General features: G+C 69.3%; 107 protein-coding genes (2 of these 107 cut by a window edge). 62 read left to right on the top strand and 45 right to left on the bottom strand.

The annotated features are described in order from the left end of the window. A protein-coding gene (gene ccmI / locus AC6CR5_RS01900; RefSeq protein WP_464089824.1) for a c-type cytochrome biogenesis protein CcmI crosses the window boundary here: on the top strand, window positions 1-116 show its final stretch. 826 nt of this gene lie to the left of the window's left edge; 116 of the gene's 942 nt are visible here — the last part of the coding sequence; its start codon lies beyond the left edge, outside the window; it ends in the stop codon at window positions 114-116. Between the two features lie 120 nt (window positions 117-236). Here the strand turns inward: ccmI and AC6CR5_RS01895 are convergent, their stop codons facing one another. Beyond that, a complete protein-coding gene (locus AC6CR5_RS01895) occupies window positions 237-779 on the bottom strand; it encodes a DNA-deoxyinosine glycosylase (protein ID WP_346507504.1) in 543 nt (180 codons plus the stop codon). 249 nt (window positions 780-1,028) lie between these two features. Between AC6CR5_RS01895 and AC6CR5_RS01890 the strand changes: the two genes are divergently transcribed. From AC6CR5_RS01890 to AC6CR5_RS01875, 4 genes are all read left to right on the top strand, one after another. Next, a complete protein-coding gene (locus tag AC6CR5_RS01890) occupies window positions 1,029-1,892 on the top strand; it encodes a pirin family protein (protein WP_006384111.1) in 864 nt (287 codons plus the stop codon). Between the two features lie 312 nt (window positions 1,893-2,204). Continuing rightward, entirely contained in the window at window positions 2,205-2,753 is a 549-nt protein-coding gene (locus tag AC6CR5_RS01885) for a sigma-70 family RNA polymerase sigma factor (protein ID WP_054446794.1), read from the top strand. A gap of 13 nt (window positions 2,754-2,766) precedes the next feature. Continuing rightward, window positions 2,767-3,774 (top strand): FecR family protein, encoded by a 1,008-nt coding sequence (locus tag AC6CR5_RS01880; RefSeq protein WP_498085237.1) that lies wholly within the window; start codon window positions 2,767-2,769, stop codon window positions 3,772-3,774. A 101-nt stretch (window positions 3,775-3,875) separates the two neighbouring features. Further along, the gene (locus AC6CR5_RS01875; RefSeq protein ID WP_498085236.1) at window positions 3,876-6,371 is read left to right on the top strand and encodes a TonB-dependent siderophore receptor; all 2,496 of its coding nucleotides are present in this window, start codon (window positions 3,876-3,878) and stop codon (window positions 6,369-6,371) included. A 45-nt stretch (window positions 6,372-6,416) separates the two neighbouring features. On the opposite strand, the gene AC6CR5_RS01870 is transcribed toward AC6CR5_RS01875, so the two are convergent. Both AC6CR5_RS01870 and AC6CR5_RS01865 read right to left on the bottom strand, forming a co-directional pair. After that, window positions 6,417-6,593 carry a hypothetical protein gene (locus AC6CR5_RS01870; RefSeq protein WP_173001015.1) on the bottom strand — a complete coding sequence of 59 codons (177 nt, stop codon included), beginning with the start codon at window positions 6,591-6,593 and terminating at the stop codon, window positions 6,417-6,419. Window positions 6,594-6,799: 206 nt separating this feature from the next. Next, window positions 6,800-7,957 carry an alpha-hydroxy acid oxidase gene (locus tag AC6CR5_RS01865; RefSeq protein WP_054483692.1) on the bottom strand — a complete coding sequence of 386 codons (1,158 nt, stop codon included), beginning with the start codon at window positions 7,955-7,957 and terminating at the stop codon, window positions 6,800-6,802. Between the two features lie 166 nt (window positions 7,958-8,123). On the opposite strand from AC6CR5_RS01865, the gene AC6CR5_RS01860 reads away from it, so the two are divergent. The 4 genes from AC6CR5_RS01860 (at window position 8,124) to AC6CR5_RS01845 (ending at window position 11,929) form a co-directional block, all read left to right on the top strand. Beyond that, window positions 8,124-9,023 (top strand): LysR family transcriptional regulator, encoded by a 900-nt coding sequence (locus AC6CR5_RS01860; protein ID WP_006384100.1) that lies wholly within the window; start codon window positions 8,124-8,126, stop codon window positions 9,021-9,023. Window positions 9,024-9,153: 130 nt separating this feature from the next. Next, a complete protein-coding gene (locus AC6CR5_RS01855; RefSeq protein ID WP_020927153.1) occupies window positions 9,154-9,822 on the top strand; it encodes an RraA family protein in 669 nt (222 codons plus the stop codon). Further along, window positions 9,819-10,862 (top strand): hydroxyacid dehydrogenase, encoded by a 1,044-nt coding sequence (locus tag AC6CR5_RS01850; RefSeq protein WP_498085235.1) that lies wholly within the window; start codon window positions 9,819-9,821, stop codon window positions 10,860-10,862. The genes AC6CR5_RS01855 and AC6CR5_RS01850 overlap by 4 nt, the downstream gene beginning before the upstream one ends. A gap of 77 nt (window positions 10,863-10,939) precedes the next feature. Further along, window positions 10,940-11,929, top strand: coding sequence for a tripartite tricarboxylate transporter substrate binding protein (locus tag AC6CR5_RS01845; RefSeq protein WP_498085234.1), 990 nt, complete (start codon window positions 10,940-10,942; stop codon window positions 11,927-11,929). A gap of 4 nt (window positions 11,930-11,933) precedes the next feature. Here the strand turns inward: AC6CR5_RS01845 and AC6CR5_RS01840 are convergent, their stop codons facing one another. Further along, window positions 11,934-12,929, bottom strand: coding sequence for an SDR family oxidoreductase (locus AC6CR5_RS01840; RefSeq protein WP_498085233.1), 996 nt, complete (start codon window positions 12,927-12,929; stop codon window positions 11,934-11,936). A gap of 285 nt (window positions 12,930-13,214) precedes the next feature. Between AC6CR5_RS01840 and AC6CR5_RS01835 the strand changes: the two genes are divergently transcribed. The 3 genes from AC6CR5_RS01835 to AC6CR5_RS01825 all read left to right on the top strand — a co-directional run bounded on the left by AC6CR5_RS01835 (window position 13,215) and on the right by AC6CR5_RS01825 (window position 15,182). Further along, complete coding sequence (locus tag AC6CR5_RS01835) at window positions 13,215-13,598, top strand: type II toxin-antitoxin system RelE/ParE family toxin (RefSeq protein WP_045953107.1); 384 nt, start codon at window positions 13,215-13,217, stop codon at window positions 13,596-13,598. Then, window positions 13,582-13,884 (top strand): helix-turn-helix domain-containing protein, encoded by a 303-nt coding sequence (locus tag AC6CR5_RS01830; RefSeq protein ID WP_020927150.1) that lies wholly within the window; start codon window positions 13,582-13,584, stop codon window positions 13,882-13,884. Before AC6CR5_RS01835 ends, AC6CR5_RS01830 begins: the two co-directional genes overlap by 17 nt. Before the next feature lie 230 nt (window positions 13,885-14,114). Then, the gene (locus AC6CR5_RS01825; protein ID WP_150100221.1) at window positions 14,115-15,182 is read left to right on the top strand and encodes an AraC family transcriptional regulator; all 1,068 of its coding nucleotides are present in this window, start codon (window positions 14,115-14,117) and stop codon (window positions 15,180-15,182) included. Between the two features lie 94 nt (window positions 15,183-15,276). Here the strand turns inward: AC6CR5_RS01825 and AC6CR5_RS01820 are convergent, their stop codons facing one another. From AC6CR5_RS01820 to AC6CR5_RS01775, 10 genes are all read right to left on the bottom strand, one after another. After that, window positions 15,277-15,699 carry a hypothetical protein gene (locus AC6CR5_RS01820; RefSeq protein WP_026384670.1) on the bottom strand — a complete coding sequence of 141 codons (423 nt, stop codon included), beginning with the start codon at window positions 15,697-15,699 and terminating at the stop codon, window positions 15,277-15,279. Between the two features lie 13 nt (window positions 15,700-15,712). Beyond that, window positions 15,713-16,087: a glutaredoxin family protein gene (locus AC6CR5_RS01815; RefSeq protein ID WP_026384669.1), complete on the bottom strand. Its 375-nt coding sequence runs from the start codon at window positions 16,085-16,087 to the stop codon at window positions 15,713-15,715. Window positions 16,088-16,228: 141 nt separating this feature from the next. Next, the gene (locus AC6CR5_RS01810; protein ID WP_020927147.1) at window positions 16,229-17,122 is read right to left on the bottom strand and encodes a SphA family protein; all 894 of its coding nucleotides are present in this window, start codon (window positions 17,120-17,122) and stop codon (window positions 16,229-16,231) included. After that, on the bottom strand, window positions 17,119-18,747 hold the full coding sequence (locus tag AC6CR5_RS01805; RefSeq protein ID WP_200221108.1) for a phytoene desaturase family protein: 1,629 nt from the start codon (window positions 18,745-18,747) through the stop codon (window positions 17,119-17,121). Before AC6CR5_RS01805 ends, AC6CR5_RS01810 begins: the two co-directional genes overlap by 4 nt. Before the next feature lie 93 nt (window positions 18,748-18,840). Then, window positions 18,841-19,350, bottom strand: coding sequence for a flavin reductase family protein (locus tag AC6CR5_RS01800; protein WP_020927145.1), 510 nt, complete (start codon window positions 19,348-19,350; stop codon window positions 18,841-18,843). Further along, the gene (locus AC6CR5_RS01795) at window positions 19,350-20,591 is read right to left on the bottom strand and encodes a styrene monooxygenase/indole monooxygenase family protein (RefSeq protein WP_498085232.1); all 1,242 of its coding nucleotides are present in this window, start codon (window positions 20,589-20,591) and stop codon (window positions 19,350-19,352) included. The genes AC6CR5_RS01800 and AC6CR5_RS01795 overlap by 1 nt, the downstream gene beginning before the upstream one ends. A 68-nt stretch (window positions 20,592-20,659) precedes the next feature. Then, window positions 20,660-21,448 (bottom strand): SDR family oxidoreductase, encoded by a 789-nt coding sequence (locus AC6CR5_RS01790; RefSeq protein WP_498085231.1) that lies wholly within the window; start codon window positions 21,446-21,448, stop codon window positions 20,660-20,662. 631 nt (window positions 21,449-22,079) lie between these two features. Next, window positions 22,080-22,709: a class I SAM-dependent DNA methyltransferase gene (locus AC6CR5_RS01785; RefSeq protein ID WP_395500432.1), complete on the bottom strand. Its 630-nt coding sequence runs from the start codon at window positions 22,707-22,709 to the stop codon at window positions 22,080-22,082. Window positions 22,710-22,808: 99 nt separating this feature from the next. Beyond that, entirely contained in the window at window positions 22,809-24,665 is a 1,857-nt protein-coding gene (locus tag AC6CR5_RS01780; RefSeq protein WP_006384907.1) for a phosphoenolpyruvate carboxykinase (GTP), read from the bottom strand. Between the two features lie 173 nt (window positions 24,666-24,838). Next, window positions 24,839-26,461 carry an acyl-CoA synthetase gene (locus AC6CR5_RS01775; RefSeq protein WP_173001009.1) on the bottom strand — a complete coding sequence of 541 codons (1,623 nt, stop codon included), beginning with the start codon at window positions 26,459-26,461 and terminating at the stop codon, window positions 24,839-24,841. A 117-nt stretch (window positions 26,462-26,578) separates the two neighbouring features. Here AC6CR5_RS01775 and AC6CR5_RS01770 point away from each other — a divergent pair, with 117 nt between their 5' ends. Further along, window positions 26,579-27,304 carry a TetR/AcrR family transcriptional regulator gene (locus AC6CR5_RS01770; protein WP_026384662.1) on the top strand — a complete coding sequence of 242 codons (726 nt, stop codon included), beginning with the start codon at window positions 26,579-26,581 and terminating at the stop codon, window positions 27,302-27,304. Here AC6CR5_RS01770 and AC6CR5_RS01765 read toward each other — a convergent pair. Further along, on the bottom strand, window positions 27,268-28,179 hold the full coding sequence (locus tag AC6CR5_RS01765; protein WP_020927138.1) for an SDR family oxidoreductase: 912 nt from the start codon (window positions 28,177-28,179) through the stop codon (window positions 27,268-27,270). The two genes, AC6CR5_RS01770 and AC6CR5_RS01765, sit on opposite strands and share 37 nt — an antisense overlap. 139 nt (window positions 28,180-28,318) lie before the next feature. Between AC6CR5_RS01765 and AC6CR5_RS01760 the strand changes: the two genes are divergently transcribed. The 5 genes from AC6CR5_RS01760 to AC6CR5_RS01740 all read left to right on the top strand — a co-directional run bounded on the left by AC6CR5_RS01760 (window position 28,319) and on the right by AC6CR5_RS01740 (window position 33,231). After that, complete coding sequence (locus AC6CR5_RS01760) at window positions 28,319-29,110, top strand: enoyl-CoA hydratase/isomerase family protein (protein ID WP_054486224.1); 792 nt, start codon at window positions 28,319-28,321, stop codon at window positions 29,108-29,110. A gap of 121 nt (window positions 29,111-29,231) precedes the next feature. Then, window positions 29,232-30,626 (top strand): MATE family efflux transporter, encoded by a 1,395-nt coding sequence (locus tag AC6CR5_RS01755; protein ID WP_173001007.1) that lies wholly within the window; start codon window positions 29,232-29,234, stop codon window positions 30,624-30,626. 26 nt (window positions 30,627-30,652) lie between these two features. Further along, window positions 30,653-31,924 (top strand): N-carbamyl-l-glutamate amidohydrolase ErtE, encoded by a 1,272-nt coding sequence (ertE, locus tag AC6CR5_RS01750; protein ID WP_173001006.1) that lies wholly within the window; start codon window positions 30,653-30,655, stop codon window positions 31,922-31,924. 18 nt (window positions 31,925-31,942) lie between these two features. After that, window positions 31,943-32,278, top strand: a complete 336-nt coding sequence (locus AC6CR5_RS01745) for a thioredoxin family protein (protein WP_020927134.1) — start codon at window positions 31,943-31,945, stop codon at window positions 32,276-32,278. After that, window positions 32,275-33,231 (top strand): DMT family transporter, encoded by a 957-nt coding sequence (locus AC6CR5_RS01740; protein ID WP_006384500.1) that lies wholly within the window; start codon window positions 32,275-32,277, stop codon window positions 33,229-33,231. The genes AC6CR5_RS01745 and AC6CR5_RS01740 overlap by 4 nt, the downstream gene beginning before the upstream one ends. A 96-nt stretch (window positions 33,232-33,327) precedes the next feature. Here the strand turns inward: AC6CR5_RS01740 and AC6CR5_RS01735 are convergent, their stop codons facing one another. Together AC6CR5_RS01735 and AC6CR5_RS01730 are read right to left on the bottom strand one after the other, a co-directional pair. Next, on the bottom strand, window positions 33,328-34,215 hold the full coding sequence (locus AC6CR5_RS01735; RefSeq protein ID WP_006384501.1) for a DMT family transporter: 888 nt from the start codon (window positions 34,213-34,215) through the stop codon (window positions 33,328-33,330). Continuing rightward, complete coding sequence (locus AC6CR5_RS01730) at window positions 34,206-34,940, bottom strand: GNAT family N-acetyltransferase (protein WP_200221107.1); 735 nt, start codon at window positions 34,938-34,940, stop codon at window positions 34,206-34,208. Before AC6CR5_RS01730 ends, AC6CR5_RS01735 begins: the two co-directional genes overlap by 10 nt. 112 nt (window positions 34,941-35,052) lie before the next feature. On the opposite strand from AC6CR5_RS01730, the gene pdxR reads away from it, so the two are divergent. After that, the gene (pdxR, locus tag AC6CR5_RS01725; protein ID WP_498085230.1) at window positions 35,053-36,618 is read left to right on the top strand and encodes a MocR-like pyridoxine biosynthesis transcription factor PdxR; all 1,566 of its coding nucleotides are present in this window, start codon (window positions 35,053-35,055) and stop codon (window positions 36,616-36,618) included. A gap of 11 nt (window positions 36,619-36,629) precedes the next feature. Here pdxR and AC6CR5_RS01720 read toward each other — a convergent pair whose 3' ends face one another. After that, window positions 36,630-37,262, bottom strand: coding sequence for a LysE family translocator (locus AC6CR5_RS01720; protein ID WP_020927131.1), 633 nt, complete (start codon window positions 37,260-37,262; stop codon window positions 36,630-36,632). Between the two features lie 471 nt (window positions 37,263-37,733). On the opposite strand from AC6CR5_RS01720, the gene AC6CR5_RS01715 reads away from it, so the two are divergent. Beyond that, window positions 37,734-38,570 (top strand): DUF72 domain-containing protein, encoded by an 837-nt coding sequence (locus AC6CR5_RS01715; protein ID WP_047992899.1) that lies wholly within the window; start codon window positions 37,734-37,736, stop codon window positions 38,568-38,570. A 79-nt stretch (window positions 38,571-38,649) separates the two neighbouring features. Here AC6CR5_RS01715 and gorA read toward each other — a convergent pair whose 3' ends face one another. From gorA to nirK, 4 genes are all read right to left on the bottom strand, one after another. Further along, on the bottom strand, window positions 38,650-40,008 hold the full coding sequence (gene gorA, locus AC6CR5_RS01710) for a glutathione-disulfide reductase (protein ID WP_024068473.1): 1,359 nt from the start codon (window positions 40,006-40,008) through the stop codon (window positions 38,650-38,652). 213 nt (window positions 40,009-40,221) lie between these two features. Continuing rightward, window positions 40,222-42,882: a pyruvate dehydrogenase (acetyl-transferring), homodimeric type gene (gene aceE, locus AC6CR5_RS01705; protein ID WP_150100211.1), complete on the bottom strand. Its 2,661-nt coding sequence runs from the start codon at window positions 42,880-42,882 to the stop codon at window positions 40,222-40,224. Between the two features lie 284 nt (window positions 42,883-43,166). After that, complete coding sequence (locus AC6CR5_RS01700; protein WP_150100210.1) at window positions 43,167-43,493, bottom strand: c-type cytochrome; 327 nt, start codon at window positions 43,491-43,493, stop codon at window positions 43,167-43,169. Window positions 43,494-43,506: 13 nt separating this feature from the next. Beyond that, the gene (nirK, locus tag AC6CR5_RS01695; protein WP_006384283.1) at window positions 43,507-44,589 is read right to left on the bottom strand and encodes a copper-containing nitrite reductase; all 1,083 of its coding nucleotides are present in this window, start codon (window positions 44,587-44,589) and stop codon (window positions 43,507-43,509) included. A 182-nt stretch (window positions 44,590-44,771) separates the two neighbouring features. Between nirK and AC6CR5_RS01690 the strand changes: the two genes are divergently transcribed. The 3 genes from AC6CR5_RS01690 to AC6CR5_RS01680 all read left to right on the top strand — a co-directional run bounded on the left by AC6CR5_RS01690 (window position 44,772) and on the right by AC6CR5_RS01680 (window position 46,846). After that, entirely contained in the window at window positions 44,772-45,539 is a 768-nt protein-coding gene (locus AC6CR5_RS01690; protein ID WP_020927126.1) for a Crp/Fnr family transcriptional regulator, read from the top strand. 177 nt (window positions 45,540-45,716) lie between these two features. Next, window positions 45,717-46,439, top strand: coding sequence for a DUF433 domain-containing protein (locus AC6CR5_RS01685; protein ID WP_127481424.1), 723 nt, complete (start codon window positions 45,717-45,719; stop codon window positions 46,437-46,439). Further along, window positions 46,436-46,846, top strand: coding sequence for a PIN-like domain-containing protein (locus AC6CR5_RS01680; protein WP_127481422.1), 411 nt, complete (start codon window positions 46,436-46,438; stop codon window positions 46,844-46,846). Before AC6CR5_RS01685 ends, AC6CR5_RS01680 begins: the two co-directional genes overlap by 4 nt. A gap of 81 nt (window positions 46,847-46,927) precedes the next feature. Here AC6CR5_RS01680 and AC6CR5_RS01675 read toward each other — a convergent pair whose 3' ends face one another. Both AC6CR5_RS01675 and AC6CR5_RS01670 read right to left on the bottom strand, forming a co-directional pair. Beyond that, window positions 46,928-47,755: a formylglycine-generating enzyme family protein gene (locus tag AC6CR5_RS01675; RefSeq protein WP_173001000.1), complete on the bottom strand. Its 828-nt coding sequence runs from the start codon at window positions 47,753-47,755 to the stop codon at window positions 46,928-46,930. Window positions 47,756-47,930: 175 nt separating this feature from the next. Next, window positions 47,931-50,216, bottom strand: a complete 2,286-nt coding sequence (locus tag AC6CR5_RS01670) for a nitric-oxide reductase large subunit (RefSeq protein WP_498085229.1) — start codon at window positions 50,214-50,216, stop codon at window positions 47,931-47,933. 225 nt (window positions 50,217-50,441) lie between these two features. On the opposite strand from AC6CR5_RS01670, the gene AC6CR5_RS01665 reads away from it, so the two are divergent. Both AC6CR5_RS01665 and AC6CR5_RS01660 read left to right on the top strand, forming a co-directional pair. Further along, window positions 50,442-50,897 (top strand): MarR family winged helix-turn-helix transcriptional regulator, encoded by a 456-nt coding sequence (locus AC6CR5_RS01665; RefSeq protein ID WP_047992905.1) that lies wholly within the window; start codon window positions 50,442-50,444, stop codon window positions 50,895-50,897. Window positions 50,898-50,918: 21 nt separating this feature from the next. Then, on the top strand, window positions 50,919-51,647 hold the full coding sequence (locus tag AC6CR5_RS01660) for an aspartate/glutamate racemase family protein (protein ID WP_047992906.1): 729 nt from the start codon (window positions 50,919-50,921) through the stop codon (window positions 51,645-51,647). Between the two features lie 13 nt (window positions 51,648-51,660). On the opposite strand, the gene AC6CR5_RS01655 is transcribed toward AC6CR5_RS01660, so the two are convergent. Beyond that, window positions 51,661-52,371: a Crp/Fnr family transcriptional regulator gene (locus tag AC6CR5_RS01655; RefSeq protein ID WP_024068468.1), complete on the bottom strand. Its 711-nt coding sequence runs from the start codon at window positions 52,369-52,371 to the stop codon at window positions 51,661-51,663. Between the two features lie 195 nt (window positions 52,372-52,566). Between AC6CR5_RS01655 and AC6CR5_RS01650 the strand changes: the two genes are divergently transcribed. The 5 genes from AC6CR5_RS01650 to AC6CR5_RS01630 all read left to right on the top strand — a co-directional run bounded on the left by AC6CR5_RS01650 (window position 52,567) and on the right by AC6CR5_RS01630 (window position 58,783). Then, window positions 52,567-54,204, top strand: a complete 1,638-nt coding sequence (locus tag AC6CR5_RS01650) for an acyl-CoA synthetase (RefSeq protein WP_498085228.1) — start codon at window positions 52,567-52,569, stop codon at window positions 54,202-54,204. Between the two features lie 34 nt (window positions 54,205-54,238). Continuing rightward, a complete protein-coding gene (locus AC6CR5_RS01645; RefSeq protein ID WP_498085227.1) occupies window positions 54,239-56,008 on the top strand; it encodes an acyl-CoA dehydrogenase in 1,770 nt (589 codons plus the stop codon). A 218-nt stretch (window positions 56,009-56,226) separates the two neighbouring features. Further along, window positions 56,227-57,240 carry an ABC transporter substrate-binding protein gene (locus tag AC6CR5_RS01640; protein ID WP_148316645.1) on the top strand — a complete coding sequence of 338 codons (1,014 nt, stop codon included), beginning with the start codon at window positions 56,227-56,229 and terminating at the stop codon, window positions 57,238-57,240. Further along, window positions 57,237-58,055, top strand: a complete 819-nt coding sequence (locus tag AC6CR5_RS01635) for an ABC transporter permease (protein WP_241059973.1) — start codon at window positions 57,237-57,239, stop codon at window positions 58,053-58,055. The genes AC6CR5_RS01640 and AC6CR5_RS01635 overlap by 4 nt, the downstream gene beginning before the upstream one ends. Further along, window positions 58,043-58,783 (top strand): ABC transporter ATP-binding protein, encoded by a 741-nt coding sequence (locus AC6CR5_RS01630; RefSeq protein WP_054515850.1) that lies wholly within the window; start codon window positions 58,043-58,045, stop codon window positions 58,781-58,783. Before AC6CR5_RS01635 ends, AC6CR5_RS01630 begins: the two co-directional genes overlap by 13 nt. Before the next feature lie 19 nt (window positions 58,784-58,802). On the opposite strand, the gene AC6CR5_RS01625 is transcribed toward AC6CR5_RS01630, so the two are convergent. Then, on the bottom strand, window positions 58,803-60,062 hold the full coding sequence (locus AC6CR5_RS01625) for an MFS transporter (RefSeq protein ID WP_070780810.1): 1,260 nt from the start codon (window positions 60,060-60,062) through the stop codon (window positions 58,803-58,805). Between the two features lie 115 nt (window positions 60,063-60,177). On the opposite strand from AC6CR5_RS01625, the gene AC6CR5_RS01620 reads away from it, so the two are divergent. Further along, window positions 60,178-60,636: a winged helix-turn-helix transcriptional regulator gene (locus AC6CR5_RS01620; RefSeq protein WP_026383833.1), complete on the top strand. Its 459-nt coding sequence runs from the start codon at window positions 60,178-60,180 to the stop codon at window positions 60,634-60,636. 72 nt (window positions 60,637-60,708) lie between these two features. Here the strand turns inward: AC6CR5_RS01620 and AC6CR5_RS01615 are convergent, their stop codons facing one another. The 4 genes from AC6CR5_RS01615 to AC6CR5_RS01600 all read right to left on the bottom strand — a co-directional run bounded on the left by AC6CR5_RS01615 (window position 60,709) and on the right by AC6CR5_RS01600 (window position 64,353). Then, on the bottom strand, window positions 60,709-61,653 hold the full coding sequence (locus tag AC6CR5_RS01615) for a pyridoxamine 5'-phosphate oxidase family protein (protein ID WP_047992981.1): 945 nt from the start codon (window positions 61,651-61,653) through the stop codon (window positions 60,709-60,711). 129 nt (window positions 61,654-61,782) lie between these two features. Continuing rightward, window positions 61,783-62,412 carry a glutathione S-transferase family protein gene (locus AC6CR5_RS01610; protein ID WP_020927112.1) on the bottom strand — a complete coding sequence of 210 codons (630 nt, stop codon included), beginning with the start codon at window positions 62,410-62,412 and terminating at the stop codon, window positions 61,783-61,785. A gap of 101 nt (window positions 62,413-62,513) precedes the next feature. Further along, window positions 62,514-63,401 (bottom strand): LysR family transcriptional regulator, encoded by an 888-nt coding sequence (locus AC6CR5_RS01605; protein WP_080969398.1) that lies wholly within the window; start codon window positions 63,399-63,401, stop codon window positions 62,514-62,516. A 1-nt stretch (window position 63,402) separates the two neighbouring features. Beyond that, window positions 63,403-64,353, bottom strand: a complete 951-nt coding sequence (locus AC6CR5_RS01600; protein WP_026383835.1) for a LysR substrate-binding domain-containing protein — start codon at window positions 64,351-64,353, stop codon at window positions 63,403-63,405. Between the two features lie 97 nt (window positions 64,354-64,450). On the opposite strand from AC6CR5_RS01600, the gene AC6CR5_RS01595 reads away from it, so the two are divergent. Continuing rightward, the gene (locus AC6CR5_RS01595) at window positions 64,451-65,785 is read left to right on the top strand and encodes an MFS transporter (RefSeq protein WP_047992909.1); all 1,335 of its coding nucleotides are present in this window, start codon (window positions 64,451-64,453) and stop codon (window positions 65,783-65,785) included. Between the two features lie 37 nt (window positions 65,786-65,822). Here AC6CR5_RS01595 and AC6CR5_RS01590 read toward each other — a convergent pair whose 3' ends face one another. Further along, window positions 65,823-66,707: a LysR substrate-binding domain-containing protein gene (locus AC6CR5_RS01590; protein WP_498085226.1), complete on the bottom strand. Its 885-nt coding sequence runs from the start codon at window positions 66,705-66,707 to the stop codon at window positions 65,823-65,825. A gap of 123 nt (window positions 66,708-66,830) precedes the next feature. On the opposite strand from AC6CR5_RS01590, the gene AC6CR5_RS01585 reads away from it, so the two are divergent. Further along, a complete protein-coding gene (locus tag AC6CR5_RS01585) occupies window positions 66,831-67,493 on the top strand; it encodes a flavodoxin family protein (RefSeq protein ID WP_200221101.1) in 663 nt (220 codons plus the stop codon). Here AC6CR5_RS01585 and AC6CR5_RS01580 read toward each other — a convergent pair. The 8 genes from AC6CR5_RS01580 to AC6CR5_RS01545 all read right to left on the bottom strand — a co-directional run bounded on the left by AC6CR5_RS01580 (window position 67,402) and on the right by AC6CR5_RS01545 (window position 75,343). Then, window positions 67,402-68,340, bottom strand: coding sequence for an alpha/beta hydrolase family protein (locus AC6CR5_RS01580; RefSeq protein ID WP_049052531.1), 939 nt, complete (start codon window positions 68,338-68,340; stop codon window positions 67,402-67,404). The genes AC6CR5_RS01585 and AC6CR5_RS01580 overlap by 92 nt on opposite strands. A 120-nt stretch (window positions 68,341-68,460) precedes the next feature. Further along, window positions 68,461-69,339, bottom strand: a complete 879-nt coding sequence (locus AC6CR5_RS01575; RefSeq protein WP_026383839.1) for an AraC family transcriptional regulator — start codon at window positions 69,337-69,339, stop codon at window positions 68,461-68,463. A gap of 63 nt (window positions 69,340-69,402) precedes the next feature. Beyond that, a complete protein-coding gene (locus AC6CR5_RS01570) occupies window positions 69,403-70,362 on the bottom strand; it encodes a proline dehydrogenase family protein (RefSeq protein WP_024068455.1) in 960 nt (319 codons plus the stop codon). 80 nt (window positions 70,363-70,442) lie between these two features. Then, window positions 70,443-71,357, bottom strand: a complete 915-nt coding sequence (locus AC6CR5_RS01565) for a DMT family transporter (protein WP_020927103.1) — start codon at window positions 71,355-71,357, stop codon at window positions 70,443-70,445. 141 nt (window positions 71,358-71,498) lie between these two features. Further along, complete coding sequence (locus AC6CR5_RS01560; RefSeq protein WP_498085225.1) at window positions 71,499-72,746, bottom strand: D-amino acid dehydrogenase; 1,248 nt, start codon at window positions 72,744-72,746, stop codon at window positions 71,499-71,501. 181 nt (window positions 72,747-72,927) lie between these two features. Continuing rightward, a complete protein-coding gene (locus AC6CR5_RS01555) occupies window positions 72,928-73,365 on the bottom strand; it encodes an Rrf2 family transcriptional regulator (protein WP_006384382.1) in 438 nt (145 codons plus the stop codon). 19 nt (window positions 73,366-73,384) lie between these two features. Then, complete coding sequence (hmpA, locus tag AC6CR5_RS01550; protein ID WP_035181312.1) at window positions 73,385-74,602, bottom strand: NO-inducible flavohemoprotein; 1,218 nt, start codon at window positions 74,600-74,602, stop codon at window positions 73,385-73,387. A gap of 99 nt (window positions 74,603-74,701) precedes the next feature. After that, complete coding sequence (locus AC6CR5_RS01545; protein WP_498085224.1) at window positions 74,702-75,343, bottom strand: 4'-phosphopantetheinyl transferase family protein; 642 nt, start codon at window positions 75,341-75,343, stop codon at window positions 74,702-74,704. Window positions 75,344-75,476: 133 nt separating this feature from the next. Between AC6CR5_RS01545 and AC6CR5_RS01540 the strand changes: the two genes are divergently transcribed. The 19 genes from AC6CR5_RS01540 to AC6CR5_RS01450 all read left to right on the top strand — a co-directional run bounded on the left by AC6CR5_RS01540 (window position 75,477) and on the right by AC6CR5_RS01450 (window position 91,360). Next, on the top strand, window positions 75,477-76,193 hold the full coding sequence (locus AC6CR5_RS01540; RefSeq protein WP_498085223.1) for a beta-ketoacyl synthase chain length factor: 717 nt from the start codon (window positions 75,477-75,479) through the stop codon (window positions 76,191-76,193). Continuing rightward, window positions 76,190-77,089 (top strand): lysophospholipid acyltransferase family protein, encoded by a 900-nt coding sequence (locus AC6CR5_RS01535; RefSeq protein WP_054497843.1) that lies wholly within the window; start codon window positions 76,190-76,192, stop codon window positions 77,087-77,089. The genes AC6CR5_RS01540 and AC6CR5_RS01535 overlap by 4 nt, the downstream gene beginning before the upstream one ends. Next, the gene (locus AC6CR5_RS01530) at window positions 77,070-77,330 is read left to right on the top strand and encodes a phosphopantetheine-binding protein (protein WP_498085222.1); all 261 of its coding nucleotides are present in this window, start codon (window positions 77,070-77,072) and stop codon (window positions 77,328-77,330) included. Before AC6CR5_RS01535 ends, AC6CR5_RS01530 begins: the two co-directional genes overlap by 20 nt. 16 nt (window positions 77,331-77,346) lie before the next feature. Continuing rightward, on the top strand, window positions 77,347-77,604 hold the full coding sequence (locus AC6CR5_RS01525; RefSeq protein ID WP_047992983.1) for an acyl carrier protein: 258 nt from the start codon (window positions 77,347-77,349) through the stop codon (window positions 77,602-77,604). Then, window positions 77,601-78,149 carry a COG4648 family protein gene (locus tag AC6CR5_RS01520; RefSeq protein ID WP_047992918.1) on the top strand — a complete coding sequence of 183 codons (549 nt, stop codon included), beginning with the start codon at window positions 77,601-77,603 and terminating at the stop codon, window positions 78,147-78,149. Before AC6CR5_RS01525 ends, AC6CR5_RS01520 begins: the two co-directional genes overlap by 4 nt. A gap of 3 nt (window positions 78,150-78,152) precedes the next feature. After that, window positions 78,153-79,853 (top strand): ApeI family dehydratase, encoded by a 1,701-nt coding sequence (locus tag AC6CR5_RS01515; RefSeq protein WP_498085221.1) that lies wholly within the window; start codon window positions 78,153-78,155, stop codon window positions 79,851-79,853. Then, window positions 79,840-80,592, top strand: coding sequence for a glycosyltransferase family 2 protein (locus AC6CR5_RS01510; protein ID WP_498085220.1), 753 nt, complete (start codon window positions 79,840-79,842; stop codon window positions 80,590-80,592). The genes AC6CR5_RS01515 and AC6CR5_RS01510 overlap by 14 nt, the downstream gene beginning before the upstream one ends. Continuing rightward, complete coding sequence (locus AC6CR5_RS01505) at window positions 80,589-81,512, top strand: lysophospholipid acyltransferase family protein (protein WP_047992921.1); 924 nt, start codon at window positions 80,589-80,591, stop codon at window positions 81,510-81,512. The genes AC6CR5_RS01510 and AC6CR5_RS01505 overlap by 4 nt, the downstream gene beginning before the upstream one ends. After that, complete coding sequence (locus tag AC6CR5_RS01500; RefSeq protein WP_047992922.1) at window positions 81,505-81,948, top strand: acyl-CoA thioesterase; 444 nt, start codon at window positions 81,505-81,507, stop codon at window positions 81,946-81,948. Before AC6CR5_RS01505 ends, AC6CR5_RS01500 begins: the two co-directional genes overlap by 8 nt. Beyond that, the gene (locus AC6CR5_RS01495; RefSeq protein ID WP_054497753.1) at window positions 81,945-82,541 is read left to right on the top strand and encodes an outer membrane lipoprotein carrier protein LolA; all 597 of its coding nucleotides are present in this window, start codon (window positions 81,945-81,947) and stop codon (window positions 82,539-82,541) included. Before AC6CR5_RS01500 ends, AC6CR5_RS01495 begins: the two co-directional genes overlap by 4 nt. Next, window positions 82,525-84,852 (top strand): MMPL family transporter, encoded by a 2,328-nt coding sequence (locus tag AC6CR5_RS01490; protein ID WP_435816128.1) that lies wholly within the window; start codon window positions 82,525-82,527, stop codon window positions 84,850-84,852. Before AC6CR5_RS01495 ends, AC6CR5_RS01490 begins: the two co-directional genes overlap by 17 nt. A 44-nt stretch (window positions 84,853-84,896) precedes the next feature. Next, entirely contained in the window at window positions 84,897-86,150 is a 1,254-nt protein-coding gene (locus AC6CR5_RS01485) for an NAD(P)/FAD-dependent oxidoreductase (RefSeq protein WP_054497751.1), read from the top strand. Between the two features lie 7 nt (window positions 86,151-86,157). Beyond that, complete coding sequence (locus tag AC6CR5_RS01480) at window positions 86,158-86,715, top strand: hypothetical protein (RefSeq protein WP_054497750.1); 558 nt, start codon at window positions 86,158-86,160, stop codon at window positions 86,713-86,715. Continuing rightward, window positions 86,712-87,914, top strand: a complete 1,203-nt coding sequence (locus AC6CR5_RS01475) for a beta-ketoacyl-ACP synthase (RefSeq protein ID WP_150100197.1) — start codon at window positions 86,712-86,714, stop codon at window positions 87,912-87,914. The genes AC6CR5_RS01480 and AC6CR5_RS01475 overlap by 4 nt, the downstream gene beginning before the upstream one ends. Next, a complete protein-coding gene (locus tag AC6CR5_RS01470; RefSeq protein ID WP_054497749.1) occupies window positions 87,911-88,366 on the top strand; it encodes a hotdog family protein in 456 nt (151 codons plus the stop codon). Before AC6CR5_RS01475 ends, AC6CR5_RS01470 begins: the two co-directional genes overlap by 4 nt. Then, window positions 88,363-89,094, top strand: a complete 732-nt coding sequence (gene fabG / locus AC6CR5_RS01465; RefSeq protein WP_054497748.1) for a 3-oxoacyl-ACP reductase FabG — start codon at window positions 88,363-88,365, stop codon at window positions 89,092-89,094. Before AC6CR5_RS01470 ends, fabG begins: the two co-directional genes overlap by 4 nt. Continuing rightward, window positions 89,094-90,317 carry a beta-ketoacyl-ACP synthase gene (locus AC6CR5_RS01460; RefSeq protein WP_047992930.1) on the top strand — a complete coding sequence of 408 codons (1,224 nt, stop codon included), beginning with the start codon at window positions 89,094-89,096 and terminating at the stop codon, window positions 90,315-90,317. Before fabG ends, AC6CR5_RS01460 begins: the two co-directional genes overlap by 1 nt. Window positions 90,318-90,350: 33 nt before the next feature. After that, window positions 90,351-90,791, top strand: a complete 441-nt coding sequence (locus AC6CR5_RS01455; protein WP_498085219.1) for an excinuclease — start codon at window positions 90,351-90,353, stop codon at window positions 90,789-90,791. A gap of 107 nt (window positions 90,792-90,898) precedes the next feature. Then, the gene (locus AC6CR5_RS01450) at window positions 90,899-91,360 is read left to right on the top strand and encodes a GatB/YqeY domain-containing protein (protein ID WP_006386619.1); all 462 of its coding nucleotides are present in this window, start codon (window positions 90,899-90,901) and stop codon (window positions 91,358-91,360) included. A gap of 2 nt (window positions 91,361-91,362) precedes the next feature. On the opposite strand, the gene dinB is transcribed toward AC6CR5_RS01450, so the two are convergent. Further along, entirely contained in the window at window positions 91,363-92,445 is a 1,083-nt protein-coding gene (dinB, locus tag AC6CR5_RS01445; RefSeq protein WP_006386618.1) for a DNA polymerase IV, read from the bottom strand. A gap of 170 nt (window positions 92,446-92,615) precedes the next feature. Between dinB and AC6CR5_RS01440 the strand changes: the two genes are divergently transcribed. Then, the gene (locus AC6CR5_RS01440; protein WP_006386617.1) at window positions 92,616-93,041 is read left to right on the top strand and encodes a PaaI family thioesterase; all 426 of its coding nucleotides are present in this window, start codon (window positions 92,616-92,618) and stop codon (window positions 93,039-93,041) included. 58 nt (window positions 93,042-93,099) lie between these two features. Here AC6CR5_RS01440 and AC6CR5_RS01435 read toward each other — a convergent pair whose 3' ends face one another. Continuing rightward, entirely contained in the window at window positions 93,100-93,555 is a 456-nt protein-coding gene (locus AC6CR5_RS01435) for a BPTD_2524 family lipoprotein (RefSeq protein ID WP_020927086.1), read from the bottom strand. Window positions 93,556-93,718: 163 nt separating this feature from the next. On the opposite strand from AC6CR5_RS01435, the gene AC6CR5_RS01430 reads away from it, so the two are divergent. Next, on the top strand, window positions 93,719-95,626 hold the full coding sequence (locus AC6CR5_RS01430; protein WP_370445616.1) for a S9 family peptidase: 1,908 nt from the start codon (window positions 93,719-93,721) through the stop codon (window positions 95,624-95,626). Here AC6CR5_RS01430 and AC6CR5_RS01425 read toward each other — a convergent pair. Then, window positions 95,616-96,845, bottom strand: coding sequence for a sensor domain-containing diguanylate cyclase (locus AC6CR5_RS01425; RefSeq protein ID WP_202730769.1), 1,230 nt, complete (start codon window positions 96,843-96,845; stop codon window positions 95,616-95,618). The two genes, AC6CR5_RS01430 and AC6CR5_RS01425, sit on opposite strands and share 11 nt — an antisense overlap. Before the next feature lie 605 nt (window positions 96,846-97,450). Between AC6CR5_RS01425 and pgaA the strand changes: the two genes are divergently transcribed. From pgaA to pgaD, 4 genes are read left to right on the top strand one after another with little or no spacing between them, the layout of a single operon-like run. Beyond that, a complete protein-coding gene (gene pgaA, locus AC6CR5_RS01420; protein ID WP_498085218.1) occupies window positions 97,451-99,913 on the top strand; it encodes a poly-beta-1,6 N-acetyl-D-glucosamine export porin PgaA in 2,463 nt (820 codons plus the stop codon). A gap of 7 nt (window positions 99,914-99,920) precedes the next feature. Next, the gene (gene pgaB, locus AC6CR5_RS01415; protein WP_148316631.1) at window positions 99,921-101,954 is read left to right on the top strand and encodes a poly-beta-1,6-N-acetyl-D-glucosamine N-deacetylase PgaB; all 2,034 of its coding nucleotides are present in this window, start codon (window positions 99,921-99,923) and stop codon (window positions 101,952-101,954) included. Beyond that, window positions 101,951-103,288, top strand: coding sequence for a poly-beta-1,6-N-acetyl-D-glucosamine synthase (pgaC, locus tag AC6CR5_RS01410; protein ID WP_020927081.1), 1,338 nt, complete (start codon window positions 101,951-101,953; stop codon window positions 103,286-103,288). The genes pgaB and pgaC overlap by 4 nt, the downstream gene beginning before the upstream one ends. After that, window positions 103,285-103,746 carry a poly-beta-1,6-N-acetyl-D-glucosamine biosynthesis protein PgaD gene (gene pgaD, locus AC6CR5_RS01405; protein ID WP_047992934.1) on the top strand — a complete coding sequence of 154 codons (462 nt, stop codon included), beginning with the start codon at window positions 103,285-103,287 and terminating at the stop codon, window positions 103,744-103,746. The genes pgaC and pgaD overlap by 4 nt, the downstream gene beginning before the upstream one ends. Window positions 103,747-103,795: 49 nt before the next feature. Here the strand turns inward: pgaD and AC6CR5_RS01400 are convergent, their stop codons facing one another. Further along, window positions 103,796-105,046, bottom strand: a complete 1,251-nt coding sequence (locus tag AC6CR5_RS01400) for an MFS transporter (RefSeq protein ID WP_054447066.1) — start codon at window positions 105,044-105,046, stop codon at window positions 103,796-103,798. A gap of 165 nt (window positions 105,047-105,211) precedes the next feature. Here AC6CR5_RS01400 and AC6CR5_RS01395 point away from each other — a divergent pair, with 165 nt between their 5' ends. Further along, window positions 105,212-106,018 (top strand): AraC family transcriptional regulator, encoded by an 807-nt coding sequence (locus tag AC6CR5_RS01395; protein ID WP_026383859.1) that lies wholly within the window; start codon window positions 105,212-105,214, stop codon window positions 106,016-106,018. A gap of 215 nt (window positions 106,019-106,233) precedes the next feature. Beyond that, window positions 106,234-108,918, top strand: a complete 2,685-nt coding sequence (locus AC6CR5_RS01390) for a penicillin-binding protein 1A (protein WP_498085217.1) — start codon at window positions 106,234-106,236, stop codon at window positions 108,916-108,918. 127 nt (window positions 108,919-109,045) lie between these two features. On the opposite strand, the gene AC6CR5_RS01385 is transcribed toward AC6CR5_RS01390, so the two are convergent. Further along, window positions 109,046-109,765: a metallophosphoesterase gene (locus AC6CR5_RS01385; RefSeq protein WP_076468771.1), complete on the bottom strand. Its 720-nt coding sequence runs from the start codon at window positions 109,763-109,765 to the stop codon at window positions 109,046-109,048. A gap of 185 nt (window positions 109,766-109,950) precedes the next feature. Here AC6CR5_RS01385 and AC6CR5_RS01380 point away from each other — a divergent pair, with 185 nt between their 5' ends. Together AC6CR5_RS01380 and AC6CR5_RS01375 are read left to right on the top strand one after the other, a co-directional pair. Next, complete coding sequence (locus AC6CR5_RS01380; RefSeq protein ID WP_047992938.1) at window positions 109,951-111,126, top strand: PepSY-associated TM helix domain-containing protein; 1,176 nt, start codon at window positions 109,951-109,953, stop codon at window positions 111,124-111,126. Then, entirely contained in the window at window positions 111,123-111,323 is a 201-nt protein-coding gene (locus tag AC6CR5_RS01375; RefSeq protein WP_006386604.1) for a hypothetical protein, read from the top strand. Before AC6CR5_RS01380 ends, AC6CR5_RS01375 begins: the two co-directional genes overlap by 4 nt. Window positions 111,324-111,396: 73 nt before the next feature. Here the strand turns inward: AC6CR5_RS01375 and AC6CR5_RS01370 are convergent, their stop codons facing one another. Continuing rightward, window positions 111,397-111,517, bottom strand: partial view of an aldo/keto reductase gene (locus AC6CR5_RS01370; RefSeq protein WP_047992939.1) — the final stretch only. The gene runs 707 nt beyond the window's last position; the window shows 121 of its 828 coding nt (coding positions 708-828); the start codon falls outside the window, past its right edge; it ends in the stop codon at window positions 111,397-111,399.

The raw sequence follows: 111,517 nt of genomic DNA, 5'->3' as shown, positions 1-111,517 counted from the left end.
GCCTGGCGCAGGCCCGCCGGGCGGCCGGTCTTGCGGCGGCGTCCGGCGCCGCAGGCGCCGCCTTCCTGCCAGCCCCCCCGATCGTAGGCGCTGAAGGTCGCGGCCGGCAGGACTGACCGGCCGCCTCGCGCACGGCCAAGCCCCGCTCGTATTCCGCTTTTCACATTCCGCTTTCCGCGCTTCGTCTCCGGCCGCATGTCGCGGCACCCGCGCCGCCAACGCCCCAACGCGCAGGCTCAGGCCGGCATCGTCAACGCCTCGCGCCAGGCGGCCAGTTTCTTCTCGAACGATGCGGCCGCGTGGGCCGGGCTGGTGGATGGCAGGTCGATATATTGCAACGGCCGCTGCGGCAGGCGCGGCAGCACATGGCGGCGGTAGAGGCTGGCCGCCTTGGCGCCGTTGAAGCAGACCCGCACCAGGCGTGGATGGGCCCCAAGGAACGCCGCGAAGTCGTTGGGCACCAGGGTGTCGACACGGATGTCCGCATCCAGGCTGCCCGGCCGTTCGCAGGCCTGCAGCACGTCCCAGAGCGCGACGCCGGCGGATCGCAGCGCTTGCAGGCGCCGCGCGTAATCGGCGGCGGGATCGAAGCCGAGCACCTGGGCCGCGATGGGCCAGAAGGCGTTGCGCGGGTGGGCGTAGTAGCGTGCCTGCCGCAGCGACGCCACGCCGGGCATGGAGCCCAGCACCAGGATGCGGGCGTCGGCGGCGGCCACCGGGGCGAAGCCCTGGACTTGGGGAGATCGGTCAGCCACGGCTGTGTCGGCTTGTCGTTGCATGGCGCAAGAATACCCGGGTTTACAGGCCCTTCGTCGCGGGTCGCGCCGGCCGCGGGCACCGCGCCAAGCCCGGAATTCCTCCCCCCGCCCTCGCTGCACTGGCAACGCTGGCCCGCCTTGGGGCCGTCAGCGTCCTATTGCTGGAACGGTGCTTATCAATGGAGGGGACTACCGCAACCGCCGTCCCGCCCTTATCTTGATAGGTATGACGAACGGCCCCGCAGGGGCCGCGCAACAGGAATGACGATCATGAAGAAGATTCTGGGTGTGCATGCCAGTCCCCGTCCCCACTGGGTGGGCGACGGCTTTCCGGTGCGCTCGATGTTCTCGTACAACGACAAGGGCAAGAACGTCAGCCCGTTCCTGCTCCTGGACTACGCCGGCCCGGCGCAATTCACGCCGGCCACGCAACCGCGCGGCGTCGGCCAGCATCCGCACCGCGGCTTCGAAACCGTGACCATCGTCTACAGCGGCGAGGTCGAGCACCGTGACTCCACCGGCAACGGCGGCGTCATCGGGCCCGGCGACGTCCAGTGGATGACGGCCGCCTCGGGCATCCTGCATGAAGAGTTCCACTCCCCCGCGTTCACCCGCAAGGGCGGCGAGCTGGAGATGGTGCAGCTGTGGGTCAACCTGCCGGCCAAGGACAAGAAGGCCCCGGCCGGCTACCAGAGCCTGCTGAACGCGGATATCCCGGTCGTGTCGTTGCCCGACGATGCCGGCTCGCTGCGCGTCATCGCCGGCAGCTATGGCGGCCAGACCGGCCCGGCGCGCACCTTCACGCCGATCGACGTGTGGGACGTGCGCCTGTCCGCGGGCAAGGCCACGACCTTCGCGATCCCGGCGGGCCGCAACAGCATGCTGGTGATGCTGCGCGGCACGGTGCTGGTCAACGGCGAAGCCGTGGCGCGCGACGCGCAGCTGACGCTGTTCTCGCAGGACGGCGACGAGATCACGGTCGAAGCCAACAACGACGCCGTGTTCCTGGTGCTGAGCGGCGAGCCGATCGACGAGCCGGTGGTGGGGTACGGGCCGTTCGTGATGAACTCCCAAGCGGAGATCGTCGAGGCGATCCAGGACTTCAACGCCGGCAAGTACGGGCAGATGCATTGAAGGGTGGGGACCGGCGTCGACGCGCCGGTCCTGAATGGAGCCGCGTTTCCTGTTGGGGAAACGCGGCTTTTTCTCTTTGATCGGCTGGGAGTGCGAGGGGCTCATTGCGACCCGCGGCGGAAGTTCTCGGATTTCGATAGAGACCGAAAATAGTTGCCTGCCGCAGGCCGGATTCTGGTGGCAGCCACATTGACAACGCTGTGAAATTTCTGTTATTAATAATAGTTCTTATTTGCTTTTCTACTGGCCGGCGCGCATCGCCTGTGCGCCCGCCCCCGGCGTAGGGCCTAGGCGCCGGACAAGCGCTGGACCATGACATCCCAGGCATATCCCTCCCCTCCATCGATCGAACGGCTCTACCTGGACCACCACCCGTGGCTCAGAGGTTGGCTTTATCGCAGGCTGGGCAATACAGCCGAGGCGGCCGATCTCGCGCATGACGCCTTCCTGCGTCTCATCCGTAAACCTCTTGTCAGCCGCTTCGGCAGCCCGGGCGAGGCGCGCGCCTACCTGCGCACGACCGCTCAGAATCTTTGCATCAACCTTTGGCATCGGCAGGAAATTGAGCGTGCCTGGCTGCAAACCCTGGCCACATATCCTCAGGCCAGCTATCCCTCGGCCGAGCGGCAGGCCATGGTGTTGGAGGCGCTGCACGAGGTCGGCTCCATGCTGCGCGCCTTGCCCCCGAAAGCCGCCCAAGCGTTTGTGCTCGCCGAGGCTTGCCAGATGACCGATGACGAGGTGGCTGCCAGGCTCGGCGTGTCCAGCCGCATGGTGCGCAAATACGTGGCCCAGGCGATGCTGGGCTGCTTGCGGTTGCGCGCGCGAGAGACCGCGCGCGCACTGACTGAAGAACCCTGAGCCAGCACCAAGCGTGGAACCCTCTGAAGCAACGTTGGAGCAGGCAGCGCAATGGTATGCCTTGTTGCGATCCGGTCACGCGAGCGACCCGCAACGCTCGCAGTGGCGGGAATGGCTACAAGCCTGCGATGAGCACCGCGTGGCCTGGCGCTACGTAGAAGACATCAGCCATCGCTTTACGGCGTTGCAACAGACGCCCCATCCGCTGCAAACGTCGGAAAGTCTCATGCGGGCGGACCAGCGAGTGCGCCAGCGTCGACGCATGCTGGTCGGTTTGGCAGCGGTGGCGGGCACCGGGCTGCTGGGAAGCGCGGCCTGGCACAACGCGTGGATCCCGGCCAGATTGCTGGCGTGGTCCGCCGACTATGGGGCTGGCGTCGGAATGCCACGTGAAATAGAACTCCCGGACGGTTCGCGCATCTGGCTGAACTCCGACAGCGCGTGCGATGTCGACTACAGCCCCACGCTGCGTCGTCTGGTCCTGCTGACTGGGGAATTGTTCATTGCCACCGCGGCGGACCCGGACCGTCCGTTCGTGGTGGACACCGCGCAGGGAAGGCTGCGCGCGCTTGGCACGCGTTTCAACCTGCGCCTGTCGGAGGGGCACACCCAGCTGGCCGTGTATGAAGGTGCGGTGGAAGTCACGCCGCGCGCAGGCAGAGTGACCCTCATTCGGGCGGGCGAGCAGGTCCGCTTCACGAGGGAGCGCGTTCTGTCTCCGGCACCTGCGGATCCGGCGCGGCAAGCCTGGACGCACGGCGTCTTGCTGGCGCAGGACATCAGCCTGCGCGAGGTGGTGCAGGAATTGCGCCGCCATCGCCATGGCCACCTTGCAGTGGCCGAAGAAATTGCCGACCTCAAGGTTTATGGCAGTTTCCCCGTGTGGGATACGGATCGCGCACTGGCCATGCTGACCACGGTGCTGCCGATACGCGTGCGCAAACCGCTGCCTTGGTGGACCCGCATCGAATCCCTGCCTGCGACGCAGAGCGGCCCGACGCAGTTACAAGAAAGTCGGTAAAGAGGGTTCCGGATTTGGGCCTGCCAGCGGTTTTGACAGGTTGAGAAGGGCGCGCTGGGCGCCCAGCGTTCATCAACCTGTTCACAAGGAATCCTGCCTCCATGTTCCGCTATCGCTTGCCCGCGGCCGCCGCTGCGCCTGGCCGCGCCTTGTCCATTACGCCCGCGACCGGCCCCGCAGCCCGCATTGCTTCGTTGCTCGTGGCGTGCGCCACCACACTCGGCGCTGCGTGGACGCCTGATGCCGCGGCGCAATCCGGCCGGGCCGGCGATCTGCGTCAAATCCAACATTACGATATCGACGCGGGTCCGCTGAGCGTCGTGCTCACGCGGTTTTCCGCGGAATCCGGCATATTTTTCGTCGGCGCGACTGCCGAGGCCGGCGCGCGCAGCAGTCCCGGGGTGCGCGGCAGCCATACGGCGCAGGAGGCGTTGCGTGTGCTATTGGAAGGCACCGGCCTGCACGCGCAGCGGCAGCCGGACGGCAGCTATTCGCTGCGTCCACAGCCCGACGCCTCGGCTGGCGTGGCGCAGCTCGCACCGGTACGGGTGGTCGGCGCGATCGACCCGACATCGGAAGGCACGGGTTCCTACGCCTCGTCCGGGGCCAGCATGTTCAAGGGGGCGCAATCGCTCAAGGACATCCCCCAGTCGGTCACGGTGATCACGCGCCAACAGATCGACGACCAGCGACTGGATTCGCTGGACGACGTGCTGGCCAGAACCCCCGGGGTGACCTTGGTAAAACGGCCGAGCGGAGGCAGCGACATCTATACGCGGGGATTCATGACCAACACTATCCAGTACGACGGTGTGCCCTTATGGCGGGCCACTTACTGGGGAAATTCTTTCTCCGCCAGCTCGGTTCACCTTGACCGCGTCGAGGTCTTGCGCGGCGCCCAGGGTCTGTTGGAAGGCACCGGCAACCCCGCGGGCGCGGTCAACCTGGTGCGCAAGCGCGGCCTTGCCGAGAACGCTTTCGCGGTGGAAATGCGTGCCGGCTCCTGGGACAACTACGGCACGCGCATTGACACCGGCGGCGCTTTGGGCGCTGAAAGCCGCGTGCGCACCCGCCTGGTCATGGACTTTGAAGACAAGGGCTCTTTCATCGATACGGTATCGGATCGCAACCTGAACCTGTATGGCGCCGTCGACGTTGACTTGACGCCCGACACCACGTTGGGTCTGGGGGTGGTCTACACCCGGTTCAAAGGCGGAAGTTCGCTGTACGGCGGCGTGCCTTTCTATGCGAATGGGCGTGCCCTGGACATCAGACGATCGACCTACCTGGGCGCGGACTGGAACACCGCCGAGCGTCGGGAAACCCAGGTTTTCGCCGATCTGGAGCATCGCTTCAATGCGGACTGGAAATTCAAGATTGGCACCGTGTACACACGCGAAAGCTGGGATGCCACGTCCATCTACGCAAGCGGCTCCCCCGTGCCCATTGGCGGCGACATGGTCGGCGGCAACGGCTACGTGTACGACTACAACGCCCGGAACATCGGCCTGGACGCCAACGTGGTCGGCAAGATCGACACGATGGGTATGACTCACGACGTGGTGTTCGGCGCCAACTACTCGAGGCAAAAGCGCGACGACAGCTACGATTTGTACAGCAGGCATGCCGCGTTCAATGTGTTCGATCCTGACCACCACGTCCCGGAGTTGAATACCACGACTCCAACCAGCTCGGCGTTCGCGAATCGCACTGCCGTGCAGAAGGGCGTCTACGGGATGCTGCGCAGCCATCTCACCAAGCGCTTCACACTCATAACCGGCGCACGGATGAGCTGGTACCGCAATGACTCCGACACGATCTACGGCGTTTCCCGATTGGAAGCGAACGGACGGGTCACGCCCTATGCAGGCATGGTTTATGCGCTTACGCCGCAATGGTCGGCCTATGCCAGCTATGCCGACATCTTCCAGCCGCAGAGCGCAACGGATGCGCAACTGAGCACGCTCAAGCCCGTCCTCGGTTCCAACTACGAAATCGGCCTCAAGGGCGGATTGCTGGACGGCAAGCTGGAGACTTCGATCGCGCTGTTTCGCATCGACCAGAAGAACCGCGCAGTCACCGACTTCGATTCCCCGCGGGTCTGCGACGGCGATTATTGCTCGCGCGCGGCCGGCAAAGTGCGCAGCGAAGGGTTGGACATGGAGATTCACGGCGAGGTGGCGCCGGGCGTGCAGATCACGGGCGGCTACACGTACAACCGGAACAAGTATCTGTCTGACGAAAAAGGTCAGGCCGGACAGCGTTTCGACTACAAAACGCCCAAGCACATCCTGCATCTCTGGGCGAACTGGCGGCTGCCGGGCGAGCTCGCACGCTGGCAACTCGGCGCTGGCGCGAGCTACTACAGTGCTCTGCACACCAGCAACTCGGCGGCGGCGCGCAACACCCTGCAAGGCGGCTACACCATATGGGACGGCCGCATCGCCTACCAGATCGACCAGAATTGGCAGGCAGCGCTGAACGTGAAAAACCTCTTCGACAAGCGTTACTACAGCTACATCGACGAGCAGCACCTCCATGCCAACCACTTCGGCACGCCACGCAGTTTTCTGCTGACTTTACGCGGGCAGTTCTGACTATCGAACCCGGCAAGGGCGGAGGTTGCAACAGTCTACGGAAGCTCATCCCGCTTCCGTAGGTCGCTGCGAGGCGACTGAGGTTTCCTTCTCTTTCTCCTTCGCCAGCTTCTCCTTGTCCTTTTTTGCCCCGTCGTAATGGGACTTGATGGCCAGAAACATGCCCGTGCCCAACACGAGGATCTTGAACGTACCGAAGATTACAGGGACCCAAAAATTCATCATTTCCTCAAAACGCTACGTCAGCAGCTGCAAGCGGGGGTGGGACGAGTGAGCGCCACAGGTCCTATGGACAGGTCGAATCTTACCGTCATACCCCATACACAGGGCTGAATTGTACGGCTTTTATAGCAGGCATTATTCGCATAAAAACCATACATAAGAGGAAGACATGCGTCGGACATTGCCTTAAAAAACCATACACGCGACTACCGGCTGCGTTGCAACAGGCTCTGGTTCACCTCTCGCAGGTCGACGATACCGAGCAGGCCCATGTTGCGCCGGATCTCTTCGACGATCAGCGCGATGGCATGGGCCACGCCGCGCTGGCCGGCCACCGTCGCCGCGTAGTTGAACGGACGGCCCACGAATACGCAGCGCGCGCCAAGCGCCATCGCTTTCAGCGCGTCCGTGCCTCGCCGCACGCCGCTGTCGAGCATGACGTCCATGCCGCCCGCGGCGTCCACGATGGCGGGCAAGGCATGCAAGGGAGAAACGCTGCCATCGAGCTGCCGGCCGCCATGGTTGGACACGATGACCGCGTCCATGCCGTGCGCGCGCGCGGCCCGCGCGTCGTCCGGGTGCAGGATGCCCTTCAGGACCATCCTGCCCTTCCAGGTCTTGCGTATGGCGGCCACGTGTTGCCAGTTCAGATGGCCGCGATCGGAGAAATCCCGCAGCACATTTCCGGACAGGATGGGCGCGCCGCGCGTCGCATAGTTGTTTTCGAAGTGCGGCATGCCGTGGCGGGCCAGTGTGCGCAGAAAGGTGCCGATCAACCAGCGGGGGTGCGTGACGCCCTGCCAGGCCAGGCCGACGCTGGGCCGCAGCGGCGTGGAAAAGCCCGCCCGCACGTTGTTCTCGCGGTTGGCGGCGACCGGCGTATCGACGGTCAGCACCAGCGTGTCCACCCCGGCTGCGGCGACGCGATCGATCAATGCGGCGATCTGCGCGCCGTCGCCGGGAAGGTAGGCCTGGAACCAGGTCCCGGGCGCCGCCTCCATTACGGTTTCCAGGCGGATCAGCGAAGATCCGCTCATGATGCAGGGCACGCCCGCCTCGGCCGCGGCGCGGGCCAGCATGACGTCCCCGCGATAGCTGGTCAGCGCGGCAATGCCCATGGGCGCCACGCCAACGGGCGCCGCGTACTCGCGGCCCAGCACCGTGCAGCGCGTGCTGCGGCGGGACACGTCCACCAGCACCTTGGGCCGGAACCCGTAATCGTCGTAGGCCTGCCGATTGCCGCGTTCGGACTGTCCGTCTTCCACCGCGCCCGACACATAGGCATACAGGGGCTTGGGCAGTATCCGCCGGGCGGCGGCTTCGAAGTCGTGCAGGCTGAGCATGCGGCGCAGCGGATCTGACATGATGGGATTCCTGGCGACGCCCGGCGGCCGATCCGCCGTGCAAGGGTCTTGACGGCGAAAGACTATAGGCCGGGCCGAGAGTTGAATAAAGTGACTTTATTGAAGACCCTTATTACACTTTTCGTCGCCCTCAATCGGCTCGCCGCCGGCCCGATCCTCCGCCCCCATGACGCTCAAGCAACTCGAGGCCTTTTACTGGGCCGCCACCTGCAAGAACTTTGCCATCGCCGCGAATCGGCTGAATATCTCGGTGTCGTCGTTGTCCAAGCGGATCGGCGAGCTGGAATCCTCGATCGGCGCCGCGCTGTTCAGCCGCAGCGCCCGTAGCGCGACCCTGACCGCGCTTGGCGAGCAACTGGTGCCCCATGCCAAGGACCTGCTGCGCAATGCGGACCAGTTCATGCAGCAAGCCAGCAACAACCTCAGCTACTCCGGCCGTTGCCGCTTCGGCGCCGGCGAGCTGACCGCCATGACCTGGATGGCCGGGCTGATCGACGTCATCCAGCAGGCGCACCCCAACCTCCTGGTCGAGCCCTTCGTGGGCGTGGGCGAACTGGTCGAGCGCGGGCTGGAGGAAGGCGAGCTCGACTTCGCGGTGATCGCGGGGCCCTCGTCCCGGTCTTCGCTGGCCTCGCGCGTGATTGGCAGCGCCCATTTCGAATGGGTGGTGTCGGCCAGGGCCGTGCCCGATGCGGCCTCGCTCGAAGTGGCCGACCTGCCTGGCCTGACGCTCATCACCCTGCCGCAAAGCTCCGGGGCAATCCGTATTCTCGACGACTGGCTGACCGAGCAGCGCGTATCGCCGGGCCGCAATCAATGCTGCAACAGCTGGCCCGGCATTGCCGCCATGCTGCGGCAGGGACTGGGACTGGGTTTCCTGCCCGCCGCCTGGGCCCAGGTTCTCATCCAGCGCGGCGACCTGCGGCGGCTGCCGCGCTTTCCGCCGTTGCCGCCCCTGGCCTATACCTTCCAATGGCGCCGCGACGACACGCGGCCCATGCTGGAGAGCCTGCGCTCGCACGCGCAGGCGTGCCTGGATTTCCACGCGCCCGCCGGGATGATCTAGCCCTTCCGGGCGCACAGCCCTTGCAACGCTTTCCAAAAAGCGTTGTTTTCGACATCAAATTATTCGCTTTAAACCGCCGTGAGCCCGGCGTAGAGTCGCCTCGGACAATCATCCAAGGAGACAAGACGCCATGTCGGAGTTCGGATTCACGCTGCAGGAATGTCCTGCCGGCCCCAGCCGCGAGACACTCGCGGCATATGAAGCATTGGCGGTCGCCAACATCAGCGATGCGATGAGCCGCGCGACCGGAACCTCGGCCTTGCGCCCGATGCATCGCACCCGCCGCATCCTGGGCCGCGCCTACACCGTGCGCACGCGGCCCGGCGACAACCTGATGGTTCACAAGGCGATAGATTCCGCCGAGCCGGGGGATGTGATCGTGGTCGATGCGGGCGGCGACATGAGCAACGCCATCATCGGCGAGATCATGGCGGGATGGGCCGCCAGGCGCGGGCTGGCGGGCTTCGTGATCGACGGCGCCATCCGCGACAGCGAGACGATCGGCGCCGGCGACTTTCCCGTCTACGCGCGCGGCGTCGCCCATCGCGGCCCCTACAAGGACGGCCCGGGCGCCATCAACGTGCCGGTAGCGATCGACGGCATGGTGGTGCTGCCGGGCGACCTGCTGGTGGGCGATGCCGACGGACTGCTGGCAATCCGCGCCGACGAAGCGCCCGCCATCGCGGCGCGCGTGCGCGCGATCGCCGCAGCGGAAGCCCGCGTGCTGGAGGACATCGCGCGCGGAACGCTGGATCGCGCCTGGGTCGACGCCACGCTTACGGCGCGAGGCGTGCTGTGAGCGTGGCGGCACATTCCAAACCCGCCCGGCTCTGCCGCCTGGATCTCTGGCTCGATCCGGTGTTCGACGAGATCATCGGCGGCGCGCCCGGCATCTCGCTGTCGGTGCTGCCGGCAAGGGGCGACGATGCCCGCACGCTGGCCGGCCTGAAGTCGGCCCATGCGTATCACGTTTCCGCGGCCAAGGACGAACTGCCGCGGCAATGGTTCGTCAATGCCGAACTGATCGCGCAATGCCCGGACCTGGTATGTGTTTCGTCCGGCGGCGCGGGCTACGACACCATCGACGTGGCGGCCTGCACCGCGGCGGGCATCGCCGTGGTCAACCAGGCGGGAGGCAACGCGGAGTCGGTGGCCGAGCACACGTACGCGTTGCTGCTGGCCGTGCAGCGGCGGGTGGTGGAATCCCACCATCGCCTGCGCCACGACGCCGGCTTCACGCGCGAAGATCTGATGGGCCACGAAATCCATGGCCGCGTCCTCGGCCTGGTCGGCATCGGCAAGATCGGCACCTGTGTCGCCCGCATCGCGCGCGGCTTCGGCCTGCGCGTGATCGCGCACGATCCGCTGCTGTCCGCCGACGTCATCCGCAGCCGCGGCGCGGAACCGGTGTCGCTGGACGAATTGCTGGCGCGGTCCGACGTGGTGTCGCTGCATTGCCCGCTGGACGCCTCCACGCGCGGCCTGTTCGGCGCAAAGGCCTTCGCGGCCATGAAAGGCGGAGCGGTGTTCATCACGACGGCGCGCGGCGGCATCCATGACGAAGCGGCGCTGCACGACGCGCTGCGCGCGGGGCATCTGCGCGGCGCGGGGCTGGACGTCTGGGACCAGGAGCCGCCCGAACGCGACGCGCCGCTGCTGGGCCTGTCCAACGTCGTCGCCACCTTCCATACCGCCGGCGTCACGCACGAAGCCCGGCGCAACGTCGCCCGTTCATCGGCCACGCAGCTCGCCGCGATGCTGCGTGGCGAACGCCCACCACAACTCATCAATCCGCAGGCCTGGCCGCTGGCGGCCAAACGCATCGCAAACCTGACATAACAATGCGGCGGGGCCGCCGCCCGCGCCGCAAGGCGTGGCGCAGGCCGGACCCCGCCAAAATACCAAGGAGACAACTCATGCAAAGACAAGACAAACGCTGGACGCGGCGCGCCCTTGCGGCCCTGCTGGCGGGCGCCGCCCTGTTGACCGGCGGCGCGCAAGCGGCCGGCTATCCCGAACACCCGATCAACCTGATCGTGTCGTACGGGCCGGGCGGAGGCACCGACCTGGTGGCCCGCATGATGGCGCCCTATCTGCAGAAATACCTGGGCGGCGATGCCCGCATCGTCGTGCTGAACCGCCCAGGCGCGGGCGGCGCGATTGGATTCTCGGAGCTGGCCCGGGCCCAGCCCGACGGCTACACCATCGGCTTCATCAACACGCCGAACCTGTTGACGATCCCCATCGAGCGCAAGACCAGTTTCACCTGGCGCAGCTTCGATCTGCTGGGCAACCTGATCGATGATCCCGGCGCATTCTCGGTGCTGAACGACAACCCGATCAAGACCCTGGCCGACCTGTCCGCCTACGCCAAGAAGAACCCGGGCAAGGTGACGGTAGGCACCACGGGCACGGGCTCCGATGACCACCTGGCCATGCTGCGCTTTGAGCGGGTGTCCGGCAGCAAACTCAGCCACATCCCCTACAAGGGAGCCGGGGAGGTACGCGGCGCGCTGGCGAGCGGCGAGATCACCATCGGCGCCATCAACGTGGGCGAAGCGCTGCAATACCAGAAAGGCGGAACGCCGCTGCGCATGCTGGGCCAGATGGGCAAGACGCGGTCGGCGGCGCTGCCGGACGTGCCCACCTTCAAGGAACAGGGCTTCGATTTCGAGCTAGCATCGCTGCGCGGCTTGGCCGCGCCCAAGGGCCTGCCCGACGATGTGCGCGCCAAGCTCGTCTCGGCCGTGAAGCGCACGGTGGACGATCCGGAGTTCCAGGCCAAGACCAGGGACATGTTCGCTCCGCTGCGCTATCTGCCGCCCCCGGAGTACGCCAAGGAACTGGCGGCCGGCGAAGCGGAGTTCCAGGCGCTCTGGAAGGAAGCGCCGTGGCTGGATAAGTAGCGGATCAGCGGCGGCCGCGCAGCACGCATGCCAGTGCGCCGCCCGCCAGCGCCAGCACGGCCAGCGTCGTCGCCTGCGGATGCATCGCGGTGCAGGAATAAGCGCTGAACCTGCGTCCGGGGCGCCGCACCGCCGCATGTGCTCCGCCGGCGTCGTACAGCGAATCCTGCCCCATTTCCTCGTAGGTCCGCGGACCTCGCTGGTGGCGAAACAGCCAACCCGCCAGGCGGTCCGCCAGCCCCGGCATGTTCTGGCCAAAGGCCGAAATCGCCCTGGCGGCGCCGCCCACGAAAAGGTCACGCACCGGCGTCTGCGCGGCATGCAGGATGGCCTCGGCCACCAGCTCGGGCGCATAGATGGGCGGAGGCAGGTCCGGCTGGGCGTCCATGTAGTTGCGCGCGTGTTCGGTGAACTTGGTGGCGATCGAGGCCGGTTTGATCAGGGTGACCGAAATTGGCGCGCCCAGTTGCCGCAGCTCCATGCGCAAGGCGTCGGTGTAGCCCTTGACCGCATGCTTTGCCGCCGAATAGGCGCCCTGCAGCGGAACCGCGCGATCGGACACTTCGCTGCCCAGATTGATGATCGCGCCACCGGTGGCCTTCATGTGTCGCACGGCTGCCAGCGAGCCATACACCACGCCCCAGTAGTCGGTGTCGAACAATTTGCGCTGGTCTTCGATCGGCACCTGCTCCAGCGTGCCGTAGATCGACACGCCGGCGTTGTTCACCCAGGTGTCCACGCGTCCGAACCGCTCGACGGCAAGCGCGAGGATGCGCTCGTGGTCTTCCTGCACGCCAACGTCGGCCACCACGGTGGCGGCGCTGCCGCCCTCCTGGGCGATGTCGCGCGCCACCTGTTCCAACGCCGCCTCCTGGCGGCCCGCCAGCACCACCTTGGCCCCCTTGGCGGCCGCCATGCGCGCGGTCACGGCGCCGATGCCGCTGCCGGCGCCCGTGATCACGATGACCTGGTCACGCAACGGTTTCAGATTCACTTTCATGCAATTCTCCCGAGCGAGGCGCCCCATGCGCCTGGCCCGCGGGAGCAGCAAGCGCAATGCCTGGGCGCTCGACCAAGGTGGACACGCTGATCCCTGTTCGCCGAACAAAACCTGTCCGTCCGCGATAAGTTCACAAGACAAATAAGCGCTCTGTGCAAACCGCCTCGCAGGGAGACCTGGAGGACATCCCTTGGTCCCGTCCTGCAACTCAGACGAAAGCCGCCAGAAAACGGAGGCATTGACAATATAAAACATACCCGTATCGGGTATAGTAGGGAGGTAGAAATGAAGCGCGTCCTGAAGCGAAAACACTTCGCCCGATGGCAAGCAAGCGAACGGTTACCCGATACTGCCCTTTGCATGGCGGTGAGGGAAATGGAAAGCGGCTTGGTCGACGCCAACCTTGGCGGCCTGCTCTACAAACAGCGAGTCGCACGTCCTGGCGGCGGAAAAAGCCATGGCTACCGTACTTTGATTTCCGCCCGAGTAGGCCACTGCTACGTATTCCTGCATGGATTTTCTAAAAACAGCCAGGAAAACATCACACAGGATGAGCAGAAGGCGCTGCGATTCGCCGGGAAGATGTTTCTCGAGCTATCGCCGGAGGCATTGTCGAAGGCGCTGGGGGCCGGCATATTGTTGGAGATTCATTGTGAGCAAGATCATTGAGTCGGTGCGTGGCGACCTGGCGGCGCTGCAGGAAGCGGGTGCCATCACCAAGGTCACCATGCGCGAGTTCGACAGCCTCTGCCCGCCCCCCGTACGGACCTTTGGCGCCGCCGACATCCGCCGGCTGCGTGAAACCTTGAATTTCAGTCAACCCGTATTCGCGCTGCACCTGCACACCACGGCCTCGACCGTGCGCAAATGGGAACAGGGCGAAACCCGCCCCACCGGCCCTGCGCTCAAGCTGCTCAACCTGATCGCCGACAAGGGACTGCAGGCCATTCTCTGAGCGCAGGCCTCGCCCGTCCGCCCCGATGACGATTTTTCGCAGTCCCCGGACAGGCGCGGCGAAAAACGGATAGTTCCACCTCCAGCGGGACGGGTTTTCCAGCAGTCCCGCCACAGGCCCGGCGCTTTACTATGAGGACCTTCATAAAGGCGCGCCGCAACCGTGCGGCCGCCAGGGGAACCGGTGGCCGCTGCCCGCCGGACATCAGGACAGAGCAAGGAATCCCGGCCATGCTGAACATGACGCAGTCCGATGCCGAGGCATCATGGCACCCCGCCGAGCCCCGCTCGGCGGGAGCGGGAATGGCCGGCGCCGCCGGCTGGCGCGCCGACACCATCCTGGCGACGCCCGCGCATCAGTTGTTCGCCTCGGGCGACCTGGACGAGGCGCGCGCCATGGTGGGCCGGGTGATGCGGCCCCACCACCTGGGGGTGGTGGGTTCGACGCAGCGCCTGAACGCGCGCATGCACCACCAGCCGCTGGGCGAGGTGTCGCTGAACCGGCTGCGCTACGGGGCGCACGTCGAGATCCGGCCGGGACCGCTGGAGGACTTCTTTCTGGTGCAGATGCCGCTGGCGGGCACCGCCCTGATCGAAAGCGGGCCGCAGCGGGTGGATTCGACGCCGGACGTGGCGTCAGTGGTGAGCCCGGACGACGACCTGGCGATGCACTGGGCCGACGACAACGACCAGTTCATGCTGCGCGTGGGCCGCTCGCTGCTGGAGCGCACGCTGGTGGGCCACCTGGGCTGTACCCTGGAGCGGCCGTTGCGCTTCCAGCTGGGGTTCCGCTGGCGCGAGTGTCCGGCCTGGCGCTGCCTGATGGCGTATTTGCTGGACTGTTCCTCGCAGCACGCCGACCTGGCCGAGCACAAGCTGATCGTGCACCAGATGGAACAGCTGGTGGCGGCGACGCTGTTGTCCACCCTGCCCCACAACTACAGCGCCACCCCGGCGGGCCGCCGCGGCGCGGTGCTGCCGCGCCACGTGCGCTGCGTGCAGGATTACCTGCAGGCGCATGCGCACGAGCCGGTCAGCGCCGAGCAGCTGGCGCGCATCGCGGGAGTCAGCGTGCGCAGCCTGTATGCCGGCTTCAAGGTATTCCTGGGAATCAGCCCCATGCACTATCTGCGCGACCTGCGCATGGAGCGGGCGCGCGCCGAGCTGGTGTCCGGCGAATGCCAGAACGTCGCCGGCGTGGCGCTGCGCTGGGGTTTTGCCCACCTGGGGCGCTTCAGCGCCAGCTACAAGGCGCGCTACGGCGAAAGCCCCAGCCAGAGCGTGCGCCGGCACGGTTGAAGCGGCAACGTCGACAAGACGGGCGGGGCCTGCCGTTCAGGCTGCCGTGGCGATGGTCCATCGCACACGGCCCCCCTGCCTTGCGCCGCGCGCATCAGCGCGGCTTCCAGGTCAGCCCGTCGGTCGAGCGGTATTCCGGGATGCCGGTGCAGCAGCCGCCAGCGCCGAACGCCTGGCGGCCAATGAACGCCTTCACGAAGCCCTTGCCCGCGGTCAGTTCCTGGCGCACGCAGCGCGTGGGCAACAGGGAAAAATCGCCCTCCAGCACCAGCGTCCAGGCGACATTGCCGCCCTCTGCCGAGTCCACCTTGTAAACCTTGCATTCATGCATGAGCAGGTGGATGGGCTTGCCCGCCAGCTCGCCCCTGAACTGGAGTTCGGGTGGCGTTTCCTGGGTGGCCAGGGTTTCGGCCGTGAACCTGGACCCGGCGGGCGGCGGCGGCGGCGACGAATCGCAGCCCGCCAGCGCGACGGCCGCGCAGACGGTCAGCAAGGCAAGGCGGGCGGCGCGTGCCAATGGCGCGGCTCCGTCAGGCCACGTTCGCGTAGCGTTGTTCAAGGTAGGCGATGATGTCGCTGGATTCGTACATCCAGCGTGTGCCTCCCGCTTCCTCGATGCGCAGGCAAGGCACCTTGACCTTGCCGCCGCCGGCCTGCAATTCGGCGCGGGCCTGGGGATCCCCCTTGGCATCGCGCAGCGCAACCGGCACGTTCAAACGATGGATGGCGCGCCGCGTCTTGACGCAGAACGGGCAGGCATGGAATTGGTAGAGCGACAGCGCGGCCGCCTCCCTATCGACGGCGGCCTGGCCTTGCGCCGAACGTTGCTGCGGGCGGGGCCGCGTAAGCGCATCGCCCAGCACAATCAGCTGGCCCAAACCGACACGCAAGGCTTTGACAATCATGGATGGCAACTTGAAACGAAAAGGAGCCTTGAGTCTAGCCCATTCGCGGCGACTGGCGGTTTGCGCCCCGCCTTGCCCGCCCCCTTCCTCCTGCCGTGCCGGCGAGGCCACCGCCTTTGGACCAGGCGCTGCATGCCCCCGCTAGAACGGAATCGCCAGCTTGACGTAAAGCTGCGCGCCTTCCGGCCGGTTCTTGACCTGGAATTCCTGCTGCCACTTGGCGGTGAACAGCCAGCCGCGGTCGTTCATGTAGCGCACCGAGGGACCGATGCCGATGGCGCGGGCGCGGCCGGCGGCGCTGTTGGGGCCGCTGTCGTCGGTGACCTGCTGGAAGGCGTGGCCGCCCACGCCCAGCACCCAGCCCTTGCCCACGCCCCAGCCGAAGGCGTAGTCGGCGTGGATGGCCTGGCCGGAACGGGTGTCGGTGGCCGAGTTGCGGAAGTTGAAGTCGTACATCAGCTTCAGATCGGCATTGAAGCCGTCCGGGCTGATGCGGCTGAGCGCGAAGACCGGCTGGGCGGTCCAGTAGTTCTTGCCCAGGCTGGATGGGTCCTTGCGATCGTATTCGCCGGTGGGCGCGTACATGTCCAGGCCGACCACGTAGTGCAGCGATTCGGACAGGTGATAGCCCAGCGCCACGCCCAGCGTCATGTCGCCCAGGCCGGTGCTGCGGTAGCGCTGGCCGCCGGCCTTGAAGGTCACGTCCAGCAGCGGCGCGATGGCATGGAAGGCCAGCTGGCCGCCCAGCACCTGCTGCGGCGTGACCCAGATCAGGCGCGGGGCCAGCACGTTGACGTCGACCTTGAAGTCCGGCACCGGCAGGCGTTCGCCGTCGTTGCCGCGCAGCTTGTCGTAGCGGGCGCCGCCGGCGTAGACCAGCATGTGCACGCCAGGCGGCGGCAGCGCGCCCGACATGAAGTTCTCCAGGCCGTCCGGATAGATGCCCAGGCCGCCGCCTTCGGTGGCTTGCGCCACGCCGCCGGCCAGCGCCAATGCCGCGGCGCAAGCCAGCCGGCGTGTCAGGTGTCTCTTCATGTTCCGCTCCTGCCCCCGCGGGGCGCGAGATGTTGCGCGACGAGATAGCCGGAGCCGCCGCCCAGTCCGGGACCCGGGTGGGTGGCGGCGCCGATGTGGAAAAGGTTGCGCAGCGGCGTGCGGTGGCCGCGCGCGCCCTGGCTGCCGGCGAAGGGGCGCAGCCAGAAGAACTGGTCGGGCGAACAGACGCCCGCGTAGGGATCGCCGCCCACCAGGTTGCAGTTCAACGCCTCCAGGTCGGCCGGCGAGTAGCTGCGGCGGCCGACGATGCGTTGCGCCAGGCCGGGCATGACCGGCTCCAGGCGCGCCTGCACGCGGTCGGCCACGGCTTCGCGCAAGGCCTCGGTCCAGCGGCCGTCGGCGGGCGTGTCGATCAGGCCGGCGGCGTCGCCCTTGACGCGCGCCGGCAGTTCCTGCATCTGTACCCACAGGATCCAGCCGCCGGCCGGCGCGCGCGACGGATCGACGGCGACCGGCTGGCCGATGGCCAGCGTCGGCCGCGCCGGCAACAGGCCGTTGTTGGCCTCGGTGACCGAGGCGCAGACCTGCTCCATGCTTTCGGTCAGGTGCACCAGCGGCACGTGGCGCAGTTCCGGCGTGCGCCAGTCGGGCGGCGCGGCGAGCGCGAAATGGATCTGCATGCCGCCGCGGCCGTGGCGGTAGCCGGCGGCGCGGCGCCGCACCGGCTCGGGCGCGTCGGGCAGCAGCGTGCCGTACAGCTGGCCGGGCGTGACATTGCAGACCACGGCTTCGGTGGCGTGGTATTCGCGGCCGGCGGCCACGACGCCGACGGCGCGGCGGCGGCGGCCCGCGCCGCGCGTCAGGATGCGTTCGACGGCGCTGCCGGCCAGCAGCCGGCCGCCATGGTGTTCGATCACCTTGGCCAGGGCATCCACCACGCCCTGGCTGCCGCCCTTGACCACCGGCATGCCGCCGGCCACCACCGCGGCGAAGGTCAGCTTGCCGATCAGCGCCGAACAGGCGTCGTCGGGTCCCAGGCCGGTGTGCAGCACCCACGGCGCGATCAACGCGCGCACGGCGTCGGATCGCAGTTCGCGGTCCGACCAGCGGCGAAAGCTCTCCAGCGAATCGGCGGCAAACGCCATCAGGCCGTCCAGGCCGCGACGACGCCATTCGCCGAACAGCAGCTTGAGCATGCCGGCGCCATAGGGGTTCTGCCCCAGCAGGCCGAAGGTCAGCGCGGCGTCTTCGCCGAACAGGCGTTGCGCCATGGCGCCGAAGGCCTGGCCGTCGCCGGGCGCCCAGGCGTCCAGGCGCCGCGCGCTGTCCGCGATGTCCTGCTTGAGCGCGATGCCGCTGCCGTCGGGCAGCACCAGGCCGGTGCTGTAGTCGCACTGGGCGAATTCCAGGCCGGCGGTCTGCAACGCCGGCTTGAGGGCCGCGTAGGCGGGACCGCCGACGAACAGCGGGTACCAGCTGGACAGCACGTCGTGACGGTAGCCGGGAAACAGTTCCTCGGTGCGGATGCAGCCGCCCAGGCGGTCGTTGCGCTCCAGCACCAGCACCGATTTGCCGCGCTGCGCCAGCAGCGCCGCGCACACCAGCGAATTCATGCCGCTGCCCACCACGATGATCTGGGCGTCGGACGTCGATGAAACAGGCATCACAGGCTCCGGCCGGCCACGCGGACCGGGAAGGTTGATGAAGCGATGGCGCATGCGCCCCCATGCCGGCACGGGCCGACGTGGCGGCGCGCGCTACGTCAGCGCGGTGAAGCGCCCCGCGTGGAACACCAGCGGCGTGGCCGCCGTCGCCGGCGCGGTGGCCACGCGCAGCACCCGGCCGAACAGCAGCAGGTGGTCGCCGGCCGGGCTCTGCTGGTCATTGGCGCAGACCAGCGTGGCCACGGCGCCGGCGATGGCGGGCACGCCCTCGGGCACCTCGTGCAGTTCGGCGCCCTCGAACTTGTCCGGCACGGCCGGGTCGGCGAAGCGGCGCGCCAGCGCTTCCTGGCCGCAGGCCAGCACGCTGATGGTGAAGTGATCGCAATCGCGGAACGCCGCCAGGTTGGGCGAGCGGTTCACTAGGCTCCACAGCACCAGCGGCGGATCGAGCGACAGCGAGGCAAACGAGTTGATGGTCAGCCCGACCTTGCGGCCGTCCGGACAGCGCGTGGCGACGATGGCCACGCCCGTCGGATAGCTGCCCAGCACGCCGCGCAGGACCTTGGGGTGCAGGTCGGTGCTGCCCCAGTCCAGGGCCGCCATCACGCCGCCGCCCGGGTGGATTTTTCGGCGATGAAGGCCTCGCAGGCCGTGGCGTCGGTCCACCACGGGAAAAAGCTGGGAGGATGGTTGAAGCCATTGGCGACCGCGCTGGCCAGGGCGGGCGCGTCGCCGGCGGCCTGCAGCAGCCGCAGCAGGTGCGGCGGCGGGAGCAGCAGCATCGAGTTGGTCCAGTCGACCACGGCGCTGGCGTAGTCCCAGAAGCGCTCGAAGGTCTGCCGCATCCAGTCGGCCGTGAAGGGCTGGTCGCCGCGCGCCAGGATCGCCTCCAGGTAGACGGCGCAGGCCTTGGTGGCGTTGTTCGAGCCCTGGCCAGTGATGGGGTCGTTGGTGACCACGGCGTCGCCCAGGCCCAGCACCAGGCGGCCGGACGGCAGCGTCATGACCGGCTTGCGCACGGTGGGCGCGAAGCTGCCGGCCAGGATGCCGTTGGCATCGGTCAGTTCCACGGCAGCGCAGCGCTCGGCCTCCCAGGGCAGGAAAGTGCGCAGGATGTCCAGGCTCCTGGCCAGGTGGTCCTGCGGCGTCCTGATGTCGCGCCAGCAGTCCATCGGGCCGCCCGGCACGCCTTCGAACACCATGATTTCGCAGGGGCCGCTGTGAGTCAGCGCGGGGAACACGAAGTATTCGCCGACGCCGGGAATCAGGTTGAAGGCGACCCGCGAAAAAACCGGCGCCGGGCGCATGCCGTGCACGTAGGTCAACGCCAGCGCGCGCTGCGGCTTGTCGAAGCGCGAGCGCGCCGCGTCGCGTTCGAACAGCTTGACCACGTCGCCCTTGCCGGCGGCCAGCAACACCAGGTCATGCGAGGCCGCCAGCAGTTCCAGCTCGGCCACGCCGCCGTCCTGGATCAGCAACCGGCCGCCGCGGGCGGCGAACAATTCCATCCAGGCCGGCATCTTGATGCGCTGGTCCACCGCTTGCGCCGGACGGTCCAGCCGCGCGGCCCAGTCGATCAGCTTGTGGCCGGGGCGCTCGGGATGCGGCACGGCCAGGCCGATGCCTTCGACCGGCGGACAGTCGGCCTCCCACTGGTTCAGGCCCAGGTCGCGCTCGATCTGCAACGAGGCGTCGAACATGCACTGGCTGGACATGACCTTGCCGCGGCGGATGTCATCGGGCGCGCGGTTGGTGACCACGGTCACCTCGTAGCCCTTGTCCAGCAGGCCCAGGGCCAACGGCAGGCCGGCCTGCCCTCCTCCGACGATTGCGATTCGACGCATGATGGTTCTCCTGTTTGGTGTGCGCGGCCGCCGGATGCGCGGCGGGCCGGGATGCGGCAAGACCGGGCTTATTCGGCCAGGCGCGGGATGGCGGGACGGGCCTGCTCGGGCCCCATGGCGGAATAGCCGCCGTCCACGGCGTAGTCGGCGCCGGTGACGAAGCTGGCGTGGTCCGACAGCAGGAAGGCGACCACCTCGGCCACTTCGGCCGGATCCCCGGCGCGGCCCAGCAGGTGGAAGTCGGCCGCGACGCGGTCGGTCTTGGCGCGGTCGCCGTGGGTCAGTTCGTCCATGACGCGCGACCAGGTCCAGCCGGGCGACACGGAATTGACGCGGATGCGGTCGCCGGCATAGTCCATCGCCAGGCTGCGGGTGACCTGCAGCAGCGCGGCCTTGGAGACCGGGTAGAGCCAGCGGCCGGTCTGCGCCACGCGCGACGAGATGCTGGTGAAGTTGACGATGGCGCCGCCGCCCGCGGCCACCAGGTGCGGATGCACGGCGCGGGCCGCCATGACGGCGCTGACGACGTTGATGTCCAGGGCGCGCAACCAGTCGGCGCGGCCGGAGGCGGCGCCGTCGTCGAGGTAGGTGGCGGCAAGGTTGACCAGGTAGTCGATGCGGCCGAAGTGGGCGGCGACCTCGGCGACGGCGCGGGCCAGCCGGGCGTCGTCGGTGATGTCGAGCGGCCAGGCGCGGATGCCGTCGGGGTCGCTGGCGGCGACGCGGGCGGCGCCTTCGGCGTCGATATCGAAGATGGCGACGCGCACGCCCCCGGCGCGCAGCGCGGCGACGACGCCGGCGCCGATCAGCGTGGCGCCGCCGGTGACGATGGCGGTTTTATCGGCCAGTCCCTTCATTTTGTTTGCCTCTTAGGTTGCTGAGATCGTGAGGCGGATGTTGCGGGCGGGCGCTGGCGGGGCGGTAGCCGGATTTGGCGGCGGGTATCCGGGGAGTGCGGGTATTGTGGGGTGGCTTGATGCCCGTCAGGGGGGGATGGCCGGTGGCTGCGGTGGGTATCCGGTTTGTGCTTCGTATGTATGCGGGCGGGGGAGTTGTGGCTTTGGGAGGAGGTGCTTCGTAGGTCGCCCCTCGGGCAGGCGGCCTCCCGGGCGGGCGCCCACGATTGCGGTCCGGAGCCTTCGCTCCGGACTGCCCCATCCTCAACCTTGTTGCCGCCTGCGGCGGCTGCCTTCGGTTTCCGTCGGGCGCATCGAGGTTGCCCGCCCGGGAGGCCGCCTGCCCGAGGGACTACGAGTCTCTCGGTCTGTCGCGCTGCTGGACCCGTGTGCAGGGAATGGAACTTTCAGGGCTGCCAACTTGGCCGCGCGGGCGGCCAAGTTTGGCGTCCAGGCGTTTGAGGGGGACGAATGCGCTGCGCGCCGGTGATCGATGCATATCCATCTTCCGCAACGGGGTGGGAGGTATGGAGATGTTGACCATTTCACAGATGCGGGGCACGGAAGGTGACGCGTGTATCGCGTCGTGCGGTCAGTCCACCCTTCTCCACACACTGGCGAGCCAGGGTTGTTGTTCGCGGGGCAGGCCGTCGGGGCGGTAGTAGTGTTCGAGTTCTTCGAAGCCTGCCGCTTGCAGCAGAGCGCGCCAGCCGTCCAGGTCGTGGTAGGCGCCGTAGCGGCCGCGGTTCCAGCCTTCCTGGTTGCCGCCGCGGGGGTTGGAGCTGAACAGGACGCCGCGGGGTTTGAGGGCGGCGCGCAGGTCACGCAGGACGCGGGGCAGTTCCTGCGTGGGGACGTGGAACAGGACGGCGTTGGCGAAGATGCCGTCGAAGCGGGCAGCGGGCAGTTGCAGGCGCAGGAAGTCCTGGTGCCAGACCTCGCAGCCGCTGGCGGCGCGGGCCATGGCGACGAAGCTGGGGGTGCCGTCCAGGCCGACGGCGCGGTGGCCGAGGGCGGTGAAGGTCTTGAGATCGCGGCCGGGGCCGCAGCCCAGGTCGAGGATGTCGCAGGGCGGCTCGCCCTCGATGTGGCGCAGCAACGCGGCGATGTTCTGCCTGACGTCGTGATCGCGCGTGCCTTCCTCGAAGGACCGGGCGCTTTCTTCGTAGTGGGCCAGCGTCAGCGTGGTGATCTTGGCGAGGTCTTCGGCGTCGAGTTTCATGGGACGATTGTGCCGTAAAAAAACCCGCGCACGTCACCGTGCACGGGTTTGGGATCGGGCGCGGCCGGCTTAGGCGCGGCCGGCTTGGTCTGCCCGGCCTCAGGCGGCCAGGCGCCCTTCGATCCTGGCCTTGGTGGCGGGCAGGTCTTCCGGCAGGCCCTGGGCCAGCTGGCCGAACAGTTCGTCGTGCAACGCCAGTTCGTCGCGCCAGGCGCCGTCGTCGACCGACATGACCTGTTCGAACTTGTCGGGGCTGAATTCCAGGCCGGTCCAGTCGATGTCCTGGTAGCTGGGCGAGATGCCGAACACCTGGTCCACGCCGCCGGCCTGGCCGTCGATGCGGCCCAGCATCCAGCGCAACACGCGCATGTTCTCGCCGAAGCCGGGCCAGACGAACTTGCCGTCGGGACCCTTGCGGAACCAGTTGACGCAGTAGATGCGCGGCAGCGTGGCGCCGGCGGCTTCGAGCTGCTTGCCGAGCTTGAGCCAGTGCGTGAAGTAGTCGCTCATGTTGTAGCCGCAGAACGGCAGCATGGCGAACGGATCGCGCCGCACCACGCCCTGCTGGCCGACGGCGGCGGCCGTGGTTTCCGAGCCCATGGTGGCGGCCATGTAGACGCCTTCGACCCAGTTGCGCGCCTCGGTCACCAGCGGCACGGTGGTGGAGCGGCGGCCGCCGAAGATGAAGGCGTCGATCACCACGCCCTGCGGGTTTTCCCATTCGGGGTCGATCGACGGACACTGCGCCGCCGGAGCGGTGAAGCGCGCGTTGGGGTGGGCGGCCTTGCGGCCAGTCTCGCGGGCGATGGCGGGCGTCCAGTCCTGGCCCTGCCAGTCGATCAGGTGCGCGGGCGGCGTGTCGGTCATGCCTTCCCACCAGACGTCGCCGTCGTCGGTCAGGGCGACGTTGGTGAAGATGACATTGGCCTTGAGCGTGGCCATGGCGTTGAAGTTGGTCTGCTCGCTGGTGCCCGGGGCCACGCCGAAATAGCCGGCCTCGGGGTTGATGGCGTGCAGGCGGCCGTCGGCGCCCGGCTTGATCCAGGCGATGTCGTCGCCGATGGTGGTGACCTTCCAGCCGTCCATGCCCTGCGGCGGGATCAGCATGGCGAAGTTGGTCTTGCCGCAGGCCGACGGGAAGGCGGCGGCGACGTGGTACTTGCGGCCCTTGGGCGAGGTCACGCCCAGGATCAGCATGTGTTCGGCCAGCCAGCCCTGGTCACGACCCATGGTGGAGGCGATGCGCAGCGCGAAGCACTTCTTGCCCAGCAGCGCGTTGCCGCCGTAGCCCGAGCCGAAACTCCAGATCTCGCGGCTCTTGGGAAAATGCACGATGTACTTGGTGGCGTTGCAGGGCCAGGCCACGTCGGCCTCGCCGGCGGCCAGGGGCTTGCCGACCGAATGCACGCAGGGAACGAAGTCGCCGTCGGCGCCGAGCACGTCGTAGACCTGCTTGCCCATGCGCGTCATGATGCGCATGTTGACCACGACGTAGGGGCTGTCGGACAGTTCGACGCCGATGTGGGCGATGTCCGAACCCAGCGGGCCCATCGAGAACGGCACCACGTACAGCGTGCGGCCGCGCATGGCGCCGTCGAACAGGCCGTTCAAGGTCGCGCGCATCTCGGCCGGGTCGGCCCAGTTGTTGGTCGGGCCGGCGTCCTCGGCGCGGTCGGAGCAGATGAAGGTGCGGTCCTCGACGCGCGCCACATCGGACGGGTCCGAACAGGCCAGGAATGAATTGGGCCGCTTGGCCGGGTTGAGGCGGCGCATGGTGCCGGCCTGGACCATCTGTTCGCACAGGCGGTCGTATTCTTCCTGCGAACCGTCGCACCACTCGACGCGATCCGGCTTGGCCAGCGCCACCACGCTGGCGACCCAGTCGATCAGGCCGCGGTGCTTGACGTACGCGGGTACGTTCAAGGCCGCCAGGCCCCCGTCCAAGGGCTTATTCATTAGGGTTATCTCCATACTAAGGCTAATGGCGATACGGCCCCGTTTGACTGGGGCCGTATACATGTTTGCGCCATCATACTTGCAGCGCCGGGCAGGCCGTCAACCCGACCAAACGGACGAGTTTGTCACCGGGTTTGTCACTGTTTCATTGGCGCTTGTCGCGTCCGCCGCCCTCATGCGTGGCTACCGTCGCGCAGCGAGCGGCGGATGATCTTGCCGGTGGCCGTGGTCGGCAAACTGGTTACAAAGCGGATGCGGCGCGGGTACTCGTGGGCCGCGAGCCGGGTGCGCACGTGCGCTTGCAACGCCTTGACCAGCGCCTCGTCGCCGGCCACGCCGTCGTGCAGCACCACGTAGGCCATCACCACCTCGGTACGCTCGGCGTCGGGCACGCCCACCACGGCCGCCATGCGCACCGCGGGGTGGCCGAGCAGGCAGTCTTCGATGGGGCCGGGGCCGATGCGGTAGCCGGCGCTGGTGATGACGTCGTCGTTGCGGCCGACGAAGCGGATGAAGCCGTCGGCGTCGCGCACGCCCATGTCGCCGGTCAGAAGGTAATCGCCGGCGAATTTCTCGGCGGTGGCCTGCGGGTTGTTCCAGTAGCCCAGGAACATCACCGGATCGGGCCGCAATACGCCGATATTGCCTTCCTGGCCATCGGCCATTTCGGCGCCCTGCTCGTCCACGATGGCGACCCGGTGTCCGGGCGCGGCGCGGCCGATGCTGCCGATGCGCGGCTCGAACAGGGATGAGCACGACGACACCAGCATGTTGCATTCAGTCTGGCCGTAGAACTCGTTGATGGTCACGCCCAGCACGCGGCGGCCCCAGTCGATCAGTTCGGCGCCGAGCGATTCGCCGCCGCTGGCCACCGAGCGCAGCGCCAGCGCATTCGGCGCCGGCGGATTGGCCACGCCGCGCATCATCTTGAGCGCGGTGGGCGGCAGGAAGGTGTGCGTGACGCCATGGCGCGCCATCAGGTCGAAGGCCGCGGCGCCGTCGAATTTCTCGAAGCGCCGCGCCAGCACCGGCACGCCGTGGTGCCAGGCCGGCAGCAGCACGTCCAGCAGGCCGCCGATCCAGGCCCAGTCGGCCGGCGTCCACATCAGCGTGGCGCGCTCGGGGAAGAATTCGTGCGACATCTCCACGCCCGGCAGGTGGCCCAGCAGCACGCGATGGGCGTGCAGCGCGCCCTTGGGCTTGCCGGTGGTGCCCGACGTATAGATGATGACGGCCGGGTCGTCGGCCGCGGTGGGTTCGGCTTCGAACTGCGCGGATTCGGCGTCGAGCGAGGCGTGCAGCGGCAGCGCCCCGCCCTCGCCCGGGCCGTCGATGCAATAGACCGTCTTCAGGGACGGCAGCGTGGCGCGGATCTCCCGCAGGCGGCGGCAGCCCTCGCCGTCGGTGATGAGGGCGGCGGCGCCGCTGTCGGCCAGCCGGTACTGGATGGCGTCGACGCCGAACAAGGTGAACAGCGGCACCGCCACCGCGCCCATCTTGTAGACGGCGATGTGGGTCACGGCGGTCTCGGGCGCCTGCGGCAGGTACACCGCCACCCGGTCGCCGCGCCGCACGCCCTGGCGCCGCAGCGCGTTGGCCAGCTGGTTGGCGCGCGCCTTGATCTGGTCGAAGCTGTAGCGCGTCTGGCTGCCGTCGCTTTTCTCGTGGATCAGCGCCAGGCGGCCGCTGCCGTCGGCCCACTTATCGCAGGCGTCCACGCCGATGTTATAGGCCGCCGGCACCCGCCATTGGAAGGAGGACGCCAACTGCGCGTAGGTTTCGGTTCTGGACAGCATGATGAATCGGTCTCCGTGTCGTTGTTCTTCTGGTCGCGGTCCTGGCCGCTATTTTGGTCGCTATTTTGGTCGGTATGATAGTAAGCCCTGGCCACTTCCCACCGCCCCGCCGTACCCATGGAAAAAACCGCCGCCGTCCCGATGCGCCGCCCGCCGGCCAGCGCCAAGTCCGAGCAACGGATACGGGACATCCTGCGGGTGGCGCGGCAGGTGTTCTCCGAGGCCGGCTTCCAGGCCGCCACCACCACCGAGATCGCGCAGCGGCTGGGCGTGTCCGAAGGCACGGTGTTCACCTACTTCGGCGGCAAGCGCGAGTTGTGCGTGCGCGTCATCAGCGACTGGTACGACGAGATCATCGCCAAGGTCGAGGACTACCTGCCGCACGTGCAGGGAGCGCGGGCCCAGCTGCATTACCTGGTGCATGCGCACCTGCGCCACCTGCTGGCCGAGGGCACCGGGCTGTGCGCCTTCATCCTGTCCGAGGGTCGCGCCCGCAATGACGATTTCGGCGAAATCTACGCCGGCCTGCAGCGGCGCTACACCGCGCCGTTGATGCGCATCCTGGCGCAGGGCCAGGCAGACGGCCACGTGCGCCAGGACATGCCGCTGCGCTTGTTGCGATCGGCAATCTATGGCCCGATGGAACACGTGCTGTGGGACGCCATCCTGCGCGGCACGCGGGTCGACGTGGCGGCCACCGCCGACCAGTTGGTCGACTTCCTGTGGCAGGCGCTGCAGCCGCCGCGCCGCGACGCGCTGGCGCTGGCGCAATTCCGGGGCGAGGTGCAAGACGCCCTGCATCGGCTTCAGTCCGCCGAGAACAAGGACGGCGGCGCGTACTGAGGAAAGCCGTCGTAGGTCTCGCCGCGCGCGGCTGGCGGCAGGGTCCAGGAGTGACGCGCGTTGGGCACGCCGCCATCCACGCGGATGACACTGCCGTTGATGAAGGCCGCCGCCGGCGACAGCAGGAACACCACCGCCGCCGCCAGTTCGGCTTCGGTGCCGAAGCGCTGCAACGGCACCTTGGCGGCCAGCCCGCGCAATACCGCCCGGTAGTCCTCGTCGTAGCTGTCCATGCCGCTTGAGGCGATCCAGCCGGGCGCCACCGCGTTCACGCGCACGCCCGCATGGGCCCATTCGCAGGCCGCCGTTTCGGTCAGGTTCCAGACGCCGGCGCGGGCCGCGCCGGAGTGTCCCATGCCGGGCATGCCGCCCCAGATGTCGGCCAGCATGTTGACGATGGCGCCGCCGTGCTGGCGCATGTGCTGGGTGTAGACCTCGCGCGCCATCAGGAAGGTGCCGTGCAGGTTGTTCTGCACCACCGCGTTCCAGCCGTTGAAGCTGATCTGCTCCAGCGGCGCGGGGAACTGGCCGCCGGCGCAATTGAACAGGCCGTCGATGGCGCCATGCGCGGCCAGCGCGTCGGCCACCGCGCCGCGCACGCCGGTCTCGCCGCGGATGTCGCAGGCGTGCAGCGTGATGCGGTCGGCGGCCTCGGGATAGATGCGCGCCAGTTCATCGCGCGCGGCCTCCAGCTTTTCCGGCTTGCGGCCCACCAGCGCCAGGCGCGCGCCCAGCGAGGCCAGCTCGTGCGCGGTGCAGCGCCCCAGGCCGCTGCCGCCGCCGGTGACCATGACGGTCTTGCCGTCGAACAGGCCCGGCCGGAAGACCGACGCGTAGCGCGCCGTCGCGGCGGCGCCGTCGGGGGGATGGTGCATGTCTCGCTCCGTTGTCATTTTTTTTGAGGATAACTCAATATCCGACCCGAAAACACGCGTGACTCGCGTATTACCCTATGGAAACAATACGCAGTATCAGGTTATTAATTGAGCACCAATCAATAACCTGGAGACCCGCATGAGCACCCCGCCCCCGCTGCTGGTGGACCGCGACGGCCCCATCGCCCGACTGACGCTGAACCGCCCGGACATGCGCAACGCCTTCGACGAGACGCTGATCGCGGCGCTGACCACGGCCGTGCGCGAGGCGGCGGACGATCCGGCCGTGCGGGTGCTGCTGCTGACCGGCGCGGGCAAGGCGTTCTGCGCGGGCGGCGACCTGAACTGGATGCGCAAGATGGCCACGCTGAGCGACGCCGACAATCGCGCCGACGCCGGCCGCCTGGCGCGGATGCTGCGCGCCATCTGGTCCTGCGCCAAGCCCGTGGTGGCGGCGGTCAACGGCGACGCCTACGCGGGCGGCATGGGCCTGGTGGCGGCCTGCGACGTCGCCATCGCCGCCGATCACGCGCAGTTCTGCCTGTCGGAAACCCGCCTGGGCCTGCTGCCGGCCACCATCAGCCCGTACGTGATCCGCGCCATGGGCGAACGCGCGGCCAACCGCTATTTTCTGACGGCCGAACGCTTCGACGCAGCCGCCGCATACCGCATGGGCCTGCTGCACGGCGTCGTGCCGCTGGCGCGGTTGCAGGACGAGGCCGACGCCGTCTGCCGCGCGCTGTGCGATAACGGCCCGCAAGCGGTGCAGGCCAGCAAACGGCTGGTGCGGGATTTCGCCGGCCAGCCGCTGGATGATGCGCTGGTGGCCGATTCGGTCGAGCGCATCGCCGCGGTGCGCGCCTCCGAGGAAGCGCGCGAAGGCGTGAGCGCCTTCCTGGAAAAGCGCCCGCCGGCCTGGCGCGCGCCCTGAAGCGCGGCATGAGCCCCGCGCGTGAACGTGTCAACGCGATGTCCCGCGCGGACCAGGGGAAATATCCGGGTTAACCCCGAACGACGTTTAAGATGCGGGCTTCGTCCACAAGAGAAGCCGCATGCCCGCCCTTCGCCGCGCCGCCTGGAAACGTGAAATCACCGCCACCCTGCTGCTCAGCCTGCCGCTGGTGCTGACCAACCTGGCGCAGATCGCGATGACAGTGACGGACGTGATGTTCATCGGCCACCTGGGCTCGCAGCCGCTGGCGGCCAGCGCGCTGGGCGCCAACCTGTATTCGGCGATCGCGTTCTTCGCGCTGGGCCTGGTCAGCGCCACCGCGCCCATGGCCGCGCATGCCGAGGGCGCGCGCCGCAATTCGGTGCGCGAGGTGCGCCGCACGGTGCGCCAGGGCTTCTGGAGCGCGGTGCTGATCTCGGTGCCGGGCTGCCTGGCGCTGTGGTTCGGCGAGCACATCCTGCTGCTGTTGCGCCAGCCGCCCGAGCTGGCCGCGCCGGCGGGCCAGTACCTGCGGGCGCTGCTGTGGGCGATGCCGCCGTTCCTGGGCTTCCTGGTGCTGCGCTCATTCGTGGCCGCGCTGCAGCAGCCGCGCTGGGCCTTCATCGTGGCAGTGGGCGCGATCCTCTTTAACGTCTTCGGCAACTGGGTGCTGGTGTTCGGCAACCTGGGCGCGCCGGCCATGGGCCTGATCGGCGCCGGCGTGGCCAGCGCGCTGGCCAGCCTGTCGCTGTTCGTGGGCATGGTGATCGTGGTGCTGCGCGACCGGCGCTTTCGCCGTTACCGGCTGTTCAGCGGCCTGCTCCAACCCGACTGGCAGCGCTTGCGGGCGTTCTGGAAGCTGGGCCTGCCGATCGCCGTGGCGACCGCGTTCGAAGTCACCATCTTCAACGCCGCCGCCTTCCTCATCGGCTGGCTGGGCGAGGCCGAGCTGGCGGCGCACGCCATCGCCATCCAGATCGCCAGCGTGACCTTCATGATCCCCTACGGCGTGGCGCAGGCGGCCACGGTGCGGGTCGGCTATGCCCAGGGCGCGGGCGACGGCGTCGGCGTGACGCGCGCCGGCTGGAGCGCATTCGGCCTGGGCATCGGCTCGATGGTGATCGCCGCGGCCCTGATGGTGACCGTGCCGTACGCGCTGGTGTCGGTGTTCATGGACGTGCACGATCCAGCCAACGCCAAGGTGCTGGCCTTCGCGGTCAGCTACCTGGCGGTGGCGGCGGTGTTCCAGATCGTCGATGGCGCGCAGGTGCTGGGCGCCGGCATGCTGCGCGGCCTGCACGACACCCGCGTGCCGATGATCTACGCGGCGATCGGCTATTGGGGCGTGGGCCTGCCGTGCGGTGCCTGGCTGGCCTTCCAGGCCGGCTGGCGCGGGGTCGGCATCTGGAGCGGACTGGCCATCGGGCTGGCGGTGGTGGCGGTGCTGATGATGCAGCGCTGGGTCCGGCGCGCCTCGCTGGGATTGGTGGGGCGGCGCGTGTCCCACATGCCATAATCGCCGATGCAATTCCTGGAACCTCCATGCCCACCGCCTCACCCGTTTTTCCCCCTCTGAACGCCGCGCGCCTCTGGCAGCGTGTCGAGACCCTGTCACGCTACACCCTGCCCGACCAGCCCTGGACCCGCCGCGCCTTTTCGCCGCTGTTCCTCGAGGCGCGCGACTGGCTGCGCGGTGAATTCGAGGCCGCGGGTTTGACCACCCGCCTGGACGCCGGCGGCAACCTCATCGGCGCCCGCGCCGGCCGCAACGCGCACCGCAAGCCCATCGCCACCGGCTCGCACTGCGACACCGTCATGAGCGGCGGCCGCTTCGACGGCATCATCGGCGTGCTGGCCGGCATCGAGGTCGCCCACACCATGCGGGAACACGGCATCGAGCTGGAGCACCCGTTCGAGGTCATCGACTTCCTGTCGGAAGAACCCAGCGACTACGGCATCTCGTGCGTCGGCAGCCGCGCCCTGAGCGGCCAACTCAGCGCCGACATGCTGGCCGCGCGCAACGCCGACGGCGAGACGCTGGCGCAGGGCATCGCCCGCATCGGCGGCGATCCGACCGCGCTGGCCCAGCCCCTGCGCGGCCCTGACGGCACCGCCGCCTTCGTCGAACTGCACATCGAGCAAGGCCCGGTGCTGGAAAGCCGCCAGTTGCCGATCGGCGTGGTCACCAACATCGTCGGCATCCGCCGCGTGCTGATCACGGTCGAAGGCCAGCCCGATCACGCCGGCACCACGCCCATGGACATCCGCCGCGACGCCCTGGTGGGCGCGGCCCGCATCATCGACGCCGCCAGCCGCCAGGCCAGCGCCGCCAGCGGCAAGCCGCATTACGTGGTCGCCACCGTCGGCAAGCTCGCCATGACGCCCAACGCGGCCAACGCCGTGCCCGGCCGCGTCGAGCTGACGCTGGAAATGCGCAGCGACAGCAACGCCGTGCTGGACGCCTTCCCCGAAACGCTGATGGCCGGCGTGGCCGCCGACCTGAAGGCGCTGCGCCTGACCGCCGGCTTCGTGCAACTGAGCCGGGCCCAGCCCACCGACTGCACGCCGCTGGTGATGGACGCGGTGCAGGCCGCCGCCGACCAGCTCGGCTACGCCAGCATGCGCCTGCCCAGCGGCGCCGGCCACGACGCCGTCTACATGGCGCCCACCGGCCCCATCGGCATGATCTTCATCCCCTGCCTGAACGGGCGCAGCCATTGCCCCGAGGAGTGGATCGAGCCAGCGCAGCTGCTGGACGGCACCCGCGTGCTGTACCAGACCGTGCTGGAACTGGATCGCCGGCTGTCCCGATAACCCCACCCTGATGCCGCCATGGAACAGATAGAACTGAACGACAGCACCGCCGACCGCTACCTGCTGGACACGCCCGGCCTCACGCTGCTCGTGTTCCACAGCCGCACCTGCGGCACCTGCCGCATCGCGCGCGAACAACTGCCCAAGCTGGACCTGCCGGTGCAGCGGGTGTGCTGGGTCGACGCCGGCGAGAACGGCGGCCTGGTGGAACGCTACGAGGTCTTCCACCTGCCGGCCATGTTCGTGACCCGTGACGGCGCCTTCTTCGGCCCGGTGCAGGCCAGCCTGGCCGAATGGGATCTGCGCCAGCAGATCGGGCTGGCGCTGGACAGCTACCCGGCCGAACTGCCATGAGCGCCGTCGCCGCCGCCATGGCCCCTTCCCGCCGGGCGTTGGACACGCTGGCCACCAGCGTGATGCTGCTGTTGTGCGTGTGCTGGGGTTTCCAGCAGATCGCCATCAAGCTGGTGGCGGCCGACATCTCGCCCATCATGCAGGTCGGCCTGCGCTCGGCCTTCGCCGCGCTGGTGCTGGGCGCGGTGGTGTGGCGCGCCGAAGGTTCGCGCGCGCTGCGCGACGGCACGCTGGGCGCCGGCGTGCTGGTGGGCCTGCTGTTCGGCTTCGAGTTCCTGGCGATCGCGCAGGGGCTGGTCTACACCACCGCCTCGCACATGTCGGTGTTCCTGTACACCGCGCCGATCTTCACGGCGCTGGGCCTGCATTGGCGCGTGCCCGAGGAACGCATGGCGCCGCTGCAATGGCTGGGCGTGGCGGTGGCCTTTGGCGGCATCGCCGTGGCCTTCCTGGGCAACGGCCAGCCGCAAGCGGCCAACGCCGCCAGCAACATGCTGCTGGGCGACGCGCTCGGGCTGCTGGGCGGGCTGCTGTGGGGCGCCACCACGGTCGCGATCCGCCGCACCGCGCTGTCGGAAGCGGCGCCTTCCAAGACCCTGTTCTACCAGATGGCGATCGCCGCGCTGGTGCTGCTGGTCTATGCGGCGGCCACCGGCAACGCCGGCATCCGCTACACGCCTGCGGCCATGCTGAGCGTGGCGTTCCAGTCGGTGGTGGTGGCGCTGTCGAGCTACCTGGCGTGGTTCTGGCTGCTGCGGCGCTACCTGGCCTCGCGCCTGTCGATCCTGTCGTTCATGACGCCGCTGTTCGGGGTGTCGTTCGGCGTGCTGATCCTGGACGAACCGCTGGACGGCGCCTTCGTCGTCGGCGCGCTGATGGTGCTGGCCGGCATCTCGCTGGTGAGCGGCGCCGGTCTGCTGCGCGAGAAGCTGCGGCGCGGCAAGCGCGCCTGAATTGCGCGGATCGGCACGCGGGCTGGCACGCCGGCCGGTGCGCCGGCTGTGGTCCGGGGCATGCCCGGGCCGAAGCGCGGATCGATGCGCCGGCCCTCAGGCCCGGCGCCCGCCGCCCAGGTTCAACACGATCAACGCCGCGCCCGCCAGCACCAGCGCGAAGCCCCACCAGTCGGCGGCATCGGGGCGGTCCCCCACCAGCGCCATCGCGCCCAGCACCCCGACCACCGGCACCATCAACGTGGTCAAGGCCGCCACCGTCGCGCTGACCCGTTCGCTCAGCACGAACCACAGCCAGTACGCCACGGCCGTGCCCAGCACGATGTGGAACGCCAGCGCGCCCGCCACGCGCGGGCTCCAGCCCTGCGTCGGAAAGGCTTCGCCCGCCAGCAGCACGCCGCCCAGCGCGCAGGCCGCGCCCACCGCCAGCTGCCAGGCCGTCACCACGATGCGATGCCCCATCACCGGCCAGCGCTTCAGGTAGACCGTGCCGGCGGCCCACCCGAAGGCGGCGGTGAGCGGGAACACCAGGCCGCGCGCGGCGGCCAGGTCATGATCGGCAAAGATGGCGCGCAGCACCGGCCAGGCCAGCACCGCCACGCCGGCGGCGCCCAGCAGCAAGGCCAGGCCGCGGCGGCGGTCCAGCCGTTCGCCCAGCACCGCCCAGGCCAGCAATGCCGACATCATCGGCATGGTGAACGTGAGCACGGCGGCGCGCGACGTGCTGGTGCTGAGCTGGGCCCAGGCCACCGCCAGGTTGAACACCGCGACGGCCAGGATGCCGCCGACCACGATGCCCGGCCACGAGGCGCGCGGCGGCAGCAGCGCCAGCCTTTTCATGCGCGCCAGCGCCAGCAGCAGCAAGGCGCCGCTGCCCAGCCCCAGCAGGCGCAGGGTGAACGGCGGGCAGATCGACAACACGATCTTGACCGCCGGCCAGTTCAGGCCCCAGAACAGCGCCAACGCAACCGGGATCAGGCGCACGCGGCCTTTTCCCGAGCGATCAGCTCCGCCAGGCCCTGGCGCTGGTTGCCCTCGGCGTCGAAATTGTCGGGGCTCAGCCAGCTCTCGTAGGCCGCGCGCAGGGCCGGCCATTCGCTGTCGATGATCGAGAACCAGGCGGTGTCGCGGCTGCGGCCCTTGTAGACGGTGGCCTGGCGGAAGATGCCTTCGAACTGGAAGCCCAGGCGGGCCGCGGCGGCGCGCGACGGCGCGTTCAGGCTGTCGCACTTCCATTCATAGCGACGGTAGCCCAGCTCGTCGAAGGCGCGGCGCATCAGCAGGAACTGCGCCTCGGTGGCGATGCGGGTGCGCTTGAGCAGCGGCGAGAACGCCACGAAACCGACCTCGATGACGCCGTTGGCGGGGTCGATGCGCATCAGCGACAACGAGCCGATCGCGCGGCCGCTGGCCAGGTCCATGACCGCATGGTGCATGGGATCGCTGGCGGCATGGGCCTGCGCCTGCTCGGCGAACTGGCGGTAGGCGGCCGCGTCGGCGAAGGGGCCGACGCTCATGTAGGTCCAGTCGCGGCCATCGGGCGCCTGGCTGAAGGCGGCGTACAGGTCCGCCGCGTGGCGTTCGGCCGACAGAGGCTCCAGGCGGCAGTAGCGGCCCTGCGCCGGCGCCACCGGCGGACGCGGGCGCGGCGTCCAGCCGGACAGGTCGGGGCCGATGGGTTGTTGATATGCATTGACGCGCGGTTGCATGCTGCGAGGCCTCTCCAGGTTGGGGGAACGCCGCCGCCAATGGCGGACGCCCGCCAGGGTAATTTCCGTCACGGCGGACCCTGGCACGCTCTCACGATAGCCAAACCGTGGCATGATAAAAAGCACCACGGTCCGTAAATTTAATAGAGCCATGACAGAACCTGCCGCCCTGCTCTCCAGCCCGCTGGCGCGCGGCCCGGGCGCCCTGCCGCGCCAGCGCCAGCTGATCCAGCGGCTCAAGCAGGCCATCCTGGCGGGCCAGTTGCCGGCGGGCGGCAAGCTGCCGGCCTCGCGCGTGCTGGCCGACGAACTGCGCATCTCGCGCAACACCGTGCTGATCGCCTACGAACAGTTGACCGCCGAAGGCTACGTCATCGCCGACCGCCAGGGCACGCGCGTGGCGCCGCTGTCGGCCGCCGCCGCCAGCGCGGCGAAGCAGGCCACCCGGCGCGCCGCCGAGCAGGCGGCCAGACCGGCCCCCGGGCCGGCCGCGGGACAGGCGCCCCGGCCCGAGGCGCCCGTCTTTCGCACCGCCGCCCGCCTGTCGCGCATCATCGCGACGTGCGCCCCCAACGATGGCTCGCTGCCGCTCACGCCCGGCACCCCCGCGCTGACCCAGTTTCCCATCAGCGCGTGGCGCCGGGCCCAGGACCGGGCGCTGCAGGCGGCGCCCGCCGCCACGCTGGGCTACGGCCCGCCGGTGGGCGAACCCGCGCTGCGCGAAGCCATCGCCCAGTACCTGCGGGTGTCGCGCGGGGTCAATTGCGATGCCTCGCGCATCGTCATCACGGAAGGCGCCCAGGGCGCGCTGGCACTGTGCGTGCAACTGCTGACCAATCCCGGCGACACCGCCTGGCTGGAGGAACCCGGCTACCGCGGCGCGAAGTCGGCCTTCCACGCGGGCGACCTGAACGTGGTGGCGATGCGGGTCGACGCCGACGGCCTGGCCATCAGCGAGGACGACTGGCGCACCCGGCCGCCGCGCCTGATCCAGGCCACGCCCACGCACCAGTACCCGACCGGCGCCGTGCTGTCGCTGGCGCGCCGGCTCGACCTGCTGGAACGGGCGCGCCGCGCCGGCGCCTGGATCATCGAGGACGACTACGACAGCGAATTCCGCCACCAGGGCGAGCCGATCGCCGCGATGCAGGGCCTGCTGCCCGACGCGCCGGTGCTGTACGTGGGCACGTTCAGCAAGACCATGTTCCCGGCGCTGCGGCTGGGTTTCCTGGTGCTGCCGCAGGCGATCGCCGGGCCGGCCATGCCTTCGATCGTGGAAATGCTGCGCGGCGGGCACCGGCTGGAACAGCTGACGATGGCCGCCTTCATCGAAAACGGCCAGTTCTCGCGTCACCTGGGCCGCATGCGGCGGCTGTACCGCGAGCGCCAGGCGGCGCTGCGCGAGGCGCTGGCGCAACACCTGGGCATCGACCATGAAGTGCTGGGCGGCCACAGCGGCCTGCACCTGACGGTGCGGCTGCCGCCCGATGTGCCCGACCGCGCCGTCGTCGAGCAGGCGCGCCGGCTGGGCATGAATCCGAACGCGCTGTCGACTTTCGCCATCACGCCGCAGCCGCAGGACAACGGTCTGGTGATCGGCTACGGCAACACCAGCGCCGACCGCTACCCGGCGCTGGTCAGGCAATTGGGCAAGCTGGCGGCGGCGCTGCGCCACTGAAACGCTGAATCTCAGCGGCGCGAATCGAGCGCCATGCGCAGCGCCAGGCCGGCCAGCACCGTGCCCATCAGCCATCGCTGGACCGCGATCCACAGCGGCCGGCCGGCCAGGAAGCCGGCGATCGACCCCGCCATGATCGCGATGACGGCGTTGACCGACAGGCTGATGGCAACCTGCGTCAATCCCAGCGCGATCGACTGGGTGAACACGCTGCCATGGTCGGGCTGGATGAACTGCGGCAGCAGCGACACGTACAGCACGGCGATCTTGGGATTGAGCAGGTTGGTCAAAAGCCCCATCGTGAACAGCGTGCGCGGGCTGCTGGCCGGCAGCTCGCGCACCTGGAACGGCGAACGCCCGCCCGGGCGCACCGCCTGCCAGGCCAGGTACAGCAGATAGAGCGCGCCGCCGAAGCGCAGCGCGTCGTAGGCGTACGGCACCGACATCAGCAGCACCGTCAGGCCGAATGCCGCGCACAGCACGTAGAAGATGAAGCCCACCGCCACGCCGGACAACGAGATCAGCCCCGCCTTGGGCCCCTGCGAAATCGAGCGGGACACCAGGTAGATCATGTTGGGCCCGGGCGTGAGCACCATGCCCAGGGCGACCAGGGCGAACGTCAGGAGATTGGCGATGTCAGGCATGATGCGCCGGCGCGGGCCGGTCGGTAATGGGAAGATGAACAGCCACGTTATCTGAAATCTGTATCGGAACAGCGGATTTTTTCGTGCGGCGTGGCGGCCTGGAAACAACACACCGGCGGCGATTAAATGTCGCCGGATGGGCCGCGGCGGCCGCGAGGTATACAGTGATCGGCTAGGGCCTGCTCACACTAAAAGGAGCCTCGCATGAGTACCCAAATGAGTGACTATCAAGGCGCGAAGCGCAGTCGTGGCAGGTCCCCGGCGAGCATTCGCAACGCTGAGAGGCGCTCATTTGGGTACTCACCCTTCGGGCAGGCCGGTAATCGGGCGCCAGGCGTCGTTGCGCTCACCTTGCGTGGCACAGCCACGCGGCGGCGACCGCGCCTAGCCTGGCGCCCGATTACCGGCCTGTGCGAGGCTCCTTTTAGTGTGAACAGGCCCTAAGGCCGCAAGCCCCGGGAGGATCCACGCATGCCACCACGATCATCACCCGCCACGCCCGCCGCCGGCCGTGCCGGCGCCATCCGCGTCGGCGTGGGCGGCTGGACCTACGCGCCCTGGCGCGGCGCCTTCTACCCCGACGACCTGCCGCACGCGCGCGAACTCGAATACGCCAGCCGCCAGCTCACCGCCATCGAGGTCAACGGCACCTACTACAGCAGCCAGAAGCCGGCCACCTTCGCCAAGTGGCGCGACGAGACGCCAGATGATTTCGTGTTCTCGCTCAAGGCCTCGCGCTATGCCACCAACCGACGCGAACTGGCCGGCGCCGGGGAATCGGTGCATCGCTTCGTGCACGGCGGCATCGCCGAGCTGGGCCCCAAGCTGGGGCCGATCGTGTGGCAGTTCGCGCCCACCAAGGTGTTCAACGCCGACGACTTCGGCGCCTTCCTGGCGCTGTTGCCGGACGCGGTGGACGGGCTGCCGCTGCGCCACGTGATGGACGTGCGCCACGCCAGCTTCGCCTGCGAAGAATACCTGGCCCTGGCGCGCCGCCACGCCGTGGCCACGGTCTACACCGACAGCGAAGACTACCCCTCGCTGGCCGATGCCACCGGCGATTTCATCTATGCGCGGCTGATGCGCGCCAGCACCGCCTTCAAGGCCGGCTATGCGCCCAAGGTGCTGGACGCCTGGGCCGACCGCCTGCGCACCTGGGCGCGCGGCGCCGATCCGGACGACCTGCCACGGGTGGGCACGCGCAAGCCGTCGGGCGCGACGCGCCCGCGCGACGTCTTCGCCTTCTTCATCAATGGCGCCAAGGAGCGCGCGCCGGCGGCGGCGCGCGCGATGATCGAGCGGCTGTAGCCGGCGCGGCCGCGCCGGGCCGCCTGGCGCGGCTGTGCCGGCCGTCAAAGGATGCCGGCCCCGGGGACCGGCGACGGCGTCAATTCGCGACCGGCGTGCGCAGGGTCACGAATTCCTCGGCGGCGGTGGGATGGATGCCGATGGTGTCGTCGAACACGCGCTTGGTGGCGCCTGCCTTGAGCGCGATGGCGATGCCCTGCACGATCTCGCCGGCGTCGGGGCCGACCATGTGCACGCCCAGCACCTTGTCGGTGTCGGCGTCGACGATCAGCTTCATCAGGGTCTTTTCCTGCGATTCGGTCAGCGTCAGCTTCATGGGACGGAAGCGGCTTTCGAACAGCTTGACCGGATGGCCGGCGGCGCGCGCCTCTTCGGTGGTCATGCCGACGGTGCCGATGTTGGGCAGGCTGAACACGGCGGTGGGAATCAGCTTGTAGTCGACCTTGCGGTATTCCTCCGGGCGGAACAGGCGGCGCGCCACCGCCATGCCCTCGGCCAGCGCCACCGGCGTCAACGGCACGCGGCCAATGACGTCGCCGATCGCCAGGATCGAGGGTTCGCTGGTGCGGTATTCGTCGTCCACCGCGATGAAGCCCTTGTCGTCGAGCTTGACGCCGGTGTTCTCCAGGCCCAGGTTGTCCAGCATCGGCCGGCGGCCGGTGGCGTAGAACACGCAATCGGCCTCGATCACGCCGCCGTCCTTGAGCGTGGCGGCCAGGGTGCCGTCGGCGCGCTTGTCGATGCGCGCCACCTCGGCGTTGAACTTCAGGTCGATGCCCTTCTTGGCGAGTTCGTCGCGCAGGTGCTCGCGCACCGCCTGGTCGAAGCCGCGCAGGAACAGCGGACCGCGGTAGACCTGGGTGGTCTGCGCGCCCATGCCGTTGAAGATCGAGGCGAACTCGACCGCGATGTAGCCGCCGCCCACCACCAGCACCCGGCGCGGCAGCGTCTTCAGGAAGAAGGCCTCGTTCGAGGTGATGGCGTGTTCCTTGCCGGGAATGTCCGGCACCTGGGGCCAGCCGCCGGTGGCCACCAGGATGTTGGCGGCGGTATAGGACTTGCCGTCGACCTCGACGGTGTGCGGGTCCTTGATGCGGGCGTGGGCTTCCAGCAGCGTCACGCCGCTATTGACCAGCAAGTTGCGGTAAATGCCGTTAAGACGCTCGATCTCGCGGTTCTTGTTGGCGATCAGCGTGGGCCAGTCGAAGCTGGGCTGGCCGGCGTTCCAGCCAAAGCCGTGGGCCTGTTCGAAGTCTTCGCTGTAGTGGGCGCCGTAGACCAGCAGCTTCTTGGGCACGCAGCCCACGTTGACGCAGGTGCCGCCCAGGTAGCGGCTTTCGGCCACCGCCACGCGGGCGCCGAAACCGGCCGCGAAGCGGGCCGCGCGCACGCCGCCGGAGCCCGCGCCGATCACAAACAGGTCGAAATCGAATGCCATGGTGTTTCCTTCGCCGTCCCGCTGCCGGGACGCATTTCACTGTCGGGAGAAGCGCTATTTTGCACCAGTGCGGCCCCGTCGGCCGCCATGCCCCCAGCCCCGGCCCGGTCACACCGTCGGAGATCCGGCGCGGATCCGGACCAGCGGCCCGTCACCGCGCCGGCGCGCCCCGGTGACAGGATGCCGGCGTCGCGGCCCGGCCGCCCGCGCGCCCTACGGCAAGGCCGCCGACACCGCCTCCGGATCCAGCCCGTAGCGCCGGATCGCCTCGGCCGCCCGCTCCGCCGGCAGCACGCCGTCGTCGGCCAGCGCCTTGAGCGTGGCCAGCGCGATGTGGTGCCGGTCCACTTCAAAGAACGCCCGCAGCGCCTGGCGCGTATCCGAACGGCCGAAGCCGTCGGTGCCCAGCGTCACGTAGCGGCGCCCCACGAAAGGACGGATCTGCTCGGCCACCGTCTTCATGTAGTCGGTGGCCGCGATCACGGGCCCCGAGGTGTCGGCCAGGCGCGTTTCGACGAACCCCTGGCGCGCCGCGTCCAGCGGATGCAGGCGGTTCCAGCGCTCGGTCTCCTGGCCGTCGCGGCGCAGCTCGGAATAGCTGGTGACGCTCCAGACGTCGGCCGCCACGCCGAAGTCCTGTTGCAGCAAGTCGGCGGCGGCCAGGGTCTCGCCCAGGATGGCGCCGCTGCCCAGCAGTTGCGCGCGGACCTCGCCCGGCGCGCCCTCGCGCAGGCGGTACATGCCCTTCAGGATGCCGGCCTCGGCGCCTTCCGGCATCGGCGGATGGGCGGTCTTCTCGTTGATCAGCGTCAGGTAGTAGAAGACGTCTTCCTGCTCCTGGTACATGCGGCGCATGCCGTCCTGCACGATCACGGCGATCTCGTAGGCGTAGGCCGGGTCGTAGGCGATGCACGACGGGATCACCGAGGCCAGCACGTGGCTGTGGCCGTCGTCATGCTGCAGGCCCTCGCCTTCCAGCGTGGTGCGGCCCGAAGTCGCGCCCAGCAGGAAGCCGCGCGCGCGGATGTCGCCCGCCGCCCAGGCCAGGTCGCCCACGCGCTGGAAACCGAACATCGAATAGAAGATGTAGAACGGGATCGTGGCCACGCCATGGGTGCTGTAGGCGGTGGCGGCGGCAATCCATGAAGCCATGGCGCCCGATTCGTTGATGCCTTCCTGCAGGATCTGGCCGCGCCGGTCCTCGCGGTAGACGCTGAGCTGGTCGGCGTCCTGCGGCGTGTACAGCTGGCCCACGTGCGAGTAGATGCCGACCTGGCGGAACATGCCGTCCATGCCGAAGGTGCGCGATTCATCGGGCACGATGGGCACCACGCGCCCGCCGATCTGCGGATCCTTGAGCAACTGCGCCAGGATGCGCACGAACGCCATGGTGGTGGAGAATTCGCGGCCGTCGCTGCCCTTCAGGTGCGCGGCGAAGGCTTCCAGCGCGGGCGTGGCCTGCGGGCCCGGGCCGGCCGGACGCAGCGGCAGGTGGCCGCCGGCGCGCCGGGTGGCGGCTTCCAGGTAGGCCTGTTCCGGGCTGCCGGGTTCCGGCTTGAGGTACGGAATGTCCGCCAGGCGCTCGTCCGGCACCGGCAGGTCGAAGCGATCGCGGTACGCGCGCACCGCCGGGTCGGCCATCTTCTTCTGCTGGTGGTTGGTGTTGGCGGCTTCGCCGGCCGCGCCCATGCCGTAGCCCTTGACGGTCTTGGCCAGGATCACCGTGGGCTGGCCGCGATGCGCCAGCGCCGCGGCGTAGGCCGCGTGCATCTTGACCGGGTCGTGGCCGCCGCGGTTGAGCGCGCCGATCTCGTCGTCGCTCAGGTGCGCCACGCGCTCGAGCAGCACCGGGTCGGCGCCGAAGAAATGTTCGCGCACGTAGGCGCCGCCGCGCGCCTTGAACACCTGGTATTCGCCGTCCACGCATTCCATCATGCGGCGCCGCAGGCGGCCGTCGTGGTCCTGCGCCAGCAGCGCGTCCCAGCCGCCGCCCCAGATCACCTTGATGACGTTCCAGCCGGCGCCGCGATAGACGCTTTCCAGTTCCTGGATGATCTTGGCGTTGCCGCGCACCGGGCCGTCCAGGCGCTGCAGGTTGCAGTTGACCACGAAGATCAGGTTGTCGAGCTTTTCGCGGCCGGCCATGGCGACTGCCGCCAGCGTCTCGGGCTGGTCCTGCTCGCCGTCGCCCAGGAAGCCCCACACGCGCCGGTCCTGCACCGCGATCAGGCCGCGGTCTTCCAGGTAGCGCATGTAGCGCGCCTGGTAGGCCGCCATCAGCGGCCCCAGGCCCATCGACACGGTCGGGAACTGCCAGAAGCCGGGCATGGTGCGCGGATGCGGATACGACGCCAGCCCGCCGCCGCCGATCTCGCGGCGGAAGCGGTCCAGCTCCGCTTCGGACAGGCGCCCTTCCAGGTAGGCGCGGGCGTAGATGCCGGGCGCCGAATGGCCCTGGATGTAGAGCATGTCGCCCAGGTAGTCCGGCGTGGCGGCGCGGAAGAAATGGCGGTAGCCGGTTTCGTACAGGGTGGTGGCCGAGGCATAGGTGGCGATGTGCCCGCCCACGCCGGAATGCTTGCCGGCGCGCAGCACCATGGCCATGGCGTTCCAGCGCAGATAGGCGTCCAGCCGCGCCTCGATGCGGGTGTCGCCGGGGAACGGCGCCTGGGCCGGCAGGCCGATCGTGTTGACGTAGGGCGTGACGCCGGCCGCGGCATAGCCGCCGCTGCGGGCGCGGTCCTGGTCGATCAGGCGGTCCAGCAGGTAATGCGTGCGCGGCAGGCCTTCGTGCGCCAGCACAGCCTGCATCGCGTCCAGCCACTCGCTGGTTTCTTCGGGGTCGATGTCGACGCAGTCGATCTCGGGTTCCATGGGCATCCTCCTTGTGGTGCGCAAGCGGCGCCCGGACACGAAAGGTCGGCGCCATCGTTTCACATCGTGAATTGCATTTGCATAATGTGCAATTGCAATCGTATGGAGGTTTTTGAACAATTGCAAGTGCAACTATTTGAGCGAATGGACGGCACCCACGGGACCAGGCCCGACGGCGGGAACTTGGAGGCGGCCGCGCCAACCTGCGGGCGGGACAACGGCGAGGAAGGAAGGAAGGAAGGAAGGAAGCGGCCCGGCCATCGCGGCCGGGCTCCTGTCCGCGCCTAGCGCGCGGCGTCCATCATGTACGCCACGGCGGCGCGCAGCGTGGCCTCGTCGGCGGCGGTGCCGCCGCGCGGCGGCATGGCGCCCTTGCCATTGAGCACCGTGGCCAGCAGCGCGTCGGCGCCCTGCGCCAGGAACGGCGCCCAGGCCTGCTTGTCGCCCAGCTTGGGCGCGTTGGCCACGCCGCTGGCGTGGCATACCACACAGGCCGAGCGGTACAGCTTTTCACCGGCCGGGTCGAGCTGCGCCGGCGCGTCGGCCGCGGCATGGGCGAGCCCGCCCACGGCCAGGCCGGCCGCCAGTGCCAATCTGATTGCGAGGGACATGGCGGGCTCCTGGTCAGCGCGGAATCGGCGCGGGCGCCTTGATCTGCTTCATCAGGTCGTCGTTCCACTTGCCCTCGACCTTGATGTGGCCGGCCGCGCCCAGTTCGAAGGCCTCGATCAGGTTGTGGTTCAGGTAGGCATACACGCCAGGCTGCTTGAAGGTGTAGAGCGCGGCGCCGGCCGACCCGCCGCGGATGAACCAGGTTTCCAGGTCGCGCTGCGGCGGGTTGGCGAACTTGCCGGTCTCCCAGACCCAGTCGCCATGGCCGCCGATCAGGTGCGGGCGGGTGTCGCGATTGGCCTGCGAGTGGATCAGCAGCACGGTCTCGCCGACCTTGGCGGTGAGCGCGTTGGCGCCGGTCAGCGCGCCGACCTTGCCATTGAAGACGATGTGCGACGGCGTCAGCGTGCGCATCACCTGCACCGTGTCGCCATAGCTTTCGGCCAGCGTGGCGTAGTCCTTGTACTTGCCGTCCGGGCCCTTGGGGATGTACAGGTCGAACTCGCCGATGGTGTAGGCGCGGTCGTAATGCAGCGGCTTGCCCTGCGGATCCTTCAGGCCGTCTCGCGGCAGCACCATCAGCGTGCCGCTCATGCCCGACACCACGTGCCAGGGCACCATGCCTTCGGGCGCGCAGTGGTAGACGAAGGTGCCGCTGCGGTCGGCCTTGAAGCGCAGCGTGGCCTGCTCGCCAGGGTTGACGTTGGTGAGCTTGGCGCCGCCCAGCGCGCCGGTGGCGCCGTGGAAGTCGACGTTGTGCGGCATGGCGTTGGTGGCCGGGTTGACCAGCGTCAGCTGGACGTAGTCGCCCTCGTGCACCACCAGCGTGGGGCCGGGCATGGAGCCGTTGAACGTCATGGCCTGCAGCGTCGTGCCCTTGTCGTCGATCACCATCTTCTTTTCCTCGATGGTCATGGTGAATTCGACGACTTTGGGGCCCGACTTGGTCGCCTGCTCGTGCGGGTGCACCTGGGGCGGAGCGACCAGCGTGACCTTGGTATGGGGCAGCTTGTCGGCGTCCTGCGCCCAGGCGGTCCCGGCGGCCATCGTAAAAGCCAGCGCCGCCGCCAGCAAAGTGGGCCGTAATGCGTTCATGTCCAGCTCCTTATCGGGTTTTCAACTGCCGTGTAGGTCGGCAACCCTATTGAATGGCGCATGCCCTTCCCGTTCTTTGCTGTAGCGCAAACTCGGCGCCAGCCTGGCGCCGCGCGCGCATTGCCACGGCCGGGTGGCGGTGCCACCATGAAAGCGCAATCCCCCCATGCCAGGAGCCCGTGATGCCGTCGCCCCTTTGTCATGCCCTGCTGCGCAATCTGGATCTCTTCAAGCCCTTGTCAGATGCGCAGCTGGAATCCGCGCTGCGCGGCGCGCAGCCCTGCCGGCTCGAAGTTGGCGCCGTGGTCTACCACCAGGGCGCCAGCGCCGCGCATTTCTTCGTGCTGCTCAGCGGCTGCCTGAAAGTGGCGCAGGTCACGCCCGAAGGCGGCCAGGTGGTGGTGCGCTACGTCAATCCCGGCGATCTTTTCGGCCTGGCGTGCGCCATGCGCCAGCCACGCTATCCCGCCACCGTGCTGGCGGTGCAGGAAAGCGTCTGCCTGGCCTGGCCCGATGCGCTCTGGGAGCATTTCACCAATCACCACCCGCAGCTGGCAGCACAGGCCCTGCAGACCATGGGCCGGCGGCTGCAGGACGCGCACCTGCGCATCCAGGAACTGTCCAACGACGAGGTCGAGCAGCGCGTGGCCCGCGCCATCCTGCGGCTGGTGGACAGCGCCGGCGAACCCACGGCCGACGGCATCGGCATCGCCTTTCCCATCACGCGCCAGGACATCGCCGAGATGACCGGCACCACCCTGCACACCGTCAGCCGCCTGCTCAGCGGCTGGAAACAGCGCGGCATCGTCGACAGCGGCCGCAAGCGCATCGTGCTGCGCTCGCCCGCCGCGCTGGCGCGGGTGGGCGCGCACGCGGCGGCGCCGACCTGTGCGGGCTGCACATCCTGTATCGACGGGCCGCCCGGGCCAGGCGACGCATTTCATCGCTGACAGGCAGTAGCCGTGGCTGCAGATCGCCCCTGTTTTTCCCCGCCCCAATCCGTATTTCGCGACGCCCGATCGAGGCAACTGGCGATGGTGAGAAAACCAGCCTAGCGTCGCAAATAGCGTCGTCGCGGCCCGTTCATCGGGTGCTAAACTGAATTCCAGATCTACCGCACTATCACCATGTACAACGGCACTGGAATCTATTCTCTGCGGGAAGCCGGCAAACTGGTGCAAGCCAAGCCGCGCGACTTGAACCGTTGGCTATTTGGGTATCATTTCCCCAAGAAAGGCCCCAATGGGGAAGACCTGCGGGCGTTTTCTCCACCGCTTTGGCAAACGCAGGTGGATGTATCCGAACACGAGGAACCGATCATCGGCTTTCAGGACCTTCTGGAAGTCAGATTCGTCCGAGCCTTTATCCAGCACGGAATTCCGCTGATCGTCATACGGAAATGCCTGGAAAGCGCTCGATCCATCTACGGCGTGGCATACCCATTCACAAACCTGCAGTTCAAGACAGACGGCAAGACGATTTTTGGCGAAGCGTTGAAGCAGGCGGAAAGCGAAGGAACCTCTCTTGTCGATTTGAAGAACCGTCAGAACGTCTTTCGCGACATCATCACACCGTCGCTGTATGCGGGCATCGAGTACAACGGCGCCCAGGCGACAAAGTGGTATCCAACGTTGAAACGCGAACGCATTGTCCTTGATCCATCGAGACAATTCGGCAGTCCCATCATCGAAGACACGGGCACGCCCACTGACATTCTCTACGCCTCATATCTTGCGGAAGGCGAAAACGAAAACGCCATCGCGTCCACCTCGGCGATCTACGATGTTCCGCATAGATTTGTACGCGCTGCTGTCCGGTTCGAATCCAGCCTGAAGCAGAGAACCCATTGAATTTCCTGTTTGACAACAATCTGCCGCCCGCCTGGGCCGCCACGATGGGCGCCGCGAGCAGACGTCGATTTACAAGCACGGCGTTGGAGAAAGTTGTCCAACTGCGCGAACGATTCCCCGCCAACACGCAAGACCTTGCATGGCTTGAACCGCTGGGTCGAGAAAAGAACTGGTGCGTCATTTCCTGCGATGCATTTCGCAAGCAGAATGGCGCGGAGCGTCGGGCGATTCGCCAGTTTGGACTGTCCGTCTTTGTGCTTCAGCCATCGTGGGCGTCCAAGCCATATTGGGAAAAAACGGCCCAGTTCATTTTGTGGTGGCCAAGAATCGTCGACCAAGCCAATGCGGTGGAAGCTTCCGCGCTGGAAGTACCGTGGCGCGCTTCGGGTAGATTTCGCCAGTTGTAGGTCTATCTCAGGGCCCCGTCGGCGCCTGGTCTCGACACGCCCGGCGGCAGTATTCTCCTTCATGTTTCATGCCCTGCCGCCTCAGGCCGGGTTGTCCTCCCGCACCAGCCTCAGCCCCAGGTTGGCCGGCGGCACGCCGACCGAGCAGGCGCCGCCCTTGGGGTCGCGGATGAAGTCGGGCAGATAGGCGATGTGCCGCCCCGCCGCGACGCGGATGCCGCAGTTGCGGTCGGCGCCGTCGTCAGGGCCGGCTGTCCCCGCCTCGCCCCCCTGCGTGAGCGCCAGGATGCGCCGCGTGTAGCAGTCATCGGTCCATTCCCACACGCTGCCCGCCATGTCCATCAGCCCGGTGGCATTGGTGCCATAGGCGCCGAACGGGCGCACCTCGGTGGCTTCCTGGCCGCGCCGGGTCTGCGCGTCGTACTCGGCCAGCCAGCGCTGCGCCGGATCGGCGTCCGAGGCGGGCAGCGGCGTTTCCTCGCGGTAGGCCTCGCCGGCCGCATAGACCCATTCGGCATACGTCGGCAGGCGCCAGCGTTGCCCGCTGCGGGCCGACAGCCAGGCGGCGTAGGCCGAGGCGTCGCTCCAGCTCAGGCCGATCGCGGGCAGGTCCGGCGCGTCCAGGGTCCGGAAGCCGGGATCCAGCGGCTTGCAGGCGCCGGCGCGGACACAGGCCGCATACTCGGCCTGGCTGACCTGGCGCGTCATGATGACGACGCCGCGCGCCAGCTCCGCGCGCAGCGGCGCCGGCGACACCGGATAGCCGTTGCGCAGCGTCTCGCCCGGCGGCAGGTAGGCTACCTGCCCCGGCGGCAGCCGCGACACGTCGGGGGAAAGGGAACGGGCCCGCTCGGCGGGCCCGCAGGCGGTCAACAGGACCAGGAAGACAGCGGCCAGCGGGCGGCGCATGGATGGCGCTCCGGTTGCGCCCGGGGTCACGATACCCCAGGATCCGCTGTCATTGGAACGCCGCCCGGCCTGGTCCTCTTTGCGCTGGCGCAATGAGCGCAATGGACCGGGCGCAAACAGCAGGCCGCCGCCCCGTGGATGCGCCTGCCGCGCGCATCCACGCCGGATCCGCAAGCTAGCGGCGCGCGGGCTCGGCCCGCAGGGCCGGCTCGGCCGCGGCGGGCTTGCCGCTGAGCAGGCCCAGGATGACCTGCACCACCATCGCCAGCGCGCCCAGCAGGAACACCACGTCGCCGAAGGTGCGGCCCCAGCGCAGGGTCTTGAGGATGTCCTGCTGCATGAAGGCCTCGCTGCGCGCGTACCACATGCCTTCGCTGACGCTGGCATGGAACTGGATCAGGCCGATCGGCAGCAGGCTGGTGAAGATCATCAGCGCCAGGCCCAGGTTCAGGCCCCAGAAGGCCAGCTTCATCAGGCCGGGGCTGAGCGCGTACTGCGGCCGGATGTAGCGCAGCACCAGCAGCGTGAAGCCCAGCGCCAGGAAGCCGTAGACCCCGAACAGCGCGGCGTGCGCGTGCACCGGCGTGGTGTTCAGGCCCTGGATGTAGTACAGCGACACCGGCGGGTTGATCATGAAGCCGAACACGCCCGCGCCCAGCATGTTCCAGAAGGCCACCGCCACGAAGCACATCAGCGGCCACTTCAGGTTTTCCATCCACGGCGCGCGCGTCTTCAAGCGCCAGTTCTCCCAGGCTTCGTGGCCCAGCACGATCAGCGGCACCACTTCCAGCGCCGAGAAGCTGGCGCCCACCGCCATCACCGGCGTGGTGGTGCCGGCGAAGTACAGGTGGTGGAAGGTGCCGGGAATGCCGCCCAGCATGAACAGCGAGGCCGAGGCCAGGCTGGCGGTGGTGGCCAGGCGGCGCGACACCAGGCCCAGCGTCGAGAAGATGAAGGCCAGCGCGGTGGTGGCGAACACTTCGAAGAAGCCTTCGACCCACAGGTGCACGATCCACCAGCGCCAGTACTCCATCACGGTCAGGTGGGTGCGCTCGCCGTAGAAGAAGCCGGCGCCGTAGAACAGGCCGATGGCGCCGACCGACGCGGTCAGCAGCGCCAGCAGGTTCTTGTCGCCGCCCGGCGTGCGCAGCGCCGGCACGATGCCGCGCAGCATCAGCACCAGCCAGAAGCAGATGCCGGCGAACTTGCCGATCTGCCACAGGCGGCCCAGGTCGACGTATTCATAACCCTGGTGGCCCAGCCAGAAATTCAGGTCCGGCGGCATGATCTGCGCGATCGCCAGGTAGTTGCCGGCGAACGAACCGACCACCACCAGCACCAGCGCCCAGAACAGGATGTCGACCCCGGCCTTCTGGTACTTCGGATCGCGCCCGCCATTGATCAGCGGCGCCAGGAACAGGCCAGCGGCCAGGAAGCCGGTGGCGATCCAGAACAACGCGCTCTGGATGTGCCAGGTGCGCACCAGCGAATAAGGGAACCACTGCGACAGGTCGATGCCATAGAACTTCTGCCCCTCGACCGTGTAGTGCGCGGTGAAGCCGCCCAGCAGCACCTGAAAGCCGAACAGCGCCACCACCAGGAACAGGTATTTGCCCAGCGCCCGCTGCGAAGGCGTGAGCGCGAAGGTGGTGAGCGGGTCGCGCGCGGGGGCCGGCGGCTCGTCCTCTTCCTTGCCGCGCAGGAAGGCCCAGGCCCAGATCAGCAGGCCGATGCCGGCCAGCAGCACCACCACGCTGATGATCGACCACATCACGTTTTCACTGCTGGGGTGGTTGCCGATCAGCGGTTCGTGCGGCCAGTTGTTGGTGTAGGTGACCGAGGTGCCCTCGCGCTCGGTGGCGGCGGCCCAGGCGGTCCAGAAGAAGAAGTGCGTCATCTGCCGGCGACGGTTGGCGTCCGGCAGGGTGTTCTCCTTCATGGCGTAGTTTTCGCGGCTGCGATGCAGCGCCGGCGCGTCCGAGAACAACTGGTCGTAGTAGGCCTCGGTCTGCGCCACGGCCTGCGCCCGGCGCGGGCTGAGCGTGAGCTTGCCGCCGGCCGCGTCCGCGCGGTTGGCGCGGTACTCGGCCTTGAGCTGCTCGCGCAGCGCGGCCTGGGCCGGCGCGTCGAGCTGGCCGTAGTCGCGGCCGTGCGCATCGCGCGCCGCCAGATCGAGCCAGGCCATCAGCTCGCGGTGCAGCCAATCGGCGGTCCAGTCGGGCGCCTGGTAGGCGCCATGGCCCCAGATCGAGCCCAGCTGCATGCCGCCGATGGACTGCCAGGCGGTCTGGCCATCGAGAATGTCGTCGCGGCCGAACAGGCGCGTGCCGTCGGCGCTGGCGACCTCCTCTGGAATGGGCGGCGCCTGTCGGTAGACTTCACCGCCATAGAAGCCGAGCAATGCGAACGTGACCGCCAACACGGCGATCAACGTGAACCATAACCTTCGATACGGGCCCATGATGGGAACACCCTCCTGTGTTGCGTTGTGGGGTATGCCCTCCCATGCGAAATTCGTGCCAGGGAAAAAACCAGGAAAATCAGCAACTTGAAACAGGGCCGGTGCTTTCTACCCGAACCTGGCAGGGTATAAAGAACCGGCATGCGGTGATTTCCACCCTGCCAGCGGCGGTCCGGGCCTCTACAATCCGGGCTGCGAAATCTCTAGACAAAAGGAAGCGACCGCATGGCCACGGGCAAGCCCGACGCGTGGAGCCTCTTCCTGACCGCGCATGCGCTGGTGGTGGAAGAGATCGAGAAACGACTGTCCGCCGCCGGCCTGCCGCCGCTGGCGTGGTATGACGCGCTGTGGGCGCTGGAGCGCGCGCCGCAAGGCACCGCGCGCATGTTCGAGATGGCCGAGCGCATGGTCATCGCGCGCTACAACCTGACGCGCCTGATGGACCGCATCGAGGCCGCCGGACTGGTCGAGCGCTTCCGTTCCGACGAGGACCGCCGCGCCACCTATGCCCGCATCACGCCGGACGGCCTGGCGCTGCGGCGCAAGATGTGGAAGGTCTACGGCCCGGCCATCGACGAATTGTTCCTGTCGCAACTGCCGCAAGCGCAGCAGGACGCCATGGCCGAGCAGTTCCGCCAGATCGCCCGCCATGCGCGGGCCTTGTCCAAACCCGCCGCCTGACCCGGCCGCCACGGAGTCCGCATGTCCGCCCGTCCGCCCCTGCACATCGGCATCGTCGCCTGCTCGGCGGAAGGCGCCGCGCTCTGCTACCGCACGATCTGCGCCGAGGGCGCCCAACGCCTGGGGCCGCACGCGCACCCCGAGGTGTCGTTGCACAGTCTGTCGCTGGCGGACTACGTGGCGTGCCTGGAACGCAATGACCTGGCCGGCGTGGGCGCGCTGATGCTGACCTCCGCGAACCGGTTGGCGCTCGCCGGCGCGGATTTCCTGGTCTGCCCCGACAACACCATCCACCAGGCGCTGGACCACGTGCTGCCGCGCTCGCCCCTGCCCTGGCTGCACATCGCCGAGGAAGTCGCCGCCGTGGCGGCCGCGCGCGGCCTGCGCCGCATCGGCATCCTCGGGACGCGCTGGCTGGTCGACAGCGCGGTCTACCCCGACAAGCTGCGGGCGCGCGGGCTGGACTACGTGCGCCCGGCGCCAGACGACCGCGACCTGCTGGCGCGCGTCATCATGGACGAACTGGTCTACGGCGTCTTCAAGCCCGAATCGGTGGCCTTGCTGCAAGGCGTGGTGGCGCGGCTGCGCGACGCCGGTTGCGACGCGGTGGTGCTGGGCTGCACCGAATTGCCGCTGGTGCTGGACGACGCCAACTGCGCGCTGCCGACGCTGGACTCCACCCGCATCCTGGCGCGCGCGGCCCTGGATCGCGCCCTGAACGCGCCTACGCCGCCGCGCGCGGCGGCCTGAGGCGCGCGCGCGTTCAGAGCTGGTCCAGCCCGTACTGGCGCAGACGATCCAGCGCCAGCACCTTGATCTGGTTGTACGACAGCGCCAGCACGCCCTGGTCCGCCAGCGTCTGCAAGGCCTGGTTGACGCGCTGGCGCGACAGGCCCGTCAGGTAGCCCAATTCTTCCTGTGAAATCGCCAGCGTCAGGTCGGTGGACGGATACAGCTGCGGGTTGAACAGCTGCGCCAGCGACTGCGCCACGCGCGCATCGGCGTCCAGCAGGCGATGGTTCTGGATCGAGGCGATGAACTCGCCCATGCGGTCGTTCAACTGGCCGATGACGAAATGCGAGAACGGCAGGCTGGCGGCCAGCAGCGCATGAAAGGTGGCGGCCGGCACCAGCAGCACCAGCGACGGCTGGATCGCCACCACGTCGTACTTGCGCAGTTCTCGCTTGATGACGCTGCCCTCGCCGAACCAGCCGCCCGGCGGCACTCCCGAGAACGTGCAGCTGCGCCCCGACTCGTTGTAGATCGCCAGTTTCAGCAGGCCGCTATGCACCCCCAGCCAGTAATCCGACGGCGCATTGCGGCGCGCGATCCAGGCGCCGCTGACCACGTGTTCGGCGCGCGCCGTGGCCAGCACCAGGTCCTGGTGCGGCGCGTCCAGCGCGGCGAACCAGGCGCAGCCGCGCAGCAGTTCGGCCAGCTCGGTCTGGGAAACAATGTTTGAAACATCGGACATGGAAAGAACCGTGTAAAACTGCGGGTTGGACGCCCGAAAAAAGGTCTGTCATGCAGGCGACAGACACCATTTTCCGGCGGCCGATAAGCTCTAGCAAGCAGCGGGATTCGCATCCACGATCAAACCCGGCGATCCAGATCAAGTTTCCCGCATAAAAGCATATCCGGGCGTCCCCGCGCCCCACAGGAGACAAGCATGAGCAGCATGTTCGACCACGGCCTGGCACGCCGTGACGCCAACTACGAGCCCCTGACCCCGGTCGACTTCATCGCCCGCGCCGCGCAGGTCTATGGCAACCGCCTGGCCGTGGTGCACGGCGCCGTGCGCCGCACCTGGGCCCAGACCTACGAACGCGCGCAACGCCTGGCCGGCGCGCTGGCCGCCGCCGGCATCCAGCGCGGCGACACGGTGGCGGTGATGCTGCCGAACATCCCCGCCATGGTCGAGGCGCATTTCGGCGTGCCGATGCTGGGCGCCGTGCTCAACACCCTCAACACCCGCCTGGACACGCCCAGCGTGCTGTTCATGCTGGGCCACGGCGAGGCCCGCGCGCTGATCGTCGACACCGAATACGCCGAGGTCGCGCAACGCGCCCGCGCCGAATTCCCGCACCTGAAAGTGATCTCGGTGCACGACCTGGACGGCGCCCCGGCCACCCTGCCCGGCGCCACCGACTACGAGGCCTTCCTGGCCACCGCCCCCGCCACCTTCGACTGGCGCCCGCCGGCCGACGAATGGGACGCGATCGCGCTGAACTACACCTCGGGCACCACCGGCGATCCCAAGGGCGTGGTCTACCACTACCGCGGCGCGTACCTGAACGCCGTCAGCAACATCCTCGAATGGGACATGCCCAAGCACCCGGTCTACCTGTGGACGCTGCCGCTGTTCCACTGCAACGGCTGGTGCTTCGCCTGGACCGTGGCGGCGCGCGCCGGCGTCAACGTCTGCCTGCGCAAGTTCGACCCCAAGACCGTGTTCGACCTGATCCGCGCCGAGGGCGTCACCCACTACTGCGGTGCGCCCATCGTGCAGAGCGCGCTGGCCAACGCCCCGGCCGAGCTGCGCGCCGGCATCACCCATACCGTGCGCACCATGGTGGCCGGCGCCGCGCCCGCGCCGGCGGTGATCGCCAAGATGAAGGAAATCGGCTTCGAGCTGACCCACGTCTATGGCCTGACCGAGGTCTACGGCCCGGCCGCCGTGTGCGCCCCGCAGGACGCCTGGAACGACCTGGAAGACGAACAGCGCGCCCTGCTGACCGCGCGCCAGGGCGTGCGCTACCACCTGCAGGCCGGCGTCTCGGTGCGCAACCCCGACACCATGGAAGAAGTGCCGGCCGACGAGCAGACCGTGGGCGAGATCATGTTCCGCGGCAACATCTGCATGAAGGGCTACCTGAAGAACGAGCGCGCCACCGAGGAAGCCTTCGGCGGCGGCTGGTTCCACACCGGCGACCTGGGCGTGATGACGCCCGACGGCTACATCCGCATCAAGGACCGCAGCAAGGACATCATCATCTCGGGCGGCGAGAACATCTCCAGCATCGAGGTCGAGGATGCCCTCTACCGCCATCCGGCCGTGGCCGCCGTGGCGGTGGTGGCCATGCCTGACCCGAAATGGGGCGAGACGCCCTGCGCCTTCGTCGAACTCAAGCCCGGCCACAGCGCCACCGCCGAAGAGATCATCGCCCACTGCAAGCTGCTGCTGCCCGGCTTCAAGGTGCCGCGCGCGGTGCGCTTCGGCGAACTGCCCAAGACCTCGACCGGCAAGATCCAGAAATTCGAACTGCGCGCCGCGGTGGGTTCCACCCGCGCCATCGACGCCACCTGATTCCCTCTCATCCAGACCTCGGAGCTCCGACGCCATGACGTACCAAGCCCCCGTGAAAGACATGCTGTTCGTGCTGAACCACCTGGCCGGCCTGCCGCAGGTGGCCGCGTTGCCGCAGTTTGCCGAAGCCACGCCCGACACCGCCCAGGCTGTGCTGGAGGAAGCCGCCACCTTCGCCGCCGACGTGCTGGCGCCGTTGAACCATCCCGCCGACCGCGAGCCCAGCGCCTGGCGCGATGGCGCCGTCACCACCTCGCCCGGCTTCAAGCAGGCCTTCCGCCAGTACGCCGAGGCCGGCTGGCAGGGCATGACGCATCCGGCCGAATACGGCGGCCAGGGCCTGCCCGGCCTCCTGGGCGCGCCCTGCTCCGAAATGCTCAACGCCGCCAACCTGTCGTTCGCCCTGTGTCCGCTGCTGACCAACGGCGCCGTCGAGGCGCTGCTGACGGCCGGTTCGCCCGAACTGCGCGAACGCTTCGTCGGCCCGATGCTGTCGGGCCAGTGGACCGGCACCATGAACCTGACCGAGCCGCAGGCCGGCTCCGACCTGGCGCTGCTGCGCAGCCGCGCGCAGCCGGTCGGCGACGGCACCTACCGCATCTCGGGCACCAAGATCTTCATCACCTACGGCGAGCACGACCTGGCCGAGAACATCATCCACCTGGTGCTGGCGCGCCTGCCCGATGCGCCCGAGGGCGTCAAGGGCATCTCGCTGTTCCTGGTGCCCAAGTTCCTGGTCAATGACGATGGCTCGCTGGGCGCGCGCAACGACGTCACCTGCGTGTCGATCGAGCACAAGCTGGGCATCAAGGCCAGCCCCACCGCCACGCTGCAGTTCGGCGACGCGGGCGGCGCCATCGGCTACCTGGTGGGCCAGGAAAACCGCGGCCTGGACGCCATGTTCATCATGATGAACGCGGCCCGCTTCGCCGTCGGCGTGCAGGGCATCGCGGTGGCCGACCGCGCCTACCAGCACGCGCTGGCCTACGCCGCCGAACGCGTGCAGAGCCGCCCGGTGGACGGCTCCTCGCGCGAGGCCGTGCCGATCATTCAGCACCCGGACGTGCGCCGCATGCTGGGCACCATGCGCGCCCTGACCGAGGCCGGCCGCGCGCTGGCCTACTACACCGCCGGCCACGCCGACCTGGCGCACGCCAGCGCCGATCCGGCGGCGCGCGCCCGCCACCTGGCGGTGCAGGAATTCCTGGTGCCGATCGTCAAGGGCTGGTGCACCGAAGCCTCCATCGACGTCGCCAGCCTGGGCGTGCAGGTGCATGGCGGCATGGGCTTCATCGAGGAAACCGGCGCCGCCCAGTACTACCGCGACGCCCGCATCCTCACCATCTACGAAGGCACCACCGCGATCCAGGCCAACGACCTGGTCGGCCGCAAGACGCTGCGCGATGGCGGCGCGGTGGCGCAGGCGCTGATCGAGGAAATCCGCAAGACCGAGGAAGCGCTGCAGGCGCGCAGCGAGCCGGCCGCGCGCCTGGTGCTGACGCCGCTGCGCCAGGGCCGCCTGGCGCTGGCCAACACGGTCGACTTCGTGGTGGCCAACGCCGCCGCGCATCCCAACGCGGTGTTCGGCTCGGGCGTGCCCTACCTGCTGCTGGCCGGCACGGTGCTGGCCGGCTGGCAGATGGCGCGCGCGCTGCTCGCGTCGCTGGACCACCTGGACGAAGACCCGGCCTTCCACCAGGCCAAGATCGCCACGGCCCAGACCTACGCGCTGCACAAGCTGACCCAGGCGCCGGGGCTGGCGGCGGTGGTGGCCGGCTCGATCGAGTATGCCATGCAGCCCTGAAGCCGCGCCGGTCGCCGCGACGGCGACCCTGGCTTCCTTTCTGAAAGACCGCCACGGCGGTCTTTTTTCATGGAACACGGCCCCCGTTAAGCATATAACCATAAAGAATAATGAAAAGACATAAACATATCTAAAATTATTAAGCGGATCCGGGAAACCCGGCCCCGCGGGCAAGCCGCCAGCCGCACCAAGGCGCCGTCGTTCAGGACATTTCCCTCATGCTCCGCAAGCTGTTCACCGCCGCGCTCGTCGCCGCCGCCACATCCTTCGCCCCCGTCCACGCCGCGCCGCCCGCGCTCGAAATCGGCTACCTGCCGATCCTGCCGGACGCGCAATTGTTCGTGGCGCTGGAAGAAGGCACCTTGCAGGCCAAGGGCGCGCCGGCCCCCAAGCTGGTGTCGTTCCAGAGCGGTCCGGCGCTGACCCAGGCGCTGCTGGCCGGGCAACTGGACATCGCCTACGTCGGCATCGGCCCGGCGCTGGTGGCCAGCGCCAAGGGCGCCGGCATCAAGGTGGTGGCTTCCAACATCGTCGAGCAGGTCAACGTGGTCGCGCTGGGCGCGCTGGCGCCGTATTTCGCCTCGGGCGATCCGGCCACGGCGTTCGCCCGCTTTGCCAAGGACAAGGGCAGGAAACCCGTCATCGCCAGCTACCCCAAGGGCGCCGTGCCCGAAGCCGCGCTGCAATACTGGCTGCGCAACCGCCTGAAGGCGGACCCCGCCAGCCTGGACCTGATCTACCAGGGCGAGGCGCAGATCCAGCAATCGCTGCTGACCGGCGCCATCGACGGCGCCGCCATCCTCGAACCCACCGTCACCACCGTGCTGACCCGCGCCCCCGAATCGCGCGTGGTGGCGCGCGGCTCGCAACTGTTCCCGAACCAGCCCGGCGCCGTGCTGTTGGTGCGCGACAAGCTGATCGCCGAGCACCCCGAGGCCGTGCAGCAACTGGTCGACGCCCAACTGGCCGCCACCGCCCTGCTGCGCGATGACCCGGCGCGCGCCGCGGCGCACGTGCAGAAATACGTCGGCGGCGGCCGTCTGGACCGCGCGCTGGTGGAAAAGGCCATTCGCAATTCGCATGACCAGTTCGTGGCCGACCCGCACGCCATCGTCGACGCCACCGCCGAACTGCAGACCTTCCAGGCCAGCCTGGGCACGGTCGAGGCCGCCAAGGTCGACGTCAGGCAGCTGTTCGACACCCGTTTCTACGACAAGGCCAAGAAACCATGAGCCAGACCGCCCCGGCCCTGGCCGCCCCCGCGCCGCGCGCGCGCAAGGGCACGCCGCCCTGGTTCGCCGCCGCGCGCCGGGCGGCGTACGGCATCGGTGGGCTGGCCATCTTCATCGCCATCTGGAAGGCCGCGTTGATCTGGCAATGGGCGCCCCCGGGCACCCTGCCCGACCCATTTGCGCTGCCCGCCACGCTGGTCCAGGAATGGCAATCGGGCCGCCTGCTGCCGGCCATCGGCTCGAGCCTCGTGCATTACTTCTGGGGCCTGGCCGCCGGCACCGCGCTGGGTTTTGCCGTCGGCCTGGCGGCCGCCACGCTGCCGCGCTTCGACCTGGCGCAAGCCTATCTGGCGCGCATCCTGCGGCCGATCCCGCCGCTGGCCTGGGTGGTGTTCGCCATCGCCTGGTTCAAGGTCAGCCATGCCGGCGCCGCCTTCGTCATCGCCATCGGCGTGTTCTGGGTCAACTACTTCGCCACCTACAGCGCGGTGCGCAACGTCGATCCGCGCTACTACGAACTGGCGCGCGCCTTCGGCCACGGCGGCTACGTGGCGCGCGCGCTGGGCGTGACGCTGCCGGCCATCGCGCCCGGCGCGCTGTCGGGCGTGCGCACCGGCATCGGCCAGGCCTGGATGACGCTGATCGCGGCCGAACTGCTGGGCGTGCCGGGCATGGGCCAGGAAATGAACGCCGCCGCCGGCGTCGGCGCGTACGACGCGGTGGTGGTCTACATGCTGATCATCTCGCTGGTCTACACGCTGTGCGACCTGGCGTTCTCGGTGGTCGAAAGCAAGGTGCTGCAATGGCGTCCGTGATCGAATTCTCGAAACTCTCGTACCGGCATCCGGGCGCCGACGCGCCCGTGATCCAGGGCCTGTCGCTGGCGATCGAGGCGGGCAGTTTCGTGGCCGTGGTGGGCGGCTCGGGCGTGGGCAAATCCACGCTGCTGCGCGCGGCGGCCGGCCTGGCCGACCCCGCCAGCGGCGAAGTGCGCTTCCAGGCGCCCGCGCGCCCCGGGCGACGCAGCCGCGCCGTGGTGTTCCAGGACAGCCGCCTGATGCCGTGGCGCACGGTCGGCGGCAACGTCGGCTATGGCCTGGAAGGATTGGGGCTGGACCGCCAGGAACGCCAACAGCGCATCGATGCCGCGCTGCAACTGACCGGCCTGGGCGACTACGGCCGCCGCTGGCCGCACCAGTTGTCCGGCGGCCAGGCGCAGCGCGTCGGCATCGCCCGCGCCCTGGCCGTCAAGCCCGACCTGCTGCTGATGGACGAGCCCTTCAGCGCGGTCGACGCCATCACCCGCCGCAACCTGCAGCAGGAGCTGATCCGCGTGTGGCAGGCCTCCGGCGCGGCGGTGCTGTTCGTCACCCACGACATCGAGGAAGCGGTGTTCCTGGCCGACAAGGTGGTGGTGCTGGGCGGCCGCCCGGCCAATATCGCCGGCAACTACGACATCGACCTGCCGCGCCCGCGCGACCGGGCGGACCCGGCCTTCGCGCGGCAAGTGGCGGCAATCGCCCACACGCTGGAACATCACTGAACCCGGGGGACGCGCCGGCTCAGGCCCGGCGCGGCGCCACGCCGCCCGGCGCCGTCCTGCGCGGCAGCGTCAAGGCCCAGAACGCCGCCGCCACCAGGCTCAGGCCGGCGCCCAGCGCGCACACGCCCAACCAGCCGGCCCGCGCATACACGAACGTCGAGGCAATCGACCCGAGGCCGCTGCCGGCCGCGTAGAACATCATGTAGCCGCCCACCAGCCGGCTGTGCGCCTGCGCGCCGATGGCGAAAATCATGGTCTGGTTGGTGACGTGCAGCGCCTGCGCGGCGATGTCCAGCAGCAGCACGCCCAACGCCAGCGCCCACAGGCTCTGGTCCAGGAAGGCGATCGGCACCCAGGCCAGGCACAGCAGCGCCAGCCCCGCCCCCGTGGTGCGCTGGCCATGGCCGCGGTCGGCCAGGCTCCCGGCGCGCGCGGCCACCAGCACCCCCGCCACCCCCACCAGGCCGAAGGCCCCCACCGCCGTATGCGTCAGCGAATGCGGCGGCGCGCTCAGCGGCAGCACCAGCGCGGTCCAGAAGGCGCTGAAGACGGCGAACATCAACAGCGCGATCATGCCGCGCACCTGCAATACCCGTTCGGTCGCCAGCAGCGTGAACAGCGAACGCAGCAGCGCGCCATAGCGCAGGTTGGCCGTCGGCAACGCGCGGCGCGGCAGCCACAGGTTCAGCGCCAGTGCCAGCGCCGCCGCCAGGCCGGCGGACACCAGGTAGACCGCGCGCCAGCCCCACAGGTCGGCCACGGCGCCGGCCAGCGTGCGCGCCAGCAGCAGGCCGATCACCACCCCGCCCTGCGCCGCGCCCACCACGCGCCCGCGTTCGGCCGGGGCTGCCAGCGCCGCCGACAGGGCCAGCAGGCCCTGCGTCATGGCGGTGCCGAGCAGGCCCAGCCCCAGCATGCCGGCCAACAGCCAGGGCGCGGCGGACGCCGCCGCCACCACCACCAGCGCCATGACCAGCAGCCCCAACTGCCCCAGCATCAGGCGGCGGCGGTCCAGCAGGTCGCCCAGCGGCACCACCAGCAACAGCGCCAGCGCGCTGCCGAGCTGGGTGGCGGTGACGATGATGCCCACCGCGGCCTCGTCCAGGCCGAACTCGCGCCCCATGGCGTCGAGCAGGGGCTGCGCGTAGTACACGTTGGCCACGCTCACCGCGCAGGCCACGGCCAGCAGCAGCACCACGGCGGTGGGCAGGGGCGCGGCGGATTCGGTTGGAGCAATGGCGGCGGCAGGCGCCGCGGATGAATCGGATCGGTCAGGCATGACGGCCTCAAATGGTTTTATAACGAAACCAGAATGCTAGGCGCACAGGTTTTATAATGCAACTACAAATTCGCAATTTCCCCCCGCCGCGAACGTCGGCAAAGGTCAGGACGATATGGTCAAACGCACCAGTCTCGAAGGCGCCGCCTGCCCGGTGGCGCGCGCGCTGGACGCCATCGGCGACTGGTGGTCGCTATTGATCGTGCGCGACGCCTTCGACGGTGTGCGCCGCTTCGGCGAATTCCAGAAAAGCCTCGGCGTGGCCAAGAACATCCTCAGCGACCGCCTGCGCACCCTGGTCGCGCACGACATCCTGGCGGCCGTGCCGGCGTCCGACGGCAGCGCCTACCAGGAATACGTACTGACGGAAAAGGGCCAGGCGCTGTTTCCCGTCATCGTCGGCCTGCGCCAATGGGGCCAAGACCATTACTACGGCCCCGCCGAGCCGCACTCCACGCTCATCGACCGCAAGCGCGGCCAGCCGGTACAGCGCCTGGAGATCCGCGCCCAGGACGGCCGCGTGCTGGCGCCGGACGACACCGTGGTGCGCAAGGTCGGCGCCGACCGCGCCTGACCCTGCCGCACGCCCCCTGCCATTGGCCGCTCAGGCCGTCGCCGCGCGCGGCGGCCGGCGAGCGGCCCCGCGTCAGGCCGTGGCGGCCTGCGGCCACTGCCCCGTGGCCAGCGCGGTCGGCGAATAGCCGCCAAAGCGCCACCGCAGCGCCAGCGCGCCCGGCCTGGCCCGCACCCGCCGCACGTGGACGCGCCACAACCGCTCGGCCCCCGCGAAGGTGGCGATCTCCGGACTGTCCAGGATCACCTCGGCGCGCCCCGACACCTGCAGCACGTCGCCGCGCTCGAAATCGATGAACAGCAGCCCGGCGCGCGGATTGAGCACCATGTTGCCCAGCGTATTGAAAAAGCGGTTGCCGGAGAAATCCGGGATCGTCAGCGTGTCGCCGTCGACGCGCACGAACCCCGGCATGCCGCCACGGTGCGAGACGTCGATCCGGCGGCCGGCCTCGTCGGTATCGGCATAGGTCGCCACGAACAGCGTGTCGGCGCGCGCGATCAGCGCCCGGTCGGCGTCGGCCAGACCGGTCCGCTCGCGCGCCGCCCCCGGAAAGCGCAGGGCCGGCGAGCGCGAGAAATGGAAATCGCGCGCCTGGATGTACTGCGGGCAGTTGCCGAACGACTCGGCCACCGTGACCGCGAAACGCCTGCCGTCCCAGGCGGTGATGCGGCCGTTCATGCGGTTGCGGCGGCGCGTGTGCAGTTCGATGCCCAGCAGGCCCACCGGCTGGTCCGGCCCCAGGCCGGCGCGCAGCGGATCATCGGCATCCGGCAGCGCGGCCACCTGCAGGGTCTGCGGGTCCGGCGACACGGCGAAGCCCGGCTCGCCCTCCAGCACGCCGGCCCAGGGATCGCCCTGGCCGTCGACCGCGCCGGCCACCAGGAACGGCAGTTGCGCGAAGAAGGCGCGGTGCTGGTCCGGCATGTACGGCCGGATCACTTTCGCGCCCACCTGCGCCATGCGCTCGGCCATGCCGATATGCGCCTGCAACCGCAGTTCGCCCGCGTGCCAGGGCATCGCGGGCGCGGCCGCGGCCGGCTGGCCGGTCGCCGTCGCGGCAGCCGTCGAACCGCCGGCCGGCGCGGCGCCAAGCGGACTCGTCGTGGTCGTATTCATGTCAGGCTCCTTGCGCGCGGGCGCTTGCGTTCACGCCGCCCGCAATCCCACGGGAGACGCCACCATCGGCACGAAGCGCGGCAGCGCCTCGATCCGCGCCAGCCAGTCGCGCACCCGCGGATAATCCGCCAGCGACACGTTGCCTTCCGGCGCATGCGCCACGTAGGTGTAGCAGGCCACGTCGGCCAGCGTCGGCGCGGCGCCGGCCAGGTAGCCGGTGGCCGCAAGCTCCCGCTCCATCACCGCCAGCAAGGCATGCGCGCGCGCCAGCGTGGCCGGCACGTCATACGGGGCGCCGAACACCGTCACCAGCCGCGCCGCGGCCGGGCCGGCCGCCAGCGGGCCGGAGGCGGCCGACAGCCAGCGCTGCACCGCCGCCGCGCCCACCGCGTCCTCGGGCAGCCAGGCCTGGCCGTTGTAGCGCTTGCAGAGGTACACCAGGATCGCGGTGGAATCGGCCACCACCACGCCGTTGTCGTCGATCACCGGGACCTGGCCGAACGCGTTCAGCGCCAGGAACTCGGGCCGCTTCTGCGCGCCGCTGCGCAGATCGACTTCGACATTGCGGTGCGGCACATCGAGCAGCGACAGCATCAGGGCCACGCGGTGCGAATGGCCGGACAGGGGAAAACTGTAGAACGTCAGGGGAGCGGCGGACATGGGGTATCTCGGATAGAGGAAACAGGCCTCCATCTTGAACCGCCCGCGCCCGCCGGGGAACGGCCACGGCGCGCAAGACACCATTGCCGCCAGTGAAAGGATCAAGCCGGCAGGGCCGCCAGGTCGCGGCGCAGCGCGTCGACGCAGAAGTCGACGAAGCTGCGCACCTTGGCCGAACTCTTGCGCCCTTCCGGATACACCACGTGCACCGGCAGCGGCGCCATTTCGTAGTCGCGCAGCACCACCTGCAAAGCGCCGCTGGCCAGGTCGCGCGCCACCTGGTAGGACACCACCTGGGTCAGCCCCCAGCCCTCGCAGGCCGCCGCCACCGCGGCCTGGAACGAGGTCACCGTCAACTGCGATGCCAGCGGCAGGCGCCGCGGCTGCCCATCCTGCAGGAAACGCCATTGCGCGCCGCGCCCTTCCATCGCCGCCGTGATGGTGCAAAAGCGCGCCAGCGCGTCGGGACTGTCGGGCGTGCCGTGGCGTTGCAGAAACTCTGGCGAGGCGCACACCACCCGCCGCACCTGCCCCACCGGCACCGCCGTCAGGGTGGAGTCGGGCAAGGCGCCGATGCGCACCGCCACGTCCACGCCCTCGTCCAGCAGGTTCACCACGCGGTCCACCAGCAGTGCGTTCACCGACACCTCGCGGTGCTGGCGCAGGTAGCCCAGCACCGCCGGCATCACGTGCAGTTCACCGAAGCGCGCCGGCGCGGTGATGTGCAGCGATCCGCGCGGCGCCGCCATCGCCCCGGCGGCGGCGTCGTCGGCCTGCTCCACGGCTTCAAGAATGGCGCGGCAGTCGGCCGCGTAGCGCTGGCCGGCTTCGGTCAGGCGCAGGCTGCGGGTGGTGCGCACCAGCAGCAGCGTGCCCAGCCGGCGCTCCAGCGCCGCGACGCTGCGCGTCACGCTCGGCGCCGACATCGCCAGCCGGCGCGCGGCGGCGGCGAAGCTCTGGGCCTCGGCCACCGCCAGGAAGACAGTCATTTCATGGAATCGGTTCAAGGCGCTCGGCCTCCTCGGAAGGGACGCGCGCCGGCAGGCCCGGCATGGCCGGCAGCGCCGCGACGCTGTCGCGCACGCAGCGCCGCACGATATCGGCCAGGGCCGCGGCCACCGGGCCGGGCCGGCCTTGCGCGTGATACAGTGACAACGACAACGGCGGCAACGACGGCAGGCCCTGCTCGCCCGGCGCCATCACCCGCAACCCGGCGGGCAGCCCCAGCGGCGTGCGCACCATCAGCCCCAGCCCCGCGCTGACCGCCGCCCACAGGCCCGCCAGGCTGGGGCTGATGAAAGCCGAGGTCCAGGCGATGCCGGCGCGGTCCAGGGCATCGGTGGCGCGGCTGCGGAACAGGCAGGGCGCCTCAAACGCCACCAGCGGCCAGGCGCCGTCGGCATCGCGCGCCGGGCCCGTCGCGGCCGGACCGATCCAGCACAGCGGCAGTTCAGCCAGCCGCTGACCATGCGGCCGCGCCGCGTCATGGTCCCAGGCCAGCGCCAGGTCCAGTTCGCCCGCCGCCACGCGTTCGAGCAGCTCGGCATTGCGCGCCACCCGCGCTTCGATCCGCACCTGCGGATGGGCGCGGGCGAACTGGCCCAGCACGCGCGGCAGCAGGATCTCGCCGAAATCCTCCTGCAGACCCAGGCGCACCCGCCCCTGCAGGCGCGTGCCGCGCACCGCCACCGAAGCCTGATCGTTCAGATCCAGCAGCCGGCGCGCGTACGCCAGCATGGTCTCGCCCGCGTCGGTCAGCGCCAGGCCGCGACCGGCCTTGCGCAGCAGCGGCACGCCGGCCTGTTCCTCGAGTTTTTTCAACTGCGCGCTGACGGCCGAAGTCGAGCGCCCGAGGCGGTCGGCCGCGCGGCCGAAGCTGCCCAGCTCCACCCCCGCGACGAAGCTGCGCAGCACGTCCAGGTCAAAGGTGACAGGCCTGATCATCCCGTTTTTCAAAACCTTTAGTTAAAAATTTCCCGATTTTCAGAATGATGTTACGGGCGCAGACTTTGCCGCGTCAATCCCATCTGGAACCGTCATGTCCCTGCCCGCCTCCGTGCTTTCCGCCCCAACCCCTGCCGCGCGCCCCACCCACCGCTGGAAGGTGCTGGCGGTGGGGGTGGCCGCCAATGCTGCCTTCTCCGCAGCGGCGGCCGGCCTGCCCGCCACCGCCGTCTTCCTGCGCGCGGACTATCAACTGGACAACGACGCCCTGGGCCTGGCGCTCGGCGTGCTCGGCCTGGGCGTGGCGTTGTTCGAGCTGCCCTGGGGCCTGCTGGCCGACCGCTGGGGCGACCGGCCGGTGCTGCTGGGCGGCCTGGGCGCGACGGCCGCGGCGCTGGCCTGGATGAGTCTGTTCGCCACGCCGGCCCACGGCGTCGCGCCCGCCTTGTGGCTGCTGGCGCTCGGCCTGCTGCTGGTGGGCGTGATGGGCGGCAGCGTCAACGGCGCCAGCGGTCGCGCGGTGATGGCATGGTTCGACGAAGGCGAGCGCGGCCTGGCGATGAGCATCCGCCAGACCGCCGTGCCGCTGGGCGGCGGACTGGGCGCGCTGGTGCTGCCCTGGCTGGCGTCGCGGGCCGGTTTCGGCGCGGTCTTCGGCCTGCTGGCCGGCCTGTGTGCGGGCGCCGCGCTGCTGACGCTGGGATGGCTGCGCGAGCCGGATCGGGCGCACCCCGCCACGGCGGCCGGCTACACCGCAGCCTCCCACGCCGGCGGCAACACCCCGACAACCTCCCCGCCCTCGCGAGCCGCCACCCACACGCCGATCGCCGCCGCGTCGAGCCCCCTGCGCGACGCCAGGGTATGGCGCGCGGCGGTGGCGATCGGCCTGCTCTGCTGCCCGCAATTCGCGGTGCTGACGTTCGCCACCGTATTCCTGCATGACTTCAGCGGCGCCGGCATCGCCACGCTGACCGCCGTGATGGTGGCGGTGCAACTGGGCGCCATGGTGGCGCGCATCGCCGGCGGCCGCTGGACCGACCGCCACGGCAATCGCCGCGCCTACCTGCGCGGCTGCGTCTGGCTGGGCTGTGTGTTGTTCGTGGCGCTGGCGGCCGCGGCCTGGCTCCAGGGCGCGGTCCCCGGCAACCGCGCGGCGCTGCTGGCCGTGCCGGTGCTGCTGGCCGCCGCCGGCATCTGCGCCTCGGCCTGGCACGGCGTGGCCTACACCGAACTGGTCACGCTGGCCGGCGCCGCCCGCGCCGGCACCGCGCTGGGGCTGGCCAACACCTGCGGCTACCTGGGATTGTTCCTGACGCCGCTGGCGCTGCCGCGGCTGGTGGCGGCCGCGTCCTGGCCGCTGGCCTGGCTGGCCGCCGGCGGCGCCATGCTGGCAATCTTGCCGCTGTTGCCGCGACCGGCACGGCCGTGAATGCGCGTCGACCGGCACGCATCGACCAACGCCGCCGCTAGTCCTTGAATTCCTGCCGCAGCCACGCCAGGAACGCCTTGACCGGCGGATGGCGCTCGCGCCCCGGCGCGCACAGCGCGGTGTAGGCCGCGCCGGCCACGCTGACCTCGGGACGCAGCGGCACCAGCGTGCCGGCCGCGACACTATCCGAAACCATGACCGAACTGGCCAGCACCAGTCCCTGCCCCGCGATGGCCGCCTGCAACGCGTAGTGCTCTTCCGCATAGGCGTGCAGCGCCGCCGGTTTGCGCCAGGCCGGCAGCCCGGCCGCCTCGCACCACTGCAGCCAGCCCTCGTCATACAGCGCCGAATCGCGCCAGCGCACGGTCACCAGCGCGGGGCGCGCCCGCCGCGCCTGCGCCACCACCGCGGGCGCGCCGTAGACCCCGAACCGCTCCTGCAGCGTACACGCAGCGTGCAGCATGGGATAGCGCTGGCGGCTGTAGCGGATCGCCACGTCGACGCTGGCGTCCTGCAACAGGTCGATCGTCTCGGCCTGCGCCTGCAGGCGCAACTGGTACTGCGGATACGCCTGGTAGAAGCGGCCCAGCCGCGGCACCAGCCACAGTGCCGCGAAGGAATGGGTGGTGGACAGGGTCAGGGCCCCGGCCGCGCTGGTCGGCCGCAACGCGTCCAGCGTCTGGGCGATGTCGAGCAAGGCGCCGTGCGCGCTGGCGAACAGCCGGGCGCCGGCGTCGGTCAGGCGCACGCCCTGCGGCACGCGATCGAACAGCGCCACGCCGGCATGGCGCTCCAGCGCCTTGATCTGGTGCGAAACGGCGGTCGGCGTCACCGACAGTTCGGCCGCGGCCGCCTTGAAGCTGCGCAAGCGCGCGGCAGCCTCGAAGGCGCGCAAGGCGGTAACCGGCAGGGAGGCGAACATGGCAGGCCATCCAGATGAATTGAACTCATCTTAGCCAAGAAATCATCGTTTGTCCCGATGCCTATTGGTGCGTAAATTTTCCTTTGTTCGTTCCACATGTTCCACCCACCGAGGCATCCATACATGAATTCATATCATCAATCCAAGCGCCTGCTGATCCTGGCCGGCAGCCCCCGCCGCGACGGCAACAGCGCCGCGCTCGGCGCGGCGGCCCAACGCGGCGCGCAGGCCGCCGGCAGCAACGCCACCCTGCTGTTCCTGGACGACTACATCAAGGGATTCCTGCCCGACCTGCGCCATGCGTCCGCGCCGGACGACCGCTACGCCGAGCTGTTCCTGGAACACTTCCTGCCGGCCGACGGCGTGCTGTTCTGCACCCCGCTCTACTGGTACGGCATGTCGGCGCAGACCAAGGCGTTCTTCGATCGCTCGTTCACGCATTACGCCGGCAGCGGCCCCGAGCCCGAGGCGGTCAAGGCCCGCATGGCCGGCAAGCGGCTGGCCCTGGCCGTGGCCTCCGAAGAAACCTATCCCGGCGCGATCCTGGGCGTGGTGCACCAGGTGCAGGAATTCGCCCGCTACACCCACGCCGATTTCGTCGGCGTGGTCCATGGCGCCGGCAACAGCCGCGGCGAAATCGCGGCGGATCCGCGCAACCCGCTGCGGGCGGCCGAGACGCTGGGCGCCGAGTTCTTCACGCGGAAATACTCGGACTATCGGCTAGAGACGCCACGCAGTCACAACGTATGGGCGTCGCCCCCGCCAGACGACGCTCGCCGCGACTGAGCCAGCCCAGCGCGATCGGCCACAGCGTGTCGCGAAAACGCTCGTGGAAAAAAGCGAAGTGGCCGATCCCGTCCAATCCCAGCGCAGCCGGCGCCAGGCGCAGATGGGTGCGGGCGCTGCCGGTGAAGTACGCCAGCAGCCGGCCGACGGCGGCCTCGGTGCCGAATTCGTCATCGGTGACGCTGAGCGCCAGGATCGGCGCCGTCACCGCCGCCATGGCGGCCACGCGGTGATCCGGCCCGCCCCGCCCCTCGAAGCGCGGGCCCATGAAGCTCCAGTCGCGCACCACGCCGCGCGGCGTGTCTTCCAGCCACCCCAGCCGGCGCCCCGGAAAATAACCCAGGCACGCCGCCAGCAGCGGCATCACGACATGCCATTTGGCCAGCATGCGCAGGCGCTGCCCGGCGGCGTAGTCGCGCCAGTAGGCGTATTGGGCGCCCATGGTGAAAATGCGGCGCAGCCCGCGCGCCGAGGGCGCCAGGCCGGTGACGAAACCGCCGATGCTGTGCGCCACCACGTCCACCGGCTGGCCGGGGAAATGGCTGCGCACATAACCCAGCACCGCCTCGAAGTCCTTTTCTCCCCAGTCCATCCACGATGCCTGGAAACCGCGCAGGGACGCGGGACGCGATTCGCCGATGCCACGGTAGTCGTAGGTCAGCACGTCGAAGCCGTGCTGGTGCAGGTAGGCCGCGAAACGCGCGTAGTAGCGGCAGCGCACCGACGTGGCGGCGTTGATGACCACCACGGGCCGCGGCCCGGCCGGATCGGGAGCGGCGTGCCGCCATGCATATCCCCCCAGCGCCACCCCGTCCGCGGCGCGCAGCGCGATGCGTTGCGAATCCATTTCACATTCCTCCCGATCAATCAACATGGCGCGAACAGCCACCGCATGAGTCGATTAGATCCCGACAAATCGGCCGATTCAACCGATCATTCATCGCCCATTACATGATCCATAGGAATGTCATTGTGCCCGCTTGCGGGCCGCGGACCGGCGCAGCACGCCGGGCGGGCTGCCATACACCTGCTTGAATACCCGCGTCAGGTGGGCTTGGTCGGCAAAGCCCACGGCCAGCGCCGCCTCGGCCAGCGGCAGGCCGCCGCGCAGCAGCGCGCGGGCGCGCGCCACCCGCCAGTTGCGCAGCCACGCCTGCGGCGGCAGGCCATAGCGGCGCGCGAACTGCTTGACCAGCGTGCTGCGATGGCGGCCATCGGCCCGCGCCAGCGCCTCAAGATCAGGCGCGCAGGCGGGATCGGCGCGCATGCGCTGCAGCAACAGCTCGCAGACGTCGGCAACGGCCCGGGCCGGCGGGGCCGCGGGATCGGAGCCGCTCGAGCGGGCCGGCATCGGCCCGGCATCATCGGCTGCTTCGGCCGCCCCGCCCGCCGGCGCGCCATGCGCCGCCAGCAGCCGGAACAGGGCCGCCGACAACTGGGCGCGGCGCACCGCGTCATCGGTGTCGTCGGGGGCCAGCGCCGCCAGCCATTGCGCGCACAAGGCCGCGTCGCCGATGACCGGCCCTGGCAGGCCCAGTCCGTCCTCGCGCAGGGCCAGCGCATGCTGCTGGAACCAGGCCGGCTCGATATATGCCATGCGGTAGGCGAGCAGGCCGGCCGAGGTGCCGCCGGTGTGCACCTGACCCGGGGCGATCACCACCAGGTCGCCCTCTCCCGCCTCGAACGGACGGCCGTGCACCGTGAAGGCGCAGCGCCCGCGCGCGATCGCGCCGATCGACCAGGCGTCGTGGAAATGCGCGTCGTACCGGTAGGCGCGCAGGTCGGCGATCAGCACGTCGCCGGGCAGCTCCGCGCCGCAATGCCAGATATGTTGGGAAACCGCCATGGAAAAACCGCCCGTCCGGAACGCTCGGGGTGCCGCCTCGGCACGCCCGGCCAATGCGACAGGCTACCCGAAATACTCGCCGTCCGCGGCCAGCGAGCGCGCCAGCAACCAGGCATTGCGTGGATTTTCGCCCACGCGGCGGACCGCGTAGGGCCACCAGTCGGCCCCGAACGGCAGGTACACCCTGACCGCGTAGCCCAGGCGCCGCAGCGCCAGCTGCCAATCGGGCCGCACGCCGTAAAGCATCTCGAACTCGAACTCATCGGGGGCCCAACCCTGCTCGCGCGCCAGCGCCATCACGGCACCGGCCAGGCGGTCGTCATGGGTGCCGAACACCGGCAGGAAGCCGGCGTCGCGCGCCCGCGGCGTCAGCATGAGGGTGGCCGCGTCCAGGTAGGCCTGGTCGATACGGGCCCGGCCCGCGTGATCCAGCGCGCGTTCCGGGAACGCCCCCTTGACCAGCCGCAACGAGGTGCGCTGGCCGACGACCTGGGCCAGGTCGACCAGGGTGCGGCGGCGGCGCGCCTGTAGCGTCAGGCCGGCCGGCAGCCCGTCCCGCAGCAGTTCGGCGTGCAGCGCGCAGGTGCGCTCGCGCAGGCCCGAATCCTCCATGTCCAGCACCACCCAGTCACGCCCGCCGCCCGCGGCCTGGCGCGCCGCCGCCGCGATGCGCCGGGCGTTCTCGCGCCCCAGCGCATCGTCGCGCATGTAGCCGATGGCGGTAGGGTCGATCGAGACATGCACGTCCAGCCCCGCGCCGCCCAGCGCGGCGCAGGCCTGCATCGCCTGCCGCGTGTTGTGCTCGATGGCCTCGGGGTCCGCCACGTACTCGCCCAGGTAGAACAGCGACGCGCGGATGCCGTGGACCTCGCGCAGCCGGGTGGCGGTGCGCACCGCCTCGGCGATATCCGCGCCGCCGACGAAGCGGCGCGCCAGCGAGCTGCGCGTGGCCAGGGCGCGCATGGCGCGGCCCGCGCCCGGACTGCGCGCCAGCGCAATGGCGGTTTTCTGGAAAAGGCTCATGGGCTCTCCGGTCAAAGAGAGCCACTATGCGGCGCCGCCCCCGCCCCGTCTTGAACGGGAGTGAACCGCGCCGGCGCCCGTCACGCCTTGCCGCAGGCCTGCGCGGCGGCGCGGCCATGGCCGAACAGCGGCCGCTGCACCGTCTGCGCCAACAGCACGCCCGCCAGTGTCACGGCGCCGCCCAGCAGGTGATACGAACGCAGCTGCTCGCGCAGCAGCACGAACGCGGCCAGCGCGGTGAACAGCGGCAGCAGGTTGATGAAGATGCTGCAGCGGTTCGGCCCCAGGCGATGCACGCCCTCGATCCACAGGAACGACAACAGCACAGACGAGAAAATGCCGGCGTACAGGATCAGCGGAATCGTCTTCATGTCCAGCGCCGCCTGCGCGGCCGGCACCCGCAGGTACAACGGCAGCATGTACAGCAGCGCGAAGATCGACTGCACGAAGGTCGATTGCCAGGCCGGCACCGGCACCTTCCAGTGGCGCAGCAGCACGCCATAGAGCGCGTAGGAGAAGGCCGCCATCAGCATCAGGCCGTCGCCGACGTGGATGCCATGCTGGAAGACGCTCAGCATGTCGCCCTGCCCCACCAGATACAGCAGGCCCAGGAACGACAGCGCGCCGCCGGCCGCCATGCCCAGGGTCAGCGGATCGCGCAGGATGACCACGCTCAGCAGCATGCTGAGCAGCGGGATCAGCGCGGTCAGGATGGCCATGTTGGTGGCGGTGGTGGTTTCGGCGGCGCGGTACGACAGCGCCTGGAACACCGCCGACGACAGGGCGCCATACAGCGCCAGCTTGGGCCAGTGGCGCAGGATGGTCTTGCGGTTGCGCCACACCGGCACGGCCGTGAACAGCCCCATGATCGCCAGCGCCAGGATCAGGCGGTAGAACGTGATGGCGGTGGGCGAGATGGCGCTGGCCGCCATCTTGGAAACGATGACATTGCCCGCCCAGAACAGAATGGCGAACAATGGAAACAGGTAGGACATGATGGGGTCACTCGCGGAAATGGGAATCGGCCACCGCCCGCGCGCGGGGCGCAGGGGCGGATGGCCGATATCCTATTGAGCGGTGAAGCGCCCGTCTGCCGATGAACAGGCAGCGACTATCGCAAAAGGGACAGCCCGTGATCAGGGCCGGAAGGGCAGCGCGTCCAGCGGCGCATCCAGCCCGTCCATCTGCGCGGTCAGGAGCGCGGCGCTGCCGCAGGCCAGCGTGAATCCCAGCGCGCCCTGGCCGATATTGAGCCACAGGTTGTCGGCCGCCGGGCTGCGCCCGATCAGCGGCTTGCCGGTGGGCGTGGCCGGGCGCAGTCCGGCCCAGGGAATGGCCTGCTCCAGGTCCAGCGCCGGAAAGGCCTCGCGCACCTGGCGCTTGAGCAGCGCGATGCGGGCCGGATCGATCTGCGCGCCTTCGCTGCCGATGTCCACCATGGCGGCAATGCGCAACACGCCGCCGACCCGCGCGTAGACGATGCGGCGTTCGTAGTCGGTGACGCTGATGCGCGGCGCCACGGCATCGTCATCGGCCAGCGGCACGGTCAGGCTGTAGCCCTTGAGCGGATAGAGCGGCACATCGTGTCCCAGCGGCCGCAGCAGCGCGCGCGTGCCGATGCCGGTGGCCAGCACCACGGCGTCGGCGCCGATATCGCCCTCTTGCGTGCGCACGGCGACGATGCGGCGGCCTTCGCGTTGCAGGCCGGCGACGGGGTTGGACATGGCGCACTGCACGTTGGACAGGCCGCGCAGCCGCTCGAACAGCGCCTGCGTGAACTGGCGGCAGTCGCCCGCCTCTTCGCTGGGGGTGTAGATGGCGCCGGCCAGGCTGGCGCCCATGCCGGCCAGCGCCGGCTCGCGCGCCAGCGTCTGGGCGGCGTCCAGCACCTGTTGCTCGGCGCCATGGGCGGCCTGGTACGCCACCAGCGCGCGCGCCTTGTCCAGCAAGGCCGGGCTGCGGTAGGCGATCAGCTTGCCGTTCCTGAGATGGCCGAATTCCAGGTTTTCCTGCTCCAGCAACGCATGCATGGCATCGCGGCTGAGGAACGACAGCGCCTGCAATTGCGCGGTGGACTCGCGCGCCACCGATGCGCGGCAGGCCAGCGCGAAACTCAGGCACCAGCGCCATTGGTGGGGATCGAGCCGCGGCCGGAAGCGCAGCGGCGAATCCTCGCGCAGCAGCCAGCCTGGCACGCTGGGCAGCACGCCCGGCCCGGCCAGCGGCGCGACATAGCTGTAGCTGAGCTGGCCGCCATTGGCGTAGCTGGACACCTCGGCCGGATGGGCGTGGCTGTCGACCAGCACGACGTCATGGCCCTGGCGCGCCAGGAAGTACGCGGAGGTGACGCCCACGACTCCGGCACCGATTACGCAAACGCGCATACCCTGCATCCAAATAAGAAAATGGCAACGGTCTTATTCTGAGGCGGGGGACGGATGATCGCAAATCACCAAAGGCCCAGCACCCATAACCCGCCCTCATGGTCCGGCGTCATGGCCCCGACCCTCGGGGGCTGGCGTCACGGCCGGGCTACGCCGGCCGGCGCCGCAGTCGGCGCGGCCGTCAGGCGGCGCGGTGCAGCTTGATGATGGCGGCGGCGGTCGGATCGCGCACCAGGTCGGCCAGGGAATAGCCGTTGAGCGCCTCGTAGAACGCCTGCAGGGTCTGCGCCAGCACCCCCGACAGGCGGCAGGCGCCGTCCAGCGCACAGGGCGGTTCGCGGCAGTCGATCAGCGGCCCCTGCTGCTCCAGTTCACGCACCAGGTCGCCCAGGCGGTAATCAGCGGCCGGGCGCGCCAGCGCCAGCCCGCCGCCCTTGCCGCGCGCCGTGCTGACCCAGCCGCGCTGCGACATGAAGTGCACCACCTTGACCAGGTGGTTGCGCGACAGGTCGAAGCGCGCGGCGATCTCCGGGATGGTGACCGCCGCGGGCCGGTCGCGGCACTGCGTCAGGTACATCAGTACCCGCAGGCCGAAGTCGGTGAATCGGGTCAGTTGCATGGCCGCCAGGATACACCGGTCAGGCCGGCGCGCCGCCGCTGCCGAAGGCCTCGGCGTGGATCCGCTCGGGCGCCACGCCCAGCGCCAGCAGCGTTTCGCGCTGGGCCCGCATGAAGCCCGACGGGCCGCACAGATAGTAGTCGGCGCCCGGCACGATGGCCTCGTCGCGGATGGCGTTCAGGTCGACGCGGCCGCTGTGGTCGTAATCGTGGCCCTTGCGGTCGCCGCTGCCGACCTCTTCGTAGAACACCGCCTTGCGCACGTTGCCGCGGCTCGCGGCGATGGTGTTGACGTGGTCTTTCATGGCGTGCACCGCGTTGTTGCGACAGCCGTGCACGAAGCGGATCTGGCGGGGATCGTCGGTTGCCACCAGGTGGTTCAGGATGGAAACCATGGGGGTCAGCCCCACTCCGCCGCTGAGCAGCACCACGGGCGCGTCACTGTCCTCGCGCAGGTGGAAATCGCCCTGCGGCGGCGCCACGTCCAGCACCCCGCCTTCCTGCAGATGGTCGTGCAGCGCGTTGGACACGCGCCCGGCCGGGTTCTGCGCGCCGCCCGCCTCGCGCTTGACGGAAATCCGCAGCCGGCCCTGGCCGGGCGCGTCCGACAGGCTGTACTGGCGCGGCTGCATCAGGCCCAGTTCGGGCACGTAGACCCGCACCGACACATATTGGCCGGGGCGATACGCCGGGACCTCGCCGCCGTCGGCGGGCGCCAGGTAGAACGAGGTGATCTCGGCGCTTTCGGGCTGCTTGCCGACCACGCGAAAGGCGCGCCAGCCGGTCCAGCCACCCGGCTTGGTGGCCGAGTCCACATACAGGCGCGCCTCTTCGGCGATCAACATGTCGGCCAGCTGTCCATAAGCGGCGGCCCAGGCGTCGACCAGCTCATCGGTGGCGGCCTCGCCCAGCACCTCGCGGATCGACGCCAGCAGGTGCTTGCCCACGATCGGGTAGTGTTCGGGCCGGATGCCCAGGCTGACATGCTTGTGGACGATGCGCGTCACCACCGGCGCCAGCACCGAGGGATCGTCGATGTGCTCGGCGTAGGCCGCGACCGCGCCGGCCAGCGCCTGCTGCTGCTCGCCGCCCGCCTGGTGGCCCTGGTTGAAGACGTGCTTGAGTTCCGGATTGTGCTGGAACATGCGGGCATAGAAATGGCGGGTCAGCGCCACGCCATGGGTTTTCAGGACCGGGGCCGTGGCTTTGACCAGGGCGCGGATTTGCGGGCTCAACATCGACTGCTCCTTGCGCTGCGGATGGCGCCGAAGCCACCCTTTTTAAACATGCATTAATAATACATGTTTAAGTGCGGCGCACAAAATCCGCCCTGGCATTCAGCCGCCCTGCCCCGTCCATTCACCCACCAGGCGCCGCCCCGGCCAGGTACAACGGGCGGCCGCGCGCCAGCCGATACGGGCCGGCGCCGGACCGGCGCCGCGCCACACCGTGGCCATCACCCAATCGCTGCCCAGCCCCCAGCACATCGCCTGCCAGTAGCCCGCCGGCGGGTGTAGCGCTAGCCGGCCCGAAGCGTCCGGCGCCATGCCGATCGACGCCATGTCCGCGGGGAAATCCAGCCCGGCCGCCTTGACGAAGGCTTCCTTGAGCGTCCACAGCATATAGAAACGCTCGAGCCGCGCGGCCGCGCCGGCCGCCCGCAGCAGCCAGTCGCGTTCCGGCTCGCTGCAGACCCAGGCGGCCAAGGCGGCGGTATCGCGCGGTCGCACCCGCTCCAGATCCACGCCCACGGCCCAATCCACCGGCGCCTGCGCGCACAGCGCGTGGCCGCCGCTGTGGCTGAGCGAGAGGGTGTGAGCCGCGGGCGCCTCCGCCCGCACCTGCTGCAGCAAGGCGCGGCTGACCTGCCAATCATCGCGCGCCCTGGCCGAGCGCAGCGCCACGGCGCGGCGCCTTTCCGCCGCCGACAGCAGATCCGGCCGATAATCGCCGGCCGCGCGTTGGTCCGCCCACCACAAGGAAAGTTCCCCAAAAATCATGCGTTCACGTAACGATTTGGTAAAACAAAATGTAAAATACCTGGCGTTTTCATTGTTTTAGTAACGTCTAAAAACAATTCATGAATTTGCGATCAGTGTAAGATCGCGCGCTATGCTGACCTTTTCCATTGCGCAATGGCAGGGTTGGACATCGGGTATGCAAGACGCGAGCAGCTGGTCGTATTGGGCTGAACATCCTTATTGTCCCGTTGGAGAACCCAGCCCCCCGCGCCTCGAATTCCTGCCCCCGATGCAGCGCCGCCGTCTCAGCCCGATGGCGCGCGCGGTGTTCGAATGCGCGTGGCCGGTCGCCGAAGGCCAGCCGCCCATGCCCCTGGTATACGCCTCGCGCCATGGCGAAACCACACGCAATTTCGGCCTGCTGCAATCGCTGGCCGCTGGCGAACCGCTGTCGCCCACCGCCTTCGGCCTGTCGGTGCACAATGCCGTCGGCGGCCAGTGGTCGATCATACGCCGCGAAACCACCGAATCCATCGCACTATCGGCCGAAGACGACGGCCTGGAGCACGCCTTCCTCGAAGCCGGGCTGCTGCTGGCCGATGGGCACGACAACGTGCTGGTGGTGCTGGCCGAGGAACAGCCGCCCGCGCCCTACGCGCCCTGGATCGACGACGTGCCCTTTACCTACGCGGCGGCATTCCGCCTGCGCGCCGGCGCTGACTGGCGGCTCGAGACCGCGGCCGACACCGGCGTCGCCCCGCAACCCTGGCCCAACGCGCTGAACCTGCTGCGCCACCTGAACCTGCAAACGCCCAGCTGGCGACACGCCAACCGCGCCCGCCAATGGCTCTGGACCCGCTCGGCATGACGCCTTCCAGCACCACCCCCGCCGCTCCCCAGGCTCGCCAGGACTTCTGGCTATGGCGCCTGGTCGCCACCGGCATGGCCTTCACCATGTTCGGCGTCGGCGGACTGCTGCTGCGCCTGCTGGTGTTCCCGCCGCAGCGCCTGATCCCCGGCAATGCCGCCGATCGCCAGCGGCGCGCGCGGTGGGCGCTGAACGGCACCTTCCGCTTCTTCATCCGCTTCATGGTGCGCGTCGGCATCCTGACGGTGGACTTCAAAGGCGCCGAACGCCTGGGCCGGCCCGGCCAGATGATCCTGGCCAACCACCCGTCGCTACTGGACGTGGTGTTCCTGGTGGGCCACGTCAAGAACGCCAACTGCATCGTCAAGCATGGCCTGGCGCGCAATCCGTTCACGCGCGGGCCGGTCAGCAACGCCGGCTACATCACCAACGATGAAAGCTTCGACATGTTCGACCGCGCCGCCGAAGTGCTGCGCAAGGGCGAAACCCTGATCGTGTTTCCGGAAGGCACGCGCACCCCACAGGACAGCCTGCCGCGTTTCCATCGCGGCGCTTGCGCCATCGCGCTGCGCGGCGCCCGCGTGGTCACGCCGGTGGTCATCCGCATGAACCCGCGCAGCCTGACCAAAGGCGAACCCTGGTATCGCATTCCGCCGTGCCGCATGCGCTATGTGATCCAGGTCGGCGAGGACATCGATCCCGCGACGTGGTCCAATGCGCACCCGCTGCCGATCGCCGGCCGCCGCATGAACGATTACCTGCATGCCTATTTCGATGCCGAGCTGACGCGCCACGCGCCGGCCGGCACCCCGGCGCCCGTCGCCGGCCCCGACAACGAACAAGCGCGAATCGCGCCGCAAGTGGAGTCCAAGCTGGATGAATCAACTGGAAACTGAGCTCAAGACGCTCGTCATCGAATCCCTTGGCCTGGAAGACATCGCCCCCGACGACATCGATCGCGAGGCCAGCCTGTTCGGCGACGGACTGGGCCTGGACTCTGTAGACGCGCTGGAACTCGGCCTGGCGCTGCAAAAGCGCTACGGCCTCACCATCGATCCCGAAACGCGCAACATGCGCGAGCACTTCGCCAGCATCGCCAACCTGGCCGAATTCGTCGCGGCCCAGCGCCGCAACTGAGGCAATGGAGTTGACCATGCAGACCCGCGATGAAATCTTCAATACGCTGCGCGACACGCTGAGCGAATTGTTCGAGATCGAGCCCGAACGCATCACCCCCGAGGCCAACCTCTACACCGATCTCGAGATCGACAGCATCGACGCCATCGACCTGATCGACCACGTGCGCCGCCAGACCGGCCGCAAGCTCGACGCCAACGATTTCCGCAGCGTGCGCACCGTCGAGGACGTGGTGCAGGCCATGTGCCAGAAACAGCAGGACATCGGCGCATGAAACGCGGCCTGGCGCCCGCGCTGGCCGTGGCCGGCCTGGCCTACCCCTTCGTCGTCTACGCGACGCTGGGCCGGGTCAGCGCGGCCTGGCTGGCCCTGCCGCTGGCTGTGCTGTGGCTGGCCCGCGGGCTGGCCGAGCGCGACGGGCAGCCCAGCGCGCGCCTGCTGCCGCTGGCTGCAGTGGCGTTCTGCCTGGTCCTGGCCGTCTCCAATTCCACTGATTGGCTGCGCTGGTACCCCGTGATGGTCAACGCCATGCTGCTGGCCATCTTCGGGGCCAGCCTGCATCGCGGCCGCCCGGTCGTCGAACGGCTGGCGCGCCTGCGCAACCCCGATCTGCCGGCCGCCGGCGTGCGCTACACGCGCAACGTCACCCGTGTCTGGTGCGGTTTCTTCGCCATCAACGGCGCGATCGCGACCGCACTGGCCGCGTGGGGCCCGTGGAGCTGGTGGACCGCCTACAACGGCGCCATCAGCTACGTGCTGATGGGCCTGTTGATGGGCGGCGAATGGCTGCTGCGGCCGGCCGCTGCAAAGGCAGCCTGAGCGGTGGCCTGGACCGATCTGACGCATCTGCTGCTGCCGCGCGCCGAGGGCGCCAAAAGCGCGTCCGTTGCCGTCGCCCCCGCGCTGCCGCACGCCGATTTCAGCGCGCACTGCCTGGCTACCGCCAGTGCGCTGCGGGCGCGCGCCACCCGCCGCGCCGCGCTCTGGTTCGACGATGCCGCCGCCCTCGCCATCGCCCTGTTTGCGTGCTGGCGCGCTGGCGTGACCGCGGTCCTGCCGGGCGACGCGCGCCCCGACACCTGCACCCTGCTCGATGCCGACGTCGATGCCTGGCTCACCGACACCGACCTGCCACCCACTATCCGCCCCTGCTGGCGCCTGGACGCGCTGCGCGACGCGCCGCCGCTGGCGCCCGCGGCGCTCGATCCGGACCAGGCTCTGATGCTGTGCACTTCCGGCTCCAGCGGCACACCCAAGCGCATCGCCAAGCGCTGGGGCCAGCTGGCGCGCGAGGTCCAGGCCCTGCAGGCGCAATGGCCCGACGCTACTGGCGCGGTGCTTGGCAGCGTGTCGGCCCAGCACATGTACGGCCTGCCCTTCCGCGTGCTGTGGCCGCTGTGCGCCGGCCGTCCGTTCGACCGGCGCCAGCGGCTCTACCCCGAAGACTTGCAGCAGGCCAGCCTGCATCATCCCGTCTTCACCTGGATCGCCAGCCCGGCGCTGCTGCGCCGCCTGGGCGACCGTCTGGACTGGGCGCAACTGCGCGGCAGGCTCGGCCGCATCTATTCATCGGGCGGCGCGCTGCCGCCCGAGGTATCCGACGACATCGCGCGCCACCTTGGCCTGCGTCCCACGGAAATCTACGGCAGTTCCGAAACCGGTGCAGTAGCCTGGCGCGGTGGGGCAGACCTGTGGCAGCCCCTGCCCGGCGTGGCGGTCAGCCTGAACGCGCTCGGCGCGCTGCGCGTGGATTCTCCCTGGGTCGAAGCCGTCGACGCGCAGACCGCCGACGGCGCCACGCTGTCTGGCGGCCGCTTCCAGCTACTGGGGCGCCAGGACCGCATCGTCAAAATCGAAGAAAAGCGCATCGCGCTGCCCATGTTGGAACAGGCGCTGGCGCGCCATGCCCATGTGGCCGAGGCCCGCGTCGGCCGCGCCGCCAGCGCCACCCGCCTGACCGCGCTGGTCGCGCTGAACACGGCCGGCCTGCACGCGCTGCGCAATCAGGGCCGACGCGCCGTGGTGGACGCGCTGCGCCAGCACCTGGCGGCGGGCTTCGAATCGCTGGCGATTCCGCGCGGCTGGCGGCTCTCGCGCCAGCTACCCTGGAACAGCCAGGGCAAGATGACCCAGGCCGATTTCGAGACGGCCGCCGGCCCGCGTCCGCTGCGCCCCATGGTCGAACCGCTGCCGGCCGCCAGCGCCGACGAGCGCCGCTACCGCCTGGAGATCCCGTACGACCTGGCCTACTTCGGCGGCCACTTCCCCACCGCCCCGGTCGTGCCCGGCGTGGCTCAGATCGGCTGGGCGCTGGCGCTGGCGCAACGCGACCTGCTGCCGGACCTGCGTTTTGCAGGCATGGAGGCGCTCAAGTTCCAACGCCTGCTGCGTCCCGGCGACGTGGCAGAATTGGCATTGCGCTGGGATGCCGGCAAGCGCAAGCTGTATTTCACCTACACCCTGGGCGACGCGCCCTGCTCGTCCGGCCGCGTGCTGCACGGAGACCGCGATGGCGCCGCATAGGCTGTGCGCGCTCATCCCCGTCTACAACCACGGCGCCACCGTGGCCGCTGTGCATGCGCGGCTGGCGGCCCTGGACCTGCCCTGCGTACTGGTCGACGACGGCTCGGCCGCGGATTGCGCCGCCGTCCTGGACACGCTGGCGGCACTGCCCCGCACCCACCTGGTCCGCCGCGCCGCCAACAGCGGCAAGGGCGCCGCGGTGCAGGACGGGCTGCGCGCCGCGCGCGACCTGGGCTACAGCCATGTCCTGCAGGTCGACGCCGACGGCCAGCACGCCCTGGACGACGTCGCCAGCTTCGCGCAGGCCTCGCTGGCGCGGCCGGACGCGGTCATCTGCGGCGCGCCGCTATACGGCGACGACGTGCCGCGCAGCCGCCTCTACGGCCGCTGGCTGACGCGCTTGTGGGTCTGGATCAACACGCTGTCGCTCGACATTCCGGATGCCATGTGCGGCTTCCGCGTCTATCCGCTCGCCCCTGTGCTGCGGGTGATCGACGCCACGCAGGTGGGCCGGCGCATGGACTTCGACATCGCCATCCTGGTGCGCCTGCACTGGCTCGGGGTGCCCATGGCCTGGTTGCCCACGCGCGTGGTCTACCCCAAAGACGGCGTCTCGCATTTCAAGGCGCTGCGCGACAACCTGCTGATCAGCCGCATGCACGCGCGCCTGTTCTTCGGCATGCTGGCGCGCTCGCCGGCGCTGCTGCTGCGCCGCATCACCTCGGGCGCTCGCTCATGAGCGCGACCGATTCCCATTGGGCCGACCAGCCCGAGCGCGGCAGCCCCCTGCTGCTGCGGCTGACCGCCTGGGCCGCGCGCCGCGTCGGCCGGCGCGCGGTGGCGCCGGTGGTGTGGCTGGTGGTGCTGTATTTCTATGTGTTCGGCCCGCGCGCCAGGCGCGCCATCGGCGCCTACCAGCGCCGGCTGGCGCGCGCCAGCGGCCCGGCCACGCCGCTGCCGCGCTCGTTCCCGGTCTACCGTCAATACCTGGCGTTCGCGCAGGCGTTGCTGGACAAGCTCGACGTCTGGCAGGGCAAGATCACGCTGGCGGACCTGGACATCGACGATCCCGACGGCTTGCACGCGCAGATGGGCAAGGGCCGCGGCCAGATCCTGGTGGGCTCGCACCTGGGCAATATCGAGGTCTGCCGGGCACTGGCGGAACAGTCCGGGCTACTCAAGCTCAACGTGCTGGTGCACACCAAGCACGCGGCGCAGTTCGGCCGCTTGCTCGACGAGGCCGGCGGAGGCCTGCGCATGATCCAGGTCAGCGAACTGGACGCTGGCGTCATGCTCGACCTGGCCCAGCGCCTGGAGCGCGGCGAATGGCTGGCTATCGCCGGCGACCGCGTGCCGCTCAAAGGCGACCGCAGCACCGAGGTAACGCTGCTGGGCGACCCCGCCCCGCTGCCGCAAGGCCCCTGGCTGCTGGCCGGCCTGCTGCGCTGCCCGGTCAACCTGCTGTTCTGCACCCGCCACGGCAAACGCTACCGCGTGTCGATGCAGCGCCTGAGCGACGGCATCGAATGGAGCCGCGCCACGCGCCAGGCGCAGATCGCGCAATGGACGCAGCGCTACGCCGACCGCCTGGGCGCGCACTGCCGCCAGGCGCCGCTGCAATGGTTCAACTTCTACCCTTTCTGGAAAGACGATGCGTAAACGCGGCGCGCTTGGCGCGCAAGTCGAGATCCGCGTGCCCTTCTACGACGTCGATTCGATCAACGTCGTCTGGCACGGCCACTACGTCAAGTACCTGGAAGAAGCCCGCTGCGCGCTGCTCGACAGCCTCGGCTACGGCTATGACGCGATGCGCGCCAGCGGCTACGTCTGGCCGGTGATCGACCTGCAACTGCGCTACGCCCAGGCGGCGCAGTTCGGCCAGCGCCTGGTGGTGCGCGCCGAGCTGGTCGAATGGGAGAACCGCCTCAAGATCAACTACCTCATCCGCGAGGCCACCAGCGGCCAGCGCGTGACGCGGGCCAGTTCCGTGCAGGTGGCGGTCTGCATGCGCACCCGCGAGATGCAGCTGGCCTCGCCGGCCGTGCTGCTGGACGCGGTGCGACGCAAGCTCGACACTCCGGAGGACGCCTCGTGAAACGCCTGCTGATCTGCCTGGCCCTGGCCATCCTGCCCTGGAGCGCGCAGGCCTTCGACCTCGACGACCTGCAACAGCAACTGCGCGCCACGCCGATCGTGCGCGGCCATTTCGTGCAGCAGAAATTCCTGCGCTCATTGCCGCAGCCGCTGACCAGCCGTGGAGACTTCACCCTGGCCGCCGGCCGCGGCCTGCTATGGCTGCTGCGCAGCCCCATCGTCCAGGACCTGCGCATCAGCGCCAACGGCATCGCCCGCCGCGGCCCCGACGGTGCCTGGCAGGCACTGCCGCAGCAAACCGGCGCCGGCCGCGAGAACCGACTGTTCCTGTCGGTGCTGGCGGGCGACACCAGCGGCCTGCGCGAAAACTTCGACCTGAGCCTGTCGGGCGGCCCGGACGCCTGGCAACTGACGCTGCTGCCACGTTCGGTGTTGCTGCGCCAGATTTTCGAGAACATCCAGATCAACGGCGGCAGGCTGGTCGACCGCATCGAGCTGCGCGAGGTCCAGGGCGACCGCAGCGTGCTGCAGATGACCGATGCCGCCGCGGCCGAGGCCCTGACCCCCGAGGAGCAACGTGCCTTCGCCGATTGAACACTGGCTGCCGCGGCTGTTCAAGCTTGGACTGCTGCTGTTGCTGGGCCTGGGCGCCTGGCAGTGCCGCGATGGCTGGCCGGTGTCGGCCAACCTGATGGAGCTGGTGCCACACGCGCGTACCGACGCCACCCGGCAACTTGCCGAAGCCCGCATCCAGGAGCCGCTCAGCCGCCAGCTGGTGGCGCTGGTAGCCGCCCCGGCTGGCGGCGACAGCGCCGCGGCCGCGCGCCAGCTGGCGCGGCGCTGGCAGCACAGCGGCCTGTTCGACACCGCCCAGGTCGACGTCGAGGTCGACCTGGCCGACCTGCGCGCCCGCCTGCTGGCCAACCGCCTGGCGCTGCTGCCTGCCGCGCAGCGCCAGCAGTTGCTGGACGCCCCCGCCGCCTACGCCCAGCGCCGCGCGCGTGAACTGGTCGATCCGTTCTCGTCCTCCAGCGTGGTGCCGGTCGACCAGGACCTGCTCGGCCTGGCCCGCCTGGCCGAGCAAGCCCTGCGCCCCGGCGGCGCGGTGCAATACGACGTGGGCAGCGGCACGCTGCAGGCCGAAAGCGCAGGCCGCGTCTGGGTGCTGGTCCGCGCGACGACCCGCGACGACGCCTTCGACAGCGTCGCGCCGGCGCGCATCGCCGCGCAGATCGACAGCGACCGCCAGGCCTTGGCCGCCAGCGGCGCCGACCTGCTGGTGGCCGGCGGCGCCCTCTACGCGGCGGCCGGCCGCGCCCAGGCCGTCGCCGAAAGCGGCTGGATCGGCGGTATCGCCATGGCCGGCATCGTGCTGGTACTGTTGCTTGCGCTACGCCGCTGGCGCGCACTGCTGGCGCTGGCGCCGGTGGCCGTGGGCCTGCTGGCTGGTACGGTCGCCTGCGTCGCGGTCTTCGGTTCCATCCACGTGCTGACGCTGGTGATCGGCGCCAGCCTGATCGGCGTCGCGGTGGACTTTCCGATGCACTGGCTCGGCAAGAGTTACGGCATGCCCGACTGGCGCGCCTGGCCTGCCCTGCGCCGCGTGCTGCCGGGCCTGACCATCAGCCTGGCGGCCAGCCTGGTCGGCTACGTGGCGCTGGCGTTCACCCCCTTCCCCGCCCTGACGCAGACGGCGGTGTTCTCCGCCGCCGGCCTGCTCGGCGCCTACGCCTGCACGATCTGCCAGTTGCCGGCCTGGATGGAACGCTTCCGGCCGCGTCCGTGGCCGCCACTGCTGCGTTTCGCCGAGGGCGCGCTGCGCGTGCGCGAGCGCCTGGCCGGCCGCCGCGCCATCCTGTGGATGGGCGGCGTGCTGCTGGCGGCCGTCACCGCCGGCGGCATCGGCCGTCTCAGTATCCAGGACGACCTGCGCCAATGGCTGAGCCTACCCGCGCCGCTGCTGCAACAGGCGCGCCAGATCGGCGAGATCACCGGCTTCATGCCGACCAGCCAATTCTTCCTGGTGCGCGCGCCGGATCCGGACGAGCTGTTGCGCCGCCAGGCACGCATCAGCCAGGCGCTGGACGCGCAGGTCGCCGCCGGCAACCTGCAGGCCTACACTGCCCTGAGCCAGCGCGTGACACCGCAGGCCGATCAGCGTGCCCTGGCCGCCACGCTCGGCGCCCTGGCCGAACGGCCCCAGGCCTGGCGCGCCATGACCGACATCGGCCTGCCATTCGAGGCGCTGCGCCAGGAACTGCGCACGCTGGCGGCCCTGCCGCCCGTCACCCTCGACGCCGCCATGCAGGGCCAGGCCGGCGAGCGCTGGCGTCCGCTGTGGTTGGGGCAGCACGACGGCGAGGCCGCCGGCATGGTCACGCTGCTGGGCCTGCGCGATCCCGCCGCGCTGGCCGCCATCGCCCAGGCCGTGCCCGGCGTCACGCTGGTGGATCGCAGCGGCGAACTGAACCGTATGTTCACCTCCACCCGTGTCGAGGCCGCCGAACTCAAGCTGCTGTCCTACCTGGTGGCGGCGGCGCTGCTGTGCCTGACGCTGGGGCGCGCCGCCACTTGGCGCATCCTGGCGGTGCCGCTGGCGGCCACCGCGTGCAGCCTGGCTGCGTTGGGCTACCTGGGCCAGCCGCTGACCCTGTTCAGCCTCTTCGGCCTGCTGCTGGTGTCGGCCATCGGCGTGGACTACGCCATCTTCATGTACGAGCGGGTCGCCGGCGCGGCGGCCAGCCTGGTGGGCATCGTGCTGGGCGCGCTCACCACCCTGCTGTCTTTCGGCCTGCTGGCCGCCAGCCAAACCCCGGCCATCGCCAACTTCGGCATGGCAGTGGCGCTGGGCGTGGGCTTTTCCCTGTTGTGGGCGCCGTGGATCCGCCCCCCGCGCCAGGCCTGATTCTGCAGTCTTGCCATTGATCATCATTCGAGGAAACATCCAGCATGGAATATCGGGAAGTCGTCGTCATCGGGGCGGGCCCCGCCGGAGCCGTGGCCGCGGCGCTGCTCAAGCGCCAGGGGCATGACGTCCTGGTGCTTGAGCGCCAGCAGTTTCCGCGCTTCTCGATCGGTGAAAGCCTGCTGGCCCATTGCCTGGAATTCATCGAAGAGGCCGGCATGATGCCCGCGGTGCGGGCCGCCGGCTTCCAGACCAAGAACGGCGCCGCCTTCGCGCGTGGCGATGAATACACCTACTTCGACTTTCGCGACAAATTCAGCCCCGGCCCCGGCAGCACCTTCCAGGTGCAGCGCGCCCAATTCGACAAGGTGCTGGCCGACGACGCCGCGCGCCAGGGGGTGGAGGTGCGTTACCAGCAGGAAGTCATCGCCGCCGATTTCACCGGCGCGGATGGCCCCTTGCTCACTGTGCGCGGCCCGCAGGGCCAGCCCTACCAGGTGCGCGGCAGGTTCGTGCTGGACGCCAGCGGCTATGGCCGCGTGCTGGCGCGCCTGCTCGACTTGGAACGGCCGTCGTCGATGCCGTCGCGCAAGGCCATCTTCACCCACATCGAGGACCGCATCGACGATGCCGGCTTCGACCGCGACAAGATCCTGATCAGTGTGCATCCGGAGCAAAGCGGCATCTGGTACTGGCTGATCCCGTTCTCCAATGGCCGCAGCTCGTTCGGCGTGGTGGGCGGCCAGGACCTGTTCGGCGGCGCCGACCAAGACTTGATGACCACCCTGCGCGCCATGGCCGACGCCGCCCCCAACCTCAGGCGGGTACTGCGCAACGCCGTCTGGGATACGCCGGCCAACACCATCGGCGGCTATTCCGCCAGCGTCACCCGGTTGCACGGGCCGGGCTACGCGCTGCTGGGCAACGCCGCCGAATTCCTGGACCCGGTGTTCTCTTCCGGCGTCACCATCGCGCTGCGCTCGTCCAAGCTGGCTGCCGACGCCCTGCACCGGCAGCTGGGTGGCGAAACGGTCGACTGGCAACTCGATTTCGCCGACCCGCTGATGCTTGGCGTGGAAACCTTCCGCGCCTATGTGCAGGGCTGGTATAGCGGAGAATTCCAGGATGTGGTCTTCTACCAGAACGCCCAGCCGGATATCCGCCGCATGATCAGTTCGATCCTGGCCGGCTACGCCTGGGACACCGACAACCCGTTCGTCGCCAGTCCGCAGCGCCGCCTGCGCATGCTGAGCGAACTGTGCCGCGCGCCAGCTGCTCAGGCACACCCGGCCCGATGAGCCACTCATGATGTCCGTCCTGCCCTCGCTCCCGCCCGCCCTGCGCGCCGCCTGCGTCGCGCTGGCGCTGGCGGTGCTGGCCGGTTGCGCCAGCGCCCCGCCGGTGCCGGCGCGGCCGGGCGGCTTCGCGCTGCCGCGCCAGTTGCACGTGATCCAGGCCAGCCCCGGTCAGCCGACACAGGACACGCTGTTGGTGGTGCAACGCGAAGCGGCCGCCATGCGCTGGTCGCTGTTCGACCCGATGGGCGTGCCGCAGGCCCGCCAGATGCTGGAAGACGGCCGCTGGCGCAACGACGGCTTCCTGCGACCCAACGGTCAGGCGCGCGACCTGTTCGCGGCGCTGCTGTTCGCCTGGACTGCGCCGGCCGACCTGGATGCGGCCTACGGCGCCGGCGTCTGGCGCGCCACCCGCGCCGCCGACGGCTCGGCACAGCGCGAGCTGCTGCAACACGGCCAGCCGCGCTGGACCGTGCGCTGGCCGGCGGACGCGCCGGACGGCACGCTGGAAATCCGCGACGCCGCCGGCACCTTGTGGCGCGTTGCGCCATTGAAGGAGCAACCATGACCACCACCTGGCTGAGCCGCCCCGGCATAGTCTGCGCGCTCGGCGCCGGCATCGATGCCGTGGCCGACGCCGCCTTCGCCGGCTCCACCCAGGGCATGCGACCGCTGGCCGGCTGGGTAGCCGACCGCGCGCTCACGCTCGGCGCCGTCGCCGCTCCGCTGCCGGCCATCCCCGACACTTTCGCCGCGCGCCACCGCAGCCGCAACAACCAGCTGCTGTTGGCCGCCGCCAGCCAGATCGAGCCCCAGCTGCGCGGCGCCATCGCCCGCCACGGCGCCCACCGCGTGGCGGTGGTGCTGGGCACCAGCACCTCTGGCGTGAACGACAACGCGACGGCGTTCCGCGCCCTGGCCGCCGATGGCGTCTGGCCCGCCGACTACGACTACCGCCGCCAGGCGCTGTCGGCGCCGGCCCAGTTCCTGGCCGAGTGGCTGGGCGCGACCGGTCCGGCCTACACCCTGTCCACCGCCTGCACCTCCAGCGCCCGCGCGCTGCTGTCCGCGCGCCGCCTGCTGGCGCTGGGGCTGTGCGACGCGGTAGTCTGCGGCGGCGCCGACACGTTGTGCCGCCTGACCATCAACGGCTTCGCCACCCTGGAAGCGGTGGACGAGACCCTTTGCCTGCCGTTCTCGGCCAATCGCCGCGGCATCAACATCGGCGAGGCCGGCGTGCTGTTCCTGATGCAGCGCGAGCCCGCCGACGCGGCCAGCGTGGCCCTGCTGGGTGGAGGCGCCAGTTCCGACGCCTGGCACATGTCGGCGCCCGAGCCGAGCGGCGCCGGCGCCCTGCTGGCGATGCGCGCCGCCCTGCGCGGCGCCGGCCTCGATCCCGCCGACATTGGCTGGATCAACCTGCACGGCACCGGCACCGCGCACAACGACGCCATGGAAAGCCTAGCCGTGCACGCGCTGTTCCCGCGGGGCGTGCCGTGCGCCTCGACCAAGCCGCTGACAGGCCACGCACTGGGCGCGGCCGGCGCGCTAGAGGCGGCGCTCGCCTGGATCACCCTGGCGCCCACCAACGCCGACGGCCGGCTGCTGCCGCACGTGTGGGACGGCCAGCCCGACCCGACCTTGCCTACGCTCGACTTCAGTACCCACGCGCACCGTTATGCCGCGGGCGGCCGCCGCATCGCCATGAGCAATTCGTTCGCCTTCGGCGGCAACAACGCCAGCCTGATCCTCGGGGGGACGACATGAGCCCGTGGCCCATCGCCAGCCTGCTTCCGCACGCCGGCGACATGATCCTGATCGACGACGTGCTGGCGCACGACGCCGACGGCCTGACGGCGCGCGCCGTAGTGCGGCCCGGTCCCTACTCCCTGCCCGACGGCGCGCTGCCGCCCTGGCTCGGCCTGGAACTGATGGCCCAGGCGATCGGTGCCTGGGCCGGCTGCCAGGCGCGCCTGGCCGGCGCCGAGGTCAAGCTCGGCTTCCTGCTGGGCACGCGCCGCTACCACTGCCAGGCCGACGCGCTGCCGGCCGGCGCCGTTCTCACCATCCACGTGCAACGCGGGTTCATCGACGACAGTGGCATGAGCGTATTCGAATGCGAACTGCGCGACGGCGAACGCCAACTGGCCAACGCCCGCCTCAATGTCTACCAACCCAAGGACCCCAACGTTTTCATCCAGGAAGATACGCCCCAATGAGCGCCGCTCCCATTCTCGTCACCGGCTCCAGCCGTGGCATTGGCCGCGCCATCGCGCTGGCCCTGGCCGATGCCGGCCATGACCTGGTGCTGCACTGCCGCCAGCAACGCGCCCAGGCCGAGGCCGTGCAGGCCGACATTTCCGCCCGCGGCCGCCAGGCGCGCGTGCTGCAGTTCGACGTGGCCGACCGCGCGCAATGCGCCGCCGTGCTGCAAGCCGACGTCGAGGCCCACGGCGCCTACTACGGCGTCGTGCTCAACGCCGGCCTGACCCGCGATGGCGCTTTTCCCGCGCTCAGCGGCGACGACTGGGACCAGGTGCTGCGCACCAACCTGGACGGCTTCTACAACGTCCTCGGCCCGCTGGCGATGCCCATGATCCGGCGCCGCGCGCCGGGCCGGGTGGTCTGCATGGCATCGGTCTCGGGGCTGGTCGGCAATCGCGGCCAGGTCAACTACAGCGCCTCCAAGGCCGGTCTGATCGGCGCCGCCAAGGCCCTGGCGGTGGAACTGGCCAAGCGCCAGATCACCGTCAACTGCGTGGCGCCCGGTCTGATCGACACCGACATGATCGACGAGCACGTCCCGGTCCAGGAAATCCTCAAGGCCATCCCGGCCCAGCGCATGGGCCGGCCCGAGGAAGTGGCGGCCACCGTGGCCTTCCTGATGTCGCCCGGCGCCGCCTACATCACGCGCCAGGTCATCGCGGTCAACGGAGGGCTGTGCTGATGCAACGTGTCGTCATTACCGGCATGGCCGGCATCAGCGCGCTCGGCACCGACTGGGCCACCATCCGGCAAGCGTTCGAAGACGGTCGCAGCGCCATCCGCGTCATGCCGGACTGGGCTCGCTACAAGGAACTGAACACGCGCCTGGCCGGACCGATCGAGGACTTCCGCGTCCCCGCGCACTGGACCCGCAAGCAATTGCGCAGCATGGGTCGCGTCTCGCAGCTGAGCGTGCGCGCCGCCGAACTGGCGCTGGACGATGCCGGCCTGCTGGGCGACCCGAGCATCCGCGACGGCCGCATGGGCGTGGCCTGCGGTTCGTCGGTCGGCAGCACCGCCGAGATCCGCGCCTTCGGCAACATGCTGCTCAACGGCGTCACCGACGACCTCAACGCCAATTCGTACGTGCGCATGATGCCGCACACCACCGCGGCCAACGTCGGCATCTTTTTCGAGTTGAAGGGCCGCATCATTCCCACCTCCAGCGCCTGCACCTCGGGCAGCCAGGGCATCGGCTATGCCTACGAGGCCATCCGCTACGGCCGCCAGGCCCTGATGCTGGCCGGCGGCGCCGAGGAACTGTGCCCGAGCGAAGCGCTGGTATTCGACGCCCTGTATGCCACCAGCCAGAAGAACGACACGCCCGAACTGACGCCGCGCCCCTACGACCGCGACCGCGACGGCCTGGTCATCGGCGAAGGCGGCGGTATGCTGGTGCTGGAATCATTGGACCACGCGCAAGCGCGCGGCGCCCGCATCTACGCCGAGATCGTCGGCTTCGGCAGCAACTCGGACGGCACCCACATTACCCGTCCCGAGGCCGCCACCATGCGCATCGCCATGGAAATGGCGCTGGCCGACGCCGGCCTGCCGCCCGAGGCCATCGGCTACGTCAACGGCCACGGCACCGCCACGGAACAGGGCGACATCGCCGAGACCCAGGCCACGCACAGCCTGTTCGGCAGCCGCATGCCGATAAGCTCGCAAAAGAGCTACCTCGGTCACACCCTGGGCGCATGCGGGGTGCTGGAGTCATGGTTCAGCATCGAGATGCTGCGCGGCGACTGGTACGCGCCAACGCTCAACCTGGAGCACGTGGACCCGCGCTGCGGCGAACTGGACTACCTGCGCCAAGGCCAGCGCATGAGCCACGAATACGTCATGAACAACAATTTCGCCTTCGGCGGCATCAACACCTCGCTAGTGTTCCGGCGCTGGCCCTGAAGACATTTTCAACCCGTCATTTGGAACGCACCCATGAACGTCTCCCATAAGCTGTTTGGCACCCTGGTCCTTTCGTTCGCCTGCTCGGCCCCAGCCCTGGCCGCGGACCGTACTGTCTACCTGCCTCTGCAGCCGGCCATCGAGGCCGCCCAGGCCGCCGGCAAGATCGACGGCAGCGTCAAGTTCTACCTGGCGGGCACCGGCCCCAAGGGCAAGGTCCTGGAGGCCAGCGTGGTCACGAACCGCAAGACCAATGCCTTCGCCAAGAAGGATGCCGAGGCCTGCCTGTGGGTAGCGCAATCGGCCGTGATCGCCCTGCACGAGGCGGCCAAAAAAGCCGGCGCCAACGCAGTCACCAACATTGTCAGCTACTACCGCAAGAACGAATACAGCAGCAGGACCGATTACGAATGCCACGCCGGCGCCATGGTGGCCGGCGTGGCCCTGCGCGGCGACCTGAGCCTCATCAAGTAAGTCGAGCCGCACGATCGCTCGCCGGGACGGCCGCTGGGCAGGTCGCCCCGGGAAGGCCCGGCCACGGTTACACTGCCGTTTTGACGCAACAACACAAAGGTTTCCCCATGAGCACCGCTACGCTCAAGACCCGCCTCTCCGACGCCGTCAAGGACGCCATGCGCGCCAAGGCCACCGAGCGTCTCGCCACCCTGCGCTTCCTGCTGGCCGCGGTCAAGCAGAAGGAAGTGGACGAGCGCCGCGACCTGAGCGACGCCGAAATCACCGCCATCATCGAAAAGCAGGTCAAGCAACGCCGCGAGTCCATCGCCGCGTTCGAACAGGCCGGCCGCACCGAAACCGCGGAACAGGAAAAGGCCGAACTGGTGGTGTTGCAGGAGTTCCTGCCGCAGGCCGCCACGCCCGAGGAAGTGGCCGCCGCCATCGACGCGGCGCTGGCCGAAGTGGCCGCCCAGGGCGTCACCGGCGCGCCCGCGATGGGCAAGGTCATGGCCTTGCTCAAGCAGTCGCTGGCCGGCCGCGCCGACATGACCGCGCTGTCGCAGCAGGTCAAGGCCAGGCTCGCCTGAAGTCAGAACGCCCCGCCGAACAGGTCCGGCTGGCGTGATTGTTCCTGGGGATCGGCGAAATTGCTCATGCCGACCCCCGCCAGCCGGTACAGCGTCTGCGCCGGCAGGTCGACCCGCTCGCACAACAGCCGGGCCATGGTCGCCAGCTCGGCGGCCGAGGCCGGCGGATTGGGATTGGTCTGGCTGCGCGTCAGGATGCGGAAGCGGTCGGTCTTGAGCTTGAGCACCACCGTGCGGCCCAGCGCGCCCTTCTTCAAGGCCTGGCTCCAGACCTTGTCGGCCATGCGGTCCAGGGCCTCGCCGACCGCCTCCAGCCGCACATCTTCCGAAAACGTGGTTTCCGCCGACACCTGCTGCAACGGCTGGTCGGTCTGCACCTCGCGGTCGTCGATGCCGCGCGCCAGCTCGTACAGGCGCCGGCCGTAACGGCCGAAGTAATGCTCCAGTTCCTGCGCGGCGTGCGTGGCCAGGTCGCCCACCGTATGGATACCCAACTGCTCCAGGCGCGCCTGCATCACCTTGCCCACGCCGGGCACCTTGCGCACGGGCAGCGGCTGCAGGAACTCCAGCACCCGTGACGGGCGGATCACATATTGCCCGTCGGGCTTGTTCCAGTCGGACGCGATCTTGGCCAGGAACTTGTTGGGCGCCACGCCGGCCGACGCGGTCAGGCCGGTTTCGGCGCGGATCTGCTGGCGGATCACCTGCGCCACTTCGGTGGCCGACGGCAGCCCGAGCTTGTTGACGGTCACGTCCAGGTAGGCCTCGTCCAGCGACAGCGGCTCGATCAGGTCCGTATGGCGGCCGAAGATCTGGCGGATCTGGCGCGAAACCTCGCGGTAGCGGTTGAAGTCGGGCGGCACGTAGACCGCCTGCGGACAGAGGCGCTGGGCGCGCACCGCCGACATGGCCGAATGCACGCCGAAGCGGCGCGCCTCGTACGACGCCGCGCACACCACCGAGCGCGGCCCGGTCCACGCCACCACCACCGGCTTGCCGCGCAGCTCGGGGTTGTCGCGCTGTTCCACGGATGCATAGAAGGCATCCATGTCGATGTGTACGATCTTGCGGCTGGCGTCGCTCATGGCGGTGGAAAACGGGTGCCCGGAGGGCGCATCGGCGCGCAAGCGGGCGCGAAATGTACGGTCACCGGAAAAATCGCCCCGGCGCGGGGGCCGGGCCCGGCGAACGGCGTAAAAGTGGATATTATGACCGGCAAATCCCCATCTTTCCCCTTCCCCGCGTGACCGCTTCCATGACTGCAACCGCAACTCCCGCTCCGGGCGAGTATTTCGGCCTGGCGATTCCCTTCATGAGTTTCCTGGGCCTGGTGCCCGAACAGATCGCGCCGGCCTATGCCCGCACGTCGCTGCCGTGGCGCCAGGACCTGACCAACAGCCGCGGCGACGTCCACGGCGGCACCCTGATGAGCGTGCTGGACTTCACCCTGAGCGCCGCGGCGCGCGGCTCGGCCGATGCCACCGAGGGCATGGCCACCATCGACATGAACACCACCTTCCTGTCGCCCGGCACCGGCGACCTGGTGATCGAGGCGCGCTGCCTGCGCCGCGGCGCGTCAATCGCCTTCTGTGAAGGCGACATCCGCCGCGCCGACGGCGAACTGGTGGCCCGCGCCACCGCCACCTTCAAGATCATCCGCCGCCGTCCGGGCGGCGACTGAACGGGCGGACCGTCCCGGCCGTCGTTGTCCGATGCGGCCGCCCCGCCCGCAATTGCCCTTACTTGGGCAGATCGCGCGACGGCTTGACCGGCGGCCGCGGGTCCAGCGGCATGTAGCTGGAGCACGAACTCATGCCATAGACGATCGCGTCCTGCATGGCGCGCATCGCCGCCGCGTCCCAGGTGCCCTTGCCCCACATCACGATGCGGGTGTCGGTGGCCTTGGGACCGGCCGCCTTCAGGTCGACCCGGGTCATTTCGCTGTCGCTGTACGGCGCCAGCACCCGCACCACGGCGGACTGGGCGCTTTCGTCCAGGCTCGACACCACGCGATAGGCGTTGTCGGTGCTGCGCAGGCAGGCATTGGCCTGGCGCAGCGTGGTGGCGTAGGCGTCCTTGAACGCGACGGGCGCCTTGAATTCGCTGTGCGGCGACGAGCCGTTCTGCGAAATACCCAGCGAGCAGCCCGCCAGGCCCAGGGCCAGCGCCGAGGCCGCGACCAGATTCCGAACCATGTGTTTCTCCAGATTGATAGCCGCGATTATCCCGCAAACGGACTACCGGCATAAGTGGCCCGGCCGGTTCGACACCCCGGCCGCGGCTATGGCATTATCGACCGGTAGTCCGGCGGCGCCCGCGGCCGGGTGGAATCGTCGGAGGTATGCCTTGCTCTCATTCATGAAACACACCATCCTGGCCGCCGGTATCGTCGGCGCCTCGCTGGGCGCCAGCGCCGCGGCGCAGCCGCCCCGGGCCTACCCCCTGAAGGACTTTTTCCGCAATCCGGAACGCGGTTTCTTCCGCCTGGCCGACGACGGCAAGACCCTCGGCTTCATGCAGCCCACCAGCGTCGACGGCAAGCCGCCGCGCATGAACATCTACGTTCAGCCCCTGGAAGGCAGCAAGCCGGTGGGCGAACCGCGCAAGCTGACCAGCGAGTCGGCCCGCGACATCAGCAATTTCTTCTGGAAGGGCGCCGACGTGGTGCTCTACCAGAAGGACTTCGGCGGCGACGAGAACTTCCACGTGCTGGCGGTGGACGCCAAGACCGGCAAGGTCACCGACCTGACCCCGTACGACGGCGTGCGCGCCAGCATCGAGGACGACCTCGAAGACGACCCCGACCACATCCTCATCAGCCACAACCAGCGCGACCCGCAGGTGTTCGACGTCTACCGCGTCAACGTGCATACCGGCGCCGGCGTGCTGGTGGCGCAGAACCCCGGCAACATCGTCGGCTGGCAGACCGACCACGCCGGCAAGGTGCGCGCCGCCGTCACCAGCGACGGCCTGAACACCACCCTGCTCTACCGCGACGACGAAGCCTCGGAATTCCGTCCGCTCTTCACCACCGACTACCGCACCAGCGTCAGCCCGGCCTTCTTCACCTTCGACGACAAGAAGTTCTACGCCCTGTCCAACCGCGGCCGCGACAAGCTCGCGCTGGTGGTGATCGACCCGGCCAGCCCCGACAAGGAAGACGAGATCTTCACCCCGGACACGGTCGACCTGGACGCGGCCGGTTTCTCGCGCAAGCGCCGCGTGCTGACGGTGGCCTCGTACCAGACCGACAAGCCGCAATACAAGTTCTTCGACGCCGAGACCGAAACCCTGTTCAAGAAGCTGTCAGCCCAGCTCGAGGGCTACCAGTTCGCCATCCAGGGCGCCAACCGCGACGAGGACAAGTTCATCGTCGCCGCCTACAACGACCGCACGCCGGGCTCGCGCTACATCTACGACGCGCGCGCCGACACCCTCAGCAAGCTGGCCGACATCAACCCGGCCATCCCCGAGGCCGACATGTCGCGCGTGCAGCCCATCAGCTACCAGAGCCGCGACGGCCTGACCATCCATGGCTACCTGACGCTGCCGGCCGGGCGCGATCCCAAGAACCTGGCGTGCATCGTCAACCCGCACGGCGGCCCGTGGGCGCGCGACGGCTGGGGCTACAACCCCGAGGTGCAGTTCCTGGCCAACCGCGGCTTCTGCGTGCTGCAGATGAATTTCCGCGGCTCCACCGGCTACGGCCGCGCCTTCTGGGAAGCCAGCTTCGGCCAATGGGGCCTAAAAATGCAGGACGACATCACCGACGGCGTCCAGTGGCTGGTCAAGCAGGGCATCGCCGACCCCAAGCGCATCGGCATCTACGGCGCCAGCTACGGCGGCTACGCCACGCTGGCCGGCGTGACCTTCACGCCCGACCTGTACGCGGCCGCGGTCGACTACGTCGGCGTGTCCAACCTGTTCACGTTCATGAAGTCGATTCCGCCCTACTGGAAGCCGATGCTGGACAAGATGCAGGACATGGTCGGCGACCCGGTGCGCGACAAGGACCGCCTGGCGGCGACCTCGCCGGCCCTGCACGCCGACAGGATCAAGACGCCGCTGTTCATCGCCCAGGGCGCCAAGGACCCGCGCGTCAACAAGGACGAGAGCGACCAGATGGTCAAGGCGTTGAAGGCCCGCGGCGTCGAGGTGGAATACATGGTCAAGGACAACGAAGGCCACGGCTTCCACAACGACGAGAACAAATTCGAGTTCTACGCGGCCATGGAAAAGTTCTTCATCGAACATCTCAAGCCGTAAGCTTGGCGGGTTCGGCGGCCTCGGCGGCCGCCTCTTCCTCCGGGGCCGCCTGCGGGCGGCCCGACGCACGCGCGCTCCAGGCCATTTCGACCCGGTCGCGCCCCAGCTCCTTGGCCTTGTAGAGCGCCAGGTCGGCGCGAGCCAGGATGCCATCGGCCGAATCGCCCGGCTGCAGCGTGGCCACGCCGCCGCTGGTGGTCATGCGCAATTCCTGCCCCTGCAGGTACAGCGGCGAATCGCGCAGGGCGTCGCAGACCCGCTGGGCCTGCACCAGCGCGTGAGCGGCATCACAGCCGTACATCAGCAAGACGAACTCTTCGCCCCCCAGGCGGCCAAAGCGATCGCTGGCCCGCACGGCCTTGGGCACCACCTGCGCGAAATGGCGCAAGGCGGCGTCGCCGGCCGCGTGGCCGTGGCGGTCGTTGATGGACTTGAAATGGTCGATGTCCAGCACCAGCACCGCCAGCCTGCCGCCGCTGCGCGCGCAGCGCTGCAGCTCGTGCTCCAGTTCATCCAGGATGCTGCGGCGCGAATAGGCGCCGGTGAGGCTGTCGAAGGTCAGCGCGGCCTGCATCTGTTCGGACAGCGACGTCTGGATCAGCAGCAGCAATGCCAGGAACAGCGCCGGCACCGTCACCGAGCCGCAGACGATGAAGAACAGGCCCCACGGCGCCGGTTCCAGCAACGACGTGGCCTGCGCCCAGCCGCTGCCATAGACGCCGGCGCGCAAGGCATGCAGCACCACCAGGGCGGACAGCGACAACAGCACATACAGGATCACGCCAGGCGTGCGGATACCGCGGCGCTGGCGGAACACCACGGCGCCGGTGGCCGCCATCAGCACACCGGTGTAGCCCGAAAACAGCATCATGCGGCCCACCAGGTCATGCGTGACGTACAGCATCAGCGCCATCGCCGCGATGCCGACCGCGGCCGCGGCGCCCACGCGCAGGACCTGCGGCCGCAAGCCGAAGAACTGCCGCACGCCCACGTACACCAGGCTCACCGCGACCAGCCACGACGTATTCGACACCATCACGTAGACGGCCGGCGGCAGGATCTCGGCCGAGGCGTAGGCCAGCAGCGACAGCACCGCCAACGCGTTGGCGATGGTGAACGCGCGCACGCCCGGCACCCGGCGCGCATTGAACGGCAGCAGCAGGGGCAGCGCCAGGGCCGTGGCCAGGCCCCACACCAGGAAAAATAGTGAAGTCGTCATGTTTTTGCCGGCTTGCGCCCTCCTGGGCGGTCGCCGTCGCTTGGAACAACTGTTGCACCGGATGCGGGCCCGAGGACACGTTACAGACCCGCACTTTTGACGTTTTTTGTTACCTGCACGGCGCACCATCGCGCCATTTCCGTCGCGCGCACAACGTTCCGTACCGGGATCCGTCCCAATGCCGGCCATACCGCCACGACGGTTGTGCGGTACGCCCGCAGAGAATACGCCAAGGCCTGCGGCCGCGGTCCCTCCTTTGCACTAATTGACAGTTGATTTCGCCGAAAAGCCATAAAGTTCGGCCTGTTGACGGCGCCATCAGAAGTGCCGCAACCACGCCCCACGGGCGTGGCGCGTACTAGCCATGCACTCCCTCGCGCGAGTGCGAAGGTCCCCGCAGCGGGCGCCGCGCAGTGAATACCCAAACGCTCTCCCCTTCGCCGCCGGCGCCTTCCCGCGTCCGCGCCGCGCCTTCGGCAACGCCCACCCGCGTCCGGCCGGCGGAGCCACGAGCGCCCTCATCGCAACTGCGGAAGTATTTACAGATGCTGAAAAGAACAACGCCCCCCAGGGGCCGGGCAGGCCGCCAGGCGCCGCCCGCCTTGATGACGGACCCGCGACGGCGGATCTCCGGGCCGAGACTGCAGGCCCTCACCGCGTGCGCGCTGCTCGCTCCCGTCCTGGCGCTGGCGGCGCCGGGCGCCGACTATGACGCGCTGATCACGCGCGCCCGCGCCGGCGACTACGAACCGGCGCTGGCCATGCTGCGCCAGCAAGGCGCGGCGGCCGGCCGCCAGGCGGTGTACGACCACATCGTGATCGCCGGCTGGGCCGGCCGCCCCGCCGAAGCCGTGGCCGCCTACGAAACGCTGTCGCCCTCCCTGGCCCTGCCCGCCGATATCCAGCTGGCGGTGGCGCGCGCCTATCGCGACCTGCGCCGCTGGCCCGAGGCCCTGTCGGCCTATCGCGCCGGCCTGCGGCGCCATCCTGACCAGTCCGCCTTTGCCGCGGGCGAAATCATGACCCTGGCCGACGCCGGCCAGACCGAAGCCGCCCTGGCCGCCGGCAGGGCCTGGAGCAGGCGCGCGCCGCGCGATGCCGATGCCCGCCTGGCGCTGAGCTACGTCCACGTCCGCCTGCGCCAGCCCTACGAGGCGTTGCACCAGGCCGACCAGGCGCTGGCGATCGCGCCCGGCACGCCCTACGTGCTGCGCGAATACATCGCCGCGCTGAGCCGCGCCCGGCTGGCGCAGCCGGCGCTGGATCTGGCCCGCCAGCATCCGGACCTGTTCGACGCCGCGCAGTTGCGCCGCCTGGAAGGCGACGCACTGGCCCAGCAGGTGCGGCTGGCGGCCATGCCGACGCGGACCGAGGCCGAACGCTTCGTCATCGCCGACCGCGCGCTGGCGCGCTACGAGGCGCTGATCCCGGCCTGGGAAGCCCTGGGCGATGCCGCCCGCGACGACGTGCTGCGCGCCCGCATCGACCGCCTGCATGCGCTGCACGCCCGCGCCCGCATGGCCGACGTGATCAGCGAATACGAGGCCTTGCGGGCGCGCGACGTCACGGTGCCGCGCTACGCGCTCAATGACGTCGCCTCCGCCTATCTGTATCTGCGCCAGCCCGAGAAGGCGCGCGACCTGTATCGCCAGGTCGGCGCCGATGGCGCCAACCGCGACGACGACGCGCAAGACCGCCTCAGCACCGAGACCGGCCTGTACTACGCGCTGGCCGAGGCCGAGGAATTCGACCAGACCGGCGCGGTCACCGACGCCATCGACGCCGGCTACAGCCCCTGGCTGTATTTCAAGGGGCAGGCCACCCGCAACCCCAACGACCTGAAGCTGGAAGGCGCGCAGACGGTGGCGGCCGCGCGCCTGCAGGCCGACGACACCGCCGCCGCCGAGCAGCAACTGCGCGGCATGGTCGAAAACGCCCCCAACAATTCCTCCCTGCGCGCCGACCTGGCCTCGGTCTACCGCCGCCGCGACCTGCCGCGCGCCGCGGAACGCGAACTGAAGATGGCCGAAACCCTGGCGCCGCGCGCGCTGCAGGTCGAAAACGGCCAGGGCTTCACCGCCATGGACCTGCAGGAATGGCGCCAGGCCGAGGCGCTGTCGGCCGACACGCTGGCGCGCGCGCCCGAATACCTCACCAGCCGCCGCCTGGCGCGCGAATGGGAGGTCCACAACAAGGCCGAGCTGCGCATCAGCGGCTACCGCGGCCTGGCCTCGGACAGCCCGGTCAACGGCAACGGCGACTTCGGCATCGACGCGGTGCTGTATTCGCCGCCCATCGACTACAACTGGCGCGCCTTCGGCGGCGGCGGCTACGCCACCGGCGACTTCGAGGAGGGGCGCGGCAACTACCGCTGGCTGCGCACCGGCGTGCAATGGCGCGGCCGCGACCTGACGGTCGAAGGCGAAGTCTCGACCCACAGCTACGGCCACGGCGTCAAGCCCGGCCTGCGGCTGTCGGCCGCCTATGACATCGACGACCACTGGCAGGTGGGCGGCTCGGGCGAAGTGCTGTCGCGCGAAACCCCGCTGCGGGCGCTGACCAACGACATCAAGGCCAACCGCCTGACCGGTTTCGTGCGCTGGCGCGCCAACGAGCGGCGCGAATGGACCCTGTCGCTGTCGCCGTCGCGCTTTTCCGACGGCAACCAGCGCTGGGAACTGGGGCTGGACGGGCGCGAGCGCGTCTACACCGCGCCGCACCTGAAGGCCGACCTGACGCTGGACCTGTCGACCCAGCGCAATACGCGCGACAACGCGCCCTACTACAACCCGCGCTCGGACCTGATGGTGCTGCCCGGCGCGCGCATCACGCACACGCTGTACCGCCGCTACGAAACCGCCTGGGAACAGATCGGCACGATCGGCGCCGGCACCTACACCCAGCAGGGCTACGGCACCGGCGGCGTCATCGCCCTGGGCTATGGCCAGCGCTACCGCGCCAACGACGTGCTGGACATGGGCGCGATGGTCACCGGCATCAGCCGCCCGTACGACGGCCAGCGCGAGCGCGAACTGCGCATCGTGTTCGACCTTGCCTACCGCTTCTGAGACCGCCATGTTGCTCAAGCTACCCATCCGACTCCTGCTGGCCGCCCTGCTGCTGCTGGCCATCCTGGCGCTGACCGCCTGCGCCAAGGACATCCCGGTCTACACGCCGCCGTCCGAAAGGCCCGTGGCGCCCGCCGAACAACCCTGGGCACAGGGAAATTTCCTGGCCCTGGCCTACCACGACGTCGAAGACGAAGACCCCGACCAGGCCTTTCTGAGCGTGCGCACCGACCGCCTGGTCGACCAACTGGCCTGGCTGCGCGAAAACGGCTACCAGGCCGTCTCGGTCGACCAGATCCTGGCCGCGCGCCAGGGCGGCAAGCCGCTGCCCGAACGCGCCGTGCTGCTGTCCTTCGACGACGGCTACCGCAGCTTCTACACCCGCGTCCTGCCGATCCTGAAGGCCTATCGCTGGCCGGCGCTGCTGGCGCCGGTGGGCACCTGGATGGACACCCCCGCCGACAAGCAGGTGGATTTCGGCGGCAGCCCGCAGCCGCGCCAACGCTTCCTGAACTGGGCTGAAGTACGCGCGATTTCGCAGTCCGGCCTGGTCGAGATCGCCGCGCACACCGACGCCTCGCACTACGGCGCGCTGGCCAACCCGCAAGGCAATACCGAACCGGCCGCGGCGATCCGCGCCTACGACGCCAAGACCGGCGGCTACGAAAGCGAAGCGCAGTTCGAAGCCCGCATGGGCAGCGACGTGCGCGCCATCAGCCGCAAGATCGAACAGGTCACCGGCAAAAAGCCGCGCGTCTGGGTCTGGCCCTATGGCGCCGAGGGCGGCAGCACCTTGCGCATCGCCGCCGACAACGGCTACCAGCTGGCGCTCACGCTGGAGGACGGCCCCGGCCGGCTGGCGCGCCTGATGTCCACGCCGCGCATGCTGCTGGCCAGCGATCCGCCGCTCAAGCCGTTCGCCAACAGCGTCGTCGGCATGGAGGCCACGCCCTTCATGCGGATCGCCCACATCGACCTGGACTACGTCTACGACCCCGATCCGGCGCAGACCGACCGCAACCTGGGCGAGCTGGTGCAGCGCATCCTCGACATGCAGATCAACACCGTGTTCCTGCAGGCGTATTCGGATCCCACCGGCGACGGGCTGGTGCGTTCGGTGTACTTCCCCAACCGCTGGCTGCCGGTGCGCGCCGACCTGTTCAACCGCGCCGCCTGGCAGTTGCACAACCGCGCCAACGTCATGGTGTATGCCTGGATGCCGGTGCTGGCCTATGACCTGGACGCCTCGATCCCGCGCGTCACGCGCTGGCAGCCCGGCCAGGCCCAGGCGCGGCCCGATCCAGACCAGTACCGCCGCCTGTCGCCGTTCGACGCCACCGCGCGCGCCCGCATCGGCGACCTGTACGAGGACCTGGCGCGCCATGCCATCTTCGATGGCATCCTGTTCCACGACGACGCCGTGCTGTCCGACTTCGAGGACGCCAGCCCCGGCGCGCTGGCCGCCTACCGCGCCGCCGGCCTGCCCGGCGATATCGGCCAGTTGCGCGCCGACCCGGACACGCTGCAGCGCTGGACGCGCGTCAAGAGCCGCGCCCTGGTCGATTTCACGGCCGAACTGACCGAGCGCGTGCGCGCCGTGCGCGGGCCCCAGATCAAGACCGCCCGCAACATCTTCGCCATGCCGATCCTGGAGCCGCAGTCTGAGACCTGGTTCGCGCAGAACCTGGACGACTTCCTGGCCGCCTACGACTGGACCGCCCCCATGGCCATGCCGCTGATGGAGAACGTGCCCAAGGGCCAGGAAAACGCCTGGCTCGACCGGTTGGTCGACGCCGTGGCGCGGCGCCCCGGCGCGCTCGACCGGACCGTATTCGAACTGCAGGCGCGCGACTGGCGCACCGGCCCCGGCCGCCCCGAGGCCACGCCCGTCGACACCGCGGTGCTGGCAGGCTGGATGCAACGCCTGCAACTGCGCGGCGCCCGCAGCTTCGGCTACTACCCCGACGACTTCTCGCAAGACCAGCCCCGGTTGCAAGGCATCCGGCCCGCCATCTCCGAAGCCTGGTATCCCCTCCGATGATCGACCGTCTGATTGCCCTGATTATCCTGCTGGCGGTGCTGGGCGCGCCGTTCGGCTTCACCATGATGCTGACCGGCCAGGCGCTGCTGGGCTTCGTCTTCTTCTACCCGCTGTTCATGTCCGGCATGTGGATGGCCGGCGGCCTGTACTTCTGGTGGCACTGGGAACGGCGCTGGCAGTGGGGCCCCGGATCGGCGCCGCCGGCGCTGGCCGGCGATCCGCTGGTGTCGATCCTGGTGCCCTGCTACAACGAGGCCGACAACGGCGAAGAGACCCTGCTGGCGGCGCTCAACCAGCGCTATCCGAACATCGAGGTCATCGCCATCAACGACGGCTCCAGCGACGGCACCGGGCCGATGCTGGACCGCCTGGCCGAACAGCACCCGCGCCTGCGCGTGGTGCACCTGGCGCAGAACCAGGGCAAGGCGATGGCGCTGCGCATGGGCGCGCTGGCCGCGCGCAGCGAATACCTGGTCTGCATCGACGGCGACGCGGTGCTCGACCCGGACGCCGCCGCCTACCTGGTGGCGCCGCTGATCGACAACCCGCGCGTGGGCGCCGTCACCGGCAACCCGCGCATCCGCACCCGTTCGACCCTGATCGGCCGCGTCCAGGTGGGCGAGTTCTCGTCCATCATCGGCCTGATCAAGCGCACCCAGCGCGTCTACGGCCAGGTCTTCACCGTGTCGGGCGTGGTCGCCGCCTTCCGCCGCGCCGCGCTGGACCGGGTCGGTTACTGGAGCCTGGACATGATCACGGAAGATATCGACATCAGCTGGAAGCTGCAGCGCGACCACTGGTCGATCTTCTACGAGCCGCGCGGCCTGTGCTGGATCCTGATGCCCGAGACGCTGCGCGGCATCTGGAAGCAGCGCCTGCGCTGGGCGCAGGGCGGCGCCGAGGTGTTCCTGAAGAACCTGCGCTCGATCTGGAGCTGGCGCCATCGCCGCCTGTGGCCGCTGATGCTGGAGTTCTGCCTGTCCACCGCCTGGGCCTTCGCCTTCGGCGTGTCGGTGCTGTTGTGGGTGATCAGCCAGTTCGTCACGCTGCCCAACAACATGCACATCGCCAGCCTGATGCCGCCCGCCTTCACCGGCATGATGCTGGCGATGGTGTGCCTGCTGCAGTTCGCCATCAGCATCCTGATCGACCGCCGCTACGAGCCGGGCCTGTGGCGCGCGCTCTACTGGGTCATCTGGTATCCCCTGGCCTACTGGATGGTGAGCCTGTTCACCACCCTGGTCAGTTTCCCCAAAGTCATGCTGCGCAAGCAGGCCGAGCGCGCGCGCTGGACCAGCCCCGACCGCGGCATCAAATCACCGGACGCATCATGATCATCACGACCAAACGCTCGCGCGCGGGCTATCTGTTCGACCTGCTGCTGACCGCGGTCGGCTGGCTCGCCTTCGTCTACCTGTTCGGCGCCGGCATCGTCGCCATCCTGCGCGGCGCCGCTGGCGGTCCCCAGGCGTCGCTGTGGCCGACCTTCCTGCCCACGCTGCACACCCTGCTGGGCTATGCCCTGCTGGCCCTGATCAACGCCACCGTGCTGGTGGCCTGGGCGGTCTACAACCACCTGCGCTTTGCCGGCAAAGATCGCCGCCAGGCCATCAAGCCGCTGGACGACCAGCAACTGGCCGCGAGCTTCGCGGTCACGCCGCGGCAACTCGCCCAGCTGCGCGCCGCTCGCATCGCCGTCATCCATCACGGCGGCGACGGCGGCATCCAGGGCATCGAAACGGCGCGCCCGCAACTGGCCGCCGTGCCGGCCGCGGCCGGCGCCGCGGCCTGAGGCCCGCGCGCGGGGCGGGCGCCTGCCGGGGCGCCCGCCGCGGCTCGCCTCAGGCGCGCTTGCGCTCCACGTCCGGCAGTAGCACCGCGACGATGCCCAACAACGGCAGATAGGCGCAGACCTGGTACACATAGCCGATGCTGGTGGCATCGGCCAGCTTGCCAAGCGCGGCCGCGCCCAGCCCGCCCATGCCGAAGGCGAAACCGAAGAACAGGCCGGCGATCATGCCGATCTTGCCCGGCACCAGTTCCTGCGCATACACCACGATGGCCGAAAACGCGGACGCCAGCACCACACCGATGACCACCACCAGCACGCCGGTCCAGAACAGGTTGGCGTACGGCAACAGCAGCGTGAACGGCGCCACGCCCAGGATCGACACCCAGATCACGATCTTGCGGCCGATGCGGTCGCCCACCGGGCCGCCCACCACCGTGCCCACCGCCACCGCGGCCAGGAACAGGAACAGGTACAGCTGCGCCTCGCGCACCGACAGCGCGAACTTGTCGATCAGGTAGAAGGTGAAATAGCTGTTCAGGCTGGCCAGGTAGAAGTACTTGGAAAACACCAGCAGCCCCAGCACGCCCAACGCGCCCAGCACCTGGTTGCGCGTCAGCCCGTTGCCGGCGCCTTCGCGCCGCGCGCGGGGCTTGAGGCGCGCGCGGTTGGCGGCGTACCAGCGGCCGATGCCGGTCAGCACCACCATGCCGAACAGCGCCGCCAGCGAAAACCACGCCACGCTGCGCTGGCCGTGCGGAATGATGAACAGCGCCGCCAGCAGCGGCCCCAGCGCCGAGCCCACGTTGCCGCCCACCTGGAACAGCGACTGCGCCAGCCCATGGCGCCCGCCCGAGGCCATGCGCGCCACCCGCGACGACTCGGGGTGGAACACCGACGATCCCGTGCCCACCAGCACCGCCGCCACCAGCAGCCAGCCGAACGACGGCGCCACCGACAGCAGCAACAGGCCGGCCAGCGTAAAGCCCATGCCGACCGGCAGCGAATACGGCTTGGGGTTGCGGTCGGTGTAAAAGCCGATGAACGGTTGCAGCAGCGAGGCCGCCAGCTGGTACACCAGCGTGATCAGGCCGATCTGCGCGAACGACAGGCTGAACGAATCCTTCAGCATGGGATAGATGGCCAACAGGATCGACTGGATCATGTCGTTCATCAGGTGCGCCACGCTGATGGCGCCCAATACCGCGAACGCGGTCGAAGGGTCGGCAACGGCGGGCTGCGGCGCGGCGGCCGGCGCGGCGTCATCGGGCAGCGCGACAGCGGGGGTCTGGGATGGGTTCATGGCTTGGACGGGACGGGGGAAACAAAGAAAAGCCCGGCGCAGCGCCGGACCTTGCCAGTGTAGGAAGCATGCCCGCGCCCCGACTGACAATTTTCGTCGGGAAAGTGACAAAATAGGGCAATTCCCCCATGAATTCGGCCTCCCCCATTTGTCGGAAGTGACAACATGCCCACCCGGCCCACGCGCCTCGACCCGGCCCGCAGCATCGACGCCCAGGACTATCAACACCGTCCCCGCGGCGTGACCGCGATGGCCAAGGAATTTCCCGCCGGCGCGCGCACCGGCGCCCACTCGCATCCGCGCGCCCAACTCATCTATGCCATCGAAGGCGTGATGCGCGTCACCACGCCCAGCGGCTTCTGGGCGCTGCCGCCGCTGCGTGCGCTATGGGTCCCGGCGGGCGTGTCGCATGGCGTCGACATGGTCGGCGCGGTCTCGATGCGCTCGCTCTACATCCAGGCCGACGCGGCGCGGGCGTATTGGCCGCAATGCCAGGTGATCGAGGTCAGCGGCCTGTTGCGCGAGCTGATCCTGGCCCTGACCGCCGAGCCCATCGACTATCCACTGGGCGGCCGCGCCGAACAGATCGCCGCGCTGATCCTGTCCGAACTGACCGCCGCGCGGGTCGTGCCCATCCAGATCCCATGGCCGCGCGACCGCCGCCTGCAGATCATCTGCGAGGCGATCCTCGACCGGCCCGGGCTGCAGCGCGGCATCGAGGACTGGGGCAGCGAGGTCGGCGCCAGCGCGCGCACGCTCATCCGTCTGTTCCAGGCTGAATTGGGACTGAATTACCGGCAGTGGGTGCAACAGGTGCGCCTGGCCGATGCCGTCTGCCGCCTGTCGCTGGGCGTGCCGGTGGCGCGCATCGCCGCCGACCTCGGCTACCGCAGCCCCAGCGCCTTCAGCGCCATGTTTCACCGTGCCCTGGGCGCGCCGCCGCAACGGTATTTGCACGGACAGGCCGCATGACACCTGCAACCGGCCTTGCCGTTTGTCACGGCGCGCAATACATTTCAGCGCGCGCTTGCCACGCGGCGCTGCGCGAAACCCGCGTGGCGCGTATCCTCAACCCCGTCCCTAAATCCCCTGCCGCCGATCCGAACCGTCCCTGCGGGCAAGTTTGGTTACTGAAACCTTCCGGCGCGGTGGCCGGTCTATAGCGTTCTGCCCTAGAATCGCCAGCAATGAGCACCCCCCAGCAATCCTCCGCCACCCCGGGCGGCAAATCGGGCTTTCCCTGGAAACGACTCCTGATCAAGGCCGGCGTCGCCGTCGCCGGCCTCGGTGTCTGCGGGGCGCTGTTGGTCAGCCTGGCGCTGGCGATCGCCTGGCCCAGCCTGCCCGACCTGCACGCCATGACCGACTACCGGCCGCGGGTGCCGCTGCGCATCTATACCGCCGACAAGGTCCTGATCGGCGAATACGGCGAAGAACACCGCAACGTGCTGCGCTTCGACGAGATCCCGGCGGTGATGCGCCAGGCGGTGCTGGCGGCCGAGGACGACCGCTTCTACCAGCATGGCGGCGTCGACTGGATGGGCATGGTGCGCGCCGTGCTCGTGAACCTCGTCAAGCAATCCAAGACCCAGGGCGGCAGCACGATCACCATGCAGGTGGCGCGCAACTTCTACCTGTCGTCCGAAAAGACCTATTCGCGCAAGTTCTACGAACTGCTGCTGACCTACAAGATTGAATCCGAGCTCACCAAGGACCAGATCCTCGAGCTCTACATGAACCAGATCTACCTGGGCCACCGCGCCTATGGCTTCGCCGCCGCCTCGCGCACCTACCTGGGCAAGCCGCTGTCCGAAGTCACGCCGGCCGAGGCCGCGATGCTGGCCGGCATTCCCAAGGCGCCTTCGCGCTTCAACCCCATCACCAATTTCCCGCGCGCCGAGATCCGCCAGCACTACGTGCTGGGCCGCATGAAGACGCTGGGCTACCTGACGCCGGAACAGGCCGAAGAAGCCCTCAAGCAGCACGTAGTGATCCGCGGCGCCGACGGCGCCAGCCTGCGCGGCTTCGCCATCCACGGCGAATACCCGGCCGAACTGGCGCGCCAGCTGATGTACGGCGTGTTCCAGGAGCAGACCTACTCCAAGGGCATCGACGTCTACACCACGATCGACTCCAAGGACCAGGAAGCGGCCTACCGCGCCGTGCGCGACGGCGTGCTGGACTACACCCGGCGCGCGCCCTACCCCGGCCCGGAAGACCAGATCGACCTGCCCGACGGCGTCGAAAAGGACGCCGCGGCGTTCGACGACATCCTCGACGGCGTACAGGAAAAGACGCCCGACAGCGAAGACCTGCTGACCGCCGTGGTGCTGGCCGCCAGCCCGCAGGAAGTGACCGTGGCGCGCAGCGCGCGCGAGATCATCACCATCTCCGACAAGAAGGCGCTGGCGGTGGTGGCGCGCGCCCTCAACCCCAAGGCCAGCGACAGCCAGCGCATCCAGCGCGGCTCGGTGGTCTACATCCACAAGAACGGCGACGGCTGGGAAATCATCAACATGCCGGCGCTGCAGGCGGCGCTGGTGTCGATGGTGCCGCAGGACGGCGCCATCCGCGCCATGATCGGCGGCTTCGACTACAACCGCGGCACCTTCAACCGCGTCACGCAGGCCTGGCGCCAGCCGGGCTCGAACATCAAGCCGTTCGTGTACGCCGCGGCCCTCGAACGCGGCCTGACGCCGGCCACCCAGGTGTCCGACCAGCCCTTCATGCTGACCGCCGCGCAGACCGGCTCGAAGGACTGGCAGCCCAAGAACGACGGCAACCGCTATGAGCCCATGCTGACCCTGCGGCAGGGCCTGTACAAGTCCAAGAACATGGTCACCATCCGCATCCTGCAGGCCATCGGCCCGCAGTACGCGCAGGACTACCTGACCCGCTTCGGCTTCGACAAGGCGCGTTGGCCGGCGGTGCTGCCGCTGGGCCTGGGCGCCGGCGGCGCCACGCCGCTGCAGGTGGTCAACGGCTACAGCGTGTTCGCCAATGGCGGCTACCGCGTCACGCCCTATCTGGTGGACAAGGTCACCGACCGCTCCGGCAACGTGCTGATGCAGGCCCAGCCGGTGGTGGCGGGCGACGCCGCCGCGCGCGCCATCGACCCGCGCACCGCCTGGGTCATGGACGACATCCTGCGCGGCGTCACCACCAGCGGCACCGCGGCGCGCGCGCACCAGGTGCTCAAGCGCAACGACATCGGCGGCAAGACCGGCACCACCAACGAGGCGGTCGACGTCTGGTTCTCCGGCTTCACCCCCAGCCTGACCACCACGGTCTGGATGGGCTTTGACCAGCCCAAGTCGCTGGGCACCAACGAATTCGGCAGCGGCCTGGCCCTGACCACCTGGCTCGACTACATGCAGCCGGCGCTCAAGGGCGTGCCCGAGGCCAAGCCGGCGCCGCGTCCCGACGGCCTGCTGGTGGACAACGGCGAATACTATTTCAACGAATTCCCGCCGGGCCAGGCGGTGGCCTCGCTCGACCTGTCCAGCGGCGACCCGCTGACCGACTTCCTCAACAACAACCGCTCCACCGACGGCGTCGACAACTCGGTGCGGCCCCTGCCCGCGCCCGGCGCGGCGCAGCCGCCGGCCACCCCACCGCAGGCGGGCGCGCCGCAACCGGCCCGGCAGGTGCCGACGCAACAGGTGCCGGCCCAGCAGGCGCCGGTGGCGCAGCCGATTCCCGTGCCGGCCGCCGGCGGCGGCGCGCTGGGAGGCACGCTGGGCGGCGGCGCCGGCAATGACACCCCGATCCCGCCGATTCCGGTGCCGCGCGTCGAGGCCGACCCGGTGGCCGGCCCCCGCGCCAGCGTCGTCAGCGGCGGCAACGGGCCGCTGGCGGCGCGGCCGCTCTAGCGTGCTGTCCGGCCGATACACCCGCGCGAAATCCACGGAACGGCACTAGCGGCCTTGCGCCGCAATGCAGACGGGGCGCCCACAGGCGCCCCGTTTCATTTTCCCGCTCCGGTCCCGGCTAGCCCGGCTAACCCGGCTCGACCACCGGCGGCTCGGTCACCACCGCGCGCGGCCAGGCCTGCAGCGTTTCCAGGTCGAGGAAGGTGAAGTAGCCATCCTTCCAGCCCTCGGTATCGATGTGATAGACGTTGCCCAGCGCCAGCGGCTCGGCTACCGGGGTGTGACCCGCCACCACCGCGCGCACCCCGCGCACGCCGGTGCGGTCCAGTTGCCGCAGTCGCTCGCGCGACCACTGGCAGGCGGCGCTGGTGCGCTTGTAGCGGTCCTGCAACGCCGATTCCAGGCGCGGCCAGAACAGCACCGGACAGTCCGCGTGCAGCAGCCCCACCGGACCTGCCGAGGTGTCCACCTCGATCGCGATGGGCAACTGCCCGAAGGCTTCCGCATAGACCTGCTGGCGCTCGGCCGGCAGGTCCAGGAACCAGCCGCCGCCGTAGCCGCGCCAGTTCACCACGTCCACCTGGCCGGTGCGGACATGGCGCACGGCATAGTCCTCGTGGTTGCCCTGCACCGCGTAGAACCAGGGCTGCGCCAGCCACTCCAGCGCGGCCTCGCTCTCCGGCCCGCGGTCGACCAGGTCGCCGACGGAAAACAGCCGGTCGCGGCTGGCGTCGAAGCCCATCCGCGCCAGGCTGTCGCGCAGGCGCGTAAAACAGCCATGCACGTCGCCCACCGCGAAATCGCGGCCCAGCTCGTTGCGCGGCACTTTCAGAAAACGTTGCTGCATGATGCTCCAGCCCGCCCAATCGGGCCCAGGCTTCCTTTTAACCCGCTTTCATCTGCCCCCAATTACACCTCGCTTGCAAGACGCAACACAAATTGCGTGACGAGAATAGCTATTATTCGTGATAATGTTCCGTCCTTTCCCGAATCTCCATTGAAGGGGGCCGCGCGAGCCGCCCCGCCGTCGCCATGACCGCCGCCTCCACCATCAAAACCTGGTACCTGGTCCACAAGTGGACCAGCCTGGTCTGTACGATCTTCCTGCTCATCATCTGCCTGACCGGCCTGCCGCTGGTGTTCCACCACGAGATCGAGCACTGGCTGGACGACGCCAAGCCCCTGTCCGACGTGCCCGCCTCGACCCCGCCGGCCAACCTCGACACGCTGGTCGAGCGCGCCAAGTCCATGTACCCCGGCGAAGTGGTCGACTACCTGTTCTTCGACCCCGACGAGCCCCAGGTCTACGTTGGCATGGCCAAGAAGCCCGGCGACGGCATGGTGTCCGGCCACGCGGTGCGCATGGACGGCCGCACCGGCGACGTGCTGCTCGACGGCCCGCTCTACACCGAAGACAAGTTCTCTTTCATGGGCATCATGCTGGCCCTGCACGTGGATCTGTTCGCCGGCCTGCCGGGCGAGCTGTTCCTGGGCTTCATGGGCCTGCTGTTCTGCGTCGCCATCGTCTCCGGGGTGGTGCTGTACGGGCCCTTCATGAAGAAGCTGGAATTTGGCACCGTGCGCGCCGGCCGCTCCACCCGCCTCAAATGGCTCGACCTGCACAACCTGCTCGGCATCGTGACGCTGGTGTGGGCCTTCGTGGTGGGCGTGACCGGCGTCATCAACGAGCTGTCCACGCCGCTGTTCCGCCTGTGGCAATCGACCGAGCTGGTGCGCATCCTCGAACCCTACAAGGGCCAGGGCGTGCCCGCCGAACTGTCTTCGGCCCAGTCCGCCGCCGATACCGCGCGCAAGGCCCTGCCGGGCAACGAAGTGTCGTTCATCGCCTTCCCCGGCAACGCCTTCGGCAGCCCCCACCACTACATCACCTGGATGCGCGGCGCCACGCCGCTGACCTCCAAGATGAACACGCCCGTCCTGATCGACGGCCGCAGCGGCGAACTGACCACGATCGCGAAAATGCCGTGGTACCTGACCGCGCTGGAACTGTCGCGTCCGCTGCACTTCGGCGACTACGCCGGCCTGCCCCTGAAGATCATCTGGGCCGTGCTCGACCTGATCACCATCGTGGTGCTGGTCAGCGGCCTCTACCTGTGGCTGGCGCGGCGCCGCGCCACCGAAGCCCGCATCGCCGAACTGGTGCGCAAGCACCAGGCCGCCGCCACCCCGCAACGGAGTCCCGCATGAGCAAGCAGAAATCCTCGCGCGGCTTCCTGTTCGTTTGGGGCGTGCCGACCCTGCTGGGCGTGCTCAGCATCTTCGGCCTGCTGGCGGCGCTGCTGGGCACCGGCGCCTGGCACTGGGCCTCATGGACGGCGCTGACCATCCTGCTGGTGGTCATCGCGCGCTACTGGTTCTTCCCGCCCAGGCAACCCGAGGCCTAGAGCCCGGCTGGCACTGAAAGAAGCCTCGCGCAGGCCCTGGGCACGCCGGCGGCGCCCGCCGTTCGCGGGCGCCCTACTTGCCGAACTTTTCCGGATCGGGTCCCAGGCGGGGCCCTTCCTCGATGGCGTCGATCGCCGCCATCTCCGCGCCCGACAGCTCGAAATCGAACACGTCGATGTTCTCGCGGATGCGC

The sequence above is a fragment of the Achromobacter sp. EG18 genome (assembly GCF_059759395.1).
The sequence above is the reverse complement of the archived record's forward strand: the minus strand, read 5'-3'. Positions and strand labels throughout refer to the sequence as shown.

Coding starts and splice junctions, on each gene's coding strand:
- AC6CR5_RS01790 (WP_498085231.1), bottom strand. CDS start 21,448: ATGAAGGGACTGGCCGATAAAACCGCCATCGTCACCGGCGGCGCCACG.
- AC6CR5_RS01595 (WP_047992909.1), top strand. CDS start 64,451: ATGTCCCTGCCCGCCTCCGTGCTTTCCGCCCCAACCCCTGCCGCGCGC.
- AC6CR5_RS01400 (WP_054447066.1), bottom strand. CDS start 105,046: ATGAACCCATCCCAGACCCCCGCTGTCGCGCTGCCCGATGACGCCGCG.
- dinB (WP_006386618.1), bottom strand. CDS start 92,445: ATGAGCGACGCCAGCCGCAAGATCGTACACATCGACATGGATGCCTTC.
- AC6CR5_RS01810 (WP_020927147.1), bottom strand. CDS start 17,122: ATGAAGAGACACCTGACACGCCGGCTGGCTTGCGCCGCGGCATTGGCG.
- AC6CR5_RS01460 (WP_047992930.1), top strand. CDS start 89,094: ATGCAACGTGTCGTCATTACCGGCATGGCCGGCATCAGCGCGCTCGGC.
- pdxR (WP_498085230.1), top strand. CDS start 35,053: ATGATAAAAAGCACCACGGTCCGTAAATTTAATAGAGCCATGACAGAA.
- AC6CR5_RS01630 (WP_054515850.1), top strand. CDS start 58,043: ATGGCGTCCGTGATCGAATTCTCGAAACTCTCGTACCGGCATCCGGGC.
- AC6CR5_RS01390 (WP_498085217.1), top strand. CDS start 106,234: ATGAGCACCCCCCAGCAATCCTCCGCCACCCCGGGCGGCAAATCGGGC.
- AC6CR5_RS01375 (WP_006386604.1), top strand. CDS start 111,123: ATGAGCAAGCAGAAATCCTCGCGCGGCTTCCTGTTCGTTTGGGGCGTG.
- AC6CR5_RS01690 (WP_020927126.1), top strand. CDS start 44,772: ATGCCGTCGCCCCTTTGTCATGCCCTGCTGCGCAATCTGGATCTCTTC.
- AC6CR5_RS01665 (WP_047992905.1), top strand. CDS start 50,442: ATGGCCACGGGCAAGCCCGACGCGTGGAGCCTCTTCCTGACCGCGCAT.
- AC6CR5_RS01825 (WP_150100221.1), top strand. CDS start 14,115: ATGCTGAACATGACGCAGTCCGATGCCGAGGCATCATGGCACCCCGCC.
- AC6CR5_RS01755 (WP_173001007.1), top strand. CDS start 29,232: ATGCCCGCCCTTCGCCGCGCCGCCTGGAAACGTGAAATCACCGCCACC.
- AC6CR5_RS01560 (WP_498085225.1), bottom strand. CDS start 72,746: ATGCGCGTTTGCGTAATCGGTGCCGGAGTCGTGGGCGTCACCTCCGCG.
- AC6CR5_RS01865 (WP_054483692.1), bottom strand. CDS start 7,957: ATGTCAGATCCGCTGCGCCGCATGCTCAGCCTGCACGACTTCGAAGCC.
- AC6CR5_RS01650 (WP_498085228.1), top strand. CDS start 52,567: ATGAGCAGCATGTTCGACCACGGCCTGGCACGCCGTGACGCCAACTAC.
- AC6CR5_RS01520 (WP_047992918.1), top strand. CDS start 77,601: ATGAAACGCGGCCTGGCGCCCGCGCTGGCCGTGGCCGGCCTGGCCTAC.
- AC6CR5_RS01645 (WP_498085227.1), top strand. CDS start 54,239: ATGACGTACCAAGCCCCCGTGAAAGACATGCTGTTCGTGCTGAACCAC.
- AC6CR5_RS01610 (WP_020927112.1), bottom strand. CDS start 62,412: ATGTCCGCCGCTCCCCTGACGTTCTACAGTTTTCCCCTGTCCGGCCAT.
- hmpA (WP_035181312.1), bottom strand. CDS start 74,602: ATGTTGAGCCCGCAAATCCGCGCCCTGGTCAAAGCCACGGCCCCGGTC.
- AC6CR5_RS01670 (WP_498085229.1), bottom strand. CDS start 50,216: ATGGGCCCGTATCGAAGGTTATGGTTCACGTTGATCGCCGTGTTGGCG.
- AC6CR5_RS01845 (WP_498085234.1), top strand. CDS start 10,940: ATGCAAAGACAAGACAAACGCTGGACGCGGCGCGCCCTTGCGGCCCTG.
- AC6CR5_RS01585 (WP_200221101.1), top strand. CDS start 66,831: ATGAATTCATATCATCAATCCAAGCGCCTGCTGATCCTGGCCGGCAGC.
- AC6CR5_RS01870 (WP_173001015.1), bottom strand. CDS start 6,593: ATGAATTTTTGGGTCCCTGTAATCTTCGGTACGTTCAAGATCCTCGTG.
- AC6CR5_RS01615 (WP_047992981.1), bottom strand. CDS start 61,653: ATGCCCTGGCACGCGGGCGAACTGCGGTTGCAGGCGCATATCGGCATG.
- AC6CR5_RS01635 (WP_241059973.1), top strand. CDS start 57,237: ATGAGCCAGACCGCCCCGGCCCTGGCCGCCCCCGCGCCGCGCGCGCGC.
- AC6CR5_RS01715 (WP_047992899.1), top strand. CDS start 37,734: ATGCCACCACGATCATCACCCGCCACGCCCGCCGCCGGCCGTGCCGGC.
- AC6CR5_RS01855 (WP_020927153.1), top strand. CDS start 9,154: ATGTCGGAGTTCGGATTCACGCTGCAGGAATGTCCTGCCGGCCCCAGC.
- AC6CR5_RS01685 (WP_127481424.1), top strand. CDS start 45,717: ATGTACAACGGCACTGGAATCTATTCTCTGCGGGAAGCCGGCAAACTG.
- AC6CR5_RS01835 (WP_045953107.1), top strand. CDS start 13,215: ATGAAGCGCGTCCTGAAGCGAAAACACTTCGCCCGATGGCAAGCAAGC.
- pgaD (WP_047992934.1), top strand. CDS start 103,285: ATGATCATCACGACCAAACGCTCGCGCGCGGGCTATCTGTTCGACCTG.
- AC6CR5_RS01475 (WP_150100197.1), top strand. CDS start 86,712: ATGACCACCACCTGGCTGAGCCGCCCCGGCATAGTCTGCGCGCTCGGC.
- AC6CR5_RS01535 (WP_054497843.1), top strand. CDS start 76,190: ATGACGCCTTCCAGCACCACCCCCGCCGCTCCCCAGGCTCGCCAGGAC.
- AC6CR5_RS01745 (WP_020927134.1), top strand. CDS start 31,943: ATGGAACAGATAGAACTGAACGACAGCACCGCCGACCGCTACCTGCTG.
- AC6CR5_RS01385 (WP_076468771.1), bottom strand. CDS start 109,765: ATGCAGCAACGTTTTCTGAAAGTGCCGCGCAACGAGCTGGGCCGCGAT.
- AC6CR5_RS01555 (WP_006384382.1), bottom strand. CDS start 73,365: ATGCAACTGACCCGATTCACCGACTTCGGCCTGCGGGTACTGATGTAC.
- AC6CR5_RS01640 (WP_148316645.1), top strand. CDS start 56,227: ATGCTCCGCAAGCTGTTCACCGCCGCGCTCGTCGCCGCCGCCACATCC.
- AC6CR5_RS01525 (WP_047992983.1), top strand. CDS start 77,347: ATGCAGACCCGCGATGAAATCTTCAATACGCTGCGCGACACGCTGAGC.
- AC6CR5_RS01505 (WP_047992921.1), top strand. CDS start 80,589: ATGAGCGCGACCGATTCCCATTGGGCCGACCAGCCCGAGCGCGGCAGC.
- AC6CR5_RS01450 (WP_006386619.1), top strand. CDS start 90,899: ATGAGCACCGCTACGCTCAAGACCCGCCTCTCCGACGCCGTCAAGGAC.
- AC6CR5_RS01500 (WP_047992922.1), top strand. CDS start 81,505: ATGCGTAAACGCGGCGCGCTTGGCGCGCAAGTCGAGATCCGCGTGCCC.
- AC6CR5_RS01730 (WP_200221107.1), bottom strand. CDS start 34,940: ATGCAACCGCGCGTCAATGCATATCAACAACCCATCGGCCCCGACCTG.
- AC6CR5_RS01435 (WP_020927086.1), bottom strand. CDS start 93,555: ATGGTTCGGAATCTGGTCGCGGCCTCGGCGCTGGCCCTGGGCCTGGCG.
- AC6CR5_RS01540 (WP_498085223.1), top strand. CDS start 75,477: ATGCTGACCTTTTCCATTGCGCAATGGCAGGGTTGGACATCGGGTATG.
- AC6CR5_RS01510 (WP_498085220.1), top strand. CDS start 79,840: ATGGCGCCGCATAGGCTGTGCGCGCTCATCCCCGTCTACAACCACGGC.
- AC6CR5_RS01760 (WP_054486224.1), top strand. CDS start 28,319: ATGAGCACCCCGCCCCCGCTGCTGGTGGACCGCGACGGCCCCATCGCC.
- AC6CR5_RS01480 (WP_054497750.1), top strand. CDS start 86,158: ATGATGTCCGTCCTGCCCTCGCTCCCGCCCGCCCTGCGCGCCGCCTGC.
- AC6CR5_RS01815 (WP_026384669.1), bottom strand. CDS start 16,087: ATGATTGTCAAAGCCTTGCGTGTCGGTTTGGGCCAGCTGATTGTGCTG.
- AC6CR5_RS01840 (WP_498085233.1), bottom strand. CDS start 12,929: ATGAAAGTGAATCTGAAACCGTTGCGTGACCAGGTCATCGTGATCACG.
- pgaC (WP_020927081.1), top strand. CDS start 101,951: ATGATCGACCGTCTGATTGCCCTGATTATCCTGCTGGCGGTGCTGGGC.
- AC6CR5_RS01795 (WP_498085232.1), bottom strand. CDS start 20,591: ATGCGTCGAATCGCAATCGTCGGAGGAGGGCAGGCCGGCCTGCCGTTG.
- AC6CR5_RS01860 (WP_006384100.1), top strand. CDS start 8,124: ATGACGCTCAAGCAACTCGAGGCCTTTTACTGGGCCGCCACCTGCAAG.
- AC6CR5_RS01605 (WP_080969398.1), bottom strand. CDS start 63,401: ATGACTGTCTTCCTGGCGGTGGCCGAGGCCCAGAGCTTCGCCGCCGCC.
- ertE (WP_173001006.1), top strand. CDS start 30,653: ATGCCCACCGCCTCACCCGTTTTTCCCCCTCTGAACGCCGCGCGCCTC.
- AC6CR5_RS01895 (WP_346507504.1), bottom strand. CDS start 779: ATGCAACGACAAGCCGACACAGCCGTGGCTGACCGATCTCCCCAAGTC.
- AC6CR5_RS01785 (WP_395500432.1), bottom strand. CDS start 22,709: ATGAAACTCGACGCCGAAGACCTCGCCAAGATCACCACGCTGACGCTG.
- AC6CR5_RS01575 (WP_026383839.1), bottom strand. CDS start 69,339: ATGGCGGTTTCCCAACATATCTGGCATTGCGGCGCGGAGCTGCCCGGC.
- AC6CR5_RS01580 (WP_049052531.1), bottom strand. CDS start 68,340: ATGGATTCGCAACGCATCGCGCTGCGCGCCGCGGACGGGGTGGCGCTG.
- AC6CR5_RS01770 (WP_026384662.1), top strand. CDS start 26,579: ATGGAAAAAACCGCCGCCGTCCCGATGCGCCGCCCGCCGGCCAGCGCC.
- AC6CR5_RS01765 (WP_020927138.1), bottom strand. CDS start 28,179: ATGCACCATCCCCCCGACGGCGCCGCCGCGACGGCGCGCTACGCGTCG.
- AC6CR5_RS01620 (WP_026383833.1), top strand. CDS start 60,178: ATGGTCAAACGCACCAGTCTCGAAGGCGCCGCCTGCCCGGTGGCGCGC.
- pgaB (WP_148316631.1), top strand. CDS start 99,921: ATGTTGCTCAAGCTACCCATCCGACTCCTGCTGGCCGCCCTGCTGCTG.
- AC6CR5_RS01740 (WP_006384500.1), top strand. CDS start 32,275: ATGAGCGCCGTCGCCGCCGCCATGGCCCCTTCCCGCCGGGCGTTGGAC.
- AC6CR5_RS01530 (WP_498085222.1), top strand. CDS start 77,070: ATGAATCAACTGGAAACTGAGCTCAAGACGCTCGTCATCGAATCCCTT.
- AC6CR5_RS01590 (WP_498085226.1), bottom strand. CDS start 66,707: ATGTTCGCCTCCCTGCCGGTTACCGCCTTGCGCGCCTTCGAGGCTGCC.
- AC6CR5_RS01655 (WP_024068468.1), bottom strand. CDS start 52,371: ATGTCCGATGTTTCAAACATTGTTTCCCAGACCGAGCTGGCCGAACTG.
- AC6CR5_RS01660 (WP_047992906.1), top strand. CDS start 50,919: ATGTCCGCCCGTCCGCCCCTGCACATCGGCATCGTCGCCTGCTCGGCG.
- AC6CR5_RS01485 (WP_054497751.1), top strand. CDS start 84,897: ATGGAATATCGGGAAGTCGTCGTCATCGGGGCGGGCCCCGCCGGAGCC.
- aceE (WP_150100211.1), bottom strand. CDS start 42,882: ATGGAACCCGAGATCGACTGCGTCGACATCGACCCCGAAGAAACCAGC.
- AC6CR5_RS01720 (WP_020927131.1), bottom strand. CDS start 37,262: ATGCCTGACATCGCCAATCTCCTGACGTTCGCCCTGGTCGCCCTGGGC.
- AC6CR5_RS01430 (WP_370445616.1), top strand. CDS start 93,719: ATGAAACACACCATCCTGGCCGCCGGTATCGTCGGCGCCTCGCTGGGC.
- AC6CR5_RS01675 (WP_173001000.1), bottom strand. CDS start 47,755: ATGCGCCGCCCGCTGGCCGCTGTCTTCCTGGTCCTGTTGACCGCCTGC.
- AC6CR5_RS01780 (WP_006384907.1), bottom strand. CDS start 24,665: ATGAATAAGCCCTTGGACGGGGGCCTGGCGGCCTTGAACGTACCCGCG.
- AC6CR5_RS01890 (WP_006384111.1), top strand. CDS start 1,029: ATGAAGAAGATTCTGGGTGTGCATGCCAGTCCCCGTCCCCACTGGGTG.
- AC6CR5_RS01440 (WP_006386617.1), top strand. CDS start 92,616: ATGACTGCAACCGCAACTCCCGCTCCGGGCGAGTATTTCGGCCTGGCG.
- AC6CR5_RS01805 (WP_200221108.1), bottom strand. CDS start 18,747: ATGCCTGTTTCATCGACGTCCGACGCCCAGATCATCGTGGTGGGCAGC.
- AC6CR5_RS01775 (WP_173001009.1), bottom strand. CDS start 26,461: ATGCTGTCCAGAACCGAAACCTACGCGCAGTTGGCGTCCTCCTTCCAA.
- AC6CR5_RS01425 (WP_202730769.1), bottom strand. CDS start 96,845: ATGACGACTTCACTATTTTTCCTGGTGTGGGGCCTGGCCACGGCCCTG.
- AC6CR5_RS01395 (WP_026383859.1), top strand. CDS start 105,212: ATGCCCACCCGGCCCACGCGCCTCGACCCGGCCCGCAGCATCGACGCC.
- AC6CR5_RS01885 (WP_054446794.1), top strand. CDS start 2,205: ATGACATCCCAGGCATATCCCTCCCCTCCATCGATCGAACGGCTCTAC.
- AC6CR5_RS01875 (WP_498085236.1), top strand. CDS start 3,876: ATGTTCCGCTATCGCTTGCCCGCGGCCGCCGCTGCGCCTGGCCGCGCC.
- AC6CR5_RS01380 (WP_047992938.1), top strand. CDS start 109,951: ATGACCGCCGCCTCCACCATCAAAACCTGGTACCTGGTCCACAAGTGG.
- AC6CR5_RS01455 (WP_498085219.1), top strand. CDS start 90,351: ATGAACGTCTCCCATAAGCTGTTTGGCACCCTGGTCCTTTCGTTCGCC.
- AC6CR5_RS01470 (WP_054497749.1), top strand. CDS start 87,911: ATGAGCCCGTGGCCCATCGCCAGCCTGCTTCCGCACGCCGGCGACATG.
- pgaA (WP_498085218.1), top strand. CDS start 97,451: ATGACGGACCCGCGACGGCGGATCTCCGGGCCGAGACTGCAGGCCCTC.
- AC6CR5_RS01800 (WP_020927145.1), bottom strand. CDS start 19,350: ATGGCGGCCCTGGACTGGGGCAGCACCGACCTGCACCCCAAGGTCCTG.
- nirK (WP_006384283.1), bottom strand. CDS start 44,589: ATGAACGCATTACGGCCCACTTTGCTGGCGGCGGCGCTGGCTTTTACG.
- AC6CR5_RS01700 (WP_150100210.1), bottom strand. CDS start 43,493: ATGTCCCTCGCAATCAGATTGGCACTGGCGGCCGGCCTGGCCGTGGGC.
- AC6CR5_RS01565 (WP_020927103.1), bottom strand. CDS start 71,357: ATGTCCTACCTGTTTCCATTGTTCGCCATTCTGTTCTGGGCGGGCAAT.
- gorA (WP_024068473.1), bottom strand. CDS start 40,008: ATGGCATTCGATTTCGACCTGTTTGTGATCGGCGCGGGCTCCGGCGGC.
- fabG (WP_054497748.1), top strand. CDS start 88,363: ATGAGCGCCGCTCCCATTCTCGTCACCGGCTCCAGCCGTGGCATTGGC.
- AC6CR5_RS01570 (WP_024068455.1), bottom strand. CDS start 70,362: ATGAGCCTTTTCCAGAAAACCGCCATTGCGCTGGCGCGCAGTCCGGGC.
- AC6CR5_RS01625 (WP_070780810.1), bottom strand. CDS start 60,062: ATGCCTGACCGATCCGATTCATCCGCGGCGCCTGCCGCCGCCATTGCT.